Annotated in this window: 109 protein-coding genes and 1 tRNA gene (2 of these 110 running past the window's edge); 71 read left to right on the plus strand and 39 right to left on the minus strand. The window is 64.6% G+C overall.

What is annotated here, in order from left to right; genetic code table 11:
* The 5 genes from E0473_RS11475 to E0473_RS11495 form a co-directional block, all read left to right on the plus strand.
* On the plus strand, positions 1 to 1,129 hold the 3' portion of the coding sequence (locus E0473_RS11475; protein ID WP_241657524.1) for a glycosyl transferase family protein. The gene continues 221 nt to the left of window position 1, outside the view; the window shows 1,129 of its 1,350 coding nt (coding positions 222-1,350); its start codon lies beyond the left edge, outside the window; it ends in the stop codon at positions 1,127 to 1,129.
* A 419-nt stretch (positions 1,130 to 1,548) separates the two neighbouring features.
* Complete coding sequence (locus E0473_RS11480; RefSeq protein WP_137681039.1) at positions 1,549 to 2,241, plus strand: hypothetical protein; 693 nt, start codon at positions 1,549 to 1,551, stop codon at positions 2,239 to 2,241.
* Between the two features lie 54 nt (positions 2,242 to 2,295).
* On the plus strand, positions 2,296 to 3,210 hold the full coding sequence (locus E0473_RS11485; protein WP_137681040.1) for a sulfite exporter TauE/SafE family protein: 915 nt from the start codon (positions 2,296 to 2,298) through the stop codon (positions 3,208 to 3,210).
* A gap of 113 nt (positions 3,211 to 3,323) precedes the next feature.
* On the plus strand, positions 3,324 to 4,073 hold the full coding sequence (locus E0473_RS11490) for a TIGR02186 family protein (RefSeq protein WP_241657479.1): 750 nt from the start codon (positions 3,324 to 3,326) through the stop codon (positions 4,071 to 4,073).
* Positions 4,074 to 4,172: 99 nt separating this feature from the next.
* Positions 4,173 to 5,876 (plus strand): ATP-binding protein, encoded by a 1,704-nt coding sequence (locus E0473_RS11495; RefSeq protein WP_137681499.1) that lies wholly within the window; start codon positions 4,173 to 4,175, stop codon positions 5,874 to 5,876.
* Positions 5,877 to 5,879: 3 nt separating this feature from the next.
* Here the strand turns inward: E0473_RS11495 and E0473_RS11500 are convergent, their stop codons facing one another.
* From E0473_RS11500 to E0473_RS11515, 4 genes are all read right to left on the minus strand, one after another.
* A complete protein-coding gene (locus tag E0473_RS11500; RefSeq protein WP_161981580.1) occupies positions 5,880 to 6,914 on the minus strand; it encodes an acyltransferase family protein in 1,035 nt (344 codons plus the stop codon).
* Positions 6,911 to 8,383 carry an MATE family efflux transporter gene (locus E0473_RS11505; protein ID WP_137681043.1) on the minus strand — a complete coding sequence of 491 codons (1,473 nt, stop codon included), beginning with the start codon at positions 8,381 to 8,383 and terminating at the stop codon, positions 6,911 to 6,913. Before E0473_RS11505 ends, E0473_RS11500 begins: the two co-directional genes overlap by 4 nt.
* A 2-nt stretch (positions 8,384 to 8,385) precedes the next feature.
* Entirely contained in the window at positions 8,386 to 9,120 is a 735-nt protein-coding gene (locus E0473_RS11510) for a 7-carboxy-7-deazaguanine synthase QueE (RefSeq protein WP_137681044.1), read from the minus strand.
* 302 nt (positions 9,121 to 9,422) lie between these two features.
* A complete protein-coding gene (locus E0473_RS11515; RefSeq protein ID WP_137681045.1) occupies positions 9,423 to 12,161 on the minus strand; it encodes a valine--tRNA ligase in 2,739 nt (912 codons plus the stop codon).
* Positions 12,162 to 12,312: 151 nt separating this feature from the next.
* Here E0473_RS11515 and E0473_RS11520 point away from each other — a divergent pair, with 151 nt between their 5' ends.
* The 4 genes from E0473_RS11520 to E0473_RS11535 are packed head-to-tail and all read left to right on the plus strand — an operon-like array spanning position 12,313 to position 15,916.
* The gene (locus E0473_RS11520; protein WP_137681046.1) at positions 12,313 to 13,422 is read left to right on the plus strand and encodes an ABC transporter permease; all 1,110 of its coding nucleotides are present in this window, start codon (positions 12,313 to 12,315) and stop codon (positions 13,420 to 13,422) included.
* Positions 13,419 to 14,324, plus strand: coding sequence for an ABC transporter ATP-binding protein (locus E0473_RS11525; protein WP_137681047.1), 906 nt, complete (start codon positions 13,419 to 13,421; stop codon positions 14,322 to 14,324). The genes E0473_RS11520 and E0473_RS11525 overlap by 4 nt, the downstream gene beginning before the upstream one ends.
* Before the next feature lie 9 nt (positions 14,325 to 14,333).
* Positions 14,334 to 15,281: an MlaD family protein gene (locus E0473_RS11530; RefSeq protein ID WP_137681048.1), complete on the plus strand. Its 948-nt coding sequence runs from the start codon at positions 14,334 to 14,336 to the stop codon at positions 15,279 to 15,281.
* On the plus strand, positions 15,278 to 15,916 hold the full coding sequence (locus E0473_RS11535) for an ABC-type transport auxiliary lipoprotein family protein (protein WP_241657480.1): 639 nt from the start codon (positions 15,278 to 15,280) through the stop codon (positions 15,914 to 15,916). Before E0473_RS11530 ends, E0473_RS11535 begins: the two co-directional genes overlap by 4 nt.
* A gap of 99 nt (positions 15,917 to 16,015) precedes the next feature.
* Here E0473_RS11535 and E0473_RS11540 read toward each other — a convergent pair whose 3' ends face one another.
* From E0473_RS11540 to crcB, 5 genes are read right to left on the minus strand one after another with little or no spacing between them, the layout of a single operon-like run.
* A complete protein-coding gene (locus E0473_RS11540; protein WP_137681049.1) occupies positions 16,016 to 16,711 on the minus strand; it encodes an ATP12 family chaperone protein in 696 nt (231 codons plus the stop codon).
* Positions 16,708 to 16,941, minus strand: coding sequence for a hypothetical protein (locus E0473_RS11545; RefSeq protein ID WP_137681050.1), 234 nt, complete (start codon positions 16,939 to 16,941; stop codon positions 16,708 to 16,710). Before E0473_RS11545 ends, E0473_RS11540 begins: the two co-directional genes overlap by 4 nt.
* Positions 16,938 to 17,591 (minus strand): HAD-IA family hydrolase, encoded by a 654-nt coding sequence (locus tag E0473_RS11550; RefSeq protein WP_137681051.1) that lies wholly within the window; start codon positions 17,589 to 17,591, stop codon positions 16,938 to 16,940. The genes E0473_RS11545 and E0473_RS11550 overlap by 4 nt, the downstream gene beginning before the upstream one ends.
* Positions 17,588 to 18,724, minus strand: a complete 1,137-nt coding sequence (locus tag E0473_RS11555; protein ID WP_137681052.1) for an RluA family pseudouridine synthase — start codon at positions 18,722 to 18,724, stop codon at positions 17,588 to 17,590. Before E0473_RS11555 ends, E0473_RS11550 begins: the two co-directional genes overlap by 4 nt.
* On the minus strand, positions 18,721 to 19,143 hold the full coding sequence (crcB, locus tag E0473_RS11560) for a fluoride efflux transporter CrcB (protein ID WP_137681053.1): 423 nt from the start codon (positions 19,141 to 19,143) through the stop codon (positions 18,721 to 18,723). The genes E0473_RS11555 and crcB overlap by 4 nt, the downstream gene beginning before the upstream one ends.
* Positions 19,144 to 19,403: 260 nt before the next feature.
* Here crcB and rpsU point away from each other — a divergent pair, with 260 nt between their 5' ends.
* From rpsU to E0473_RS11605, 9 genes are all read left to right on the plus strand, one after another.
* The gene (gene rpsU / locus E0473_RS11565; RefSeq protein ID WP_137681054.1) at positions 19,404 to 19,610 is read left to right on the plus strand and encodes a 30S ribosomal protein S21; all 207 of its coding nucleotides are present in this window, start codon (positions 19,404 to 19,406) and stop codon (positions 19,608 to 19,610) included.
* Between the two features lie 91 nt (positions 19,611 to 19,701).
* A complete protein-coding gene (locus tag E0473_RS11570; RefSeq protein ID WP_137681055.1) occupies positions 19,702 to 20,277 on the plus strand; it encodes an FKBP-type peptidyl-prolyl cis-trans isomerase in 576 nt (191 codons plus the stop codon).
* A gap of 12 nt (positions 20,278 to 20,289) precedes the next feature.
* The gene (locus tag E0473_RS11575; protein WP_137681056.1) at positions 20,290 to 21,978 is read left to right on the plus strand and encodes a DUF4153 domain-containing protein; all 1,689 of its coding nucleotides are present in this window, start codon (positions 20,290 to 20,292) and stop codon (positions 21,976 to 21,978) included.
* Positions 21,979 to 22,026: 48 nt separating this feature from the next.
* Complete coding sequence (gene gatC / locus E0473_RS11580) at positions 22,027 to 22,329, plus strand: Asp-tRNA(Asn)/Glu-tRNA(Gln) amidotransferase subunit GatC (protein ID WP_137681057.1); 303 nt, start codon at positions 22,027 to 22,029, stop codon at positions 22,327 to 22,329.
* A gap of 118 nt (positions 22,330 to 22,447) precedes the next feature.
* Positions 22,448 to 23,932 carry an Asp-tRNA(Asn)/Glu-tRNA(Gln) amidotransferase subunit GatA gene (gene gatA / locus E0473_RS11585; RefSeq protein ID WP_137681058.1) on the plus strand — a complete coding sequence of 495 codons (1,485 nt, stop codon included), beginning with the start codon at positions 22,448 to 22,450 and terminating at the stop codon, positions 23,930 to 23,932.
* A gap of 2 nt (positions 23,933 to 23,934) precedes the next feature.
* Positions 23,935 to 24,480, plus strand: a complete 546-nt coding sequence (locus E0473_RS11590) for an NAD(P)H-dependent oxidoreductase (RefSeq protein ID WP_137681059.1) — start codon at positions 23,935 to 23,937, stop codon at positions 24,478 to 24,480.
* Positions 24,477 to 24,626 carry a glutamyl-tRNA amidotransferase gene (locus E0473_RS11595; RefSeq protein WP_137681060.1) on the plus strand — a complete coding sequence of 50 codons (150 nt, stop codon included), beginning with the start codon at positions 24,477 to 24,479 and terminating at the stop codon, positions 24,624 to 24,626. Before E0473_RS11590 ends, E0473_RS11595 begins: the two co-directional genes overlap by 4 nt.
* Positions 24,619 to 26,118: an Asp-tRNA(Asn)/Glu-tRNA(Gln) amidotransferase subunit GatB gene (gene gatB / locus E0473_RS11600; RefSeq protein ID WP_137681061.1), complete on the plus strand. Its 1,500-nt coding sequence runs from the start codon at positions 24,619 to 24,621 to the stop codon at positions 26,116 to 26,118. The genes E0473_RS11595 and gatB overlap by 8 nt, the downstream gene beginning before the upstream one ends.
* A gap of 23 nt (positions 26,119 to 26,141) precedes the next feature.
* The gene (locus E0473_RS11605) at positions 26,142 to 26,603 is read left to right on the plus strand and encodes a tRNA (cytidine(34)-2'-O)-methyltransferase (protein ID WP_137681062.1); all 462 of its coding nucleotides are present in this window, start codon (positions 26,142 to 26,144) and stop codon (positions 26,601 to 26,603) included.
* A 2-nt stretch (positions 26,604 to 26,605) separates the two neighbouring features.
* Here the strand turns inward: E0473_RS11605 and E0473_RS11610 are convergent, their stop codons facing one another.
* From E0473_RS11610 to asd, 3 genes are read right to left on the minus strand one after another with little or no spacing between them, the layout of a single operon-like run.
* A complete protein-coding gene (locus E0473_RS11610) occupies positions 26,606 to 26,911 on the minus strand; it encodes a hypothetical protein (RefSeq protein ID WP_137681063.1) in 306 nt (101 codons plus the stop codon).
* Positions 26,912 to 26,929: 18 nt separating this feature from the next.
* Positions 26,930 to 29,806: a M16 family metallopeptidase gene (locus tag E0473_RS11615; RefSeq protein WP_137681064.1), complete on the minus strand. Its 2,877-nt coding sequence runs from the start codon at positions 29,804 to 29,806 to the stop codon at positions 26,930 to 26,932.
* A 60-nt stretch (positions 29,807 to 29,866) separates the two neighbouring features.
* Positions 29,867 to 30,703, minus strand: coding sequence for an archaetidylserine decarboxylase (gene asd / locus E0473_RS11620; protein ID WP_137681065.1), 837 nt, complete (start codon positions 30,701 to 30,703; stop codon positions 29,867 to 29,869).
* A 65-nt stretch (positions 30,704 to 30,768) separates the two neighbouring features.
* On the opposite strand from asd, the gene E0473_RS11625 reads away from it, so the two are divergent.
* A complete protein-coding gene (locus E0473_RS11625) occupies positions 30,769 to 32,421 on the plus strand; it encodes an aminotransferase class III-fold pyridoxal phosphate-dependent enzyme (protein WP_137681066.1) in 1,653 nt (550 codons plus the stop codon).
* A gap of 49 nt (positions 32,422 to 32,470) precedes the next feature.
* Positions 32,471 to 32,797: a GIY-YIG nuclease family protein gene (locus tag E0473_RS11630; protein WP_137681067.1), complete on the plus strand. Its 327-nt coding sequence runs from the start codon at positions 32,471 to 32,473 to the stop codon at positions 32,795 to 32,797.
* 93 nt (positions 32,798 to 32,890) lie between these two features.
* Here the strand turns inward: E0473_RS11630 and E0473_RS11635 are convergent, their stop codons facing one another.
* Both E0473_RS11635 and E0473_RS11640 read right to left on the minus strand, forming a co-directional pair.
* Positions 32,891 to 33,493, minus strand: a complete 603-nt coding sequence (locus E0473_RS11635) for a DUF962 domain-containing protein (RefSeq protein WP_137681068.1) — start codon at positions 33,491 to 33,493, stop codon at positions 32,891 to 32,893.
* A gap of 54 nt (positions 33,494 to 33,547) precedes the next feature.
* A complete protein-coding gene (locus E0473_RS11640; protein WP_137681069.1) occupies positions 33,548 to 34,216 on the minus strand; it encodes a class I SAM-dependent methyltransferase in 669 nt (222 codons plus the stop codon).
* A 212-nt stretch (positions 34,217 to 34,428) separates the two neighbouring features.
* Between E0473_RS11640 and clpB the strand changes: the two genes are divergently transcribed.
* On the plus strand, positions 34,429 to 37,008 hold the full coding sequence (clpB, locus tag E0473_RS11645) for an ATP-dependent chaperone ClpB (protein ID WP_137681070.1): 2,580 nt from the start codon (positions 34,429 to 34,431) through the stop codon (positions 37,006 to 37,008).
* 80 nt (positions 37,009 to 37,088) lie between these two features.
* Here clpB and E0473_RS11650 read toward each other — a convergent pair whose 3' ends face one another.
* Positions 37,089 to 40,133: a TonB-dependent receptor plug domain-containing protein gene (locus E0473_RS11650; protein ID WP_137681071.1), complete on the minus strand. Its 3,045-nt coding sequence runs from the start codon at positions 40,131 to 40,133 to the stop codon at positions 37,089 to 37,091.
* A 255-nt stretch (positions 40,134 to 40,388) separates the two neighbouring features.
* On the opposite strand from E0473_RS11650, the gene mtnP reads away from it, so the two are divergent.
* Together mtnP and E0473_RS11660 are read left to right on the plus strand one after the other, a co-directional pair.
* Complete coding sequence (gene mtnP / locus E0473_RS11655; RefSeq protein WP_241657481.1) at positions 40,389 to 41,300, plus strand: S-methyl-5'-thioadenosine phosphorylase; 912 nt, start codon at positions 40,389 to 40,391, stop codon at positions 41,298 to 41,300.
* Positions 41,301 to 41,356: 56 nt separating this feature from the next.
* Positions 41,357 to 41,827 carry a MarR family winged helix-turn-helix transcriptional regulator gene (locus tag E0473_RS11660; RefSeq protein ID WP_241657482.1) on the plus strand — a complete coding sequence of 157 codons (471 nt, stop codon included), beginning with the start codon at positions 41,357 to 41,359 and terminating at the stop codon, positions 41,825 to 41,827.
* A gap of 27 nt (positions 41,828 to 41,854) precedes the next feature.
* Here E0473_RS11660 and E0473_RS11665 read toward each other — a convergent pair whose 3' ends face one another.
* From E0473_RS11665 to E0473_RS11695, 7 genes are all read right to left on the minus strand, one after another.
* Complete coding sequence (locus E0473_RS11665) at positions 41,855 to 42,862, minus strand: type II secretion system F family protein (protein WP_137681074.1); 1,008 nt, start codon at positions 42,860 to 42,862, stop codon at positions 41,855 to 41,857.
* Between the two features lie 19 nt (positions 42,863 to 42,881).
* Entirely contained in the window at positions 42,882 to 43,853 is a 972-nt protein-coding gene (locus E0473_RS11670; RefSeq protein ID WP_137681075.1) for a type II secretion system F family protein, read from the minus strand.
* A gap of 48 nt (positions 43,854 to 43,901) precedes the next feature.
* Entirely contained in the window at positions 43,902 to 45,194 is a 1,293-nt protein-coding gene (locus tag E0473_RS11675; RefSeq protein WP_137681076.1) for a pilus assembly protein CpaE, read from the minus strand.
* 5 nt (positions 45,195 to 45,199) lie between these two features.
* Positions 45,200 to 45,850, minus strand: a complete 651-nt coding sequence (locus E0473_RS11680; RefSeq protein ID WP_137681077.1) for a CpaD family pilus assembly protein — start codon at positions 45,848 to 45,850, stop codon at positions 45,200 to 45,202.
* 14 nt (positions 45,851 to 45,864) lie between these two features.
* Positions 45,865 to 47,457, minus strand: a complete 1,593-nt coding sequence (locus E0473_RS11685) for a type II and III secretion system protein family protein (protein ID WP_421721789.1) — start codon at positions 47,455 to 47,457, stop codon at positions 45,865 to 45,867.
* Between the two features lie 22 nt (positions 47,458 to 47,479).
* Entirely contained in the window at positions 47,480 to 48,565 is a 1,086-nt protein-coding gene (cpaB, locus tag E0473_RS11690) for a Flp pilus assembly protein CpaB (RefSeq protein WP_137681078.1), read from the minus strand.
* A 72-nt stretch (positions 48,566 to 48,637) separates the two neighbouring features.
* Complete coding sequence (locus tag E0473_RS11695; protein ID WP_137681079.1) at positions 48,638 to 49,129, minus strand: A24 family peptidase; 492 nt, start codon at positions 49,127 to 49,129, stop codon at positions 48,638 to 48,640.
* Between the two features lie 227 nt (positions 49,130 to 49,356).
* On the opposite strand from E0473_RS11695, the gene E0473_RS11700 reads away from it, so the two are divergent.
* The 3 genes from E0473_RS11700 to E0473_RS11710 are packed head-to-tail and all read left to right on the plus strand — an operon-like array spanning position 49,357 to position 51,542.
* On the plus strand, positions 49,357 to 50,187 hold the full coding sequence (locus E0473_RS11700; protein ID WP_241657483.1) for an alpha/beta fold hydrolase: 831 nt from the start codon (positions 49,357 to 49,359) through the stop codon (positions 50,185 to 50,187).
* Positions 50,184 to 51,302 (plus strand): NAD(P)/FAD-dependent oxidoreductase, encoded by a 1,119-nt coding sequence (locus tag E0473_RS11705; protein ID WP_241657484.1) that lies wholly within the window; start codon positions 50,184 to 50,186, stop codon positions 51,300 to 51,302. Before E0473_RS11700 ends, E0473_RS11705 begins: the two co-directional genes overlap by 4 nt.
* 57 nt (positions 51,303 to 51,359) lie before the next feature.
* Complete coding sequence (locus E0473_RS11710) at positions 51,360 to 51,542, plus strand: YegP family protein (RefSeq protein WP_137681081.1); 183 nt, start codon at positions 51,360 to 51,362, stop codon at positions 51,540 to 51,542.
* 6 nt (positions 51,543 to 51,548) lie between these two features.
* Here the strand turns inward: E0473_RS11710 and rnhA are convergent, their stop codons facing one another.
* The 3 genes from rnhA to ispH are packed head-to-tail and all read right to left on the minus strand — an operon-like array spanning position 51,549 to position 53,948.
* Positions 51,549 to 51,983, minus strand: coding sequence for a ribonuclease HI (gene rnhA / locus E0473_RS11715; RefSeq protein WP_137681082.1), 435 nt, complete (start codon positions 51,981 to 51,983; stop codon positions 51,549 to 51,551).
* Positions 51,980 to 52,954, minus strand: a complete 975-nt coding sequence (thrB, locus tag E0473_RS11720) for a homoserine kinase (RefSeq protein WP_137681083.1) — start codon at positions 52,952 to 52,954, stop codon at positions 51,980 to 51,982. The genes rnhA and thrB overlap by 4 nt, the downstream gene beginning before the upstream one ends.
* A 10-nt stretch (positions 52,955 to 52,964) precedes the next feature.
* Entirely contained in the window at positions 52,965 to 53,948 is a 984-nt protein-coding gene (ispH, locus tag E0473_RS11725) for a 4-hydroxy-3-methylbut-2-enyl diphosphate reductase (RefSeq protein WP_137681084.1), read from the minus strand.
* A gap of 76 nt (positions 53,949 to 54,024) precedes the next feature.
* Between ispH and E0473_RS11730 the strand changes: the two genes are divergently transcribed.
* The 9 genes from E0473_RS11730 to tatC all read left to right on the plus strand — a co-directional run bounded on the left by E0473_RS11730 (position 54,025) and on the right by tatC (position 61,396).
* Positions 54,025 to 54,675 carry a hypothetical protein gene (locus E0473_RS11730; RefSeq protein WP_137681085.1) on the plus strand — a complete coding sequence of 217 codons (651 nt, stop codon included), beginning with the start codon at positions 54,025 to 54,027 and terminating at the stop codon, positions 54,673 to 54,675.
* 42 nt (positions 54,676 to 54,717) lie between these two features.
* Positions 54,718 to 56,466 (plus strand): arginine--tRNA ligase, encoded by a 1,749-nt coding sequence (gene argS, locus E0473_RS11735; RefSeq protein ID WP_137681086.1) that lies wholly within the window; start codon positions 54,718 to 54,720, stop codon positions 56,464 to 56,466.
* A 3-nt stretch (positions 56,467 to 56,469) separates the two neighbouring features.
* Positions 56,470 to 57,288, plus strand: coding sequence for an SPOR domain-containing protein (locus tag E0473_RS11740; RefSeq protein ID WP_137681087.1), 819 nt, complete (start codon positions 56,470 to 56,472; stop codon positions 57,286 to 57,288).
* A gap of 84 nt (positions 57,289 to 57,372) precedes the next feature.
* The gene (nagZ, locus tag E0473_RS11745) at positions 57,373 to 58,389 is read left to right on the plus strand and encodes a beta-N-acetylhexosaminidase (RefSeq protein WP_137681088.1); all 1,017 of its coding nucleotides are present in this window, start codon (positions 57,373 to 57,375) and stop codon (positions 58,387 to 58,389) included.
* Positions 58,386 to 59,186, plus strand: a complete 801-nt coding sequence (locus E0473_RS11750) for a segregation and condensation protein A (RefSeq protein WP_421721790.1) — start codon at positions 58,386 to 58,388, stop codon at positions 59,184 to 59,186. Before nagZ ends, E0473_RS11750 begins: the two co-directional genes overlap by 4 nt.
* Positions 59,183 to 59,797: an SMC-Scp complex subunit ScpB gene (scpB, locus tag E0473_RS11755; protein ID WP_137681089.1), complete on the plus strand. Its 615-nt coding sequence runs from the start codon at positions 59,183 to 59,185 to the stop codon at positions 59,795 to 59,797. The genes E0473_RS11750 and scpB overlap by 4 nt, the downstream gene beginning before the upstream one ends.
* Positions 59,798 to 59,870: 73 nt before the next feature.
* On the plus strand, positions 59,871 to 60,119 hold the full coding sequence (tatA, locus tag E0473_RS11760) for a twin-arginine translocase TatA/TatE family subunit (RefSeq protein ID WP_137681090.1): 249 nt from the start codon (positions 59,871 to 59,873) through the stop codon (positions 60,117 to 60,119).
* Positions 60,120 to 60,149: 30 nt separating this feature from the next.
* Positions 60,150 to 60,554, plus strand: coding sequence for a Sec-independent protein translocase protein TatB (gene tatB, locus E0473_RS11765; protein WP_137681091.1), 405 nt, complete (start codon positions 60,150 to 60,152; stop codon positions 60,552 to 60,554).
* Between the two features lie 2 nt (positions 60,555 to 60,556).
* Positions 60,557 to 61,396, plus strand: a complete 840-nt coding sequence (gene tatC, locus E0473_RS11770; RefSeq protein ID WP_137681092.1) for a twin-arginine translocase subunit TatC — start codon at positions 60,557 to 60,559, stop codon at positions 61,394 to 61,396.
* Position 61,397: 1 nt separating this feature from the next.
* Here tatC and E0473_RS11775 read toward each other — a convergent pair whose 3' ends face one another.
* Both E0473_RS11775 and E0473_RS11780 read right to left on the minus strand, forming a co-directional pair.
* Positions 61,398 to 63,050 (minus strand): amidohydrolase, encoded by a 1,653-nt coding sequence (locus E0473_RS11775; protein WP_137681093.1) that lies wholly within the window; start codon positions 63,048 to 63,050, stop codon positions 61,398 to 61,400.
* Positions 63,047 to 63,943: an NAD(P)-dependent oxidoreductase gene (locus E0473_RS11780; RefSeq protein WP_277751517.1), complete on the minus strand. Its 897-nt coding sequence runs from the start codon at positions 63,941 to 63,943 to the stop codon at positions 63,047 to 63,049. Before E0473_RS11780 ends, E0473_RS11775 begins: the two co-directional genes overlap by 4 nt.
* 91 nt (positions 63,944 to 64,034) lie before the next feature.
* On the opposite strand from E0473_RS11780, the gene E0473_RS11785 reads away from it, so the two are divergent.
* A complete protein-coding gene (locus E0473_RS11785; RefSeq protein ID WP_137681095.1) occupies positions 64,035 to 65,279 on the plus strand; it encodes a threonine ammonia-lyase in 1,245 nt (414 codons plus the stop codon).
* A 170-nt stretch (positions 65,280 to 65,449) separates the two neighbouring features.
* Entirely contained in the window at positions 65,450 to 66,298 is an 849-nt protein-coding gene (locus E0473_RS11790; RefSeq protein ID WP_137681096.1) for an arginyltransferase, read from the plus strand.
* Positions 66,299 to 66,374: 76 nt separating this feature from the next.
* On the opposite strand, the gene E0473_RS11795 is transcribed toward E0473_RS11790, so the two are convergent.
* The 7 genes from E0473_RS11795 to E0473_RS11825 all read right to left on the minus strand — a co-directional run bounded on the left by E0473_RS11795 (position 66,375) and on the right by E0473_RS11825 (position 73,190).
* Positions 66,375 to 67,448 (minus strand): alpha/beta fold hydrolase, encoded by a 1,074-nt coding sequence (locus E0473_RS11795; RefSeq protein ID WP_137681097.1) that lies wholly within the window; start codon positions 67,446 to 67,448, stop codon positions 66,375 to 66,377.
* Positions 67,449 to 67,559: 111 nt separating this feature from the next.
* Positions 67,560 to 68,147, minus strand: a complete 588-nt coding sequence (locus E0473_RS11800) for a lysozyme (RefSeq protein WP_137681098.1) — start codon at positions 68,145 to 68,147, stop codon at positions 67,560 to 67,562.
* A gap of 167 nt (positions 68,148 to 68,314) precedes the next feature.
* Positions 68,315 to 69,724 (minus strand): type I glutamate--ammonia ligase, encoded by a 1,410-nt coding sequence (glnA, locus tag E0473_RS11805; protein ID WP_137681099.1) that lies wholly within the window; start codon positions 69,722 to 69,724, stop codon positions 68,315 to 68,317.
* A gap of 81 nt (positions 69,725 to 69,805) precedes the next feature.
* The gene (locus E0473_RS11810; RefSeq protein ID WP_137681100.1) at positions 69,806 to 70,144 is read right to left on the minus strand and encodes a P-II family nitrogen regulator; all 339 of its coding nucleotides are present in this window, start codon (positions 70,142 to 70,144) and stop codon (positions 69,806 to 69,808) included.
* Positions 70,145 to 70,407: 263 nt separating this feature from the next.
* Complete coding sequence (gene argC / locus E0473_RS11815) at positions 70,408 to 71,334, minus strand: N-acetyl-gamma-glutamyl-phosphate reductase (RefSeq protein WP_137681101.1); 927 nt, start codon at positions 71,332 to 71,334, stop codon at positions 70,408 to 70,410.
* A 9-nt stretch (positions 71,335 to 71,343) separates the two neighbouring features.
* Positions 71,344 to 71,706 carry a hypothetical protein gene (locus E0473_RS11820; RefSeq protein WP_241657485.1) on the minus strand — a complete coding sequence of 121 codons (363 nt, stop codon included), beginning with the start codon at positions 71,704 to 71,706 and terminating at the stop codon, positions 71,344 to 71,346.
* An 86-nt stretch (positions 71,707 to 71,792) separates the two neighbouring features.
* Positions 71,793 to 73,190, minus strand: coding sequence for a leucyl aminopeptidase family protein (locus E0473_RS11825; protein ID WP_137681102.1), 1,398 nt, complete (start codon positions 73,188 to 73,190; stop codon positions 71,793 to 71,795).
* Between E0473_RS11825 and E0473_RS11830 the strand changes: the two genes are divergently transcribed.
* From E0473_RS11830 to E0473_RS11840, 3 genes are all read left to right on the plus strand, one after another.
* Complete coding sequence (locus E0473_RS11830; protein WP_161981581.1) at positions 73,189 to 74,058, plus strand: DUF4163 domain-containing protein; 870 nt, start codon at positions 73,189 to 73,191, stop codon at positions 74,056 to 74,058. The two genes, E0473_RS11825 and E0473_RS11830, sit on opposite strands and share 2 nt — an antisense overlap.
* Before the next feature lie 60 nt (positions 74,059 to 74,118).
* On the plus strand, positions 74,119 to 74,946 hold the full coding sequence (map, locus tag E0473_RS11835; RefSeq protein ID WP_137681104.1) for a type I methionyl aminopeptidase: 828 nt from the start codon (positions 74,119 to 74,121) through the stop codon (positions 74,944 to 74,946).
* Positions 74,947 to 75,026: 80 nt separating this feature from the next.
* On the plus strand, positions 75,027 to 75,398 hold the full coding sequence (locus tag E0473_RS11840; protein WP_137681105.1) for a c-type cytochrome: 372 nt from the start codon (positions 75,027 to 75,029) through the stop codon (positions 75,396 to 75,398).
* Here the strand turns inward: E0473_RS11840 and E0473_RS11845 are convergent.
* Complete coding sequence (locus E0473_RS11845) at positions 75,395 to 76,057, minus strand: heme exporter protein CcmB (protein WP_137681106.1); 663 nt, start codon at positions 76,055 to 76,057, stop codon at positions 75,395 to 75,397. The two genes, E0473_RS11840 and E0473_RS11845, sit on opposite strands and share 4 nt — an antisense overlap.
* On the minus strand, positions 76,054 to 76,632 hold the full coding sequence (ccmA, locus tag E0473_RS11850) for a heme ABC exporter ATP-binding protein CcmA (RefSeq protein ID WP_137681107.1): 579 nt from the start codon (positions 76,630 to 76,632) through the stop codon (positions 76,054 to 76,056). Before ccmA ends, E0473_RS11845 begins: the two co-directional genes overlap by 4 nt.
* A gap of 54 nt (positions 76,633 to 76,686) precedes the next feature.
* Between ccmA and E0473_RS11855 the strand changes: the two genes are divergently transcribed.
* Positions 76,687 to 76,992 (plus strand): 4a-hydroxytetrahydrobiopterin dehydratase, encoded by a 306-nt coding sequence (locus E0473_RS11855; protein ID WP_137681108.1) that lies wholly within the window; start codon positions 76,687 to 76,689, stop codon positions 76,990 to 76,992.
* Between the two features lie 44 nt (positions 76,993 to 77,036).
* On the opposite strand, the gene E0473_RS11860 is transcribed toward E0473_RS11855, so the two are convergent.
* The gene (locus tag E0473_RS11860; protein ID WP_137681109.1) at positions 77,037 to 78,992 is read right to left on the minus strand and encodes a S9 family peptidase; all 1,956 of its coding nucleotides are present in this window, start codon (positions 78,990 to 78,992) and stop codon (positions 77,037 to 77,039) included.
* 494 nt (positions 78,993 to 79,486) lie between these two features.
* Between E0473_RS11860 and E0473_RS11865 the strand changes: the two genes are divergently transcribed.
* Complete coding sequence (locus E0473_RS11865) at positions 79,487 to 80,257, plus strand: carbonic anhydrase (RefSeq protein WP_241657486.1); 771 nt, start codon at positions 79,487 to 79,489, stop codon at positions 80,255 to 80,257.
* Between the two features lie 196 nt (positions 80,258 to 80,453).
* Here E0473_RS11865 and E0473_RS11870 read toward each other — a convergent pair whose 3' ends face one another.
* Positions 80,454 to 81,071 carry a DNA-3-methyladenine glycosylase family protein gene (locus tag E0473_RS11870; protein ID WP_137681110.1) on the minus strand — a complete coding sequence of 206 codons (618 nt, stop codon included), beginning with the start codon at positions 81,069 to 81,071 and terminating at the stop codon, positions 80,454 to 80,456.
* Positions 81,072 to 81,141: 70 nt separating this feature from the next.
* Between E0473_RS11870 and E0473_RS11875 the strand changes: the two genes are divergently transcribed.
* The 29 genes from E0473_RS11875 (at position 81,142) to E0473_RS12015 (ending at position 111,433) form a co-directional block, all read left to right on the plus strand.
* Complete coding sequence (locus E0473_RS11875; RefSeq protein WP_137681111.1) at positions 81,142 to 81,459, plus strand: 2Fe-2S iron-sulfur cluster-binding protein; 318 nt, start codon at positions 81,142 to 81,144, stop codon at positions 81,457 to 81,459.
* A 62-nt stretch (positions 81,460 to 81,521) separates the two neighbouring features.
* Complete coding sequence (locus tag E0473_RS11880) at positions 81,522 to 82,517, plus strand: cysteine synthase A (protein WP_137681112.1); 996 nt, start codon at positions 81,522 to 81,524, stop codon at positions 82,515 to 82,517.
* 32 nt (positions 82,518 to 82,549) lie between these two features.
* A complete protein-coding gene (locus E0473_RS11885) occupies positions 82,550 to 82,921 on the plus strand; it encodes a hypothetical protein (RefSeq protein ID WP_137681113.1) in 372 nt (123 codons plus the stop codon).
* On the plus strand, positions 82,908 to 83,777 hold the full coding sequence (locus tag E0473_RS11890; protein ID WP_161981582.1) for a Gldg family protein: 870 nt from the start codon (positions 82,908 to 82,910) through the stop codon (positions 83,775 to 83,777). The genes E0473_RS11885 and E0473_RS11890 overlap by 14 nt, the downstream gene beginning before the upstream one ends.
* A gap of 199 nt (positions 83,778 to 83,976) precedes the next feature.
* On the plus strand, positions 83,977 to 84,471 hold the full coding sequence (locus E0473_RS11895) for a division/cell wall cluster transcriptional repressor MraZ (RefSeq protein ID WP_241657487.1): 495 nt from the start codon (positions 83,977 to 83,979) through the stop codon (positions 84,469 to 84,471).
* The gene (gene rsmH, locus E0473_RS11900; protein ID WP_137681115.1) at positions 84,468 to 85,439 is read left to right on the plus strand and encodes a 16S rRNA (cytosine(1402)-N(4))-methyltransferase RsmH; all 972 of its coding nucleotides are present in this window, start codon (positions 84,468 to 84,470) and stop codon (positions 85,437 to 85,439) included. The genes E0473_RS11895 and rsmH overlap by 4 nt, the downstream gene beginning before the upstream one ends.
* A complete protein-coding gene (locus tag E0473_RS11905; RefSeq protein WP_137681116.1) occupies positions 85,436 to 85,972 on the plus strand; it encodes a hypothetical protein in 537 nt (178 codons plus the stop codon). The genes rsmH and E0473_RS11905 overlap by 4 nt, the downstream gene beginning before the upstream one ends.
* Positions 85,969 to 87,726 (plus strand): peptidoglycan D,D-transpeptidase FtsI family protein, encoded by a 1,758-nt coding sequence (locus E0473_RS11910; RefSeq protein ID WP_137681117.1) that lies wholly within the window; start codon positions 85,969 to 85,971, stop codon positions 87,724 to 87,726. Before E0473_RS11905 ends, E0473_RS11910 begins: the two co-directional genes overlap by 4 nt.
* A 5-nt stretch (positions 87,727 to 87,731) precedes the next feature.
* A complete protein-coding gene (locus E0473_RS11915; protein WP_137681118.1) occupies positions 87,732 to 89,204 on the plus strand; it encodes a UDP-N-acetylmuramoyl-L-alanyl-D-glutamate--2,6-diaminopimelate ligase in 1,473 nt (490 codons plus the stop codon).
* Complete coding sequence (locus E0473_RS11920; protein WP_137681119.1) at positions 89,201 to 90,682, plus strand: UDP-N-acetylmuramoyl-tripeptide--D-alanyl-D-alanine ligase; 1,482 nt, start codon at positions 89,201 to 89,203, stop codon at positions 90,680 to 90,682. Before E0473_RS11915 ends, E0473_RS11920 begins: the two co-directional genes overlap by 4 nt.
* An 11-nt stretch (positions 90,683 to 90,693) precedes the next feature.
* Positions 90,694 to 91,764, plus strand: coding sequence for a phospho-N-acetylmuramoyl-pentapeptide-transferase (mraY, locus tag E0473_RS11925; RefSeq protein WP_137681120.1), 1,071 nt, complete (start codon positions 90,694 to 90,696; stop codon positions 91,762 to 91,764).
* Complete coding sequence (gene murD, locus E0473_RS11930; protein ID WP_137681121.1) at positions 91,761 to 93,086, plus strand: UDP-N-acetylmuramoyl-L-alanine--D-glutamate ligase; 1,326 nt, start codon at positions 91,761 to 91,763, stop codon at positions 93,084 to 93,086. The genes mraY and murD overlap by 4 nt, the downstream gene beginning before the upstream one ends.
* Positions 93,083 to 94,321: an FtsW/RodA/SpoVE family cell cycle protein gene (locus E0473_RS11935; protein ID WP_137681122.1), complete on the plus strand. Its 1,239-nt coding sequence runs from the start codon at positions 93,083 to 93,085 to the stop codon at positions 94,319 to 94,321. The genes murD and E0473_RS11935 overlap by 4 nt, the downstream gene beginning before the upstream one ends.
* The gene (murG, locus tag E0473_RS11940; RefSeq protein WP_137681123.1) at positions 94,321 to 95,514 is read left to right on the plus strand and encodes an undecaprenyldiphospho-muramoylpentapeptide beta-N-acetylglucosaminyltransferase; all 1,194 of its coding nucleotides are present in this window, start codon (positions 94,321 to 94,323) and stop codon (positions 95,512 to 95,514) included. Before E0473_RS11935 ends, murG begins: the two co-directional genes overlap by 1 nt.
* Positions 95,511 to 96,953: a UDP-N-acetylmuramate--L-alanine ligase gene (gene murC, locus E0473_RS11945; protein WP_137681124.1), complete on the plus strand. Its 1,443-nt coding sequence runs from the start codon at positions 95,511 to 95,513 to the stop codon at positions 96,951 to 96,953. The genes murG and murC overlap by 4 nt, the downstream gene beginning before the upstream one ends.
* Before the next feature lie 13 nt (positions 96,954 to 96,966).
* Positions 96,967 to 97,896, plus strand: coding sequence for a UDP-N-acetylmuramate dehydrogenase (gene murB, locus E0473_RS11950; RefSeq protein WP_137681507.1), 930 nt, complete (start codon positions 96,967 to 96,969; stop codon positions 97,894 to 97,896).
* Positions 97,897 to 97,960: 64 nt separating this feature from the next.
* Positions 97,961 to 98,905 (plus strand): D-alanine--D-alanine ligase, encoded by a 945-nt coding sequence (locus tag E0473_RS11955; RefSeq protein WP_137681125.1) that lies wholly within the window; start codon positions 97,961 to 97,963, stop codon positions 98,903 to 98,905.
* On the plus strand, positions 98,906 to 99,817 hold the full coding sequence (locus E0473_RS11960; protein ID WP_137681126.1) for a cell division protein FtsQ/DivIB: 912 nt from the start codon (positions 98,906 to 98,908) through the stop codon (positions 99,815 to 99,817). It begins immediately after the preceding gene.
* Positions 99,817 to 101,115: a cell division protein FtsA gene (ftsA, locus tag E0473_RS11965; protein ID WP_137681127.1), complete on the plus strand. Its 1,299-nt coding sequence runs from the start codon at positions 99,817 to 99,819 to the stop codon at positions 101,113 to 101,115. The genes E0473_RS11960 and ftsA overlap by 1 nt, the downstream gene beginning before the upstream one ends.
* Before the next feature lie 126 nt (positions 101,116 to 101,241).
* A complete protein-coding gene (ftsZ, locus tag E0473_RS11970; RefSeq protein WP_137681128.1) occupies positions 101,242 to 102,861 on the plus strand; it encodes a cell division protein FtsZ in 1,620 nt (539 codons plus the stop codon).
* A gap of 59 nt (positions 102,862 to 102,920) precedes the next feature.
* Positions 102,921 to 104,471 carry a tetratricopeptide repeat protein gene (locus tag E0473_RS11975; protein ID WP_161981583.1) on the plus strand — a complete coding sequence of 517 codons (1,551 nt, stop codon included), beginning with the start codon at positions 102,921 to 102,923 and terminating at the stop codon, positions 104,469 to 104,471.
* A 172-nt stretch (positions 104,472 to 104,643) separates the two neighbouring features.
* Positions 104,644 to 105,150, plus strand: coding sequence for a type III secretion system chaperone family protein (locus E0473_RS11980; protein ID WP_137681130.1), 507 nt, complete (start codon positions 104,644 to 104,646; stop codon positions 105,148 to 105,150).
* 93 nt (positions 105,151 to 105,243) lie between these two features.
* On the plus strand, positions 105,244 to 106,050 hold the full coding sequence (locus tag E0473_RS11985; RefSeq protein WP_137681131.1) for a pyrroline-5-carboxylate reductase family protein: 807 nt from the start codon (positions 105,244 to 105,246) through the stop codon (positions 106,048 to 106,050).
* Positions 106,051 to 106,152: 102 nt separating this feature from the next.
* Positions 106,153 to 106,941, plus strand: coding sequence for a Bax inhibitor-1/YccA family protein (locus E0473_RS11990; protein WP_137681132.1), 789 nt, complete (start codon positions 106,153 to 106,155; stop codon positions 106,939 to 106,941).
* Positions 106,942 to 107,103: 162 nt separating this feature from the next.
* A complete protein-coding gene (locus E0473_RS11995) occupies positions 107,104 to 107,970 on the plus strand; it encodes a hypothetical protein (protein WP_241657488.1) in 867 nt (288 codons plus the stop codon).
* Positions 107,971 to 108,068: 98 nt separating this feature from the next.
* Positions 108,069 to 108,144, plus strand: a tRNA-Ala gene (locus tag E0473_RS12000).
* Between the two features lie 155 nt (positions 108,145 to 108,299).
* Entirely contained in the window at positions 108,300 to 109,370 is a 1,071-nt protein-coding gene (obgE, locus tag E0473_RS12005) for a GTPase ObgE (RefSeq protein WP_137681133.1), read from the plus strand.
* Between the two features lie 18 nt (positions 109,371 to 109,388).
* Positions 109,389 to 110,522 carry a glutamate 5-kinase gene (gene proB, locus E0473_RS12010; protein WP_137681134.1) on the plus strand — a complete coding sequence of 378 codons (1,134 nt, stop codon included), beginning with the start codon at positions 109,389 to 109,391 and terminating at the stop codon, positions 110,520 to 110,522.
* Positions 110,519 to 111,433, plus strand: coding sequence for an NAD-dependent epimerase/dehydratase family protein (locus E0473_RS12015; protein ID WP_277751518.1), 915 nt, complete (start codon positions 110,519 to 110,521; stop codon positions 111,431 to 111,433). Before proB ends, E0473_RS12015 begins: the two co-directional genes overlap by 4 nt.
* A 700-nt stretch (positions 111,434 to 112,133) precedes the next feature.
* Here E0473_RS12015 and E0473_RS12020 read toward each other — a convergent pair.
* Positions 112,134 to 112,373 carry the final stretch of a phosphoadenylyl-sulfate reductase gene (locus tag E0473_RS12020; RefSeq protein WP_137681135.1) on the minus strand. It continues 558 nt past the right edge of the window, so the window shows 240 of its 798 coding nt (coding positions 559-798); the start codon falls outside the window, past its right edge — the gene reads right to left on this strand; the stop codon is at positions 112,134 to 112,136.

Here is a 112,373-nt window from a genome sequence, read left to right on the forward strand (position 1 = left end):
CGGATGCTATGAGAACGATCCGGCGACGATGGAGGCGGCCATGCGCGGAGCGGCAGGCGATCCGCGTCTTCGGATTGTCATCAACTCCAAGGCCGGGCCAACCAGCAAGGCCGATTGCCTGAACCGCATCTACGAGGCGATGGCTCACGACGAGATGCGTACGGGCCACCCCGCGCGCATGGTGATGCTGCATGACGCCGAGGATATGGTCGATCCGGCTGCACTGCCACTGCTTGATCGTGCGATCGAACGCGCCGAGTTCGTGCAACTCCCCGTCCTCCCGCTGCCGCAACCCGACAGCCGCTGGATCGGCAGCCACTATTGCGAGGAATTTGCCGAATCGCATGGCAAATCGATGGTCGTGCGCGCGGCGCTTGCCACGGGTTTGCCCGCAGCCGGCGTAGGCTGCGCGTTCGAGCGCAAAATGCTGGCGGAAATGGCGCGCCAGCGTGGGACGGTCGGCCCTTTTGCCGAGCGTTCGCTGACCGAAGATTACGAACTGGGGCTGCGGGTGGCGCTGGCAGGTGGCCGCTCGCGCTTCCTGCGCGTGCGCGATGATGCGGGCCGTCTGGTGGCTACGCGTGCCTATTTCCCGTCCGACATCGCCAGCGCCGTGCAGCAGAAGTCGCGCTGGATCCACGGCATTGCCCTGCAAGGTTGGGACCGGCTCGGCTGGAGCCGTGGGTTTGGCGAATGGTGGATGCGCCTGCGTGACCGCCGGGGTCCGTTTGCGGCGCTCGTGCTATTCTGTGGTTATCTGTTGCTGGTGCTTGGCGCGCTGTCGTCCCTGTTTAGAAATCATGGTTATGTCCCGGCATGGAAGCCCGATGCCCTGCTGCTGTGGCTGTTGTGGCTTAACCTGGCCAGCTTCCTTTGGCGTGCGGCCATGCGCTTTGCCTTCACCAGCCGCGAATATGGTTGGGGCGAGGGCCTGCGCGCAGTGCTGCGAATTCCGGTGACCAATGTTATCGCCATCATGGCCGGGCGGCGCGCGTTCTTCGCCTATCTCAGCACTTTGCGCGGTGCAGCGCCCAAGTGGGATAAGACCGAGCATGACACCCATCCAGCGCAGGCCTTCGATGAAAGCGAGCTACGCTCGCAAAGGTCGCTCGGCGAGGTCGCAAGATGACGTCCGCTGCTGCGGAAGCCATACGGGGGCAACCGGTGGTTGCCATGCTAGCTGTTCTTTGCGGTTGGGTCTTGCTTCGCCTGGTATTCTGGCAGTCGCCGGTGCTTTTCGAACAGGCTCGGTCAGAATGGACGTTCGCCAGCACTACCGAAGCGTTTTTCGCGCAGCCGGAAGCGGTTGGCGCAAATGCGACACCGCCTGACACACGCATCGAGCGCGATTTCACACCGCTTGTCAGGATCGAGCTTGGGGGACGAAACGAAGGCCTCCTGCCTGCTGAGGCTGGAAAGGCGGATATTGGTCAGAGCGACGCGGCTTCCCAATCGGCGGCTCTGCGGCGCATGTCTCGTGACCCCGGTTCGCTGAGCGAATCGCCGGCCGAAGAGAAACGTCGGCGGGGGGTTGCTTCCGCCGTCACAATGGCAGATCCCGTGTTCGCGCCCGCCACCGGCGCGCCATCGCGCTGGCTTGGGAACAGTTGGTTCTTCTGGCGCGATAACAGTCCGCGCGAACGTCAGGCTGCGACCACGCCGAACTATGGCAGGAGCCAGGCCGGGGCCGTGCTGGCCTACCGGCTCGCGCCCGAAAGCAGGTTTCGTCCGCAGGTTTACACCCGCGCGACCGCTGCGCTTGAAGGTCCGCGCGAAGGCGATCTGGCTGTCGGCCTGTCGGCGCGGCCCGTGCCCGATGTGCCGGTGCGTCTGGCGGCGGAGGGACGTTTGAGCCTGCGCGACGGAACGAGCGAACTGCGCCCGGCGGCCTATGCCGTTACCGAACTGCCGCCGTTTGCGCTTCCGGCGCAGCTGGTTGGTGAGGTCTATGCCCAGGCCGGCTGGGTCGGCGGTGATTTTGCTACCGGTTTTGTCGATGCGCAGATGCGGGTGACCCGCCCGCTCGCCCAGAGCCGCAACTTCGCTTTATCCGCGGGTGGCGGCGCATGGGCTGGCGCACAGAAAGGCACGCGGCGACTCGACGTTGGCCCCAGCGTCAGCGCCAGTTTCCGCTTAAGCGACGATGTCTATGGCCGTCTCTCGGCGGACTACCGGGTGAGGGTGGCGGGCAATGCCGCGCCTGCGAGTGGCCCTGCGCTCACACTGTCCGCAGGATTTTAACCGCAGCGGTCCATTCACCTTTGCGCAGGGCCTGCCATGCGATAGGCCGCAGGCATGGATGTCTACCTCCCCATCGCCAATCTGTCGGTAAACGGGCTGTTTATCGTCATGCTCGGCTTTGGCACGGGCATCCTGTCGGGTATTTTCGGGGTCGGCGGCGGGTTCCTGACAACGCCTCTGCTGATCTTCTACGGTATTCCGCCCACGGTCGCCGCCGCTTCCGCCGCCACACAGGTTACAGGCGCGAGCGTTTCGGGCGTGTTCGGGCACATGCGCAACAAGGGGGTCGACTTCCAGATCGGCGCGGTGATGGTCGGAGGCGGCCTGTGCGGAGCGTTGATCGGCGCCGGGCTGTTCTCGCTGTTGCAGGCGATTGGCCAGATCGACGTGGTCATCAACCTGCTCTACGTGCTGCTGCTCGGCACGATCGGCTGGCTAATGATGCGCGAGGCGCTGGCCGAGCTTAAGCCCGCGCGCTTCGGAAGCAAGAAGCGCGCGGCCAAGCGTCGCCACCACCCTATGATCGCCGCACTGCCTTACCGGATGCGGTTCTATGCCTCTGGTATTTACGTCTCGCCATTGGCGCCGGCGCTTCTGGGGCTGGTGGTGGGCATTCTCACCATGCTGATGGGCGTGGGTGGGGGCTTCATGATGGTGCCCGCGATGCTCTATATCCTCGGGATGAGCGCGCGCGTGGTGGTGGGCACCAGCCTGTTCAACATCCTGTTCATCACCATGCTGGTGACGATGGTCCACTCGTTCACCACCCATGCGGTCGATATCGTGCTGGCGGGGCTGCTGCTGGTCGGCTCGGTTACGGGCGCGCAATATGGCACCCGCATCGCGCAGGTCGCCAAGCCCGAGGTTCTGCGCCTGATCCTCGCCTCCATCGTCTTGGCCATTGCGCTGCGCATGGCCTACGGCCTCACCATCCGGCCCGACGAGGTCTATTCGGTGGTGCCTCTATGATTTGGTCCTCGCTGCCATTTCCTTCGCCGGGGCTTCGCTCCGGCTGCGGGGCAGCTGCGAGCGGCCGCTTGGCCTTGCGGCCCTTTGGGCCGTTGGCTTGGTTGGCGCTGATTGTGGGCTTGCTCTTGGGGCTCTGCGGTACTGCCCACGCGCAGGGGCGCGATCCGATCCTTGTGGTGGGCGCATCGCAGACCGACATCGTGCTGCGGCAGGGCTTCACCGGCACCGAGCTGCTGCTCTATGGCGCGCTGCTCGATCCGCGCGGGCGGCGGGCCGACGAGGACTACGACATCGTCGTCGTGCTCAAAGGCCCGACCGAGCCCATCACCTTGCGCGAGAAAGAGCAGATCGCGGGCATATGGGTCAACGCTGCCAGCACTGACTATCGCTCGGTTCCCAGCTTCTATGCAATGGCCTCATCAAGCCCGGTATCCGAGATCGTCGATCCGCGCACTGCCGCAATCTACGAATTCGGGCTCGACTACATCCAGCTCTCCCCCACCGGCACCATCGATACAGAGGAACAGGCACGCTTCTCGGCTGGCCTGGTCGATCTGCGCCAGCGGCAGGGGCTCTACAACCAGTTCGACGGTGCCGTCGATCTGGATGAAGGGGTGCTTTATTCGGTGCGCCTGCCGGTCCCTTCAAACGTGCGGCCGGGCGAGTATACGGCCGAGACCTTCGCCGTCCTGCGCGGCCGCGTGATCGCGTCGAACAGCCGCCAGCTTGTCGTCCACAAGGAGGGGGTCGAGCTGGCCATCGCCAACCGGTCGCAAGATAATTCGTTTCTCTATGGCCTGTTCGCGATCAGCATGTCCCTGTTCATGGGCTGGGCGGCGGGGCGTCTGTTTGCGATTGTCTAGGGCCCGTCAACTAGCGACGAGTGCCTAAGCTTTGACGCGATCTTAACCACCGGCTTGCTAACCGCTCTGCACCTACGTCGCTTGGAGCGGAAACTGCCGATGACCGACATGCGCCAGAATTTCTCTGACGACGCGCAGCCACAAGGCGAGGCTGCTGATCCGCACTTTACTTCCGATCCGCTGGACGATGCTGCCGAACTTGCTGCGCAGCCAATAGGCTGTGTGCTCGAAGTCTCGGGGGCGGGCTCGGCGATCGCGCTCGATCTTGCGCGGCTTAACGCGTGCATGAAAGATACCGATCCCTCGGTCGCGCTGTCCGGGCAGGTCGGCAGCCTGATCAAGGTGCGCACCAACGAAGGCTGGCTGCTCGGCTCGGTGCGCGATCAGCGACATGACCGGCGCGGCGAGGGCAATGTGCTCGTCGCCCATATCGACTTCCTCGGCGAGGGGCTGGAAGAACGGCTGACCGGCAAGCTCCACGGGTTTCGCCGCGGCGTGACACGGTATCCGATCCCCGGCTCGGAGATATTTCCGGCCACATCCGATGATCTCAGGCAAATCTACGCCTCCGATGGGCGCAAATCGATCCAGGTCGGCACCGTCTATCCCACCCGCGATATTCGCGCGGGGATCTATATCGATGCGATGCTCGGCAAGCATTTCGCGCTGCTCGGCTCTACCGGCACCGGCAAATCGACCGGGGCGGCCTTGATCCTGCACCGAATCTGCCAGGCCGCGCCCCAGGGCCATATCGCGATGATCGATCCGCACGGCGAATATGCCGCCGCGTTTCGTAACACGGGCATGATCTTCGACGTTTCCAACCTGCAGATGCCCTACTGGTTGATGAACTTCGAGGAGCACTGCGAGGTGCTGCTGCGCTCCTCCGGTAACGACCTGCAGGAGGACAAGGACATCCTCGCCAAGTGCCTGCTTGCTGCGCGCTCGAAGAACCGGCTGGCGCAAAGCCTCGGCAAGATCACCGTCGATTCGCCGATCCCCTATCTGCTGTCCGACCTCACCAACATGTTGCAGGACGAGATGGGCAAGCTCGACAAGGCGACCACCACCGCGCCCTACATGCGGATCAAGAGCAAGATCGAGGAACTGCGCGCCGATCCGCGCTATCAGTTCATGTTCTCCGGCATGTTGGTGGGCGACACCATGGCCGACTTCATCTCCAAGGTGTTCCGCCTGCCAAGTTCGGACAAGCCCGTCTCGATTATCGACGTTTCGGGCGTGCCCTCGGACATCACCCGCACCGTGGTCGCGGTGCTTAGCCGGATGGTGTTCGACTTCGCGATCTGGAGCCGGGGCGAGCGCACCACGCCGATCCTGCTCGTGTGCGAGGAAGCGCACCGCTACGTGCCGAACGAGCGCAACTCGGACGGCAACTCGGTGGGCCGCATCCTCTCTCGCATCGCCAAGGAGGGCCGCAAATACGGCATCTCGCTCGGTCTCATCACCCAGCGTCCATCGGACCTTGCCGAGGGCGTGCTCTCGCAGTGCGGCACGATCATCTCGATGCGCCTTAACAACGAGCGCGACCAGGCTTTCGTGAAAGCCGCCATGCCCGAAGGCGCGCGCGGGTTCCTCGATTCGGTGCCGGCCTTGCGCAACCGCGAGTGCATCATCTGCGGCGAGGGCGTGTCGATCCCGATGCGCGTGAACTTCGATGCGCTGGAGGAATCCAAGCGCCCGGCCTCCGATGATCCCAGCTTCGTCGAGCTGTGGAGCGAGGCTGGCGGCGAGGAGGAGATGGTCTTCCGGACCGTCCAGCGCTGGAGAGCGCAAGGGGGCTAATCTTCAGCCGTCAGCGAGATCGCCTCGCGGCGCGGTGCGCTCGCCGAGGCGCGGCAACACGCGCCCCAGCCAGTGGGCGGCGGGTTTCTCGATAGCCCAGGTGAGCACGCTTGCCAGGGCCAGAGCGACAGCGACTGTCAGCAGCAGTGCTGCCCAGGCACCAAGCCCCGCCGCTTCCAGCTGCGCGAGGACCACATAGCCGATCATCTGGTGGATCAGGTATAAGGCATAGGAGATCGCGCCGAGCCCGGTCAGCCAAGCGGCAGCGCGCGGCAGCTGGCGGCCTGGAGCAGTGCCCCAGATCATGGCCAAAACCGCAACCGCGACGATCAAGGCTCCGGTCAATCCGTCATGCAGACCCTGCACCAGCGGCACCAGCACGAGCACCGCCACATGCCGAGCTGAAAAGCCCTCGGTCCGGCCAAGATACAGGGCGAGCCCGGCGGCGAAAAGATGCGAATAGCTGCTGATCCCGATCATCAGATGCAGCGGATGAGGGATTGCCCAGCCGATGATCGGAAAGGCTGCGGCGCCCAGCGTCATCCACGTCGGCAGCCAGCCGATCCAGCGGTGCAGCGGGCTGGCGAACAGCGCGAACATCATGATGTAGAAGCCCAGTTCGTAGCTCAGGCTCCAATAGGCGCCGTCGATCGGCTCGATATGGGCATATTGCTCGAACATGGTGAGGTTGGCGAGCAGTTGCAGCGGTGTCGGCCCCGGCCCGAGCAATGGATTGATGGTGAGCACGAGGCTGGTCAGCAGCACCGCGGCCCAGAACACCGGGTAAAGCCGGATGAAGCGAGAGCGCGCGAAGTGGCCGGTGCCGCGCTGGGCGATGCTCATGAGGATCACGAAGCCCGAGATCATGAAGAAGAGGTGGACGCCATAGGCGCCAGCATCGAAGGTGAAGGGCACAAGGCCCCCGGGAACGAAATTGGGAAACTGCGCCGTGTAGTGAAACAACACCACGGCGAGCGCCGCCAGGCCGCGCAGGCCGTCGAGCCGCGCAAGGCGGGCCTGCGGCGGGGGCGGGATCAAAGGTCGGCGCTTATGCGGCCCGTAGGCTGGCCTTCGGCATGGACGCCTTCTGCCGCCATCTCGGGGCTCTGGGCAACCACGGCGCTGCGCCAGTTGAAGTGGTGGTAAAAGTACCAGCCCAGCAACAGACCAACCGCCGCGCCGACCGGGAAGCTGAGCCAGATCGCATCGGCTTCGAGCCAATCGTAAGTCAGCTCATAGAAACCCAGACGCACGGGGAACAGCGCTACGGCCACCACCACCAGCGGTATCCACACCGCTCCCGCCGCCCGCATCGTGGCGGTGTAAACCATGGTGACGCCGAACAGGATGAAGTTCCAGCTCGCGAGCAGCTGGATATGCCGGGCAATCGGCACCGCGGGGCTGTCAGGCCCGAGAAACAGCACCAGCACCGGCCGGTCGAACAGCAGCAGCAGCACGGTCACCACGCCCGTGAAGCTGAAGTTGAGCCACAGCCCGGCCTTCGTCACCTGGTCGAGCCCGTCCCACTTACTTGCGCCGATATACTGCGCGGCCATCGCACTCACCGCGCCGCCGATCGCCATTGCGGGCATCTGGATGTAGTTGAACAGCTGCATCGTCGCGCCATAGGCGGCTGTGGTCAGCAGCCCCTCGCGGTTGACGAGGCCGACCACGATGATCCCCGCACTGCTCATCACCAGCAGCTGAGCGCCCATCGGCAGGCCCTTGGTGAGGATGAAGCGCAGCTCGTCTTTCGAGGGCCAGAGGTAACGCAGCTCCTTCGCGCGCAAGCGCAACGGCAGGTCTTTGGCATAGACATAGGCGACCATCGCGATGAACGAGATCATGGCCGAGATGATCGTCGCCAATGCCGACCCGGCAATGCCGAGCTGCGGGAAGGGGCCATAGCCGGCGATCAGCAACGGGTTGAGCACCGTGTCGAGCGCGACGGTCACCCCCATGAAGATGAGCGGCGTGCTGGCATCGCCGGTGCCGCGCAGGCCCATCGAGAGGATGATCGACACCATCATAAACGGCATCGAGAGGAAGATCAGCTGCAGGTACACCAGCGCCAGCGGATAGGCCCCTTCGGGCGTCGCCAGCACCCGCAGCAGCGGCCCGGCAAAGGCGAAGCCCACCGCCGCAATCGCCAGCATCAGCATCGCGCAGAAGCCCACCGCCGAGCCGAAGCTGCGCCGCGCTCCGTCAAGGTCGCGTCCGCCATAGCGCTGGCCGATCAGTACCGTGCCCGCCATGCCGAAGCCGAAGGCTGCCGAGCTGACAAGGAACATCACGATGTTGGCATTGGCGGTGGCGGCCAGCGCCTCTTCGCCGATCAGCCGCCCGACCCAGATCGAGTTCACCGTGCCCGACAGCGATTGCAGCACATTGGTGAGCAACGCTGGCAGACTGAACATCAGCAGCGTCTTGGGGATCGGCCCGCTGGTGAGATCACCGCGCATCCTGGCTGGTGCCTTGCTCGGCACTTCTGTTGGCGAATCGGACATAGTCAAGTTCCGCGTGTATCGCCAAACAGATGAATGTGCATCCTGTCGCTCATGCGAAAACCGTGGGAAAGACAGGCCTCTACCAGCCATTTCTCGCGCTCGCGCAGCGTTTCGCTGTCGGTTCCTTCGGGCATTAGAAACACCTTATCCGGTGAAATCATATGCTTGCGAACGATCTCGTTGACTTCTGCAATATGTTCGGGCGCGCCGATCACGAACTTGAGCACCGCGCGCGCTTCGCTGGCCCAAAAGTCGAGCATTTCGGGCTTGAGTGCCAGCTCTGCCGGGTTGCCCGAGTGGGCGAGCTTGGGGCTGACGTTGAACTGGTCGACCCTCACATCGAGCCGGGCGGGCGGCTTGGCGGTGCCGTTGGTCTCGATCTCCACCGCCATGGCGGGCAGGTGTTCGAGCATCGTGGCCAGTGCGCCGCCTTGCAGCATCGGCTCGCCGCCAGTGATGACCAGCCGTTTCTGGCCGAGCGCTGCGATCCGCGCGGCGACATCGGCTTCGTCGAGCGTGATCTGGTTGGCCTTGCGCTCGTATGTCGTGTTGCCGTGATGGGGGCGCTCGTCTTCGGCGAAGTGCCAGGTGTAGGGGGTGTCGCACCAGACACAGGCGAGGTTGCAGCGCGACAGTCGCACGAAGGCGACCGGCGCGCCCATGCTCGGGCCTTCGCCTTGGAGGGAGGCGAAGATCTCAGGCTCTCCCGGGGCCTGCGTGGCGAGCACTAGCGCCATGGGGCAGCCCCAAGGTGTGACAGGTGTGACAGTGTCCTGAGGGGAAACTTTTTGCGCGGGTGGGGGCGCTGTTCTGCGGGTGTGTGAGGGGGGAGGGCGGTCATGGCCAGGGTCATGCCACAGGCTGAGAGGTGTAGGAAATGTATAGCACACCACCTGCTCGCCCTGAGCTTGTCGAGAGACCGTTCTTCACTTCGGGCACAAGACCAAAAGATACGGACAATCCTTCGACAGGCTCAGGATGAGCGGGGTGGGTGTTTGGCTCAGGGCGAGCAGATGGTGTTATTGAGGCGCGAAGGCCATTACCCCAACCGCGCCAAGGCCGCCGTCAGCCGCTCGATCTCGCCCGCGTGGTGAGCATGATCGGCGCGGGCCTTCTCGACCGCTTCGGGCTTGGCCTTCTCGGCAAAGGCCGGGTTCGACAAGCGCCCGTCGAGGCTCTTGAACTCCTTCTGCGAGGCCGCCAGCGCCTTTTCGAGACGCGCCTTCTCGGCATCGAGATCGACCACGCCTTCCAAGGGAATCAGGAACACGTCGTCCATCGCCGTCACCTGCATCGCCGCGCCTGCCGGAGCCTCGGCGAACTCGACCGGGGTCAGGCGGGCAAGGCGCTCGATGGCCGCCGCGCTGCGCTCGACCACGCGCTTGGCGAGGTCGCTCGGGGCGGGGCAGAACGCGGCGAGCTTCGCTCCAGGTGCAATGCCCAGCTCGTTTTTCGCCGCGCGGGTGGCGGTGGTGAGCGCGATCACCCAGTCGATGGCGTCGGTCGCGTCCTTGCTGACGGAGGCTTGCGGTTCGGGCCACTTGGCGAGGATCAGGTCATAAGGCCGCTCACCTTGCGCATGCCACAGCTCTTCGGTGATGAAGGGCATGAACGGGTGCAGCATCACCAGAATCTGGTCGAGCGCCCAGCCAGCCACCGCGCGAGTTTCCACCGCCGCGGGGCTGCTCTCATCGCCCGCGAAGACCGGCTTGATCAGCTCCAGATACCAGTCGCAGAAGCGGCTCCACGCGAACTGGTAAATGGTGTTGGCGGCAGCGTCGAAGCGCAGCTCGGCCATGGCCTTGTCCAGCGCCTCGACTGTCTGGGCGACTTCGCCGATAATCCACTGGTTTGCCGCCAGTTTGGCCTCCGGCGCGGCCACGCTGGCCGAAGCGCCGATGCCGTTCGACTGGCAGAACCGGGTCGCGTTCCAGAGCTTGGTGGCGAAGTTGCGATAGCCTTCGACGCGGCTTTCATCCATCTTGATGTCGCGGCCCTGGCTTTCCATTGCCGCCATGAAGAAGCGCAGCGCGTCGGCGCCATATTTGTCGATCAGGATCAGCGGATCGACCACGTTGCCCTTCGACTTCGACATCTTCGAGCCATCCGCCGCGCGCACCAGCCCGTGGAGGTAAAGGCGCGGCCATGGGATTTGGCCGGTCATCTCGATGCCCTGCATCATCATGCGCGCATCCCAGAAGAACAGGATGTCGAAGCCCGAGACGAGCAGGTTGTTGGGGTAGTGCTTCTTCAGCAGCTCGGTATCGTCAGGCCAGCCGAGTGTGGCGAAGGGCCACAGCGCAGAGGAGAACCATGTGTCGAGGACGTCCTCGTCGCGGGTCAGCGCCTTCTCGCCAGCCAGAGCCTGCGCCTCTTCCTCGGTCTCGGCCACGAAGACTTCGCCGTCCTCGGCATACCAGGCCGGAATCCGGTGCCCCCACCAAAGCTGGCGGCTCACACACCACGGCTGGATATTCTCCATCCAGTTAAAGAAGGTCTTTTCCCAGGTCTTGGGCACGATCTCGATCTTGCCCGACTTCACCGCCTCGATCGGCGCGCCGGCGAGCTTCTCGGCATCGACATACCACTGGTCGGTCAGCCAGGGTTCGATCACCACGCCGCCACGGTCGCCGAACGGGGTCGCGATTACGCGCGGTTCGGCGTCGTGCTCGACCTCTTCGCCCTTCTTGGTCTTGGCGACATGCGGGATCAGCAGGCCTTCGGCCTTGAGCGCCGCCACGACCTTTTCGCGCGCGCCATCCTCGCCCCCATCATCTTTGGCACGCTTGAAGCGGTGCAGGCCGATGTACTCTCCCGGCACCAGCCCATCCGCCGTCTGGCAGACGTTGGCATCGGCATCGAGCATGTTGAGCATCTCGGCAGGCTTGATCCCGGCGCGCTTGCCCACTTCGAAGTCGTTGAAATCGTGCCCTGGCGTGATCTTCACCGCGCCCGAGCCCAGTGCCGGGTCGGCATGTTCGTCGGCGACGATGGGAACGCGCCGTCCGGTGATCGGCAGCGTGACGAACTTGCCCACCACCGATGTGTAGCGCTCGTCTTCCGGGTTCACCGCAACGGCCATATCGGCCAGCATCGTTTCGGGCCGCGTGGTAGCGACCTCGATATAGTCGCTCCCGTCATCAAGCGTCACGTCGTCCGCCAGCGGGTACTTGAAGTGCCAGAACCCGCCGTTGATGTTCTGCGTCTCGACCTCGAGGTCGGAAATCGCGGTCTTGAGCTTGGGGTCCCAGTTCACCAGACGCTTGTCGCGGTAGATCAGGCCCTTGTTATAAAGGTCCACGAAGACCTTGAGCACGGCCTTGGTGAAGTGCTCATCCATCGTGAACTGCTCGCGGCTCCAGTCCATCGAGCAACCGAGGCGGCGCAGCTGGCGGGTAATCGTGCCGCCGCTCTCGTGCTTCCACTCCCACACCTTGTCGATGAACTGTTCGCGCGAATAGTTGCTGCGCTTGTCCTGGGCGGCCTCCATCTGCCGCTCGACCACCATCTGCGTAGCGATCCCGGCGTGGTCGGTGCCCACTACCCACAGCGCATCCTTGCCTTTCATGCGCTCATACCGGATCACAATGTCCTGTAGTGTGTTATCGAGCGCATGACCGATATGCAGCGAGCCCGTGACGTTGGGCGGAGGATTGACGATGGTGAAGGCTTCCGCATCGGGCCGCTCGGGCCGGAAGGCGCCTGTTTCTTCCCAGTGGGCATACCATTTCGCCTCGATGGCGGCGGGGTCGAAAGTCTTGTCGAGTTCGCGGGTCATTACATCTCTTCGCTGACGCTCAGGTTCGGTGCGCGGGCTGGCACCGCCAATCACAATATGGGTCGCCTTTGCCAGCGCCTTTTCGCAAGGGCAATGGGGATGACATCGCGGGGCGCTTGTAAGCGCGCGCGTTTGGACGCATAGCGTGCCCATGCGTGAGTGGGCGGAGTTTACGACACAAGAATCAGGGGGGCGCCTGACCGTTGCGATCAGCGGGCCGCTGCGCGTATCCTCTATCGGCAAGCTCGATCCGCAGCTGCGCGCCATCGAAGATCCGGTGCAGACGGTCGATCTCAGCGAGGTGACCGAGGTCGACACGGTCGGTGCCTGGGTGGTGCAGCGCTTCGTGGAGGAGCACAGCGCCACGGTTGTGGGCGCCAGCGAACAGGCCGACGTGCTGATGGAAGCGGTACGCGATGCGCAGACTACCGCCGATGTGAAGCCGCCCCGGCTGCCGTTTTTCACCCGCGTTCCCGAGTTCATGGGCGAAAAGGTCATCCACTGGTTGCAGGGTGTCAAAGGCACGCTCAGCTTCCTGGGCGCAGTGATTGTCGCCTTTTTCGGATCGATCCGCCACCCGCGCCGCTTTCGCGGCAAGGCGCTGGTGCGGCAGATGGAGCTGGTAGGCGTATCGAGCCTGCCGATCATCGGCCTGATGAGCTTCCTAATCGGCATCGTCATCGCGCAACAGGGCGCGGTGCAGTTGCAGCAGTTCGGCGCGGAAACGCTCACGGTGAACCTGGTGGGCCGCATCACCATGCGCGAGCTGGGCGTTCTGATGACTGCGATTATGGTCGCGGGCCGTTCGGGCAGCGCCTTTGCCGCGCAGATCGGCACCATGAAGCTGACCGAGGAAGTGGATGCGATGCGCACCATCGGCGTCTCCCCGGTGGAGGCGCTGGTGCTGCCGCGCATTCTGGCCGCCGTGCTGATGATGCCGCTGCTGGGCTTCTTCTCCAGCGTGGTGGCGATCATCGGCGGCGCGGTGATCGGCGATGTCATGCTCGACATTCCGTTTCTCACCTTCCTTGCCCGCGTTCAGGAAGTGGTGCCAATCACCGATTTCTATGTCGGCATGGTCAAGGCTCCGGTGTTCGGGCTGATCGTGGCCATATCGGGATGCCATCAGGGTATGCAGGTGAAGGGCAATGCCGAGGAAGTGGGCCTGCGGACCACCCAGGCCGTGGTGCAGGCGATCTTCATGGTGATCGTGCTCGATGCGTTTTTTGCGGTGTTCTTCACCGAGATCGGCTGGGGATGAGCGAAGAGGAAACCGCAACCCCGGCGCCTGCCGAAGCGGAAGACTTGCCCGAAACCGAGCGGTTCGAGGGCGAGTACCCGATCCATATTCGCGGCTTGCGCAATGCCTTCGGCGATCAGGTCGTCCACGATGACCTCGATCTCGACGTGCGGCGAGGCGAGATTCTCGGCGTGGTCGGCGGCTCGGGCACCGGCAAGAGCGTGCTTATGCGGTCGATCATCGGCCTCCAGATTCCCAGCGCGGGCACGATCGAGGTGTTCGGCCACGACATCACCAGTGCCGAGCCGGACGAGGTGATCGGCGTGCGCAATCGCTGGGGCGTGCTTTTCCAAGGCGGGGCGCTGTTCTCCACCTTGACCGTGGCCGAAAACGTGCAGGTGCCGCTCAAGCAGTTCTATCCCGAGCTGAGCCAGGAGCTGCTTGACGAGATCGCGCGCTACAAGGTCGTGTTTACGGGCCTGCCCGAGAACGCCACCAGCAAGTATCCTTCCGAGCTATCCGGCGGGATGCGCAAGCGTGCCGGGCTTGCCCGCGCTCTGGCGCTCGATCCGGAACTGTTGTTTCTGGACGAGCCGACCGCCGGGCTCGACCCGATCGGCGCGGCCAAGTTCGACGACCTCACGCGCGAGCTGACCAACCGGCTCGGTCTGACGGTGTTCCTCATCACCCACGATCTCGATACGCTTTATGCCATTTGCGACCGGGTGGCGGTGCTGGCCGATCAGAAGGTAGTGGCGGTGGGCACGATTCCCGAGTTGCTCGAAAGCGGGCACCCGTGGATCGAGGAATATTTCAAGGGTCCGCGCGCCCGCGCTGCGCAGGGCACCGCACAGGCGGCGCAGGAAGAAGGAACCGCCGAGGCGGGGAAACATTTGGACAACACGGACCCGCAGGGTTCATAGGGGCGGGCAATGGAAACAAGAGCCAATTACGTCTGGGTCGGAGCGGTCACGCTGGTATTGCTGGCGGCGGCAGCGCTGTTCTTCGTCTGGCTGGCCCGGCTCGATCAGGCCGATCAGAAAGAATACGACATCTTCTTCGGCCAGTCGGTCGGCGGCGTCGCCAAGGGCTCGACTGTCACCTATTCGGGCGTGCCCGTGGGTCAGGTGGCGGACATCTCGATCTGGGACAAAGACCCAGAATTCGTGAAGGTCCGCATCAACGTGCAGGGGCAGACGCCCATCCTCGTCGGCACCACGGCCACCGTTTCGGCCAGCTTCACCGGCGTTTCGAACATCAGCCTCGATGGCGGCCGCTCGAACCAGCCGCCGATTTCCTGCGAGACCACCGATTGCCCCGAAGGCGTGCCGGTGATCCCGCCCGCGCCCGGTGCGCTTGGCGAGATCCTCACCAGCGCGCCGCTGCTGCTCGAACGGCTGGCCACGCTGACCGACCGCCTCAGCCGCGTGCTCGATGACGACAATCAGGAATCGATTGCCGGCATTCTGGCAAACACCAACCAGATCAGCGCCGATTTCGCCCGTACCGCGCCCGAGGTGCAGTCGGCGCTGCGCGAGTTGCAGGGCACGCTTGCTCAGTCGACACGTACACTCGCGGCCTTCGAAAACACGCTTAACACAACGAACAATATGCTGGGTGAAGAAGGCGAGGCGCTGGCCGGCGAACTTCGTGCAACCTTGCGTAGCGCGAAGGGCGCGGCGGACCAGCTGCAAACTACGCTGGCCGATGTCGAGCCGGTGACCAACCAGTTGCAGAGTAACACCCTCCCGGCGGCCAACGCCACTTTGCAGGATATTCGCCGCACCAGCGAGAGCCTGCGAAACCTTACCGAGCGTCTCGAAAACAACGGCGCGGGCGCGCTGGTGGGTGGAACCAAGCTGCCGGATTACGAACCATGAGAGATCCTGTGATGAGCAACCGGGCGAACAGCCACAGTCTTGCGATACCCCGGCGGTTTTCCGCGCTTCTGTCAGCCGTAGCGGGCGCCGCGCTGCTGAGCGGCTGCATCAGCTTTGGCGAAGACCCGCCCGAGCAGCTCCTGACGCTCACGCCGCAAAGCCGGATCGAGGCAGGCGCGGACCGTGAAGGCAGCATCGGCGCGGCGCTGGCGGTGATGGAGCCGACCACGTCGCAGCGGCTCAATGTCAACCGCGTGCCGGTCAGCACGACCGACAGCTCGCTCGCCTACCTGCAAAACGCGTTCTGGGTGGAAAAGCCGGCCAAGCTGTTCCGCAGCGTGCTGGCCGAAACGATCCGCGCTGGCGGTCAGCGCTTCGTGGTTGATGGCGGAGATGTCGTCTATGCCGCGCCGGTGCAGCTGACCGGCGAACTGGTCGAAATGGGCTATGACGCGCCGAGTGGCTCGGCTGTGGTGGTGTTCGATGCGATGCTGATGGATGACAGCGGCGCGCTGCGCACGCAGCGGTTCGAACACCGCGTGGACGGCGTGCGGGCCGAAGCGCCCGACGTGGGCCGCGCACTGAACGAAGCCGCGAACGCGGTGGCCGCTGATGTTGCAGAGTGGGTGGGCTGAGGTTTTCGGCTTAAGCTGAGCCATTGATCTAAGTCCGGACCTGCCCGCTCTGAGTGAGCTGGCCAATCCTAACACAAGCTCAGGGCGAGCGGGTGTTTGCTAAGTGCGCACAGCCGCAGCAAACTCCGCCGCGCGTAAAAAGGCCTCCAGCCGCAGGGCGCGCACTTTCTCGGCTTCCCAGTCGCTGCCCCATAGTTCGGCCTGCCAGTCCTCCTCGGCATTGGCGGCGGTGAACAGCCGTTCGGCCTCGTCCGTTTCCTCCAACACCGCCAGCGCCGTGATAAGCGAGGCGGCGAGCGAGCCCAGCGTGAGGAGCGCGGCGAGCGTGAAGTCGCTCTCGCGCTCCAGCCGGATGCGCAAAGCAGCCATAGTGGCTTCCGGCTGCGCTCGGTGCATGATGCCGCTGATCCGCTCGAAGCGCACCTCGAGGCGTTTCTCGCAGGCCGTCACCAGCGGCTCCCACAGCGCCTCCTGCCGTTCGAACAGCGCTTCGCCTGGCTCGGCGCGGTAGCACAGGGTGTCGGTCTCGGCGTAGGCGAGCAGCTTGGTAATGGTCGCCTCGCGGTCGCTCGCAATGGTGTCGAGCGCGAGATCGGCGAGATCGCGATAGACGAAGCTCTTGGGGTCGATCTTGTCGCCTTGTGCGGCCCATTCGCTGGCCAGCAGCTGGGCCGCGGCCTCGGTGGGCACGATCTGCTGACCGCCGCCCTGCGTCTTGATCCCGCGCCCGTCGAGCTGCACCTGCCAGCCGCCGTCGGTGCGGGCAGTGGCAACATCCTTGTAAAACCGCTTCATTCGTCAGGCGTCTTCCAGCGCTTGGCCAGCATCACCGGCATCACGAAGAATTCGAACAGGCCGAAGACCAGCAGGCCGTAGCCCAGCGCGGGCGGCCCGGCGATGGCGCCGCCGATAATCACCAGCCCGCCAACGGCAAGCAGCACCCCGCCAAGGCGCATCAGTTGCAGCATGATCCAGCGCCCCTGTGCGGGATCGGGCGCGGGATCGGCTTCGGGCTGTTCGCTCATCCGATCAACTCTTCCAGTTCGGCCATGCTGGTGGCCACGGCCTCGGCCCCGGCGTTCACCAGTTCGTCGGCCTCGTGATAGCCCCAGTCGACCCCGATGGCCCGCACCTGAAGCGAGCGCGCCATCACGATGTCGTAAACCGTATCGCCGATCATCACGGTGTTTTCGGGCGCGGCGAGGCAATCGTCCATCGCTGCCTGCAACATGGCGGGATTGGGCTTCGAAGGGTGACGGTCAGCGGTGTGAAGCGGGCCGAACAGGTGGGCAAGGCCGTTCGCCGAAAGCGTGCTGGCCAGCCCCCGGTCGGACTTGCCGGTGGCGACGCCAAGGGTCCAGCCCTTGGCGTGAAGCCGTTCGAGCAGCGCGGGAATGCCATCGTAAAGCGGCTCCTTGAGCGATCCATCCTCGCGCATGGCACGAAAGGCGCTCTTGTAGCTTTCCACGAGGTCGCGCACGGCATCGTCATCGGCCTGCGGAGCCAGTTCGCGCATGGCTTGCGGCAGGCTGAGCCCGACGATGCGGCGTACCGTGTGGTGATCGGGGGCGGCAAGGCCTTGCTCGGCAAAGGCAATGTCCATCGCGCGTACGACACCGGCCTGCCCGTCTGACAGGGTGCCGTCGCAGTCGAATACGGCGAGACGGACGCTCATCGCTTCGGTCGCCCCTTGGCGCTAGGCTTGCCCACCGCACTTGTGCGGCGTCCGCGGCGTTCGCCCTTGCGGGCCTTGCGATACTGCTTGGCGTGCTGGCGCGCGGCCTGCTTCTTTTCCGCAGCAGAGCGTTCGGGCGGGGGAGCGGCGACGGGTGCGGCCTCGCTCAGCGACAGGTCGAAGCCAAGTTGCTCCATCGAGCCGGCAAAGTGCTCGGGCAGATCGGCCGTCACATCGAGTTTCTCGCCGCCCGGTGCATCGATAATCAGACGCCGCGCGTGGAGGTGCATCTTGCGGCTGACAGAGCCGGTCAGGAACGCATCCTGCCCGCCATACTTGCCATCTCCCACGATCGGGTGGCCGATTGCCGCCATGTGCACGCGTAGCTGGTGGGTGCGGCCGGTGAACGGCTGCAACTCGACCCAGGCGGCGGCGTTGCCCGCGCGTTCGACCACGCGGTAAACCGTCTTGGCGGGCTGGCCGTTCTCCATGTCGACGTGCATCTTCTCGCCGCCCGATCCGGGCTGCTTGGCGAGCGGGGCTTCAATCGTGCCTTCGTGAACCTCGGGCACGCCGACCACGAGCGCCCAGTAGATCTTCTTCGCGCTGCGGCCCGAGAATCGCTTGGAGAAGAACGCCGCGCTGCCCGGCGTGCGCGCCACCAGCAGCACGCCGGAGGTATCCTTGTCGAGCCGGTGGACGAGGCGCGGGCGGGGCTGTTCGCCCTCGACATAGGCATCGAGCAGGCCGTCGACGTGATGGTGCGTCTTGGTGCCGCCTTGCGTGGCGAGGCCCGGCGGCTTGTTCAGCACCAGCGCGGCCTTGCTGCGGTGGATCAGCATGTCCTCCGCCGCGTTGCGTTCGGTTTCGCTTAATTCGCGCGTCTTGCGCTGGGTGCGCGGGGCATCCTCGCCGCCCGGCGGCACGCGCAGCACTTGCCCCTTGGCAAGCCGATCCTCGGGCTTGGCGCGCTTGCCGTCCACTCGCAGCTGCCCGGTGCGCGCCCAGCGCGACACGGTGCCGAAGCCGACCTGCGGCAGGTGCCGTTTGAACCAGCGGTCAAGCCGGACGCCGTCATCATCCTCGGCAACGGTAAACTGGCGGACATTGTCCGCCGACTGGCTCGTACTCATCCGAACAACCGCATTACAATAAGGCCTATATAAAGTCCTGCCAGCCCCGCCATGATCGATACCGAGCCGTAGACAAAGGCGAGCGCATTGTCGCCCCGGTCCATCAGCAGCATCATTTCGAGGCTGAACGAGCTGAAAGTGGTGAACCCTCCGAGCAGGCCGACGCCGACCAGCAGCCGCACCTGTTCGCCGCCGTCGCGCAGGTCCGGTCCGTGGCGCGCGAGCCATCCGGCCAGCAGGCCCATGGCAAGGCTGCCTATCACATTGGCCGCCAGCGTGGCCCACGGGAAGCCGAGCATCGTCTGCGGCCCGGCAAAATGGGTCAGGGCCCGGCCCAGCTGATAGCGCAGCAGCGCGCCGATGCCGCCGCCAAGGGCCACCGAAAGCGAGGCATAGAGCGGCGGAGGGGTTGAGATCATATGATGCCCTTAGCGGCAGATCGCCGCCGCGTCATCCCGCCGCGCGCGTAAAGCGCAATGTGGCCAAGCGGATCTTGGTGCGAATACCGGAGCGAATCCTTGCCAAGCCCCCCATTTTGGATTAGTGGCCGCGCCAGAAAGCCGACTCCGTGAGGATTCGGCGCTTATTTCATTGGGTTTTCTGACTGGTGTCGCCCGCGCCTTTCGCTTCGCGGGGCGGCGCTTGTGTTGAAACGTATTTTGTAAGGTGGTTCAGATTTATGCAGATCGTCGTCCGCGATAACAACGTCGAACAGGCCCTTCGCGCCCTGAAGAAGAAGCTTCAGCGGGAAGGTGTTTATCGCGAAATGAAGCTGCGTCGCCACTACGAAAAGCCGAGCGAGAAGCGCGCCCGTGAAAAGGCCGCCGCCGTGCGCCGCGCCCGCAAGATGGAGCGCAAGCGTTCGGAGCGTGACGGTTCGCGTTAAGCGCAAGACCGCTTGAACAGCACGGCCCACTGGGCCAAAGGGGCGTGGAGATGAACCTCCGCGCCCTTTTGCTTTTGAGGACACCCGATTCATGACCGAAGTCACCCGCGTTCCGTTGCAGCCGATTGCCAAGGGCTCGCTGACCAAGCTTTGGCTCGGCGTTGCCGCCGCCGTTGCGCTGGGCGCCGGCGTGGCCTGGGCTGCCATGCCCGCAGGCGTCTCTATCGAGACGGTGACCGAGGGCAGCGGCGAGAGCCCCGGGCCGACCGATGTGGTGTTCGTCAAATATACCGGCAAGCTGGCCGATGGCACCGTGTTCGACCAGTCGCAGCCTGCCAACTGGCCGGTGCCCGGCATCCTGCCCGATGGCGCGCCGATGGCGCTCGATCAGGTGATCCCCGGCTTCCGCGATGCGATGGTGCAGATGCAGAAGGGCGGCAAGTACACGGTCGAGATCCCGTCGGACATGGCCTATGGCGCATCGCCGCCTCCGGGCGCGCCGATCCCGCCGAATGCCGATCTCGTGTTCGATGTCGAGATGGTCGACTTCATGACCCGTGAAGAGGCTGAGGCGCGTTATAACCGGATGATGCAGGCGATGCAGCAGCAGATGCCGGCGATGGGGCCGGAAGGCGCCATGCCTGCGCCGCAGGGTGCCCCGCAATAAGCGCATATCAGGATGGATGACACTGCCCGCCACGCCGAGCTCGATCTGATCGCGGATTGGCCCGCGCGGCCATGGCTGCTCGGCGGGCTGGGCGCGCTGGCGGGGCTGCTCATTCACGCCATCACCGGCGAGCACTCGCCGCAAGGCCCGGCCGAGGCCGGATTGTGCGCATTGGTGACGTTCTTCGCGCTCGCGCTCGGCTTTTGCCTGCGCGAGCGGCGTCCGCTTGAGCCGCTGGTGTTCTCGGGGCTGCTGGGCCTAGTGATGGGCGCGATCGCCTGGCAGGCGACTGCGGCCGAGGGGCACCGCGCCGGAGGCGAGTTTGCCTTCGCGGCCGGGTGCTTCTTCGCGCTGTCGGCGCTGCCGCTGTTTCAGGCGGGCTTTCACCGCACCCGGCTGGCGACCGACTATCGCGCCACCCATTTCCATGTTTGGTCCGATGCGGTCAGCGGCGGCGGGGCGCTGGCCTTTGTCGGCCTCTCGTGGCTGGCGCTGTTGCTGCTCGATGGGCTGTTCGGGCTGGTCGGGATCGACGCCATCGGTGACCTGATGCGCGAGGACGCTTTCCAGCTCGCTTGGTCGGGCGGTGCCTTCGGCGCAGGCCTCGGGGTGATTCGCAACAACCTCAAGGTGATCGGCGCGCTGCAGAAGGTGGTGATGCTGGTCTTCGCGATCCTCGCCGTACCCTTTGCGGCGGCGCTGCTGGTATTCCTCGTGATCCTGCTCGCCTCGGGTGGCAAGGCGCTGTGGGAAGCGACCGATTCGGCGACGCCGATCCTGCTCACCTGCGCGGCGGGAGCCTTTATCCTCGCCAATGCGATTATCCGCGATTCGGACGAGGATCGCTCGCCGAGCCGGATCATGCAAATCGCGGCGGCGGTGCTGGCGGGCGTGATCCTGCCATTGTCGGGGTTCGCGGCGATGTCGCTGGGTATCCGCATCGACCAGCATGGCCTCAGCCCCGAGCGTATCTGGGGGGTGATCGCGGTGGTTGTCGCCTGCGCCTATGGCCTTGCCTGCTGGGTGGCGCTGATCCGCGGTCGCAAGGCGATGTGGAGCGTGAGGATGCGCGATGCGAACCTTCACCTTGCTGCGGGCGTCTGCGTGATCGCGCTGGTGCTGGCTTTGCCGCTGTGGGACTTTGGCGCCGTGTCGGCGCGCAATCAGGTGGCGCGGCTGGAGGCGGGCGAGGTTTCGCCGGAGGACTTCGACTTTTCGGCGCTGCGCTGGGATTTCGGCGATGCCGGACGTGCGGCGCTGGCGAAGCTCGCCAAGGGCGAGGGCGAGGTGGCGGAACTGGCAGCAGAGGCGCAGGCGCAACAGGCGCGGCCCTATGGGCGCGTCGCGGCTCCGGCGCCCCGGCGGATCGAGAATCTCGTGGGCTTGCCCGACGATGAAGCGACGCGGTCCGCTTTCGTTGCGTTCCTGCGGAGACAACCGTGGAGGTGCGAGGATAGTTGCCGCGTGCTTGAAGTGCCCGAGGAAGGTTGGCGTCACTATATTCTGGTGCAAGGTCTCGACGTTCAACACTTGCGGCTCACCAGCGCGAACGGTGAGCTTGAAGCGTTCTTCCCGGGACGACCCGATGGCGCGGTTTCGCTGCCCGACCCGCCGGCCGAGGATGCGACAGTCGAGGTACGCGATGTGACCGTCCGGCAGGTCTATATCGGTGGCAAACCCGTGGGTTCGCCGTTCGAATAGGTCTTCTGGCGCTTGAAGCGCTTGGCTCGCGCGGCTAACGCACACCTCATGTCCGTAACCCGTGAACAGGTGGCGAAAATCGCCTCGCTTGCCCGCATCAAGGTGGACGAGGGCGACCTCGACCACTTCGTGCCCGAATTCAACGCGATCCTCGGCTTTGTCGAGCAACTGGGCGAGGTCGATACCTCGCAGGTCGAGCCGATGACCGCCGTGATCCCGCAAGCCTTGCGCCTGCGTGACGACGTGATCGATGCCGATCCGCTCACCGGCGGCGGCAAGCAGGCCGATGTGCTGGCCAATGCGCCGGTTGCCGAACACGGCTTCTTCGGCGTTCCCAAGGTGATCGAGTGATGACTTGCGCTTTGGCTGGCCTTCGGAAGGCTCTGGCTGAGCGGACTTTGTTCCTAATTCCCACATCCGCTCAGGCTGAGCTTGTCGAAGCCCGCGCGCAGATTTTGCGAAAACTTGTATGACTGATCTGACCAACCTTGGCGTCAAAGCCATCCGCGACGGCGTTGCCGCCGGGGACTTCACTGCGCGCGAAGTGGCGGAAGGCTTCAACGCCAATGTCGCCGCCGCCGCTGACCTTAACGCCTTCATCGTTACCACCCCCGAGCACGCGCTCGCCGCCGCAGATGCGGTGGACGCCAAACGCGCGAAGGGCGAGGAACTGGGCGTAATGGCGGGCGTGCCGATCGGCATGAAAGACCTGTTCGCAACACGCGGCGTGCAGACCAGCGCCGCCAGCGCGATCCTCGAGGGCTTCAAGCCCGAGTACGAAAGCACCGTGAGCCAGAAGCTGTGGGATGCGGGCGCGGGGATGCTCGGCAAGCTCAACCTCGACCAGTTCGCGATGGGCTCGTCGAACGAGACAAGCCACTTCGGCAATGTCGCGAACCCGTGGAAGGCGAACGACGGTGGCAACGCGGTGCTCGCACCGGGCGGCTCGTCGGGCGGTTCCTCGGCGGCGGTGGCCGCGCGGCTGGCTCCGGCGGCGACCGGCACCGACACTGGCGGCTCGATCCGCCAGCCTGCCGCTTTCACCGGCATTTCGGGCATCAAGCCGACCTATGGCCGCTGCTCGCGCTGGGGCATCGTCGCCTTCGCCTCCTCGCTCGATCAGGCTGGGCCAATGGCGCGCTCGGTTGAGGATTGCGCGGTGATGCTCGGCGCGATGGCCGGGTTCGACCCGAAGGATTCGACCAGCCTCGATGCGCCGGTGCCCGATTGGGCCGGCGCGCTGAACGCCGACCTGCGCGGCAAGAAAGTCGGTATCCCGAAGGAATACCGGATGGACGGCACCGACGCCGAAATCCTCGCCAGCTGGGACGATGGCATCGCCTGGCTGAAGGACGCGGGCGCCGAGGTGGTCGACGTGAGCCTGCCGCACACCAAGTATGCGCTGCCGGCCTATTACATCGTCGCGCCGGCGGAGGCTTCCAGCAACCTCGCGCGCTACGATGGCGTGCGTTACGGCCTGCGCGACTTGCCCGAGGGCGCTGGCCTGCAGGACATGTATGCCGCCACCCGCGCCGCCGGGTTCGGGCCGGAGGTGAAGCGCCGCATCATGCTCGGCACCTATGTACTGTCTGCTGGCTTCTACGACGCCTATTACACCCAGGCGATGAAGGTGCGTACGCTGATCCAGCGCGACTTCAACGAGGCGTTCGAGACGTGCGACGTGATCCTCGCTCCGACCACGCCGACCGCGGCTTTCCCGCTGGGCGACAAGCTCGACGATCCGCTGGCGATGTATCTGAACGACGTCTTCTCGGTCCCCGCTTCGCTTGCGGGCCTGCCCGCGATGAGCGTGCCCTCGCGGCTTAACGCCAAGGGCCTGCCGCTCGGGCTGCAATTGGTGGGTAAGGCGATGGACGAGCAGATGGTGCTCAATGCCGGGCTGGCAATCGAACAGCGCAGCGGCTTCGATGCGCAGCCGGAGAAGTGGTGGTAGACATGAGCGGCACCGTCATCCTTAAGTTCCATCCCGGCTACAAGCCGTCGCGGGTCAATGCCGCGATGAGCGAGGCCGTGGCTGGGCTCGACGGGGTCGAAAGCGTGGACATGTATGCGCTCTATCCGCACGAGCCCGATCTGCACGCGGCGGAAGATGCCGAAGTGGAGCGGCTGTTTGCGGCCAAGCGCCTGTGCGTGCAGTTCCCTGTTCACTGGTTCGCCGCCACCCCGCGCGCGATGGCCTGGCAGGATCTGGTGCTCAACCGCATCACTTTCGACAAGCCGGAAGAGGGCGAGCGGCTCAAGGGCCTGCCTTTCATGATCGCCGCCACCGCGGGGCAGAGCGAGGACAGCTATCAGGCTGGCCACGCCAATCTGTACCCGCTCGAACAGCTGCTGCGCCCGTGGGAAGTCACCGCCAAGCAGTGCGGTTACGAATGGCACGAACCGTTCCTCGCCTATGGCGCGGACGATTATGACGATGAGGACGTGGCCCGCGTGGCGAAGGACTTTGCTACGCATATTGAGGGCTGGAAGCCGGAATGAACAATGGCTGGGCAGACCTGATCGCCGGAATTGCCATCGTCTTGGCGATCCCCGCAGTGTTCTGGTTTGCTGGCTACATCCGCAAGCGTGTGCCCCATGGCGAGGCGCGCTTCGATGAAAATGGAAAGCTGATAGACGATGAGTAATTACCGCGTTGAAGGCGCAACCGGAACCTGGGAAGTCGTGATCGGGCTTGAGGTCCACGCGCAGGTAACGAGCAATGCCAAGCTGTTCTCGGGCGCTTCGACCGCCTTCGGGGCCGAACCCAATTCGCAGGTTTCGCTGGTGGACGCGGCGATGCCCGGCATGTTGCCCGTGCCCAACCGCGAGTGTATCCGGCAGGCCGTGCGCACCGGCATGGCCATCGAGGCGCAGATCAACGCGTGGTCGCGTTTTGACCGCAAGAACTACTTCTATGCCGATCTCCCGCAGGGCTACCAGATCAGCCAGCTTTACCACCCGCTGGTGGGCGAAGGGCAGCTCACCATCGAGGCCGACGAAAAGGCCGGTATCCCTGAAGACAAGATTATCCGCATCGAGCGCATCCATGTCGAGCAGGATGCGGGCAAGCTGATGCACGACCAGCATCCGACCATGTCCTATGTCGACTTGAACCGCACCGGCGTCGCGCTGATGGAGATTGTCAGCCGCCCCGACATGACCTCGCCCGCCGAGGCCGGGGCCTATATTCGCAAGTTGCGCGCGATCCTGCGTTATGTCGGCTCGTGCGACGGGAACATGGAAGAAGGCTCGATGCGCGCCGACGTCAACGTCTCGGTGCGCAAGGTGGGTGACACCGAACTCGGCACCCGCACCGAGACCAAGAACGTGAATTCGGTCCGCTTCGTGATGCAGGCGATCGAACACGAGGTGCAGCGCCAGATCGACGTGCTCGAGGATGGCGGCCAGATCGTGCAGGAAACCCGCCTGTTCGATCCGAACACCGGCACCACGCGCTCGATGCGGAGCAAGGAAGATGCGCACGACTATCGCTACTTCCCCGATCCCGACCTGCTGCCCTTGGAACTCGATCAGGCCTTCCTCGACGAGTGCCGCGCCAGCTTGCCCGAGCTGCCCGACGCCAAGCGCGCCCGCTACACCGGCGAACTGGGGCTGACCGACTACAACGCCCGCGAACTCACCGCCGAGGTCGAGACCTTCGCGCGCTTCGAGACGCTGCTGGCCGAGACCGCCAAGGCGCTCGGCAAGCCCGAGGCCAAGGTGGCGACGCCGGTGGCGAACTGGTCGCTTTCGGTCGCGCCCGGCGTGATCAAGGCGCTTGGTGACGAAGGCGACATGGCCAACGCCACGCCTGCGCGTCAGGCCGCGATCCTCAAGATGCAGGATGCGGGCGAGATAAGCGGGGGGCAGGCGAAGGAGATCTTCGAGATCGTGCTCAAGACCGGCCGCGAGCCCGATGAGATCGCCGACACCGAGGGCCTCAAGCAGGTCAGCGACACCGGCGCGATCGAAGAGGCGATTGCCGCGATCATGGCCGCCAACGAGGACAAGGTCGCCGAATATCGCGGCGGCAAGGACAAGCTGTTCGGCTTCTTCGTCGGCCAGACGATGAAGGCGATGCAGGGCAAGGCCAACCCGGCGGTGGTCAACCAGCTGTTGAAGGACAAGCTGGGCTAGGCGAGGGCCGGGCCGGTCAGCCAATGACCTCTATCGTCCTCGTCCGTCCGGAGATCCCCGGCAACACCGGCGCGGTCGGGCGCACCTGCGTGGCGCTCGACCTTGAGCTGGTGCTGATCCATCCGCTCGGCTTCACGATCACCGATACGCGGTTGAAGCGGGCGGGGCTCGACTACTGGCAGCACATCCGGCTGGCCGAGTTCGCCAGCTGGGAGGCCTTTCTTGCCGAGCGCGCGCCGCGCGAGGACCAGCTCTACCTGTTCGAGGAATATGCGCAGCGGAGCTTTTACGAGCCCGCTTACCCCGACGATGCCTATCTGGTGTTTGGGCGCGAAACCAAGGGTTTGCCCAAAGAGATTGTGGCCGCACACCCCTCGCAGATGGTGAGCCTGCCCATGCGCAGCGACAAGGTGCGCTCGCTCAATCTGGCGAACACCGTTGCCGCCGCCGCCTATCAGGCGGTGCGCGCGCAGTTCAACGGCTGAGTTTAGGCGATCTTCCGCCCGGTCAGCGACATCGTTCCGAAAATCCCGGCGCGTACCTTGCCCTCCACCGTGTCGCCGCTGACCACTGCCTCGCAATCGAGCCCCACCGGCATCGGTGACGACATGCGCATCGACCAGGTGAGCGTGTCGCCCACGATTGTGCCATCGTCGACCTCGATATGGCCGAGCGAGCCGTCGATAGTGCCGGTGAAGGCGGTGCCGCTGGCATCGGGCACCACGGTCATGGTGCCGGATTGCGCACCCATCGGGGTGTTGACGGCAAATTCGTAAGTTCCGGCGACGGACATATCACTCTCCTCGTTCGTTTACAGCGCTTCGGCGTCGAGCCAGGTCACTTCCATGCCGAGCTGTTCGAGCTGCGGCGCGACGGTTTCGCGGTCGCCCACCACCACAATGGTGAGGTTGTCGGGCGTGAGATACTCGGCCGCCGCCGCGTCGAGTGCATCTGCATCCATCGCGCGAAAGATTTCCGGCAACTGCGCCTGATAGCGAATGTCGCGGCCCATCACGCGGTTGCTCACCAGCGCGCCGAGCACCTGTCCATTCGTCTCAAAGCGGTTGGTCAGACCGCGCACATTGCCATCGGTCACGCGTTGCAACTCGACCGGATCGACCGGCGCGCTGTCGGGGAAAGCCCTCAACTGGTCGATGACGGCGACGATGGAATCGCCAGTGCGATCAGCCTGCACCTGCGTCGCGATGGTGAAGCGGCGCTGGCCGGTCGCGGCGGGGATGCTGGATCCGATGCCATAGGTCCAGCCCTTGGTTTCGCGCAGATCGCCCATCAGGCGCGAAAGGAAGCCGCCGCCGAGCACTTCGTTGGCGGTTTCGATCACTTCGGTGCCTTCGGGCTCGCCCACCAGCGGGGTGAGGCGGCCGAGCATCAGATAGCTTGACGGCGAGTTGGGCCGGTCGACGCCGACAATCTGCGGATGCGGGGCAGGCGCGGGGGCTGCAAGGTTGCGTGCGGGGGCAGCGCTGGCGGGCGCCTGCCAGTCGCCGAACCCTGCTTCGAGCGCGGCGACCAGCTCTGCCATCGACACGTCGCCCACCGCTGTGATCTGCGCGAGGTCGGGGCGCAGCCAGCGGTCATGCTCGGCCTTGAGCGCCGTTGGCGTCAGCGCGGAAACCACCGCCGGATCGCCCGAAGACGACGCATGGGCATAGGGATGCTGTTCGCCGTAAAGCAGCGGCATAAACGCCATGCTGGCGAGGCTGCCGGGCGAGGCCAACTCCTGCGCGATTTCGGCCAATCGCTGTTCCTTCACGCGGGCGACGTCCTCGGCCCGGAAGGCGGGGTGAAGCGTCACATCGGCCATCAACTCCACGGACGGGGCGAGGTTGCTGGTGAGCGTGGTAAGGGTGACCTGCGAGGTTTCGACCCCGGCACCGGCGCTGAGCGAGCTGCCCAGCTCCTCCTGCGCGATGGCGATATCGAGGGCGCTGCGCGTGGTGGTGCCCTCGGTCAGCAGCTCCATCATCGTTTCATGGCGGCCTGCGGCATCGACCGGATCGACCACCGAGCCTGCCGCGAAGGTGAGCGCCATGCTCACCATCGGCACGGCATCGCGGCGGGCGAGGACGACCTCGATCCCGTTCGAGAGGGTTGCGCGTTCGACTTGCGGGAACGTCAGTTCGCCTACCGGCAGCACCTCAGGGGCCTGGCGCGGCGGGGCGGTGCGGGTGACTTCAACAGGTGCGCGCGCATCGGGGACGGGCGGAGGCGAAAGGTCTTCATCGCCCCAGCCGCCCATGGTCGCGCCATCGAGCGTCCGCTCGCCCGGCACAACCGACAGCGTGTAGGCGGGGCGCGACAGCCAGCGTTGCAATGCGCCCTGAACCTGCGCAGGCGTGAGCGCGGCGATGGCTTCCAGTTCCTTGCGGTAGTGTTCGGCATCGCCGGTATAGAGTTCGCCCTCGGCCAGCACCATGCCCTTGCCGCCGAACCCGCCGACGCGCTCCAGCCCTCCTACTGTGGAGGCGATGAGCGTCGTCTTTGCGCGTTCGAGTTCGTCTTCGGTGGGGCCTTCTGCCATCAGCCGCTCGGTCTCGGCAACGAGCCGGGCCTCGGCTGCTTCGCGCTCCACACCGTTCTTCACCTCGACCATGGTGATGAGCTGGCTCATCTCCTCGAACCCTGATGAATAGGCTGAGACGGAGGTGGCGATTTCCTCACCGCGCACCATCGCGTTGTCGAGCCGCGAGGAAGCGAGGCCGCCCAAGATGTGCATCCCCACCGCAAGCGGGATCGCATCGGCATCGGTCAACGCGGGGCCGGTCCAGCTGCGGTAGACCTGCGTTGCCGGAACCTGATCGGTCACTACCCGCTCGACCGGAGCGGCCAGCGTGACCGGGCCGCCCGATGCTTCGGCCACTTCCGGCCCGCGCGGAATATCGCCGAACCAGCGTTCGACCATCGGGCGCGCGGTGGCGGCGTCGATATCGCCCGTCAGCACCAGCACCACATTGTTGGGGCCATAATTGTCGCGAAACCAGCTCTGCACATCAGCGAGGCTTGCCGCTTCCAGATCGGCCATCGAGCCGATGGTGGCGTGGCGATAGGGGTGCCCCACTGGCAGCAGGCCGTCAGCCATCAGATAGTCGACGAGGCCATAGGGCTGGTTGTCGCCCTGCCGCTTTTCGTTCTGCACCACCATGCGCTGGTTATCGAGCTTCTCCTGGCTGACCGCGCCGAGCAGGTAGCCCATGCGGTCGCTCTCCATGAACAGCGCCAGATCGAGTGCGCCGGTGGGCACGGTTTCGACGTAGTTGGTGCGGTCGTACCAGGTCGAGCCGTTGGTGGGGGTGGAGCCTGCCGCTTCGAGCGGAATGTCGAAATTCTCGACGTTCTCGCTGCCGCCGAACATCAGGTGTTCGAACAGGTGAGCAAAGCCGGTGCGCCCGCGCGGTTCGTGCCGCGATCCGACGCGGTAGTAGACGGTGACGCCGACGATGGGCGTCTTGCGGTCGGTGTGGACCAGTGTGGTGAGACCGTTTTCGAGCGTGAAGCGCTCGTAGGGGATCTGAACTTGGTCGACGAGCGCTGTGAGCGAGGTGTCGCTCGGCGTGGCGCGCGTGGTGGTTTCTGCCAGTGGAGCGGGCGACTGTGCCGTGGCGCAGGCGGCGAGCGCGAAGGGGGCGAGAAAAGCGAACGGCAATCTGCGCCGGAAGACAGTTTTCATGCGAAACCAATAGCAGGGTTTGCCTCGTATGCCAGTGCCTCTGTCAGCGCGCAAAAAGGCCTAAAGCCGCTGTAACAGAGGTTCCCCCAACCGGATCGTCCGCCCCGTCTCAAGCCCCGCTACCGGAGCGCAGTTCGACGGAGCAAAGACCACGATGGTGCTGCCATGCTCGAACCAGCCCATCTCCTCGCCCTTGGCGAAGGAATGGTCGAGCGGCTCGGTTCGCGCGCCGCCGCGGCGGATCGAGAACTTTTCATCCAGCCACGGCAGCCGGATCGAGGCGACCAGCACCGCCGCCACCGGCACCAGCACCAGCTTTTCACCCGTCGCCGCCAGCCGCACGGTCAGCGGGGCGCGTTCGTTGCGGCAGAACAGGCGCTCGATCCGGGCGAGGGTGGGCGGGTTCACGTTCCAGGTGTCGCCCGAGATGTAGCGCAGCTGCTCGGCCACCACATCGTGCGGGGCGTGGAAGCGATGGTACATCCCCGCCGTCAGCCGCAAGGTGACGTACCAGCCGCCTTCGAACGCCGCTGCCTCGTCGGTTGAGCCGAACAGATCGGCGACCGGGTAGGGCATACCTTTCACCTGCAAGGCCATGCCCCGGTCCACCCGGCCGAACGCGCCGACGATGGCGTCGCATGGGCTGGTCAGCGTGGCCGGGTCGGGGTCGATCGGGCGGGCGCCGTCTTTCAGCTCGCGGATGAACGCCTGATGCAGGCTGGCGAAGCGCGTCTCCTTGCTGTCGGACATATCGACCGAGCAAAACAGCTTCCACAGCGCAATCGACAGGCTCCGCACCGGGGCGAACTCGATCTTGCTGAACCAGCCCATGAACCGCGTCAGCACGTGACGCGGGATTCGGTTGGTCAGCAGGAAATTGACATATCCCTGACTCATAAAAGTCCGATTGCAGCAAGCGACCCCATCGGGATTCGCCTTAAGACCACGAATAAGGAACGCGTATGACAATCGCCCCATGGCTTGCCGGTGCCGCCGCAGTGGTGGTGCTTGCGGTGAAGGCCTCGAAGCGCCTGCAACTGAGCCGCGCCAAGCACAAGGGGCTGGTCGGTCACGTGCGCATGGCCAAGCGGATGAGCCGCCTGCTGCCGTTCTACGATTTCGACCGCGACCAGTTCTTCGCCGCCGATGGCGCGCCCGCTGATGTGGTGGCGCAGCGCGAGGCGGGGTTTGCGCGCCTCTCGGCCCTGTTCAAGGAGCGGTTCCCCAAGAGCGCGGCGGCCTCAGACGAGATGCGCGACAGCATCCCTGACATTGCCTTTACCGGTACCTATCGGGTGCCGTTCCCATTCAGCCGGGTGGTGCGCGAGGCGTTATCCTCGGGCAACTTCTATGCCGCCAGCGACGGCGTGATGCTGACCGACCTCGACGGCAACCAGTTCTATGATCTTACCGGTTCCTATGGCGTGAACCTGCTCGGGACCGATACCTACAAGGGCTTCATGAAGCGCGGCGAGGAGACGGTGGCTGCGCTCGGCCCGGTGTTGGGCGGCCTGCATCCGGTGGTGTCCGAGAACGTGAAGCGGCTGAAGGCGATCAGCGGGCTTGATGCGGTGAGCTTCCATATGTCGGGCACCGAGGCGGTGATGCAGGCGGTGCGGCTGGCGCAGTATCACACCGGGCGCCAGCGGATCGTGCGTTTTGCCGGGAGCTATAACGGCTGGTGGGGCGATGTGCAGCCGGGGGTAGGCAACCCCGTCTCGGCTGACCGCACGCTGACCCTGGCGGACATGAGCGAGCAGACGCTCAAGGTGCTGGCGAGCCGCAAGGACATTGCCTGTGTGCTGGTCAACCCGTTGCAGGCGATGCACCCGAACAGCAACGCGCCGGGCGATAGTGCGCTGGTGGATTCGAGCCGCGGCGTACGGGTGGACCGGGCCGCCTACTCGGCTTGGCTGGCGCGGCTGCGTGAGGTCTGCACAAAGGCGGGCGTGGTGCTGATCATCGACGAGGTGTTCACCGGCTTCCGCCTTTCTAAGCATGGCGCGAGCGAATATTTCGGCGTGCAGGGCGATCTGGTAACTTACGGCAAAACGCTGGGCGGCGGCTATCCGGTGGGCGTGCTGTGCGGCCGGGCCGACCTGATGAAGCGGTTTCGCGACGACCGCCCCGCCGACATCTGCTTCGCGCGCGGGACATTCAACTCGCACCCCAGCGTGATGGGGGCGATGGACCAGTTTTTGCGGTGGCACGCCAGCGCCGAGGCCGATGCGGCTTACGCAGGCGTGGACGACAAGTGGAATGCGCGCGCCGATGCGCTCAACGGGCGGCTCGAGGCCGAGGGTTTGAGCCCGCGTGTGGGCAATCTCGGCACGGTGTGGAGCACGTTTTACACCAGGCCCTCGCGCTATAACTGGATGTTCCAGTTTTATCTGCGCGCCGAGGGGCTGGCGACCGGCTGGACCGGCTCGGGGCGGTTCATCTTCTCCTTTGCCTATGGCGATGCCGAGTTCGCCGAAGTGGCGGACCGCTATGTGGCCGCGGCACGGGCGTTCGAGGCGGATGGCTGGGCGTGGAGCGGTGAGGGGGTGACGAACAAGGACCTGAAGCGGCAGATTTTGCGTGAGAGCTTGCGGGCGAAGCTGGGGCGGGGGTAATTGAGTATTGGGCTGGTGTCAGGCCGCACGCCAAGGCTAACCCAAAGCGGTGTCCTTCTACGCCTATCTCCTGCGCTGCAACGATGGCTCTTACTACGCCGGCCACACCGACGATCTTGAACTGCGCATGGCAAAACATGCGAGTGGTGCACTTGGCGGGTACACCGCCAAACGGCTGCCGGTGGTGCTGGTCTGGTCGGAAAGCTTCCCAACCCGCGACGAAGCTTTTTCCGCCGAGCGCCGGATCAAAGTTTGGGGCAGGGCCAAAAAGGAAGCGCTGATCGTGGGAGACTGGGAACTGCTCTCCCAACTTGCGCGCAATCGGCAGGGGTTTGGGGCCAAGGACAGCGCGTGGCCTTCGACAGGCTCAGGCTGAGCGGGGATGAGCTGTGTGAGGTGCGCTCACGAAAAAAGCCGGAGCGCCTCTCAGCGCCCCGGCCTCTCAATTCTCAAACGCGGTGCTAGAAAATCACCCCCGCGACGGCCGCCACGCAACCGCAGCCTTGGCGCATTCACCCGGCGCTTTCATGTAGAGCTTGAAGTCGGTGAAGGGATCGGTGATGATCTTGGTCACCCACACGATGCCGGTCTCCACGTCGCGGATGATAAACAGCTGCGCCATGCGAAACAGCATCGCGCCGATGCCGAGGCCCAACCAGATCATGCCGAGATTTTCGAAGAACATCCGGGCGCTGGTGAAGGGCTCCGAAAACAGGCCGAAGAACGTGGGGTTGAGATAGAGCACCACAGGCGAAATCGCCCACAGGCCCATCAGGATCACCTTTCGGAACAGGTTGTAGCCAACCTTGATCTCTTCCTTGTGCTCGTGCGTGGCCTCGTTGACGTGGTCATAGCCCTTCGGCTCGAAGAAGAAGTGCCCGGCCTGTCGGCTGGTCATGGCAAAACCCCATGCCAGCAGCGCGGCCAGCCAGGGGTAGTTCCAGAGCAGCACATAGCTCAGCAGGAAGGTGCAAGCGCTGAAGAAGTGCAGCGCCTGATTAATGATCGACTGGTGATAGTAGCGGTGGTCGTCCCAGCGCTGTTCGCGCAGGTGTTCGCGAAAACCGGTCATTCTTTGCACTCCGTCCGAATATCATTGTCCAAGTTATGACAAGGAAATTTCAAGTCATTCCGCCAGTTTGCGGTATCTCAGCATTGAAAAGTGTCCGAGCGGTGGCAATGGTGTGTTCTCAACCAGCTCGACGTGTCCATTTATCTTAGCCCAATTTGCATACCGGGCATATGGAAATTCTGTCCGGAACCCCAGCCTCTTCGTCAGAGGCATCAAGAATTTCTCTATCCGCCCGCGCAGGCCCACGTTGGCACCGATGCGCGTGGTGATGATGATCTCGCCGCCGGGCTTCGCCACGCGCACGAATTCGTCGAGCGCCGCTTCAGGGTGGGGGCAGGAGGTGATGATGTACTGCGCCATGACAACCTCGAAGCTGTTGTCCTCGAAGCGCATGGCCTCGGCATCCATCACCTGAATGTCCTCGACATTGTCGAGTCCCAGCCGCGCCTTGCGTGCGCGCGCCTTGTCGAGCATCGCATCCGACAGGTCGACCGCCACCAGCCGGGTGCTGCGCTGATAGTGCGGCAGGGAAATGCCCGTGCCCACGCCCACTTCGAGCACGCGTCCGCCCTCGGGCAGCGCGGCCTCGGCGGCGCGGATCGCGTCGGAGCGGCCTTCGGTAAAGACCTTGCCGAACACCATGTCATAAACCGGGGCCCAGCGATCGTAGGCGGCGGTGACCGAAGTGGTCTGAAGGTCTGCGCGTTGTGCTCTGCTAGCCATAAGGGCGCGCTATGCGGGCCTTTCGTTTCAGGCGGGAGACGAAAATATGACCATCGCAAGAATGCGATGCGGCTCCCATGCGACAAGCGCGCCTGAGGGGCTTTACCCGGCCCGACCGAACACCAAATATAGCCGGGACATTTATTTGCGCCTCGGGCTTGTGTTGCCATTATGCAACACTATCTCGGCGGAGAAAGGATTAGGGGTACACCATGAATCTCGAAAAATTCACCGACCGGGCGCGCGGCTTCCTGCAAAGCGCTCAGACCGTGGCGATCCGCATGAACCACCAGCGCATCAGCCCGGACCACATTCTCAAGGCCTTGCTGGAAGATAGCGAGGGCATGGCCGCCGGGCTGATCCAGCGCGCCGGGGGCGATCCGGCACGCGCGGTCGACGCGGTTGACGCGTCGCTGGCCAAGTATCCCGCCGTTTCAGGCAGCGGGGCGCAGCAGACGCCGGGGCTCGACAACGATGCGGTGCGCGTGCTCGACCAGGCCGAACAGGTTGCGCAGAAGGCGGGCGACGAATATGTCACCGTCGAGCGCTTGCTGATGGCGCTGGCGCTCGCCAAGACCACCGCCGCTGGCAAGGCGCTGGCCGATGCCGGGCTCACGGCCGAGGCGCTGAATGCCGCGATTAACGAGCTGCGCGGCGGGCGCACGGCCGACACGGCTAGCGCCGAAAGCGCCTATGACGCGATGAAGAAGTACGCGCGCGACCTGACGCAAGCGGCGAAGGACGGCAAGCTCGACCCCGTGATCGGGCGCGACGAGGAAATCCGCCGCACGGTGCAGATTCTCGCTCGCCGCACCAAGAACAACCCCGTGTTGATCGGCGAGCCCGGCACCGGCAAGACCGCCATCGCCGAAGGCCTCGCGCTGCGGATCGCCAACGGCGACGTGCCCGACAGCCTCAAGAATCGCACACTGATGAGCCTCGATCTCGGCTCGATGATCGCGGGCGCCAAGTATCGCGGCGAGTTCGAGGAACGGCTCAAGGCGGTGCTTGACGAGGTGAAGGGCGCCGATGGCCAGATCATCCTGTTCATCGACGAGATGCACACGCTGATCGGCGCGGGCGCGTCTGAGGGCTCGATGGATGCGGGCAACCTCCTGAAGCCCGCACTGGCGCGTGGCGAGCTGCACTGCATCGGTGCGACCACGCTCGACGAGTATCAGAAGTACGTCGAGAAGGATGCCGCCTTGCAGCGCCGGTTCCAGCCGGTGTTCGTCGATGAACCTTCGGTCGAGGATACGATCTCGATCCTGCGCGGGATCAAGGAGAAGTACGAGTTGCACCACGGCGTGCGCATCACCGATGCCGCAATCGTGGCGGCGGCGAAGCTGTCCGAACGCTACATCACCGACCGTTTCTTGCCCGACAAGGCGATCGACCTGATGGACGAGGCCGCCAGCCGCATCCGCATGGAGGTGGAGAGCAAGCCCGAGGAAATCGAGGGGCTCGACCGCCGCATCATCCAGCTGAAGATCGAGGAGCAGGCGCTGACTAAAGAAAGCGATTCCGCCTCGAAGGACCGGCTTGCGACCCTGCGTGAGGAGCTGGCAAATCTGGAGCAGCAATCCTCCGAGCTGACCACCCGCTGGCAGAACGAGCGCGACAAGATCCATGCCGAGGCGCGGATCAAAGAAGAGCTAGACGCGGCGCGGATCGAACTCGAACAGGCGCAGCGCGGCGGCGATCTCGCCAAAGCGGGGGAGCTTTCCTACGGGCGCATCCCCGAGCTGGAAAAGAAGCTTGCCGAGGCCGAGGGGCAGACGGAAAACGCCTTGCTGCGGGAGGAAGTGACCGAGGACGACATCGCCTCCGTAGTCAGCCGCTGGACCGGGGTCGCCATCGAGAAGATGCTTGAAGGCGAACGCGAGAAGCTGCTGAAGATGGAAGAGGTGCTCGGCCAGCGCGTGATCGGGCAGGCTGATGCGGTGAAAGCCGTCTCAAAGGCCGTGCGCCGGGCGCGGGCGGGCTTGCAGGATCCGGGGCGGCCGCTCGGCAGCTTCCTGTTTCTCGGCCCAACCGGCGTCGGCAAGACCGAGCTGACCAAGGCGCTCGCCTCGTTCCTGTTCGACGACGACAACGCGATGGTCCGCATCGACATGAGCGAGTTCATGGAGAAGCATGCGGTGAGCCGCCTGATCGGCGCGCCTCCGGGCTATGTCGGCTATGACGAGGGCGGGGTGCTGACCGAGGCGGTGCGGCGCCGGCCCTATCAGGTGGTACTGTTCGACGAGGTCGAGAAGGCCCACGCCGACGTGTTCAATGTGCTGTTGCAGGTGCTCGACGATGGTCGCCTGACCGACGGGCAGGGCCGCCAGGTCGATTTCTCGAACACGCTGATCATCCTCACCAGCAACCTCGGCAGCCAATACCTGTCGAACCTGGGCGACGATCAGAAGGTGGCGGACGTGGAGCCGCAGGTGATGGAGCAGGTGCGCGGGCATTTCCGCCCCGAGTTCCTGAACCGGCTTGACGAGATCATCCTGTTCCACCGTCTGGCAGCCGAGCACATGGCGCCGATCGTGAAAATCCAGGTCGGCCGGGTGCAGAAGCTGCTCGACGAGCGCAAGGTGACTCTGGATCTGACCGAAGCTGGCCTGCGCTGGCTGGGCAGGGTGGGATATGACCCGGTGTATGGTGCAAGGCCGTTGAAGCGTGCGGTGCAGCGTTACCTGCAAGATCCGCTCGCCGAGATGATCCTTGCGGGCAATGTGCCCGATGGCTCGACCGTTAAGGTCGACGAGGGCGAGGGGGAGTTGGTGTTGACGGTGGCCTGAGGCCTCGAAAACAGCTCAGCCCAGCGAAAAGGGGAGGCAGATCGCTCTGCCTCCCCTTTTCGCTTAGAAACAGTCCCGGTTTAGAAGCCCAGCGTGTCCATGCGAATGCGGATGCCAGCGAAGAAGTAGCGGCCCAGCCAGCCGGTCTGCGCGCGTATGGAGCCCAGTTCGGGCATCTCGTTGGTGAAGTTGTTCACACCGGCGTAGATCGAAAACCGCTGTTCGCTGGTGGTGTACTCTACGCGCGCGTCGTGAATGAAGCGGGCATCGTAGTAGATGTATTCCGGCGCAGCGATGTCCGGGTTTCCGGCAATCACGTCATTGGTATAGCGGCTGCTCTTGCCGATGTACCGCAGGCCGTAATTGACGTTCCAGTTGTCGTTGCTCCAGGTCGCGTCGGCATTGCCGTTCCACTCTGGCGAACCCAGCTCGCCCTTGTCGGCATTGACAATGCCGCCGTTGGCCGGGAGGAAGTTGAGCTTGTCGAGATAGCCGAGCGTACCGCGAACTGCGATCTGGCTGCTGGCTCCCAAGTCGTGCGAATAGTTCAGCGTCATGTCGGCACCGGCGGTTTCGAAGAACGCCACGTTGACCGGCTGCAACTGATATCCCGCAACATAGCCCGTGCTCGGCGAGCGATCGACCCGCTGGCAGAACTCGTTGTCGAGGCTCGCCGAATCTACGCAGAATTCCGCCAGACGTGTGAGTGTCGTCGTGTTGATGGCGTTTTCCAGGTCGATGTCGAACCAGTCGAAGCTGATTGAAAGACCGGGAAGGAAGGCCGGCTGAAGAACCACACCGGCGGTCCAGGTGGTCGCTTCTTCCTGCTCAAGGTTCGCATTGCCCGAAGCGAACCCGGCGATGCCGGCGCTTGAAACGACATCCGATGCGAAATCGTAATTGTCGTAGTCGATGCCGAGCCCCTCGATCAGGGCGCGGCAGTTTTCGGCACGGAATGCCGTGCCATTCGCGATGTTGGTCGGATCGCAGGGATCGTCGAGCTGGGAGAAAGCTCCCGTAGCCGGAGCGAACAGCTCGGTGATGTTCGGCGCACGGGTAGCCTGCGAGTAGCTGCCGCGCAAGCTGATGTCCCTTGCCGGAGCCCATACGCCGGAGACCGACCAGGTGTCCGAATAGCCCGAGGTCGAATAGTCGGAGACGCGCAGAGCCGCATTGAATTCGAGCCGATGGGCGAAGGGCATGTCGGCCAGAAGAGGGACATTCAGCTCGGCAAAGGCTTCGTAAACGTCGAACTCGCCGCGCTCGTCCGCGAGGAGGGCAAGGTCGGACAGAACGCTCTTGCTATTCTGAACCGAGCGGCGCGTTTTCGAGATATCGTCAACGAACGAAACGCTCTTTTCCTTGCGGTATTCCGCGCCGAACGCATAGCCAATCGGCCCGCCGGGCAGCTCGAAGAACTTGCCGAAATCGCCCGAAACGAAGCCGTTCAGAATATATTGGGTGAGGGTATATTCGTTCTGAAGATCGGCATTGATGAAGTTCAGCGCCGCCTGGGATGGAGCGCCGTTGCCGAACAGGTTGAGTGGTTCACAAGAACCATCACCGGCGGGAAAGGTCTGCGGCGTGGCGGGCGGCGCTTCAGCAGCACTGCCAAAGACGTTGCTGAGGTTGAACGGCACGATAGCACCGCCATTGAGGTCCGATCGGCAGACGATGTTTCCGTTGGGCGTTCCGTTGAGGAACTGACCTTCGTCCACCGCGTCCAAGGCCGCAAAATACCGATCAAAATAGCGAAAATTGGTATTGGTATAGTTCGTGGTGTTCTGGCCGAAGGTGTAGCTAATTTCGAAATTGGCATTTTCCGCCAGTTCGCCGTCTAGGCCAACGACAGTGCGGATCACTTCACGGTCGATGTATTTGTCATGCGTGCCGAGGTCGAAGTTATCGCGCGAAATAAGAAGGCCGTCATCAAGGCCGAAACCGCTCAGGTTGCCAGCAGCAATTGTATCGCTGATCGCATCGGGGATGAAGGCATTGTCCGCAGGAATATACGTGTAAAAGTCGAAGGATGGCTGCGCCACCGTGTAGGTGTCTGTTTTGACGTATTTGCCTTCGGCGAAAAAGCTCACTCTGTCGGTGAGCTCGTAATTCCCGATGAGGTTTACGATATGGTTGACATTCTGCGCCTGCAGGTCGCCCTGATAGTTGGCCATAGGCGTATCGTCGGTGGTCGCGTCTCCGGTGGAAAGCGAGCCCGAGGCCGGAAGAAAAGTACCAGGATTGTATAGCGCGCCATCGCCGCCAAAACCCGGAGCGAGCGAGCCGTCGATTGCGACAGCGCCGCCCGGCGAGCTTCCAGAATAGCCAACAAAGGGCAGCGGAATTTCATCCGGCACCTTGGGATCGTCAATGCCCGCGTCATCGGGGTTCTGTACGAGCAGGAGCGTATCGAACTGTCCGTGAGGGCGATCGCCGTAGGCCACGCGTTCCTGCCGGCGGTATTCATAAGACAACGCTATGTTGCCGCGACCGCCATCGATGTTGTGGCCAGCCGTCACCGAGAACAGCGTGCTGTCGGCATCGTCGAAGTCCGAAATTCCCTGCTGGGCGCGCACATCGAGGCCTTCGAAGTCACGCTTCATAATGAAGTTGACCACACCCGATACGCCGTCCGCACCGTAAATCGACGACACGCCGCCAGTCAGCACGTCAATGCGTTCGACCAGTGCGGTGGGAATGGTGTTAATGTCGACCGCCGCTTCACCGGGAACGCCAGCGACGTGACGACGTCCGTCGACGAGGACAAGGGTGCGGTTGGCGCCAAGGTTGCGCAGGTCCAAAAGATTGACGCCGGCGGCACCGGTGCGAGCCTGCGAACCGGCTGCTTCATAGCTGCCCACGGATCCGATCAGCGCAGGGGTCTGTTTAAGCAGATCGGTAAGGTCGATTTCGCCTGACTGCTCTATGTTGTCTGCAGTAACAGAGACGACCGGCGTGGCGCTGCCGGTTTCCGGACGTTTGATGCGGGTCCCTGTAACAACGATAATGCTATCGTCGCTCGCGGAGGCACCCGCTGTGCTTTGTGCGAAAGAAGGATTGGCCAGCAGCGCAAACGACAGGGCAATCGGAGCGCTCGCGCTTTTGAAAATAGAGTGAAGCTTCACAGGTGGCGGTTCCTAGCAAGCGGCCGAAAATCGTGAGCCGAAATTGTGCGGACAGTGCAAAGCCAGCCGGGTGCGTTTTGCGCAGCGACTAGTCAGCAGATGTTCACATATACGACAGATTTGGTTAACAAGGGTTTAGCTCGGCATAGCGCGCCGCGCAGATGCCGATCCCGAAAGGCGCTGGTAAGCTGGGGTTTTCGGCAGCTAAGAGGGCTGCCACAGGTTCTTCTTTCTCGAACCGCACTGGAGAATATCGTGCCCAACACGACAACCAACGCCAGCGACAAATGGCATATCGGCGTCATCGGCGGCTCCGGCCTTTATGAGCCCGGCGCGCTGGAAGATGCGCAGGAAATCCGTGTTGCCAGCGCCTTTGGCGAGCCGTCCGGCCCGATCACCACCGGCCATATCGGCGGCGTCCGCTTCAGCTTTATCGCCCGGCACGGAACAGGGCACAGGCTTGCGCCTTCCGAGGTGAACTACCGCGCCAATATCGACGCGCTGAAGCGTTGCGGCGTGACCGATGTGCTGGCGATCAGCGCCATCGGCTCGCTCGCCGAAGAGATGGCGCCGGGCGATTTTGTGGTGGTCGACCAGCTGATCGACCGCACGCTGAGCCGCGCGCGCAGCTTTTTCAGCGGTGGTGTCGTCGCCCATGTTCCGCTGGCCGATCCGGTCTGCCCGCGCCTGTCTCAGCTGGCCGGCACGGCCGCAGGCGCGGCGGGGGCGAAGGTCCACGAGGGCGGCACCTATGTCGCCATCGAGGGGCCGCAGTTTTCGACCCGCGCCGAAAGCCACATGTACCGCCAGTGGGGCGGGCAGGTGATCGGCATGACCGCCATGCCAGAGGCGCGCCTCGCCCGCGAGGCTGAGCTGCCCTACGCGCTGGTGGGAATGGTTACCGACTACGACTGCTGGCGCGAAAGCCATGCCGATGTCGATGTCGCGGAAATCCTTGCTGTGATGCGCGGCAATGCCGATAAGGCGCGCGCGCTTATCGCCGAGCTTGCCGCCGTCTTGCCCGAGGTGCGGCCAGCGAGCCCGATCGACACGGTGCTCGATACGGCGATCGTTTCCGCGCGCGAAAATCTGCTCGGGGCAGGCGGCGCGAAGCTCGATGCCGTTGCTGGGCGTATTTTGCAGGCATTGCCGGATCGGGACACCTGACGAGCGATACTTGCTTTTTTGTGTAAGCTGTTGAAGGATAGTTGCCTATGCAACAAATGGCTCCTCTCGCACGGTTTTTGCCCTATCAGCTCTCGATTACCTCGAACGCGGTTAGCGGAAGAATCGCGCAGGAATATCGCGCCCGCTGGGGGCTTTCGGTGCCCGAATGGCGGGTGATGGCACTGCTGGGCGACTTCGGTACGATTACCCAGCGCGATCTCACCCGTCTTTCGTTGATGGACAAGGTGGCGGTGAACCGCGCCTGCAAGGTGCTGGAAGATCGCGGCCTGGTGCAGCGCACACCCAACGAGCAGGATGGCCGCTCGCACCTGCTCGACCTGACCGAATCTGGGAATGAGATGCATGCCCAGATCATGCCGCTCGCACGCGAGATGGAACGGCGCATTTGCGAAGGGATCAGCGAAGCCGAGCTTGAGACTTTCCGCACGATGCTTGACCGGTTGCATCGGCAATCCGAGATTGTCGATTCCGACGATATCGTCAGCGACAACTTCGGAATCGAATAAGGCCCGCGCGGGCGGGGCGGGCAGGCGCTAGTTGGCGCCCGGTCCGCCGCCCGAGAAGGCATCGGCAATCGAACAGGCCGCCGGGCCGAGAATCACGATGAACAGCACCGGCAGGATGAACAGGATCAGCGGCACGGTCATGATCGCGGGCAGGCGCGCGGCCTTCTCTTCGGCCCGCATCATGCGCTCGTTGCGGAATTCGGCCGAGAGCACGCGCAGGGCCGAGGCGAGCGGCGTGCCATAGCGTTCGGTCTGCACCATGGTGGTGACGACGCCTCGAACCGCGTCGAGGTCGACACGGTAGGCAAAGTTCTCGAAGGCCTGCCGCCGCTCGGTGAGGAACGACAGCTCGATGGCGGTCAGCGCAAACTCGTCGCCCAGTTCGGGATAGGCACGGCCCAGCTCGCGGGCAACGCGGTTGAATGCGGCATCGACCGTAAGACCGGCCTCGGCGCAGATCACCAGCAGGTCCAGCGCGTCGGGCAGGCCCTTTTGAATCGCCTTCGTGCGCTTGTTCGCGACGTTCGAAATATACAGCTCGGGCCCCTTGTAGCCCAGTATCACCAGCGCGGCGAAGCCGAGGAAGCGCTTGAAGCTGCCCCATTCGGGGAACATGTCCGACCAGTAGAACATGACCACGCCGATCAGGCCGAGCACGATCGGCAGCACCATGCGGGCAAAGATGATGACGACCGCCAGCTCCTTGTTGCGGTAGCCGGCCTGCGCTAGCTTCTGCTGGATATCCTTGACCTGGCTTTCCTGCAGCACTTTCATGCCCTGCAGGGTGTCTTTCATCTTGTCGGTGGTGTCGGTACGACGCACGAGGCTTTGGCGCTTGCGCGCGCTGCTCGGTATCATGCCCGACTTCAGCTCGTCGCGCCGGGCATTGAGGGCCTTCACTCGCTTCGCCATCGGATCCTTGACCGTGACGGCAGTGTAGATCGCGAAGAAAACGGCCATCGCGGCGATGGCTGCTAGGATCGAGCCGACCAGGATGATGTCGACGCCGAGAAGGGTGGGTCCGCCTTGTGACATGTGCCTTATCTTTCCTCGCTCAGATCTCGAAGCTGACCATCTTGGCCATGATAAAGCCGCCGATGGTCATCCAGATAAGCCCGCCGATGCCGGTCACGATCAGGCGATCCTCGGTAAAGAAGCCGCCAACATAGCTGGGGTTGATCCAGTAGATCAGGCAGAACACGATAAACGGCAGCGCGCCGACGATATAGGCCGAGGCTTTCGATTCCGAGCTCATAGCCTTGATCTTGAGCTTCATCTGCGCGCGCTTGCGCAGCACGTCGGCCAGGTTCGAGAGCGTTTCAGCCAGGTTGCCGCCCGTCTCGCGCTGGATTGCCAGCGTGATGACGAAGAACTGGAATTCGGCCGTGTTCAGCTTGTCGGCCGATTCCTGGAGCGATTCCTCCATTGTGCGGCCGATCTTGATGCGTTCGACCACGCTGCGGAACTCAGCGCCCACAGGGCCGGGGATTTCCTGCGCTACCACACTGAGCGTTTCGGAAACCGGTAGGCCCGAGCGCAGTCCGCGCACCAGCAGCTCGATGGCATCCGGAAACTTGGCGTTGAACTGGTTCATCCGCTTCTTGATGAAGTGGCTGACCACCATGTGCGGGATGCCAGCGCCCAGCATCAGCCCCATGCCTAGCGCCAGCAGGCCGGCGCCGGTCTGCAGGAAAATCAGGGCAATCAGGATGAAGGCAAGGCCGGCCGAGGCATAGACATACTGCGTGACCGTCCAGCCCATGCCGGTGCGGGCAAGGCGCAGGGCAAGCGCTTCGCCGCGCGAACCTGCTCCGGCGATCCGGTGCGCTTTCGGGCGGCGCGCGGCGATGGCCTTCTTGAGCTGGCTCTCGACCTTGTCGGTGGTGCTTTCAGAATGGCGAAAGCGCACGGCCTGCAGGCGGCGGGCGCTTTCCTTGGCGGGGCTCGGCCCGCTCAGCAGCAGGTAACCGAGAACCATCAGCGTCATCAGGCCGGTGCCTACAAGCAGGAGCTGGAGGATGTTCATCGTCTACCTTCTTTCAACCGTCACACCCGCCCCGCAGCGGATAGGGCCTTATTCGGCGGGAGTGGCATCGGCCTTCGTCTTCGAACCGCCTAGCAGGGCTTTGAGGTCGAACTTGTCGAGCAGCGAGGAGCCTGTCTTCGACGAACTGGCCAGCGCTGCGCCGTCATCTTCGCTGATCCCGGCGATGATCCGCGCGATCTCGCCGATCGGGGCGGTCGCCTTGGCGTTCTTGTTGGCTTCGGCGAACGTCTGGCCCAGCTTCGCGGCATTGACCGCCGCCTTCTGATCGAACGGAATCGAAAAGTTGATCTTGCGCTCGATCGAGGCTTCGAAATCGGCCTTCGAGATTTCCGCCGCGCCGGGCTGCACCTTGTTGCACACCACCATTGGATGGGCGTTGGGCGCATTGGTCTTGAGCCACGAGAGGATACGGATCGTGTCGCGTGCCGAGGCCAGCGTCAGCTCGCACACCAGCACCACGACATGCACTTCTGCGAGCAGATGCGGGAAGTTGATGAGGACGTTGCGCGGCAGATCGACGACCGTCATGTCGAAAGCGGCGCGAAACTCCTCCTGCAATTGCAGGAAGGCGGTGCCGTCGGTCATCAGCGGCGCGTTGATCGGCGCTTCTGCCGACATGATCGCCAGCTTCTCGTTGGCCCGGATCACAGCGCGGTCGATGAACAGGCCATCGATGCGGCCGGGGTTGTCGATGGCATCGGTGAGCCCGCGGCCCGGTTCGAGGTCGAGGCACAGGGCGTCGGTACCGAAATGCACGTCGAGATCTAGCAGCGCGGTCGTGCGGTCGTGCTCGGTCGAGCACAGCCAGGCGAGCGAGGTGGCCAGCGTCGAAGCGCCGACACCGCCGCGCGTGCCAACGACTGCGGTGGCGATGTGTTCGCGTTCCTCGCCATGATCGCCGCCGCGCGGGTTGCTGAACACCGCCTGCGCCTGTGTCAGACAGTCGCGCAGCTGGTTCGCGGACAGCGGCTTGAGCAGATAGTCGTGAATGCCGCTGGAGAGCAGATCGCGATAGAGACGCACGTCGTTGACCTGGCCGATGGCGATCACCACCGTACCCGGCTCGCAGACTTCCGCCAGCGCGTTGATGTCGTTAAGGGGGTCGCCGCTTTCGGACAGGTCGACCATCAGAATCGCCGGACTGGCCGAGATCGACAGCGACTGCACCGCGTTGCGCAGGCCGCCCTTGTTGCACTTCTCGCTCTGCCAGCCCATTTCGGCCACGACCGGGCGCAGCACTTCGAGTGCGGCCTCGTCGCAGATATAGGCGGCGAAGGCGTCGCGGTTCCCCATCGGGCTGGGTTTCCAGGGTGCGCTCATTGTCGTTAGTTCCCCGTGCTTGCGTTAGCGGTGACGCCTTCGGCGGCAGTCGGAGCCTGTTCGCGATAGGATTGGATGGCGCGGGTCGAAGTCATCACCGTGGTCTCGCCCGTGCCTTTCGCCCCTTCGAGCAGGTGTTCGGGGTCGGCAATCATCGCCGCCATGTTCGAATTGATCGCGCACCCGAAATTGGGGGAGGTGTTGTTGCCGAGTGTCGTGCCCTCCCGTTCCGACCAGTCGGGGCAGCCCGGCACATAGGCGCGCGAGCGGGTGACGACGACGCGCACCATGCCCGGATCGATGAAGCCTTCGGTGACGGGAGCGCCTTCGCTCAGCAACAGGCTGTGACGGCTGGCAATGGCGGCCACGTCCTCGCGCACGGCAGGGTTGTCGATTGCGGCATCCAGGCCGATGCGGTCGCCATAGCCGATGTCCATCGCCTCGAACCAGGTGGCCAGACGCTGCTGCTCGCTGATCGGCAGGCCGCCAGCGTTGGTGGCCAGATCGAGGGTGTAATTGTTACGCTCCACCACCGGTTCATGCACCGAATAGAGAGTGCCATTGGTGGTCCCGTCGGTAGCGGAGCAGGCGGCGAGGCCCAGCGCAAGTGAGAGGGCCAGGACCGAGGTGGCGGCGCGATTGCGGCTGTTGGTCATCGTCAGAACCCTTCTCAGTTCAGGCTGAAGCCGGGGCGCGCGGCCTCGGCGGATTGCGCGGGGGCACCAGCAGGCGCGCCGTCGGCACGCACGGCGCCGCTCTGATCGGCGGCGCTTACCGCCGGATTAGCCCCTGCTTCGCCGGCGGCGCGCGGCATCGGCCGGATGGCACCGGGGCGACCGGCAGTCTCGCGGTTGAAGAAGAACTGCTCACCGAAGTTGGGTGAGGCATAGCCATCGGTCGGTAGGCGGATGTCGCTGTCGCTGACCGGCTTGACCAGATAGGGGGTGACGACGATCACAAGCTCGGTTTCGCCGCGCTGGAATTGGTTCGAGCGGAACAGGTTGCCGAGGATCGGCAGGTCGCCAACGCCCGGGGTCTTGTCGATAATGCTCTGCGCGTTGTTAGAGAGCAGCCCGGCAATCATGAAGCTTTCGCCAGAGCCCAGCTCGATGGTGGTTTCGGCGCGGCGCGTGGTGAGCGCCGGGATCGAGTTGCCGCCGAGCGTGACGGCTCCCTGCGCCGACAGCTCCGAAACCTCAGGACGCACCCGCATCGAAATGCGGCCATTGGCGAGCACCGTAGGGGCATAGCTAAGGCTGACGCCATACTTCTTGTATTCGATCGAATTGGTGCCAAGCGCCTGCGGCACGAGTATCGGAAACTCGCCGCCAGCGAGGAACTCGGCGGTCTCGCCCGACAGCGCGGTGAGGTTGGGCTGAGCCAGCGTGGTCACCAGGCCCTCTGTTTCCGCCAAGTCGAGCGCCCCGGCGATATCGAGCCCGAGCAAACGGCCCACTCCGCCTAGCGTTGTGGCACCATCCTCAGGGGCAATTCTGGTGCTGCCGGCGGCATTGCCGACGCTGAGCTGCCGGCCGGGGGTAAAGTTGGCGGCAAAATTGCTTCGTCCGCGGCCCAGCCCGAACTGGAAGCCGTCGGTGCCGTCAATGGTCGTGACGCTTGCATTGAGAGAACGCACCAGCGAGCGGCTGACCTCGGCGAAACGCACGCGCAGGTTGACCTGCAGAGGAGTGGCCATGCGCAGCCGCGAAATCACATTGGTATCCTCGCCCACGAAGGCGGCAACGAGGCGCTCGGCCTCAGCAGCATCCTCGGGCGCGGCCACGGTGCCGGTCAGAAGCACTGTGTTCGATCCCATGGTGGCGATGTTCACCTTCGCCTCAGGCATGGCCAGCGCCAGCATCTGATCGATCGAATCGATGTTCGAGCCGACGCGGATATTGGCCGACCAGATAATGTCACCGCCCGCGTTGCTGGCATAGATCGTGGTCTCGCCGCCCGACAGGCCCATCACGAACAGCTGGCGCTGCGACTTGACCTGAACATCGGCGACCGCATCGTTGGAAACGAACACGTCGGTCATCGATCCCGGCACGTTGACCAGTTCACCGCGCCCTATGGAAAGGATGATATCCTGTGCCGGGGCAATCGTGCCCTGGGCCTGCGCGGGGCCGGCAGGGATGGCGGCCAGCGGGGCCAGCGCCCATGCGGCGCTCAGCGCAATCTTGGTAAGGCGGCTGTGCATCGATTTGCCTTTCAGCTTGGCTAATTTGCCGGGATGCGGCTGCGGGATGATCTTGTTCATGAGTGTCACTTTGCTCTCGGCCTCAGCGCTGGCCGCTCGCCGCCGTGCTACGGTCGAGCATGGCACCTGCCTTGCCGACCGGCTCGACGGTGGTGTCCTTGCCGCGCGTCACGCGGACGGTGGGGCCTTGCGGGGCGGCGGCGTTCACAGTGTCGACCATTTGTCCAAGCGGGTTGAACACGGCCTGCGCCATGTTGCCGTTCTCGCCCGCTGGCTGCGGCGGCGTGCGGCGCGGCATCGAGCTGCGCTGGAAGCGCGACACGTCGCCGCCGGTTACATAGGTGGTGGAGCTGTCACGCGGACGCGATACGGCTGTGCGCAGCAGCGCTTCTTCTTCCTCGCGGCTGGCATTATCGGGCAGGTCGACATCGCCCGATGCAAGCGCGCGTTCGAGTTCGGACTGGTTGTCGGCAATCGAGCGTAGCGAAAGGCTGAGCGTGCCGATGGTCTGTGCAACGGCGATCTTTTCGGCGATGCGCGGTGTCACTTCCAGCGTTACAGCGCGAAACTGGCGGACCACGGTTTTACCGTCTTCGTTGGTGACGCTTTCGGTATCCTGGTCGGTGGCGAGCACGCGCAGGTTGAATAGCACGGTTTCAGAGGTGTTGAGCACGCCGCCTTCGGCATCGCCCTGAACGCTCTGGGTCAGCACGAGGTCGACGCGGTCGCCCGGAAAGACGAAGCCCGAAACGCCGGTGCGCGCCGAAACGGGCACCGACACGGCACGCATGCCGGGCCCGAGGGCGGCGGCGAGGAAGCCTCGGTCGCCCGGGGCGACAAGCGCGCCCTGCGTCACCGGCTCGCCGGCGGTGATGGTGTTGCGAACGACGGTGCCGAGCAGGTTTTCCATGCTCACTTCGCCGTCGATGAAGTAGGCATCCTGCACCAGCTCTTCCGGCCACTGTTGATAGACGATGGCATCGGCGGTGATGATTGTGCCGACCGGCAGGCTGCGCTTGGCGACGAGAACCTTGGGGCCTTGCGGCTCTACCACGGCCGCCTCGGCCTGCGGCGCAGAGGCACCCGCAAACATGCTGCGCGCGGCCAGCGCGGTCCCCACCGCGACGACCAGAGCTGCGACCAGCAATACGAGTTTCTTCTTATCCATGGTGCCTTACGCCCCTTCAGGTCTTTGCGCTTTGTTCTCGCGGATTTACGCGGCGACTGGTTAAAATCGGGTTCACCCGGCCATCTGCGCGGCAGGCAGGGCCGGCTGTATCAACCCGTAGATAATCCAGAGACCGGCCATCGAGATCGCGACGCCGTATGGGATGGTCAGCTTGTACTTCTGGCGGCGGGCAATGTGCCACGCGCCGAATGCGATCGTGAGCAGGCCGCCCAGCAGCGCCATCATGATCAGCAGGTTCACGAACGCGAGCGGCTCGATCCACAGCGCCAACGCTGTCAGCAGCTTGACGTCGCCGCCGCCCATTGCGCGGATCGCGAAGAGGAGCGAAAGCACCGCGAAGGTCGCCAGCGCCAAGCCCACCTGCCAGGCGACATCGGGCCACAGCGCCATGTCGCTGGCAAACCAGTACACCGGCGCGCCCAGCGCAATCGCTGCGTTCAGCCAGTTGGCGATGCGACGGCTGCGGATATCGGTGAAGGCCGCAATCAGCAGTGCAATTGCCAAGGCGCACAGCAGCCCGTACTGGAATGGATCGTCAACCATCATGCTCTCGTGGGTTCCCCATGAGCATGGGTGCTAGCTGTTAGGGCTTACGAAACGGTAACCAAGCCCGGGAGGTCGCTATTCACCACTCGCCCAACGCCAACGCCTTTGACCGGCGTGCCATTCCGGCCTCTGCGCGCGAGAGCACCTGGCACGCGGCCGATGGCCATGCCGTCCGCCGGATCGATTGGCCCGAGCCGCCCACCGGGGTGACGCCGCGCGGGCATATGCTGTTCATGGCCGGGCGCGGCGATGCCTACGAGAAGTATCTCGAAAGCTTCGAGCACTGGCGACTGGCGGGCTGGCAGGTCAGCGCGGCGGACTGGCGCGGGCAGGGCGGTTCGGGTCGGCTGGGCCTTGCTGATGCCGGGCATATCGACGATTTCGGCACCTGGGTGAGCGACCTCGGCGCGCTGTGGGCCGACTGGGCGAAGGGGCGCGAAGGGCCGCTGGTGCTGCTCGGGCATTCGATGGGCGGCCATCTGGTGCTGCGCGCTGCGCTCGAACAGGCGCTTGATCCGCGCCCGGCGGCGCTGGTGCTGTCTGCGCCGATGCTGGATATCTTTCCCGAGCATCTGCCGCTGTTTGCCAAGCGGCTGGTGGCCGATGCGATGGTACGGCTGGGCGATCCGGGACGCGCGGCGTGGAAAATGAGCGAGAAGCCCGGCAGCAAGCCAAGCTCGCGCCAATGGCTGCTTACGCACGACAAGACACGCTATGAAGACGAACACTTCTGGCGTGAGGCCCGTCCGGAATTGAAACTGGGGCCGGGCAGCTGGGGCTGGCTGGCGGCGGCCACCCGCTCGACCGGGGCGCTGTTTGCGCCCGGCGCGCTCGAGAGCGTGGACGTGCCGGTGATGATCGTGGCGACTTCGGTGGACAAGCTCGTCAGCCCCGCTGCGATCCGGGTGGCTGCGCGGCGACTGCCCGATGCCGAACTGCTCGAATTCGGACCCGAGGCAAACCACGAGATCCTGCGCGAGGTCGATCCGGTGCGCGACAGGGCGCTGGCCGCAATCGACGACTTCCTCGCGCGGCGGGCGACGAACGGAGAATGACAGCAGATATGGGTGCGCACGATTGCGACGTTCTGGTCGTAGGGGCCGGAATTGCCGGGGCGAGCATCGCTGCCGAGGCGGCCGAGCACGGCGCTGGACGGGTGGTTGTGGTAGAGGCCGAGAGCCAGCCGGGCTATCACACCACCGGGCGTTCTGCCGCGTTCTGGGAAGAGTGCTATGGCGGGCCGGAGATCGTGCCCTTGACCATGGCCTCGGGCAAGGCGCTGCGCGAAGGGGGCTTTCTCAACCAGCGCGGCGCGCTTTACCTTTCGCGCGAAAAGGACGGATCGCAAGTCGATGCCTTCATGGAGCGCTTCGCCGATAGCGGCGTGACCATCGAGCGAATTGATGGCGAGGCGATTCGCGACCTTGTGCCGGGCGTACGGCCAGAATGGAATCTCGCGATCTCCCAGCCGCATTGCGCGGATATCGACGTTGCGAGCCTGCACCAGCATTTCCTCGCCCGCGCTCGTGCAGCCGGGGCGGACATCCGCACGCACCACCGCCTGCACGCCGCTGAGCGCGACGGGGCCGGGTGGCTGGTCGACCTTGGCCCAACCGGTCAGATGCGCGCAGGCGTGATCGTCAATGCCGCCGGGGCCTGGGCCGATGAGGTGGCGCGCGCCTGCGGTGCCCGACCACTGGGCATCACGCCGCTTCGTCGCACCATTGCGCAGGTGCGCTGCACTCCGGCAGTGCCGCAAGACCTGCCGCTGGTGCTCGACATTTCGGGACAGTTCTACTTCAAGCCCGAAGCGGGCAAGCTCTGGCTCAGCCCGCAGGACGAGACGCCGAGCGAGCCCTGCGATGCCGCGCCCGAAGAGCTGGACGTGGCGCTGGCCATCGACCGGTTCGAGCAGGTGGTCGATTGGCGGATCGAAGCGGTCGAGCACAAGTGGGCGGGCCTCCGCAGCTTCGCCCCCGATCGTGCGCCGATCTACGGCTTCGACCCAAGGCAGGATGGCTTTTTCTGGTACGCGGGGCAGGGTGGCTACGGGATCCAGACCTCGCCCGCCGGAGCGCGGCTGGGCGCGCAATTGCTGCTGGGCCGTGAGGCCGATGCGATGACGCAGAGCATCGATCCGGCGCCCTACGCAGCAGCCCGCTTTGGCTAGCCAGCGGGCTGCGATTTGTTATAGTTCGCACGCCTTAAGCAAAGAGAGGACGAGTGCGTGTCTCATCACTTTGAAATCTACAAGGATAAGGCCGGCGAATTTCGGGTCCGCTTCAAGTACAATGCGGAAATCATGTTCTCGAGCGAAGGCTATGCCTCGAAGGCGAGCGCCAAGAACGCCATCGAATCGATCAAGCAGAACGGCCCCAAGGCCGAGGTCGTCGACAACTCCGACGCGTGACTGGTCTCAACGAGCGGAGTCGGCCGCGTCGCTGGCGAGGCGATCGACCCGCTCGTTTTCTACGTGGCCCGAGTGGCCGCGCACCCAGATCCATTCGATGTCGTGAACCGCGGCGGCTTCGATGAGGTCATGCCACAGGTCCGCATTGCGCACCGGCTTCTTGCTGGCATTGACCCAGCCGCGCTTCTGCCAGCCGTGAATCCACTTCGTCATGCCGTCAATCACATAGCGGCTGTCTGTGTGCAGGCGCACCCGGCACGGCTCGATCAGCGCGCCCAGCGCGCGGAGCACGGCGGTCATTTCCATCCGGTTGTTAGTGGTATCGGGCTCGCTGCCCGAGAGTTCCTTCTCGTGGGCGCCCATCCGCAGCAGCACGCCCCAGCCGCCAGGGCCGGGGTTGCCCTTGCAGGCACCATCGGTAAAAATTTCGACTTCTTTCATGCCGTAAACAGGTCTCCGCCTGCGCGCCGGTAGAAATCCAGCCGGCGCACAAAGGCCATCGGGTCTTTCCGCGTCACCAACGCATCGGCGGGCGTCTCGATCCAGTCCTGCGCGCGGCTGGACACGAATCGCAGAGCTGCCCCCTGCGCAAGCAGCGGCAAGGCTTCGCGCTCTTCCTTGCCAAGTTTGCGAACGCTTTCATAGCCTTCGACAAGCGCATGGCCGATTTCGGCACGATAGCTGCGCCCGTCGGAGGAAAAGCTCCAGGCTGCGTGAGTGACGGCCAGGTCGTAGGCCATGGCGTCGGTGCAGGCGAAGTAGAAGTCGATGAGCGCGCTGACCTCGTCGCCGCGCATCAGCACGTTGTCGGGAAACAGGTCGGAGTGAATGATTGCGCGGGGCAGGTCTGTCGGCCAGGCATCGGCCAGTTCGCGCGCGCGGGCAATGGTGGCGGGCAGGGCCGAATCGATTTCTGCCAGTGCGGCCTCGCCGCATTCGGCCAGCACCTGCGCGGAAGTTTGCGGGCCAAGCGTGTTCGCGCGGGCTTGGGTATAGCTCTCGGCGGCCAGATGCATCTCGGCCAGCACCGCGCCGACGCTGTAGGCCTGTCCCTCGGTCGGGTGGTCGACCGAGACGCCCGGCAGGAACTCGATCAGCGCTACGGCTTTGCCGTCAAGCCAGCGGAACGAGGCCCCCTCGCGGTCGTGGATCGTGCGCGGGACGGGGCAGCCTTGCGCCGCCAGATGGTCAAGCAGATCGAGGAAGAACGGCAGGTCGGAAAGCTCGATTCGCTTCTCGTACATCGTAAGGATGAAGCGCGCGCCGGCCCCGTCCTTGCCGCTTGTCTCGATCAGCCAGTTCGAATTGGAAACGCCCTCGGCAATGCCCTTGGCCGAGACCAGCTCGCCCACGTCGTATTGCGCGATCAGCTCGGCGAGCGTCTCGGCAGAGAGCTGCGTGTAAACGGCCAAGGCGCTCGTCCTATTCGCTGTCGGCGAGTTCGCGCGGGAGCTTGAACACCATCTTTTCCTCGGCGGAAACGAGCGTGCGCTCTTCCACCGCGCGCCATTCGCCGAGCCTTTCGATCACTTCGCGCACCAGCCGTTCGGGCGCCGAAGCCCCGGCGGTGACACCGACTGTGCCAACACCATCAAGCCAGGCGGGGTCGATTTCATCACCGCGCTGGATCAGCTTGGCCTCAGTGCCACACCGTTCGGCAACCTCGACCAGCCGCAGCGAATTGGACGAATTGGGCGCGCCGATCACCAGCACCAGATCGCTTGCCGGGGCGATCCGCTTGACCGCGGCCTGCCGGTTGGAGGTGGCATAGCAGATGTCTTCCGCCTTCGGCCCGGCGATCTCGGGATAGCGCGCTTCGAGTGCGGCGATGATCTCGGCGGTATCGTCGACCGAGAGTGTGGTCTGGCTCAGATAGGCCAGCGGAACATCCTGCGCGAAGGGCAGGGCGGCGACGTCCGCCACCGTTTCCACCAGCGTCATCTGGCCCGGCTCCACCTGGCCCATGGTGCCGATCACCTCGGGATGGCCCTCGTGGCCGATGAAAATGATATGCCGATCCTTCTCGATCTGGCGTTCGGCCTGGCGGTGGACTTTGCTCACCAGCGGGCAGGTGGCGTCGAGCCAGGTCAGCTCGCGCCGCTCTGCCTCTGCGGGCACGGACTTGGGCACGCCGTGCGCGCTGAACACCACGTGGCCATCGGCGGGCACTTCGTCCAGCTCCTCCACGAACACCGCGCCCTTGGCCCGCAGGTTCTCGACCACATACTTGTTGTGGACGATCTCGTGGCGGACATAGACCGGCGCGCCGTAACGCTGAAGCGCGCGCTCGACGATCTCGATCGCCCGGTCGACCCCGGCGCAGAAACCGCGCGGAGCGGCGATCAGCACTGTGAGCGGCAACTTGGCTGCATCGTCGGGCGATTGGCTTGGAAAGGGGGCGTTCATATCCGCGCCTCTAGCGCTTGTGACCGCGCTGGGAAAGGGTTAGGGCACCCGCCAGAAGGATATGCGAGGACATTTGATGCACCCGAGGATGATCGCCACCGGCGCTTTGGTAACTCTGCTGGCGCTGGCCGGCTGCCGGAGCGAGGGCGATATCGTGATCGAGCAGGGCGTGGGCATCACCGCGCTGCGCTCGACTTGCCCAGCTGTCGGCGTGCCGATCTACACCGGCAATATGACCACCTTCACACCCGCCGATGCGCGCACGCTCGATGCGATGGACGTGACCGCCTATATCACCAACGTCCGCTCCACCTGCGATGAGAATGGCGGTCAGGTGTTCACCTCGGCCACCTTCGATGTGGTTGCCAGCCGCGAGGATACGGCGGGCGCTCGTACGGTCGAACTGCCCTATTTCTCCACCGTCATGCGCGGGGGCGACAATGTCGTGGCCAAGCGCGTGGGCACGGTACAGGTGACCTTTGCCGACGGGCAGGCACGCGCACAGGCGAGCGGCACTGCCGAGGCCTGGGTCGACCGCGCAGAGGCCACGCTTCCGGCCGACATTCGCGAGCGGATCACCCGCAAGCGCAACGCGGGCGAGGCTGACGCAGCGATCGATCCGCTGACCGAACCCGATGTGCGCGCAGCCGTGGCGAAGGCCACGTTCGAGCTGCTGATCGGCTTCCAGCTCACCGAAGACCAGCTCGCCTATAACGTGACTCGCTAACGCCTGCTGGATATAGCCGCGCGCTTGGGCTAACGGCGCGCCATGTCGGATATTGAAACGCTCTATGCCGCCTTTGCGGCCCGTATCGATGCTGTGCTTTCGGCGCTTGAAGCCGAGGCCGTGCTGCCCGCTGGCGTAAGCCGCGCCAATGTCGCGGTCGAGCCGCCGCGAGATCCCTCGCATGGCGACCTTGCCACCAATGCCGCGATGGTGCTGGCCAAGCCCGCCGCCACCAATCCGCGCGCGCTGGCCGAGAAGATCGTCGAGCACCTGAGCCGCGATCCGGCTATCGTTTCGGCCGAGATTGCGGGGCCGGGATTCATCAACCTGCGGCTCGATCGCAAGGCCTGGGAAGAGGAACTGGCCGCAATTGCGTCGCTCGCCACCGACTATGGCCGCTCGGGCATGGGCGAAGGCACGCGGGTGAATGTCGAATATGTCTCGGCCAATCCGACCGGGCCGATGCACATGGGCCACTGCCGCGGCGCGGTGGTGGGCGATGCGCTGGCCAACCTGCTGCAATATGCAGGCCACGCGGTGACGAAGGAATATTACGTCAACGATGCGGGCAGTCAGGTCGATACGCTCGCCCGCTCGGCGCACCTGCGCTATCGCGAGGCGCTGGGCGAGGACATCGGCGAAATCCCGGCGGGGATGTATCCGGGCGACTATCTCAAGCCCATCGGCAAGCTGCTGGCCGAGGAATTCGGCGACACCTATCGCGATGCGCCCGAGAGCGAGTGGTTGCTGCTGTTCCGCGGCAAGGCGGTCGCCGCGATGATGGACCAGATTCGCGCTGACCTCGCCATGCTCGGCATCGAGCACGATGTGTTCTCGTCGGAAGCTGAATTGCAGGCGGCGGGCAAGCCCGAGCAGGCCGAAGCATGGCTGCGCGAACACGATCTGGTCTACGACGGCATGCTCGAAGCGCCGAAGGGCAAGGCCCCGCCCGAGGACTGGGAACCGGTCGAGCTGCCGCTGTTCCGCAGCACCAAGTTCGGCGACGATCAGGATCGCCCGATCAAGAAGAGCGACGGCAAGTGGACCTATTTCGGGGCCGATCTCGCCTACCACATGCAGAAGGCCGAAAGCGCCGACGCACTGATCGACATCTGGGGCGCGGATCATGCGGGCACCGTGAAGCGGATCAAGGCGGCCGTCGCTGCGCTGGCCGAGGGCGAAGGGAAGGTCATTCCGTTCGACGTAAAGCTGGTACAAATGGTTCAATTGCTGCGCGACGGCGAGCCGGCCAAGATGTCCAAGCGTTCGGGCAACTTCGTCACCATTGCCGATATGGTGGACGAGGTCGGCAAGGATGTGGTCCGCTTCTCGATGCTGACCCGAAAGCCCGATGCGCAGATGGATTTCGACTTTGTGAAGGTGGTCGAGACCAGCAAGGACAACCCCGTGTTCTACGTCCAGTACGCTCATGCCCGGATCTGCTCGATCCTGCGCCGTGCGGCGGAAGAGGGGGTGGAGCCGCTGGCCGATCAGGCCGCGCTGCTGGGCGAGGACGAGCTGGCGCTCATCAAGCTCGCGGCGCAGTTCCCGCGCGAAGTCGAGGCGGCGGCGCGCGCGCGTGAGCCACATCGCATCGCCTTTTATCTCTACGAACTGGCCGGCGCGCTCCACGGTTGGTGGAACATGGGCAACGACGATCCGCAAAAACGCATAATCGTTGCACAGAAATTAACCATTTCTGGTGCAAGGCTTTTCCTCGCCCAACAGATCGGGCAGGTTATTCGCAATGGCCTCGCCATTCTGGGGGTTGAGGCGGTCGAGGAGTTGTAAGGCATGCAAAGTGGTGGCGATGATCGGAACAGGGACGGGGTTCTCGATCATTCGGGCAATGGCGTTGACGAGAACGCCGATGCCCGCGTGATCGGACAGGATCAGCTGCCCGAACAATCGCTGGGCCGGGCCGACGACCACGACGACATGCCCGAAGAACCCCTGATGCTCGCCGACATGGACGAGCGGCTGCCGTGGCTCGAATCGGACGATGACAAGGACGAGGGCGGGGTCGATGTCGGCCGGCTGGTGGCGCTCGCGGTGGTGGCGCTGGCTGCGTTGCTCGGCCTGCTCGCACTGCTGTGGTTCCTTTCGCGGCCCGCCGACGATGCCGAACTGCAACCGCAAGGCAGCACGATCGAAGCGCCCGAAGAGCCCTATCGCACCGCGCCCGCCGATCCCGGCGGCACCGAAGTGGCGGGCACCGGCGATATGAGCTTCGAGGTGGGCGAAGGGCAGAGCCGCGATTCGCAGCTCGCCACCGACGATCTCCCGGCCCCGAGCATCGACCGCACGCAGGCCGAGCCGAGCGCCGCCCCCACGCCGAGCCCGACGCCTTCGGCCAGCGCTACCCCGAGCAGCGCCAGCGGCGTGCCGGTTCAGGTTGCCGCCTATTCCAGCCGCGCCCGTGCTGAGCAGGGCTGGAACGAAGTTCGAGGCCGCTACGAGGCCCTGAGTGGCCTTAACCACCGGATCGAAGAAGCGGTGGTCGACGGGGCGACCGTCTATCGCTTGCAGGCGATGGCTGGTTCGGCTGCGGCCGCCGATCAGGTCTGCCGGTCGGTTCGCGCTGCTGGCGGCGATTGCCAAGTAAAGCGTTAAGCAGCGTGCAGGGCGGGGAGTTTTCCCCGCCCGTACCGCCTGCCCCCTTGCCCATCGCTGCGCTTTTGTGCGTAAGCTGGCGGCATGACTCCGGCTATTTTCGGCTGTTCCGGTCTTAGGCTGACCGATGACGAACGCGCTTTCTTCCGTGACTGCGACCCGGCGGGCTATGTCCTGTTCGGTCGTAACGTCGAAAGCCGCGAACAACTGCGCGCACTGACAGACGAACTGCGCGGCCTTCATGGGCGCGATCAGCTGCTCATCTCCATCGACCAGGAGGGCGGGCGCGTGGCGCGGATGAAGCCGCCCGTCTGGGCTGCGTTTCCGCCCGGCGCGCGCTTTGCCGAGCTTTACGAAATCGCCCCCGCCAGCGCGATAGAGGCCGCGCGCGCCAATGCCGAGGCGCTGGCGCTCGATCTGGCCGAGGTGGGCATCACGGTAGACTATCTCCCCTTGCTCGACGTGCGGCAGGAAGGCGCGCACGACGTTATCGGCGACCGGGCTTTCGGCAGCGAGCCGCTGCGGGTGGCCGCACTTGGGCGCGCCATTCTCGATGGCCTTGCGCGCGGCGGGGTGACGGGCTGCGTCAAGCATATGCCGGGCCATGGCCGCGCAATGGTCGACAGCCACAAGGATCTGCCCGTGGTGGAGGCCAGCGCCGAAGAGCTGGAAAGCGATCTCGCCCCGTTCCGCCGCCTCGCCGATGCGCCGATCGGGATGTCGGCCCATATCCGCTACACGGCGTGGGACGCGGACAATCCCGCCACGCTTTCGCGCAAGGTGATCGACGAGATCATTCGCGGCGAAATCGGCTTTACCGGGCTGCTGCTCTCCGACGATATCGATATGGAGGCGCTGTCGGGCACTGTGCCTGAACGTTCCGAGCGGGCGATTTCTGCGGGCTGCGACGTGGTGCTGAATTGCTGGGCGAAGATGGACGATATGGTTGGCATTGCCGAGCGACTGCCCGCCATGAGCGATGTGGTGCGGGCGCGGCTCGATGCGGCGCTGGCCGTGCCGCAGGTGGCCGATTTCACACGCAGGGACGAATTGCTGGCCAAGCGCGACAGTCTGCTTTCGCTGGCCGAGGCGAACGCGTGAGCGAAGAGGGCGCCGTGACCAACGCGCCAACCGATGGCGACTGGGCCGGCCCCGCTACAGCGCCAGCGCAAAACGAAGACGCGCTCTACCTCGAACTCGATGGCTGGGAAGGCCCCCTCGATCTGTTGCTCGACCTCGCCCGGCGGCAGAAGGTCGATCTCAAGGCCATCTCGATCCTCGAACTGGTCGACCAATACATAGCCTATATCGAGCAGGCCGAGGCCCTGAAGCTTGAAATCGCTGCCGATTATCTGGTGATGGCCTCGTGGCTGGCCTATCTCAAAAGCGCGCTGCTGCTCCCGCGCGAGGAGCAGGAGGACCCGAGCCCCGAAGAGCTGGCCCTGCGCCTGCAACTGCGTTTGCAACGGCTGGGCGCAATGCGCGAGGCGGCGGCGCGGCTGATGGCGGGCGACCGGCTGGGCCGCGATGTGTTCGCGCGCGGTGCGCCCGAGGGCCTGCGCGTGCTGACCAAAAGCGCCTGGACCTGCGACTGGTACGACCTCATCAACGCCTATAGCCAGATCAAGCTGCGCAACGAGCCGGTCGTCCACATGGTGCGCGAACGCCCGGTGATGAGCCTCGAAGCAGCGATCGACCGCGTGGCCGCTATGCTCGGGGTGACGCGTGACTGGCTCGAACTGCGCAGCTTCCTGCCCGCCCACGCCGATCCGCGTCTCAAACGCTCGGCGCTCGCCTCCAGCTTTGTCGCCGCGCTGGAGCTGGCGCGCACGGGGCGGGCCGAATTGCGGCAGGAAGAAACCTACGGCCCGCTTCATCTGCGGCGGATGGCCTCATGAGCGAGGACAGTGCACCCGACGATCTCGTGCGCGCGGTGGAGGCCTGCCTGTTCGCGGCGGAAGAGCCGATGACCAAGGACCAGATTGCGACTCACCTCGAAGGGGCGGAGGTCGGCGCGGCGCTGGCAGAACTGGCCGAACACTATGCCCAGCGCGGGGTGCGACTGGTGGAGCGGGGCGGACGCTGGCAGTTCCAGACCGCGCCCGATCTTGCCCACCTCCTGCGGCGCGAGCGCGAGCAGGTCCGCCGCCTGAGTCGCGCGGCGACCGAACTGCTCGCCATTGTCGCCTATCACGAGCCAGTCAGCCGGGCCGAGATCGAGGCGATCCGCGGGGTGCAGACTTCCTCGGGCACGCTTGACGTGCTGATGGAGGCGGGCTGGGTGCGCTCGGTGGGGCGGCGCGAGGTGCCTGGCCGGCCGCTGATCTATGCCACGACTCCTGAATTTCTCAGCCATTTCGGGCTCGCCAGCCGCCGCGATCTCCCCGGTATCGACGAGCTGAAGGCGGCGGGCCTGCTTGACCCGGTCGATGAAGCTTATGACGAGATGATGGCCGCGGACGATGAGGGCGATGAGGAGCCGGACGAGGCTCAGGATTCTTCGTCCTGAGCGCTTGCGGCGCTGGCCATGCCGCTTTCGCCCCTCTATAGGAGGGGGCGTCCTCTAACCGAAGAGTTGTGTCATGGGTCTTAGTGTCTGGCAGATTGCCATCATCGCCGTTGTCGTGCTCGTCCTGTTCGGGCGGGGCCGCATTTCCGAAATGATGGGGGATTTCGGCAAGGGCATTTCCAGCTTCAAAAAGGGCATGAGCGAAGACGCCGACGCCGACAAACCGGCTGAAAAACCCGCCGGCCAGATTGGCGCACCGTCCGCCGATCGCGCCGGAGAACCGGTCGACAGCGCCAAGGCGACCGACAAGACCGCTTCCTGATTGGCGAAAGCGGCATGAAGGTCCGCTGACATGTTCGACATCGGTGCTGCAGAACTGCTCGTCATCGTCATTGTGGCGGTGATAGTGATAGGCCCAAAGGACCTGCCGCTTGCCATGCGCACGGCGGGTCGTTGGATCGGCAAGATGCGCAAGATTTCCGGCCATTTCCGCAGCGGTATCGACGCCATGGTGCGCGAGGCCGAGCTGGAGGACATGGAGAAGAAGTGGAAAGAGCAGAACGCCCGCATCATGCGTGAGCACCCGCAGGGCGGCCCCAAGGAGATGGAGCCGACCGGAGGCTATCCAGCCGCTGCGCCCACGCCGGCACCCGCCGCCGGTTCGGCGGAAAGCGCTGCCAAGCCTGCGGACCTTGCGCCTGTGTCGGCTCCCGACCCCACCACCGACAGCACCGCAAAGCCTGGCGATAAGGCCTGACGATGGCGTTCTCGATCAAGGATCTCGACGAAACGCAGGCTCCGCTGCTCGAACACCTGATTGAGCTGCGTGGGCGGCTTGTGCGCGCGCTGGTCGCCTTTTGCATCGCCTTCGCGGTGTGCTTCTACTTCGCCGATCCGATCCTCGGCTTCCTGATCCAGCCGCTGAAGGATGCTTTTCCCGAAGGTGAGGGGCAGCTGATCTTCACCAAGCTTTACGAGGTGTTCTTCGTCGAGCTGAAGGTGGCAGTGTTTGCCGGGTTCTGCCTCAGCTTCCCTGTTATCGCCAACCAGCTGTGGGCCTTCGTTGCGCCGGGGCTCTATGCCCGCGAGAAGCGGGCTTTCCTGCCGTTCCTCATCGCCACTCCGGTGCTGTTCATCATGGGCGCGGCGCTGGCTTATTACGTGGTGATGCCCACGGCCTTCACCTGGTTCCTCGGCTTCGAGGGCGAGGCGGGCGGCATGAAGATCGAGGCGCTGCCGAGCGCGAACGAATATCTGTCGCTGGTCATGCAGTTCATCCTCGCCTTCGGGGCGAGCTTCCTGCTGCCGGTGCTGTTGATGCTGCTGCACACCGCGGGCATTCTCGAGCGCGCGCAGCTGGCCAAGGCGCGGCGTTATGTGATCGTGGCGGTATTCGCGCTGGCCGCGATCATTACGCCGCCCGATCCGGGCTCGCAGCTGCTGCTGGCGATTCCGCTGCTGATTCTGTTCGAAGGCTCGCTGCTGCTGATGCGGCTGGTCGAGAAGAAGCGCGTTGCCGAAGATGAGGAGCCCGCGGCTGAGCCAGCCGCGAGCGCCGAGCAACCGGCCCCCGAATTCGGCGACCGCGACCTCCAGTAATTTACTGCGCGGGAAACACCCGCCGCCCTGCAACCCAGGTCTGCAACACGCGGGTGTTGCGCAGCTCTTCGGGCGAGGTCAGCAGCGGATCGCTGTCGAGCACCACGAAGTCTGCCCGTTCGCCGACCTTGAGGCTGCCGAAGCGCCCCTCGGCGAACCCGGCATAGGCCCCGGCAGCGGTGTAAGCAGCCAGTGCCTGCTCCCGGGTGACACGTTGATCGGGTATCCAGCCGCCCTCCGGTTCGCCTGCTGCATCCTGCCGCGAGATCGCCGTGGCAAGGCCCGCCAGCACGTCGACCGGCTCTACCGGCGCGTCGCTGCCGAAGGCGAGCAGCGCGCCCGCCTGGGAAATCGCGCGCCAGGCATAGGCGCCTGTCAGCCGATCCGGGCCGAGGCGCGCTTCGGCCATCAGCCGGTCCGACGTCATGTGAACGGGCTGCATCGAGGCGATCACGTCATGCTTGCCGAACCGGGCAATGTCAGCCGGGTCAACGATCTGCGCGTGTTCGATGCGCCAGCGCCGCTCGCCCGGATATTCGGCGGCCAGTTCGTCGATAGCGGCCAGCGCCTCGGCGTTGGCGGCATCGCCGATGGCGTGGATCGCCACCTGAAACTCATCGAGCGCGGCGCGGCTCATGATATTGCGCAGCTGGGTGCCGCTGATCACGTCGATCCCCATGTTGCCCGGATCATCAGCATAGGCAGCCTTCAGCCGTGCCCCGCGCGAGCCGAGCGCGCCATCGAGCCAGACCTTGATCCCGCCCATCCGCAGCTTGTCGTCATAGAGCCACAAGGTCGGCCCGGTGCCGCCGATCAGCAGCATCTCATCAAGATCGCCCGCATAGGCCATGATCCGCATCTGCAACCAGCCGGCATCGCCAGCACGGCGATAGGCCATCCAGTCGGCAAGGCTGGTACCCATGTCGGCAACGGCGGTGATCCCGTGCTCGAAAAAGATGTTCTGCGCCGCGAAAAGCGCCTGCTCGCGGTCTTCGGGCAGTGGCGGCGGCACGGCGGCGTCAACCGGAGCCATCGCGGCGTCGATCAGCACACCGGCAGGCTCGCGGCCATTGCCGATGCGAAGGATGCGCCCGCCCACAGGATCGCGCGTCTCGGCGGTGATCTCGGCAGCGGCCAGCGCAGCGGAGTTGGCCCAACCGGCGTGGCCATCCACCCGGCTCAGCCAGACCGGGCGGTCGCCCACCGCTGCGTCAAGCTCGGCAGCGGTGGGGAATCGGCCGAGGCCCCATTGCTCTTGATTCCAGCCATGCCCGAGCAACCACGGACGCTCGGGATACTTGGCGGCATAGTCGGCAATCAGCGCCAGCGCCTCTTCCAGCGAGCGCGTCTGCGACAGGTCGAGCGTCATCGTGCCGAGGCCGAGCGCCATCACATGGGTGTGGCTGTCGACGAAGCCGGGCACGACATGCGCGCCTTTCATGTCTTCGAGATAGTCGATCTCGCCCTCAGGCCCGTCGCCGAAATCGAGCAGCTCGGTGATCCGGCCTTCATCGTCCACCACCATGGCGGCGAAGCGTTTGACCTTGCCTTCGGGTGTGATCGAAATGCCGTCGACATTCTCGAACAAGGTATCGGCGAGAGCAGGCGAGGGGGCGAGGGCAAGGGCCGCCCCGGCCAGCAGCAGGCGCTTCATCGGGTCACCTCCGGCAGGTGGCGTATCAGCGCGGAGGTATCCTGCCGTGCGCCGCCATCGGCCTGAACCTGGGCATAGAACTGATCGACCAGCGCGGTGATCGGCAGCGACAGGCCCGCATCCTTCGCCTCAGCAAGGGCGATGGCGAGATCCTTGCGCATCCAGTCGATCGCGAAACCGAAGTCGAACTCGCCCGCCGCCATCGTGGCCCAGCGGTTTTCCATCTGCCAGCTTTGCGCCGCGCCGCCGGAGATGGCGTCGAGCACCTTGTCCATCGCCAGCCCCTCGGCCTGCGCCAGCCGCACGCCTTCGGACAGTCCCGCCAGCACGCCCGCGATGCAGACCTGGTTGACCGCCTTGGTCGCCTGCCCCGCGCCGGCCGCCCCGACATGGACGATGCGCGCGGCATAGGTCTCGATCACCGGGCGCGCCGCAGCCATTGCCGCGTCAGTGCCGCCGCACATGATCGAAAGCTTGCCGTTCTCTGCCCCGGCCTGTCCGCCGGACACAGGCGCGTCGACGGCCAGCACTCCAAGATTTTCCGCCTCCGCAGCGACGGTGCGCGCGATGGCGGGCGAAACGGTGGTGTGATCGACGAACACTGCGCCTTTGCGCATTGCCTTGAGCGCGCCATCGTCGCCCAGAATGACCGCGGCGAGGTCGTTGTCATTACCGAGACAGGCCAGCACCACGTCCTGCCCCTGCGCGGCTTCGGCGGGCCTTGCGGCGACGCTGGCGGTAAAGCCCTCGTCGGCCAGCTTTGCCTGCCAGGCCTCTGCGCGGGCAGCGGTGCGGTTATAAACGGTGACCTGATGGCCGGCGCGGGCGAGGTGGGCTGCCATCGGCGCGCCCATCACGCCGAGGCCCAGAAAGGCGACTTTGCTCATGTTCATAGCCCTGCCGCGCTTCGCCGAGATGCGCAATCTTTGCCTTGGGTCATCCGCCTATTTCCATTGTGGGCCATTTCGGTCTAGGCGCTCCGGCATGACCGATAGCGCCACCGATAACGCCCTGACCATCGATACGATCCGCGCCGCCGCCGCGCGGATTGGCGACGCGGTGGTGCACACGCCCACGCTCTTTTCCAAGACGCTGTCGCACATGACCGGAGCGAACATCTGGCTCAAGTTCGAGAACCAGCAGTTCACCGCCGCCTACAAGGAGCGCGGCGCGCTCAACAAGCTGTTGCAGCTCGATCCGGCCGATTTGAAGCGCGGCGTGATCACCGCCTCGGCGGGCAACCATTCGCAGGGCCTGTCGTATCACGGCACCCGCCTGGGCGTGCCCGTGACTATCGTGATGCCGCGCACCACGCCCACGGTGAAGGTGATGCAGACCGAAAGCGTGGGCGGCACGGTGGTGCTCGAAGGCGAGAACTTCGACGAGGCCTATGCCCATGCGCTCAAGCTGGAGGCCGAACTCGGCCTCACCTTCGTCCACCCGTTCGATGATCCGGCTGTCGCGGCGGGGCAGGGCACCGTGGCGCTCGAAATGTTTGCCGATGCGCCGGAGATCGATACGCTGGTTGTCCCCATCGGTGGCGGCGGGCTGATTTCGGGTATGGCCACCGCGGCCAAGGCCAAGGCGCAGGAAGAAGATCGCCAGATCGACGTGATCGGCGTGCAGGCGCGGCTCTATCCGAGCATGTATGCTTGCACCCGCGGAGAAGACTTGCCGAGCGGCGGAGATTCGCTGGCCGAGGGTATCGCGGTGAAGGAGCCGGGGCAGTTCACCCGCAAGGTCGTGGCGAAACTGGTCGACGACATTGTGCTGGTCGACGAACCGCATCTCGAAACGGCGGTGGCGCTGCTGTTGCAGATCGAGAAGACCGTGGTCGAAGGCGCGGGCGCGGCGGGGCTTGCTGCGGTGCTCGCCAACAAGGAGCGGTTTGCCGGGCGCAATCTCGGCCTTGTGCTGTGCGGCGGCAATATCGACACGCGCCTGCTCGCCAACGTGCTCCTGCGCGATCTTGCCCGCTCGGGCCGCCTCGCGCGGCTGCGGGTTACCTTGCAGGATCGGCCCGGCTCGCTGATGAAGGTGATGCACGAATTTGCCGAGGCCAACGTCAATATCCTCGAAATCTCGCACCAGCGGATCTTCACCAATCTGCCCGCCAAGGGCCTCGTTACCGATATCGAATGCGAGGCGCGCGACAGCGTGCAGCTTGAAGCGTTGATCACGCGGCTGCGGGCGCAAGGCTATTCTGTTAGTCACGTCGAACTGAACTGACCCGGAACGGGGCAACACGGCTCCCTTGGCCCGGTTTCGAAGGAAATAATCTCTACGCAGCGGACACAAGATGGTTAATATACTTTAACCGGGCGATTCCCGTCGGCATGGTCCGGTGTATCGGCGCTGCCACGCGCCAACCGCTGCCATGATGAGAGGATCGCCTCACAGTGACCGCACCCGTGCGCTTCCCCCGCTTCTTCGTGACGAGCCCCGCGCCGTGCCCCTATCTGCCGGGCAAGACAGAGCGCAAGGTGTTCACCGAACTGAACGGCCCCAATTCCGACGCGCTGAACGATGCGCTGTCGCGGATCGGCTTCCGGCGTAGCCAGAACGTCGCCTATCGCCCCAGCTGCGCCGATTGCCGCGCCTGCGTTTCAGTGCGCGTGGTGGCGGATGAGTTCCGCCCCTCCAGCTCGCAGAAGCGGACCGAGAAGCGCAACAAGGATCTGGTGGTAAGTGAATGCCGGCCATGGGCGACGGCAGAACAGTTCGCGCTGCTGCAACGATACCTCTCGCACCGCCACCCCGGCGGCGGCATGGCGGCGATGGACGAGATCGACTTTGCCGACATGGTGGAGCACACTTCGGTCAGCACGGTGGTGATCGAATATCGAGAGCCGCGCGAGGACGGCGGACCGGGCAAGCTGGTCGCCGCCTGCCTGACCGACCGGCAGGGCGACGGGCTGTCGATGATCTACAGCTTCTACGACCCCGAGACCGAACGCTCGGGGCTGGGCAACTTCGTGATCCTCGACCACATCCGCCGCGCGGCGGCCGAGGGGCTGCCGTTTGTTTACTTAGGCTATTGGGTCGAGGGCTCGGAGCGGATGCAGTACAAGGTGCGCTACCGCCCGCTCGACAAGCTTGGCCCCGAAGGCTGGCAGCGGATGAGCGACGAGGAACAGGACCGCCAGATCGCGCGCGTGGTGAGCGGGGCGGGGGCGGCAGGCCCGGCGCCGGCGGGATCGTGCAAGGATGGGAGCAGCGAGCTGACGCGGCGGGTGGTTAAGGTTTGAGGATAGATTTGGACAAGGCTTGTCGACATTACTCCAGTGGCGGCCATAGCCCAATACTTCGACGAGACGGAATCTCTTATTCATCCGGAGTGCTGTTCAAACCGGCAGCTCGAACTTCGCGTACCACCGCTTCGATTGTATCGACTACAACTTGCGGCTTTTCCTGATGGATGTAGTGCCCGGAGGCGGGCACTCTTGAGTTTATCCCGCGAGTTGAAAGGGAGGCGATTTCGAGCCATCCTGAGTTCGACTCTTGCACCATTGCTTCGACACGCCTCCTTTCCTCAATCGGAAAATCTGGCGGGAAAGGCACGACGGTTGAGCTTAGAACATAAAGCGGCAGGGCAGCATAGTCGCGCCTGGGGTTAATGACTATTTGCGCGCCCTTATTCAGGCCGTTTGCGAAAAACTCTGCGGCGGTCTCGAACTGGATTGGGTTACTGGCCAGTTTGGCTCTTAAAGCCTGCCGCACCGACAAGGGGAAATAGGGCGGCAGGGCAAAGCAGCCGTCGGGATCAGGGCCGCTTTCGGAGAGACCTCCGGTTCTCAACGCGGCTGCGCAGCTGCGCCACAGCGCGCTTGGGCCTTGCTGCTCGGCCTCGCCCAATTTCGGTGAGGGCGCGATCCTTTCCATTCTAGCTGGCTGATTAGGAAGGCTCGGATCGATCAGAACCATGCCGGCAAGCCGCTCTAAATTATGGTCGGCGAAGAGAAACGTCTCGTACGATCCCAGCGAATGGCCGACCAGGACATAGGGCCCGTTAATCTCCGCTTCCAGCAATGCGGTTTCGAGATCTGCTGCATTTGTCGCAACTGTCGCCTCGAACTGTGTGCCATCGCTGAGTCCGAAACCCGGCCTGTCCCAAGAACAGACTCTGGTGGTTTGAGCGATCTTCGGTTGCACCTTGCTCCAGGCAGCCGACCAATCGCCTTGGCCTGCTGAGAGGATGACTGTCGGCGAACCCTCGCCCATGCAAACCATGTGGAGTGCGCGACCATCCGGCAGCATCACGGACTGGTCAGTGTCCGTATAGGGTAGCATCGTTTCATCGAAGGCCAGTTCAGGAGGCATCGTCGAAGGTTGGGCCAGCGCTGGCGTGCTTCCGACGAGCGCTGCCAGATAAAGAAGGCCGTAATTGCGCAGATTCATCGTGGCCTATCCCCTAAATCTTCTCCCTATGGCGTAGACTATCGACGTTGGTGGCCGAAGTCTTCTCCCATCTACAAGAGCTTCAAATTCGCGAATTCTCTTCCCTCGCAATCACTGCTCGCAACTCCGGCCACGATAAACCTCCGCCTCAGCCTCCCGCCGCCGCACCAGCCCCTTCATCACCTTGCCCGCGGCATAGACCCACCGCGAAAACTCCTCCGCCGCGCCCGCATAGTCGCCCGCGATATGCCGCCTTGTCAGCGTCGCGCGCGCAATCGCGCCGGTGTTGTAGTGAAAAGAGACCAGCGCATCGAACTGCTGCTGGCTGGTCGGCGCATCGCCGATAGCATCGGCCACCTCCTCGGCGTGGCGTGCAAGGTCTGTCTCCAGCCGCGCGTCGCACTGGGTGCGGGTCCAGACGGTGCCGGGGCCGATGCCTTCCCCGGTCGCGCCCCAGCCGATGGTCCAGGGATCGGCGCCTGTGGCGGGATCGGGATAGGCTTCCACCATGCCGTCGGGCCGCAGCTTCGCCAGCCCCTCGGACCTGCGGACCAGCCCCGCCCCTTGCGGGCTGACCGCCAGCGGGGCGGGAAGCTCAAGCGCGGCGTCGATGGCGCTGTCGAGCGCGCGGACATCCGCCTCTATCAAAGGGCGGGCGAGAAGGTGGCGGACGGCGGCGAAAATGGGTGTGCGGTTCATAGGTTAGCGCTCCGGCAAAACGAATCGCTTCCCCGGGTAGGCATTCTCAACGCGTGTAGGAAAGTGCGCAAACAAAAGGGCCGCCCGGTTTCCCGAGCGGCCCTGTTTGTTTTCTGCCCTACCGCTTCGCTGCTTGAGGGCAGCAAAGCGGATCAAGGCCAGTGCGCTTACGCGCTGTAGTACATGTCGTATTCGACCGGGGCAGGGGTCTGTTCGGTGCGATAGACTTCCGGCCACTTCAGCTCGATGTAGGCATCGATCTGGTCCTTGGTGAACACGTCGCCCTTCAGCAGGAACTCGTGATCGGCCTGGAGCGATTCGAGCGCTTCACGCAGGCTGCCGCAGACGGTCGGGATATCGGCCAATTCTTCCGGCGGCAGGTCGTACAGATCCTTGTCCGACGATTCGCCGGGGTGGATCTTGTTCTCGATTCCGTCGAGGCCCGCCATCAGCAGCGCCGAGAAGGCGAGGTACGGGTTCGCCAGCGGATCGGGGAAGCGGAACTCGACGCGCTTCGCCTTCTCGCCCGAGCCATAGGGAATGCGGCACGAGGCCGAACGGTTGCGGGCCGAGTAGGCCAGCAGAACGGGGGCTTCGAAGCCCGGCACCAGACGCTTGTAGCTGTTGGTGGTCGGGTTGGTGAAGGCGTTGCAGGCCTTCGCGTGCTTGATCACACCGCCGATGAAATAGAGGCAGGTCTCGGACAGACCGGCATATTCGTTGCCGGCGAAGGTCGGCTTGCCGTCCTTCCAGATCGACATGTGGGTGTGCATGCCCGAGCCGTTATCTTCCTTGATCGGCTTCGGCATGAAGGTCGCGGTCTTGCCATAGGCATGGGCGACCTGGTGCACGACGTACTTGTAAACCTGCACGCGGTCGGCGGTTTCGGTCAGCGTGCCGAAGGTGATGCCAAGCTCGTGCTGGGCAGCTGCCACCTCGTGGTGGTGCTTGTCCATCGGCAGGCCCATTTCGAGCATGGTTGAAACCATCTCGGCACGGATGTCCATGCAGCTGTCGACCGGCGCGACGGGGAAGTAGCCGCCCTTGGCGCGCGGACGGTGGCCCATGTTGCCGCCTTCCATCTCGGTGGCGGTGTTGGTGGGCAGCTCGACGTCGTCGATCTGGAAGCCCGAGCCGGCATAGCCGTCTTCGAAGCGCACGTCGTCGAACATGAAGAACTCGGGCTCGGGGCCGACGAAGACGGTGTCACCGATGCCGGTGGTCTTCAGGTAGGCCTCGGCGCGCTTGGCAGTCGAGCGCGGGTCGCGGCTATAAAGCTCGCCGTCCGATGGCTCGACGATGTCGCAGTTGATCGAGATCATCGGCGTGGCGCTGAACGGGTCGATGTAGACCGCGTCACAGTCCGGCTTCAGGATCATGTCGGACTCGTTGATGGCCTTCCAGCCGGCGATCGACGACCCGTCGAACATCAGGCCTTCTTCCAGCGCATCCTCGTCGATGACGCCGGCGCACATCTGGAGGTGCTGCCATTTGCCCTTGGGATCGGTGAAGCGAAGATCGACCCATTCGATCTCCTCTTCCTTGATGCGCTTCACGATATCAGCCGGAGTAGCCATAATAATCCTTCCTTATGGAGTGTTTGGCGTGAATTGGAGGCGGGCCATCGCAGGCCCGCTGATGATTGTGCTCAGCGCCGCTCAGATAGCGGCTTCGTCCTGCTCACCGGTGCGGATGCGGATGGCGGTCTGGATGTCGGAGACGAAGATCTTACCGTCACCGATGCGGCCCGTCTTGGCGGCGACGGCGATGGCGTCGACCACGGCTTCGGCCTGGCCATCGGCCACGATCACTTCGAGCTTAACCTTTGGCAGGAAATCGACCACATATTCCGCGCCGCGATAAAGCTCGGTATGGCCCTTCTGGCGGCCGAAACCCTTTGCCTCGGTAACGGTGATACCCGAAACGCCCACTTCGTGCAGCGCATCCTTCACTTCATCAAGCTTGAACGGTTTGATGATGGCTTCGATTTTCTTCACTTTACCCCTGCCATTCTATCCGACGCCTGATTTGTTGCAGGAACGCCGATGGTGCCGCTTCCCCGGCAATCACATCAAGGTATTAACAAGAATCGTGCCAAGGTGTGTGCCACAGGATTAGACAATCATCGGCAAGAGCGAAAGGGCGGATTTGCGGCATTTGCAAAGCCTGTGGCTGCACCCGCGAAACAGCGTTTCCCAGCGCTGCGGCGAGGCGCTGCCTAATTGTTGTGCAGGTGTTGCCGCATTAGCGGGCAGGCAGGTCAGAGACGCAGGCCCGCATATTCGTCGCAACCCGCCATCAGGTTGAGCGACTGCACCGCAGCACCGCTGGCCCCCTTGCCGAGATTGTCGAGCACGGCGATCAGGCGCGCATTCTTGCCCTCGGCGTCGGCGCAGACGTAGATGTCGATCCCGTCTGACGGCTCGGCCTGGGCGCGCAGCACCAGCTCTTCGGGGCACTCATCATGGACCGTGATCGTGCGCATTCCGGCATAGGCCTTGGCGAGGCAACCGCGCAGGTCAGCGGGCGGGGCGGCCTTACGCATGGCCTCGATCGGCAGCGGAACTTCGACCACCATGCCGCGATAGGCAGGCACTACCGAGGGGGCGAAGACCGGCGGATATGCTAAGCCTGTGCGTGCCTGCATTTCGGGCAGGTGCTTGTGGGCGAGGGTGAGGCCATAGGTGCGGAAGGCCAAGTCGCTCTCGTCCTCGTAACGCGCGATAAGGCCCTTGCCGCCGCCGGAATAGCCCGACACCGCGTTCACCGTATAAGGCCAGTCGCGCGGCAGCAGGCGCTCGCGGATCAGCGGGGTGATCAGCGCGATGAAGCCGGTGGAATAGCATCCGGGATTCGAGACCTGCTTGGCCCCGGCCACGACTTCGCGGCCGACGATTTCGGGGAAGCCGTAAATCCAGCCGGGCGCGGTGCGATGGGCGGTGGAGGCGTCGATCACGCGGGTGCCGCTGTCGGGCGAAATCATCGCTACGGCTTCACGCGCGGCATCGTCGGGCAGGCACAGGATTACGAAATCGGCGAAGTTGAGCGCTGTCTTGCGGCAATCCGCATCCTTGCGCTCGGCCTCGCTGAGGCGGATCAGCTCGAACTCGTCACGGCCCGCCAGCCGGTCCGCGATTTCGAGGCCGGTGGTTCCGGCGCCGCCATCGATGAAGACATTATGTGCCATTGCTGTTCCTCAGCCTGCGGTAGTCGGTTCGAGCCGGTCGATGTGGACATAGCCCACCGGGCCTTCGAGCGAGAGACAGCCCCAGGCCCAGCTCCCGGTGATGTCGAGCAGTTCGAAGCTGTCGCCTTCCATCAGTACGCACAGCTCTTCCGCCTCTTCGGAGGGCGCCACGCGCAGGGTAGCGCCGCCGGGCATGACAGCACGCGGTTGCGGCACGGCATAGTGCGGCACGAAGTGCGTTCCCGCCAGGCCGATGTGCGCGAGATCGCCGCGCAGGGGCAGATCGTTGCCTTGCGGCCGCGTCACCGGGCCGGACAAGGCATAGGGGCCCTGTACGTGCGTGGAAGGCTGGGTATCGTCGTTCTGGCTCAAGCGCCGTTTATCCGTAAGTACTGGCTACAAGCGGCTGCGCTTAGACGGCGCGGCTCCATGGGGCAAGGCTGCGCGGTGAACGTGCGTTAACCGAAGCGCTGGCGCACCATGTGGAAGGCCGCCCGCAGGCCCAGTGCCTCACCGCCCTTGGGCCGCCCCGGTTTGGCTGCCGGACGCCAGGCGAAAGTATCGAAATGGGCCCAGTCGATCGGGCTGCCATCGTCCTTTTCGCCCACGAATCGGTCGAGAAACAGGGCCGCCACACTCGCGCCGGCGTAACCATTGCTGGGGCTGTTGGTGAGGTCGGCGATGGGCGATTTCAGCCACTCGCCATAGGCATCGTGCAGCGGCAGACGCCAGAGCGCGTCGTCGTGGTCCTTTCCGGCGGCAATCAGCGCTTCGGCTGTCGCATCTTCGCGGGTGAACAGGGCGGGCAGATCCGGCCCCAGCGCCACGCGCGCCGCGCCGGTCAGCGTGGCGAAGTCGATCACCAACTCGGGGGCGCTCTCGCTCGCGAGCGCCAGCGCGTCGGCCAACACCAGCCGTCCTTCGGCATCGGTGTTGCCGATCTCCACCGAGAGGCCCTTGCGGCTGGCAAGGATGTCCCCCGGGCGGAAGGCATTGCCTGAAATCGCATTCTCGACCGCGGGGACAAGACATTGCAGCCTTACCTTGAGCCCTGCCTGCATGATCCATTCGGACAAGGCGAGGGCATGGGCCGCGCCGCCCATATCCTTCTTCATCAGCAGCATTCCGGAGGACGACTTCACATCGAGCCCGCCCGAATCGAAACACACCCCCTTGCCGACAATGGCGAGGCGCGGGTGGGCATCGTCGCCCCAGTTCAGTTCGATCAGGCGGGGGGCGTGCTTGCGCTCTGCCGCGCGGCCCACGGCGTGGACCATCGGAAACTCTTTTTCGAGCCGGTCGCCGCGCACAACTTCGATGCTTGCGCCATGCTCCTTGGCGATGCGTTCGGCCTCGGCCTCCAGCGCGGCGGGGCCCATGTCCTCAGCGGGCGTGTTGACCAGATCGCGCACCAGCGCCACCGCGCGCGCTTCGGCCTGCGCCGTCTCGATCTTGCTGGCCTCGCTCGTCAGCAACACGCGGGGGCCTTCGGCGTCGCTCTCGCTAAGGTAGCGGGTGAAGCGATATTGCGCGGTCTGCCAACCGTGCAGGGCTGCCCCGGCGGAGCCGCTGGCAAGGCGATAGGTTCCGGCAGGGAGCACTTCGGCCAGCTTGGCCAGACACCAACTTGACAGTGTCTCCGGATCGGCAACGCCGCCAACAGCAAACCAGCCGTCGCCCTCTGGCACGATGGCGGTTTCGTAACCTGCCCCCTTGAACTTTTGCGCAGCCAGCGTAGCGCGTTGGGGCCCGCTCAGTCCTTTGGCGAAATCGTCGAAGCTGGCGGTGTTCACGAGGTGGATCGTGTGCGCGTCCTGGCCACGATCCGGCTGGATCAAAGGTTCTGCAATGCTCATGAAGCAGTCGCTTGCCTATTCGGGACGGATTTGGGAAGAGACGAAGGGTATGACGCGCGAATTTTTCTGGCTCGCCTCTGCGCTTGCGCTTGCCTCTTGCCAGGAGGCGCAGCAGCCCGATCAGCCCCCGCAGGCGCCAACGCCGCCGCCTGTGGCCGCCGAGTCGGGAGGGGCTGAGACAAAAGCACCCACCGGCGGAGCGCGGCAAGTGACCGAGGAGACTGACACCTTCGTGTTCGAGTACTCCTATCCGCAGGCCGCCGGCGACGTGCCTGAATTGGCAAACTGGCTCGACGCCCAACTGCAGAAGCGGCGCGACGAGCTGGCACTAAACGCCGCTCGCGACAAGGAAGAGGCGCGCGATAACGGGTTCCCGTTCAACAAGTATTCGTCCAGCACCGAGTGGCAGGTTATGGCGGACTTGCCCGGCTGGCTGAGCATGTCGACAGAAATCTCGACTTACACCGGCGGTGCCCATCCGAATTACGGATTCGATTCGATGGTGTGGGACGAGGAGCGCAACATTTCGCTTGAACCGATCGCCTTCTTTGCCTCGCCCGATGCGCTCGACGCGGTACTGGGCGACGAACTGTGCGAAAAGCTGAACAAGGAACGGGCCAAGCGCCGCGGTAAGCCAGTGATTGAGGGGTCGGACGACGAGTTCGATGCCTGCGTCGCGATCGGAGAGGCGAACCTTTTGCTCAGCTCGGCAGGGGGGCGCAAGTTCGACCGGATCGGCGTGGTGATCGCGCCTTACATCGCCGGGCCGTGGGTGGAAGGCAGTTACGATTTTACCTTCCCGCTGACGCCCGAAATGCTTGAAACGGTCCGCCCCGAATATCGCGAGATCTTTTCGGTCGGGAAGTAAGCCGATCAGAAAAATGGCTGGCGGCTCGAAATTTCGCGCAAGGCGCGCTACATGGGCCGCATGACGCAATACCAACACGTAGATGCCGACGCCGATATGGTGCGTGACGGCACGATCAAGCTGCACGGCCCCGAAGGTTTCGAAGGGATGCGCAAGGCCGGGCGGCTGGCCGCCGAGATCCTTGATGCCCTGGCCGACCATGTCCGCCCCGGTGTAACCACCGGCGAGCTGGACGACATCGTGCGCGAGATGACGCTGGCGGGCGGCGGTGTGCCCGCGACGCTTGGCTATCATGGCTATACGCACTCTTGCTGTATCTCGCTCAATCACGTGGTTTGCCACGGCATTCCGGGCGACAAGAAGCTGAAGGATGGCGACATCCTCAACATCGACGTGACGCCGCTGGTAGACGGCTGGCATGGCGACACCAGCCGGATGTTCCTGGTTGGTGATGTGCCGCTGAAGGCGCGCAAGCTGGTGGAAGTCACCTACGAATGCCTGATGGTTGGCATTGCCGAGGCGCGGCCCGGTGCGCGGGTGGGCGATATCGGCGCGGCGATTCAGGCCCATGCCGAGCGGCACCGTTATGGCGTGGTGCGCGATTTCTGCGGACATGGCCTTGGCCGCCTGTTCCACGATGCGCCCGAGGTGATCCACGCCGGTCGCGCGGGCACGGGCCCCGAGCTGCGCGCGGGTATGTTCATGACGATCGAGCCGATGATTAACCTCGGCAAGCCCGCGGTGAAGGTGCTGAGCGACGGCTGGACCGCGGTGACACGCGACAAGAGCCTTTCGGCCCAGTTCGAACATTCGATCGGCATCACCGAAGATGGCTGCGAGATCTTCACCAAGAGCCCGACCGGACGCGATCAGCCGCCTTACGTGTAAGGCTGCGAAAGGTTGATCGGGCTCAAGGATTTTTGCGTAGGGATCGACATGGTGCAGGCTCTTCATTGTGGAGCCCTCAAATGTCGAATTCTGCCCTCAAGTCCGCATTTCTCGCCCTGCCGCTAATTTTCGGCGGTTGCCAGACTGTCCCCGTCGATCAGGTGGAGGCCGCGCCTCCCATTGTATCCAGCGATGGCCACGCGCTGGCGCAGGCGGCCTGTGCGGGCTGCCATTCGGTCGAGCGCTATGGCCTGTCGCCGAACCCCAAGTCGCCCGAGTTTCCCACCATCGCCAATGCGCGCGGGTTGAGCGTGGCGACGCTGACCAACTGGCTGCGCAGCGCGCACAACTATCCTGAAGAGATGGATTTCTATCTCGAAGATGACGAGACTGCGTCGCTGGTTAGCTACATATTCACCCTTCGCGACGAAGCCTACCAGCCGCCGCGCTAGCCCTCGCGCGCAGCCCGGATTGCCGCGCCCCCGGCGAATGGCGCCATCGCCACCAGCACGAGGCTGATCGCGGCGGTCAGGGCAAGTCCGCCTTCGCCGCCGGTCGAGAGCGCGCCCGCGCCGAAGATCAGCAGCGGCACCGCAAGCGGGATAACCAGCAGCCCCGCCAACGCCGCGCCGCCCCCGCGCAGTCCAACGGTGACAGCGGCGATGATGATACCGATTGCGGCCAGCCCCGGCGTGCCTGCCAACAGGCCCAGCTCGACCACGCGCAAGGTTGCGCCGTCGATACCCACCAGCGCGCTGGCGGGCAGGGCGGCCAGCATCACGAAGGGGCCGAAGCTCAGCCAGTGTGCGATCAGTCGCACCGTCACCACCAACTCTTCGGACAGGCCGCGCAGCGCCCACTGGTCGAACATGCCCGCTTCGAGATCCGGCGCGAACAGCCGGTCGAGCGGGAGGATCGCGGCAAGCAATGCGGCGACCCAGATTACCCCGCCGCCGGTGCCTGCCAGAAGCGTGGGGTTGGGGCCGATGGCGAAGGGGTAGAGCATGGCCACGGCAAGGAAGAACAGCAGCGGCAGCAAGGTGCCGCCGCCCTGCGTTCCTGGGAGCAGGCGGGCAAGATCGCGCCGCAGCAGGGCCAGCGCCGCGCTCATGCCGCGTGCTCCGCCAGCGCCAGCCGGGTGAGCGCGGGCAGAGCGAAGGTCTGGTGGCTGGCGATCACTGCGATGCCGCCTGCGGAAAGGTGCTCTGCCACCAAGGTTTCGACCAGCGCGACGGCATGGGTGTCCAGCCCGTTAAGCGGTTCGTCGAGTAACCAGATCGGTGTACGCTGGCCGAGCAGGCGGGCGAGCGCCGCGCGTTTGCGCTGCCCGGTCGAGAGATAGCGCACCGGCACATCGAGCAGCGCCTCCAGCCCGAGCCGCTCGATCCCGAGCGCCTCGCCCCCGTCAATTCCGCGCCAGAAATTGAGCGCCTTGCCAAGCGGCTGGTGTTCGTCAAGCGCGGGGCGTTCGTCGAGCAGGGCCAGCGCGCCTTGCCTCTCGACCTCGCCGGAATAGGGGCGGGCAAGTCCTGCCAGAATGCGCATCAGGCTCGACTTGCCGATGCCGTTCGCGCCCGCCAGTTGCAGCGCCTCGCCAGGGCCAAGCGCCAGCGACAACCCCGCGAACAGCAGCCGGTCGCCGCGTCGGCAGGCAAGGTCGGTCGCACGGATATGGCACTCTTCCATCGGCTCGTGCGTTAGGCGATGGAACTCAGCCTAACAAGCCAAGGGATTCGCATCATGACCGACCAGTCAACTAACGCCATCGACAAGCCCAGCGAACTGGAAAGCGCGCTGGCCCGCCTGCCCGAATGGACGCTGGGCGATGCGCACAAGTCGATCTCGCGCGGGTTTTCCTTCGCCGACTTTTCCGAGGCCTTCGCCTTCATGACCCGCGTGGCCATGCTGGCTGAGCAGCACAACCATCACCCCGACTGGGCCAATGTTTACAACCGCGTCGCGATCACGCTGACCAGCCACGATGCGGGTGGGCTTACCTCGCGAGACTTCAGGATGGCCAGCGCCATTGACGCGCTGGTGGATTAGGCCCCGCCTTGCCACATCCGCTCGCGGTGAGCGGGGCGTGCTAACTAAAGCCCCAGATGCTCCGCCCCGTTGGGGATCTGTGCGGTGGACTTTGCGACAGTGTCACCCGCTGCCTCGGCCCGTCCACCGAGATAGCGCGACAGGAACTCTTCGGTGATTGCGTTGAAGGCGATGTTGTTTTCTGGACGGTGGAAGCCGTGGCCTTCGTCGGGAAACAGCACATAGGTGACGGGAATTCCCGCCGCTTCCATCGCGCTCACGATCTGGTCGCTTTCGGCCTGCTTCACGCGCGGATCGTTCGCGCCCTGGCCGATCAGCAGCGGCTTCTCGATCTTGTCCGCCTTGTAGAGCGGGCTGATCGACTTCAGGAACTCCAGCCCCTCGGGCGTGCCGGGGTTGCCCATCCGTTCGTGGAATTGCTTCACCAACGGCTCCCAATATGGCGGGATCGTTTCCAACAGTGTCTCGAGGTTCGACGGGCCGACGATATCGACGCCGCAGACGAACACGTCCGGCGTAAACGTCAGCCCCACCAGCGTAGCATAGCCGCCGTAAGAGCCGCCCATGATCGCGACTTTGTCGCGCGCGGCGATGCCTTTCTCCACGGCCCATTCCACCGCGTCGATAAGGTCATCGTGCATCTTGCCCGACCATTCGAGGTTGCCGGCATTGATGAAGCTCTTGCCGAACCCGGTCGAGCCGCGGAAGTTCACCGAGAGCACCGCATAGCCACGGTTGGCCAGCCACTGATGCGTCCGGTTGTAGCCATAGCCATCGCGCGCCCAGGGCCCGCCGTGAACCAGCAGCACCATCGGCACCGGCTCTGAAGGAATGCCGTCGCCATCCTCGTCGCAGGCCGGGGGCAGGGTGAGGAACGAGGGCAAAGTGAGCCCATCGCGGCTGGTGATCTCCAGCGCATGCATCGGTTGGAGCGGCGCGCCTTCCAGCTCGGGCCGGGTGTTGTAGAACTCGGTTAGCGTGTCGGCATCGCGGTCGTAAAGGTAGGCGCGGATCGGAGCGGTCAGCGGGTCGTTCCAGACCAGCCACTTGCGATCATCGTCGGTGCGCGACTGAATGCCGAAGTCGCCATCGAGCCGCTTGCGCAACCATGCGAGCGCGGCGCCGATTTCTGGATCAATGGCGTGATGCTCGGTGCGCAGATAGGTCGCGCTCCAAGCCTGTACCACTCCGGTTTTGGTGTCGCGCATGGTGCCGCCCACATCGGCCTTGTCGTGCTCGGCGACGAGGGTTCGCTCGCCGGTCGCGGTGTCCTCGGCATAGAGCGCGGCGGTGTCGCGGCCCCGGCTGTCGAGCCAGTAAAGTACCGAACCATCGGTGGTGTAGCCAGCGGTGCCGGTGGTCAGCGCATCGTCCATCCCGATGCTTTCGCGCGGCGCCTCGGCCACCACGCCGTCGACAATCTCGAACATGTCGTTGCCGCCCGCGGCGTTCTGCTGGATCGCCCAGCGCAGCGTCAGGCTGTCGTCGCTTTCGAAGCCGACATAGGCGTTGTTCTCGTAGACCAGCTCCATTTCGCCGGTCTTGAGGTTCAACTTGTGGACATCGTGAAAGCGCGGATCGCGATTGTTGATGCCGACGAGGATGGTATCCTTGATCGTGTCTGAAGCGCCGACCACCTGCGCCCGGGTGTTCTCGAACGGGGTCAGACAGCGTTCCTCACCGCTTTCCACATTCACCTGATAAAGCAGAAAGTTCTCATCGCCGCCCTTGTCCTGGATATAGAGCAGCGAGGTGGAATCGGGTGACCAGAAATATGCCGGGATCGGGCGCTCTGTTGCGCTGGTCATGCGGCGCGGATTGTCGGGATCATCCGATGGAGCCATCCACACGTTCATCACGCCTTCGTGCGGCGCCATCCAGCTGACCCACTTGCCATCGGGACTGATCTTGCCGCCTGCGCGGGTCGGATTGCCGAAAATGTGATCGCGCGGGATCAGGGGAACGGTGGCGAGGGCGTCGGTGGTGGCGGTAGCAGTCATGGGCTCTCCCTTGGGTTGCTGGAGAGCTAGGGATTGCTGGGGAGAATGGGAAGGGTGGGGCGGGCATAAGCCGAACCGCGAACCTGACGAAGTTGACATTTTGCCGGATTAAGGCGCGAAAGCAGACCATGGGAAAAAGCGAATGCCGAATGTGGCAGGATGACATTGCTGATCAACCTTGCTCATCTCTTCGAGGGGGTTGGGGGCGCGACGCTTGCATGGAACCTCGATCCCCCCACAAGGGAAAGACTCTTCTTACCAACGCAATGTTAGCCCTCCCTAGCAGCCCGCTGCGTTTGAAATAAAGTGCTGGCCTGGCCGGGGCGGGTGGCCTTGGAGACCTGCCTCAATAGCCAAAGATCACAGCGCCGCGTTGCGGCCCTTGACTATGAAAAATAACTCAGAATAATAATGCGTTAAGCTGCCTGTGATCGTGGAATTCGCTATCCTATGGGTGGACAGCGACAGTGTCGGCGCTGGCGGAACTGAGAACAATGTCAACAGCCGACAAATTTGGAGGGACAATGAGCAGGCTTCTATCTGCGGCGTGTGGCTGCACCGCCTTGTTGATGCACACGGTTGCATTTGCACAATCAGGGGACGTCCCTGATTGGGTGTATGGTGACGGTGAGCTTCCCGAAAAATGGTCGGTGACAAATGAAGCTTATGGAGCCTGCGATGCCGGGGCGATGCAATCTCCCATAGATCTAGCTGAGACAAATGCTCGCGGTGATATCAGTCTTTCCGCTTCTTACGGGGTGGCCGAGGGTAAGCTGAAATTGGGCCCACGCAAAGTGCAGGTCGATGTGGGCCCCGGCATGGGAATGATTTCGGGCGAGCGTCTTTACAGCTTGCTGCAGATGCATTTCCATACTCCTGCAGAACATGTTCTGCACGACAAGCGCTATCCGCTCGTTGTCCATCTCGTTCACGGGTCCCAGAAAGGGCACTTTGCCGTGCTGGGTGTAGCGTTCGAGGAAGGCGAGGCAAATCCAGCGTTGCAGCCTATCATCGATGCGATGGAGGCAAACCGGTCGGCTTTCGAATTCGACGTCGCAAAGCTCGTACCCGACGACCTCTCTGTTTATCGCTACATGGGTTCGTTGACGACGCCTCCTTGCACCGAAGGCGTAAATTGGCACGTAGCAGATAACGTTCTGACGGCGAGCCCGGAACAGATCGCCATGTTTGTCAGCCGTTTGGGCAATAGCAACCGCTCGCTCCAACCGGTTAACAATCGGCTTGTCGTTGGTCCGGAAGGCTGACAGCTTACAGCATGCAGTCTCTCCACGGATCGAAAGCGTATGGCCCCCGTCCGTTTTCCCCTCAAACTCGTCCATCCAGCTCGGTGTGACAGTATGCCGATTGCGGGCCGAGGCTCAGGTCTGAATTTGTCCAAGCCGTTTAGTAGATGGCAGGGGCCATAGGAAAGCGCAGCGCATCTGCGCCGGCTCGCAACACTCACAGCGCCGGATTATCGTAACAATGCCAGGTAAAGATCGCGAGCGCGCCGCGATGGGGCCGCCAGCCCTCCGCCAGCGCACGGGTCGCTTTTTCATCGGGCCGTTCCTCCAGGCCCAAGATCTTCCCCATGCCCGCCATCACCGCCAGATCGCCAGCGGGCCAGATATCGGGGCGGCCTTCCGCAAACAGCAGGTAAATCTCGGCAGACCAGCGGCCGATGCCCTTGATCCGCGTCAGCTCGGCAATCGCGGCTTCGTCGTCTGCGGGAAGGTTTTCAAGGTCCAGCTCACCCGCGTGGACCAGTTCGCACAGACTGCGCGCATAGCCCTGCTTCTGCCGCGACAGTCCGCAGGCGCGCAGGGCATCGAAATCACGCGCCAGCAGTTGGGCGGGATGAATGTCCTCGCCCAGTTCGGCCTCCATCTTGCGCCACACAGAGGAAGCTGACGCCACGCTTACCTGCTGGCCGACGATCGTGCGTAGCAAGGTGCGATAGCCGCGCTCGCGAATGCGCGGTTCGGGGTAGCCGCAGCGCTCCAGCGCTTGCGCAATTGTCGGCTCGCGCGCGGCGATCCAGTCGAGGCTGGTGGTGATCTGCTCCGAGGTAAGTCCCATATGCGCCCTTCTTGCCAACTTTTTCGCGATTGCCTAGCACGGCGCGAAATCAACAAAGGGATTCCCGCATATGCCGCAGCTAACCGTCGTCAGCCGTTCGGGTGAGGAAGAGACCGTCGAGGTTGGCGAAGGCCTCACCGTGATGGAGGCCATCCGCGACAACGGCTTCGACGAGCTGCTCGCGCTGTGCGGCGGTTGCTGCTCGTGCGCCACCTGTCACGTCCATGTCGACCCGGCCTTTGCCGACAAGCTGCCCGCCATGAGCGAGGACGAGGACGACCTGCTCGACAGTTCGGACCATCGCGATGCGACCAGCCGCCTGTCCTGCCAGCTTCCGTTCACCGGCGAGCTGGATGGCCTAAAGGTCCGCATCGCCGAGGAAGACTGACTTCACGCGGGCCAAGGCAAAGCTGATTGCCCTCTGGCCCCGCGCATCCTACTTCGGGCAGCATGACAGCTTTACCCGTCAAGACAGACAGCCTCGACCTCATCGGCAACACCCCGCTCGTTCTTCTTAAGGGCGCGAGTGAGGCCGCCGGATGCGAGATCTGGGGCAAGTGCGAATTTGCCAACCCCGGAGCCTCGGTGAAGGACCGCGCGGCTTTGTGGATCATCCGCGATGCCGAGGAGCGCGGCGAGCTCAAGCCCGGTGGCACCGTGGTCGAAGGGACGGCGGGCAACACCGGCATTGGCCTTGCGCTGGTGGCCAATGCCAAGGGTTACAAGACGATCATCGTCATGCCCGACAACCAGAGCGCGGAGAAAATGGCCACGCTGCGTGCGCTGGGCGCAGAGCTGGTGCTGGTCCCGCCGACCAAGTTTGCCGATCCTAACCACTTCGTCCACACAAGCCGCCGTCTGGCCGAGGAAACCGAAGGTGCGATCTGGGCCAACCAATTCGACAACGTCGCCAACCGCCGCGCCCATATCGAAAGCACCGCGCCCGAAATCTGGGAGCAGCTTGGCGGCAAGGTCTCGGGCTTCACTTGCGCGGCTGGCACCGGCGGCACCATCGCTGGCGTGGCTATGGGGCTGAAGGCCTTTGACGAGAACATTCGCATCGCGCTCACCGACCCGCACGGCGCTGCGCTCTATAACTATTATGCGCAAGGCGAGCTGAAGGCCGAGGGCTCGTCGGTGGCTGAGGGGATCGGGCAGGGGCGCATCACGGCGAACCTCGAAGGCGCTCCGATCGATACGCAGTTCCGGATTTCGGACGAGGAAGGTCTCAAGTGGGTCGCGCAGTTGCTGCGCGAGGAAGGGTTGGCCTTGGGCCTCTCCTCGGGCATCAACGTGGCGGGCGCGGTGGCGCTGGGCCGCGAACTCGGCCCCGATGCGCGGGTGGCGACGATCCTGTGCGATACCGGTTTCCGCTATCTCTCCACGCTGTACAACGCCGAATGGCTGCGCGCGAAAGGCTTGCCTGTTTTCGATTGGCTAGGTTAGGTTCATCTGGTTCGGCTTAGGGGGCCGAAATCATGGCGATCGATCCGCGCGAACTCTTGAAAAGCTTCAACCGTCCCGAGGTGGCGCCAGAAGGTGCGCCGTTTGCCGGCACGCGGGCGCAGAAGGTGCAGCGGTTGCAGGTCGGAATCTTCGGGCTGGTGTGCATGATCCTGGTGGTGGCGCTGGCCGATATCGTGGTCAGCCGCGCCGATCAGACTGAGGCGAGCGTTGTCTCCAAGACCGGGCCTTCTGTGGAGCCTACAGAGCCTGCCGCGCCGCGCGATCCGCTGGCGGATGCGGGCGTGGTGCCCGAATTGCCTATCGAAACCGGCGTGCCTGCCGAAAGCGCGCAACCCACCCCGTCCACCAATGCTCCGTTGCCCGCTGGCGTTGCTGCGCAGTAATCTGGCGCTGGCCCTCGCAGCGGCGGCGCTGGCCTTGTCCGCGCCGCTGGCTGCGAGCGATGCCATGCCCGAAACGCAGGGCGACGCGCCTTTGCCGCAGCTGGGGCTGATGGGGACAATCCCGATCTACTGGGGCGAAAGCGGCGGGTTTGCCGAACTGCTGGCAGGCGAGGCGGAACTGCACTGGGCGCGTGCCAGTCTGGAGCAGGGCTATCATCTCGTCCCGCTCGATTATCTCTCGCCCGAGGCGCTGGCGGAGCAAAAGTTCCTGCTGCTGGCCCAGCCACGCGGGCTGACTGCCGACGAGAATGTCGCGCTCGATGCCTGGGTGCGAGCGGGCGGGCGCCTGCTGCTGTTCGCCGATCCTTTAATGACGGGCGAAAGCCGCTTTGCGCTGGGTGACCGGCGGCGCCCGCAAGACGTGGCGCTGCTTTCTCCAATTCTCGCGCACTGGGGGCTGGAGCTGCGATTCGACCCAGGCCAAAGCGCGGATTGGCAAATGCGGGATTTTGCGGGCACGCCCTTGCCTGCTCGGCTTGCTGGCACATTCGGCATGGTGGGTGAGGCGCAATCCTGCACCCTTTCGGCAGGCGATCTGGTGGCGCAATGCGGCCTGGGGAGCGGGTTTGCGCTGATCGTGGCTGATGCCGCGCTGCTCGATCTGGCCGATCCCGTGTCCGAATCCGCTCCCGCGCTGTCCATGCTGCTGGCGCGCGCCTTCGGGGACAATGCGGGAGCGGGCGGGACGGCGCGGGCCGAGGCGGTTTCTTCTGAGAATATTGCCGAGAATCAAGAATATGATAGAAATTCAGGCACTTTGGTTAACGATAGGGAAGGGATAAATGCTCCGCCGTAGGGCCTAGATAGTCCCACATATCCCAAGATTTCCCGTAATTTCCCCTTTATTCCCGCTCCCTGTCACGGTACTACGGTGAGGCATCGGACATGACTCGCGTCCAGCGTTCCGAATTTTCGGGGCGGCCCTGTTGCGCCTGCGCTTCAGGGTTCGGGGAGGGCGTGTCTGGCGAATTTGGGCTTAATCGGGGACCGGGGCAGTGGCATTGCCGATCCAGTACAAGGGACAGGGCTTTTCGCTTCGCGGCGAAAAGAGCCGGTTCGTGCTGCCTCCGTCCTTCCGCAAGGACTTCGCCGACAAGGGCGACGAGCGCATCCTGTGCCTCGGCAAGCACGAGCGCTGGCCCTGCCTCAAGGCGTTCAGCCAATCCGCCATCGCCGGGTTCGAAGATATCCTCGACCGCGAGGAAGAAGCTGCCCTGCGCCGCGACAAGGACTACGACCGCGAACTGCGCGGCGCGCAGCTGCTGAGCTACGTCGAGGTTCCGTTCGATGCCAGCGGGCGCTTCGTCATGCCAGACCACCTGACGGATCTCGCCGGGCTGGGTGATGAGATCTTCTTCCAGGGCGGGATGCCGTTCTTCACGATCTGGGCGCCGGAAAAGCTCTATTCGATGGGCGAGGCTTGGGAGAACGGGAAGGCCAACTGCCGCACGCTCGCCGAAACCGCGAAGAAGAAGGCGAAGGCGAAATGAGCGGCGCCGCGAACTCTCCTGCCCCGCACGTTCCCGTCCTGCTTGACGAGGTGATCGAAGCGCTGACCCCGCAGCCGGGCGAGCTGATGGTCGATGCGACCTTCGGCGCGGGCGGCTATACCCGTGCGCTGCTGGCGCGCGGCGCCACCGTCCACGCCTTCGATCGCGATCCCGACGCCATCGCCGCTGGCAACGAATGGGCTGAAACTCGCGAAGATCCGCCGCGGCTGGTGCTGCACCACCGGCGTTTTTCCGAAATGGCAGAGGCGCTGGCCGAGGCTGGCGTGGAGAAGGTCGACGGCGTGACGATGGACATCGGCGTCTCCTCAATGCAGCTCGATCAGGCCGAGCGAGGCTTTGCCTTCATGCACGATGGTCCGCTCGACATGACGATGGACCAGTCAGGCCCCAATGCCGCCGACTTCGTCAACACCGCAACGGAAAGTGCCATCGCCGACGTGCTCTATCAGTATAGTGAGGAGCGCCAGTCGCGCCGCGTCGCCCGCGCGATCGTGGCGGCGCGCCCGCTTACCACCACGGGCGAGCTGGCCAATGTGGTGCGCAAGGCGCTGGGCCACCATCCCGGCGCGCCGAAAGATCCGGCGACGCGCACCTTTCAGGCGATCCGCATCCACGTGAACCGTGAGCTGGACGAGCTGGCCGAGGGCCTTGCCGCCGCCGAGCATTTGCTGGGCGAGGGTGGCCGGCTGGCGGTGGTCAGCTTCCACTCGCTGGAGGACCGCATCGTCAAGGCCTACCTGCGCGATGCCGCCAACCAGAACCCGCGCGGATCGCGCTATCTGCCTGAGACGGCGAGCGACATGCCGGCGATCTACACGCAGGTATCGCGCGCGATCCGCCCGTCTGCCGCTGAGATCGAGCGTAACCCGCGCGCCCGCTCGGCCACCTTGCGCGCTGCCACCCGCACAGCCGCACCCGCCCGCCAGAACGATCAGGAGGCAGTATGACGACGCCCGCCCGTTATCGCCGTTTCGGTTGGCTTGCCGTTTTGTCGGTCTGTATCGTGCTCTACGTGATGCTGCACCTCAAGGTGAACGCGGTTCACTCCGAAGTGGTGCAGGCCGAGCGCGAGATCGTGCGCCTCGAACGCGCGAACATGATGCTCGAAACCGAGTTTATGACCCGCGCGAACCAGGTTCAGCTGGCCCGGCTCAACCGCATCAACTTCGGCTTTCGCGCGCCCGAGGCGAGCCAGTTCATCGATGGTGAGCGCCAGCTTGCCCAATTCTCCAAGCCGCGCGCCGACGATGCGCCTGCGCCTATCCGGCTGGCGGGCCTGAGTTCGACCGACGGCGTGCCCGCCTTTCCAAAGCTGGTTTCGCCATTGACGGGTGAGCCGCTCGATGCGGCGCTGGTCGAAGGGGTGCCGCCTACGGCTGGCGATGGCTCGCGCAATCGCGGGGTGGGCATCGGTCTTGGCGACAGCAGCGGCCAGGTGCGTGTGCCGCTGGTTTCCTTGCGCGGAGACCTTGGCCAATGACCACGCTTGCAGCGGCTCCCCATATGCGGGTGCGCAGCACCGGAGCCGGACTGTTCGATCACCGCCGCCGCGCGCTGCTGGTGGCGCGGCTGCGGCTGTTGCTGCTGATGTTCGGCTTCGTGGCGCTGGCGCTGTGTGCGCTGGGGCGGATTGCGTGGCTCGGCGCGGCCAAGCCGGGGCCGCAGGTGCAGTCTATGGTAACGCTGTTGCGGCCCGATCGCGGCGAGATTACCGATCGCAACGGCCTGCCGCTGGCCCGTGAGTTTCCTGCCTATGCGCTCTGGTTCAATCCCGAGGCGATGGCGGATGGTGGCGAACCGCTGGTCCGCTCGGCAGCCGATGTGGCGCGCGAACTGCGGGCCATTTTCCCCGATCTCGACGAGAGCGAGGTGGCGCAGATGCTGGCCTCTCGCAAGGCGGGCTATATCCGCCGCCGCATCCTGCCCGAAGATGCCAACAAGGTGCAGAACATTGGCGAACTGGCGCTGGAAATCACGCGCGAAAAGGACCGCCACTATCCGCAAGGCTCACTGGCGGCGCACGTGCTGGGCTATGTCGCCGCCGATGGCCATGGCCGGGTCGGCATGGAAGCGGTGCTCGACAAGCGGCTGCTCGACCCCGCCCTGCGCGGCGAGCCGGTCGCCCTGTCAATCGACGCGCGGGTGCAAGGCGCGCTGGAAGACGAGTTGGAGCGTGGGATGCTCTCGGTCGACGCGGTGGGCGCGGCAGGCATCGTACTCGATGTCGATACCGGCGAGGTTCTTGCGCTGGCGAGTAAGCCGGGGTTCGATCCGAACCAGATCCGCACTTCCGATGTCGTGCTGCCCAAGGAGCGCACAGATGCCGGCGAAATGCCCGCCGTGTTCAACCGCCTGACTAACCAGGTCTACGAACTCGGCTCCACCTTCAAGCCGCTGACCGTGGCGGTTGCCATCGATACCGGGGTGATTACGAACCTTGGCCGTCGCTGGCAGGCCAACAAGCCGGTCAGGGTGGGCCGCTATTCCATCGGCGACAGCCACTTCATCGGCGATACGCTCAACGTTCCCGAGACGCTGATCCATTCCTCGAACATCGTTTCGGCACAGATCGCGGGCGAGATCGGCGGGCCGACTCTGCATAACTACTTCGGCCAGCTTGGCATGAACGAGGCGCCCTATATCGAGCTGCCCGCACGCGGCGCCCCGCTGGGCATGGAAGGCCAGTGGGACAAGACCAAGGCGCTTTACGCCGGGTTCGGCCACGGCATCGCGGTGACGCCGCTCCACCTGGCTTCGGCCTATGCGGCGATGGTCAATGGCGGGATCTGGCGTCCGGCGACGCTCAACCGGATTGAGCCTGGCCATGCGCCGCGCGGTCGCCGGGTGTTCAAGGCGAGCACCAGCGCGCGGATGAACCAGTTGCTGCGTCTGATCGCGCTCTATGGCACCGGTAAGAACGCCGATGCGCCCGGTTTCCGCGTGGGCGGCAAGACAGGTTCTGCCGAAAAGCCAGGTGTGCGCGGCTATCGCCGGACGACGCTGGTTTCCACCTTTGCCGCGGCCTTCCCGATGGACAAGCCACGCTATGTGGTGATCGCCATGCTTGACGAGCCGAAGGGCACGCGCGCCTCATCGTTCCAGCGCACCGCCGCCTGGAACGCCGCACCTATCGTGAAGCGACTGGTGTCGCGGGTCGGCCCGCAGCTGGGTGTCCTGCCCGATGCCAACCGCGACATCGATCTGAGCGATGTTCGCTCGCTGGTGGGGGAGTAATCGCGATGCTGCTTTCCGATTTGGCGAAACTTGCCGGTATCGATGCCCCGCAGGATGGCGCGGTGCGGATCACCGGCTTTGCTATCGACAACCGCAAGGTTGCCCCCGGCAATGTGTTCGGCGCCTTTCCCGGCACGAAGGTCAACGGCGAGGACTATATCCCGGCCGCCATCGCTGGGGGAGCCGTGGCAGTGATCGCGCGGCCCACGGCCAAGGTGGAGGGTGCGCTGCACATTCCGGCTGAGGAGCCTCGCCGCGCTTTCGCTCTGCTGGCTGCACAGTTCTATCGCCCTGTGCCCGAGACCGTGGTTGCGGTTACGGGAACCAACGGCAAGACCTCGACCGCCGAGATGACGCGCCAGATATGGCGGATGCTGGGGCTGCGCTCGGCCTCTATCGGCACGCTCGGCGTCACCACGGCTGACGAGAGCATCTCGACGGGCCTCACCACACCGGATATCGCCACCTTCCTCGCGACCATGACCGGCCTCGCCCGTGAAGGTGTGAGCCACGTCGCCTATGAGGCGTCGAGCCACGGCCTGTCGCAGTATCGCAACGAGGGCATCGAGGTGGCTGCCGGAGCTTTCACCAACCTCAGCCGCGATCATCTCGATTACCACAAGGATATGGACGAGTACTTCGCCGCCAAGATGCGGCTGTTCTCCGAAGTGGTGTCCGAAGACGGTAGCGCGGTGATCTGGACCGACGACAAGTGGGGCAAGTTGGCCAAGGCGGTCGCAACGGCGCGCGGCCTCAAGCTGTTCACGGTGGGCGAAGAGGGCGACGGCATCCGCCTGATCGCGCGCAAACCCACGCCACTGGGGCAGGAGCTTAGGATCGTTCACGGCGGTCGGGCTTACGCCATCCGTCTGCCGCTGATTGGGGCTTATCAGGTCGCCAATGCGCTGGTGGCGGCGGGGCTGACGCTGGTAACGGGCAGCGATCCGGCCCGCGTGTTCGATGCGGTGGCGCGGTTGCAGCCGGTGCGCGGGCGGCTGGAACGCGCGGCTATCGCGGCGAGCGGCGCGCCGGTCTATGTCGACTATGCCCACACCCCCGATGCGCTCTCCGCCGCCATTGCGGCGCTACGTCCGCACGTTTCGGGCCGGCTCATCACCGTTTTCGGTGCCGGGGGCGACCGCGACAAAGGCAAGCGCGCGCCGATGGGCGAGGCTGCTGCGGCTGGCTCCGACCTGGTGATCGTCACCGACGACAATCCGCGCGGCGAAAATGCCGCCACGATCCGCGCCGAAGTGCTGGCTGGCGCGCCCAATGCACAGGAAATCGGCGACCGACGTTTGGCAATTGCCGCCGCAATAGGCGATGCGCGGTCCGGGGACATCGTGCTCGTGGCCGGCAAGGGGCACGAGCAGGGTCAGATCGTAGGGTCCGGAGACAATATGCAGGTTTTGCCGTTCGATGACGTTACCGTGGCGCGCGAGTGTGCTGCCGGGCTGGGCTCGGGAGCAGGCCGATGAACGCGCTCGCGAAAGTCATGCGCTGGCCGGTCGGTGAAGCGCGCGGGAAACGGCTCTCGCTGTGGACCGCGGCCGAGATTGCAGCGGCCACCGGCGGTACGGCGAGCGGCGACTTCGAAGTCTCGGGCGTCGAGATGGACTCGCGCGACGTGCGCAGCGGCGACCTGTTCGTGGCGCTGAAGGGCGAGGCGATGGACGGCCACCGCTTCGTCGAAGCGGCCTTTGCGCGCGGTGCTGCCGCAGCGCTGGTTGACCGGCCTGTCGATGGTCCGCACGTGCTGGTGGAAGACACCAACAAGGCGCTGGAGGCGCTCGCAGCACAGGCCCGCAATCGGACCGTGGCGAAGGTGATCGGCGTAACCGGCTCGGTCGGCAAGACCGGCGTGAAAGAAGCGATTTTCGCCGCGCTCGAACGTTCGCGCGGCGGACAGGGCGAGCTGGGTGGCAGCATCGGCGCTCACCGCTCGGTGCGCAGCTACAACAACCATGTCGGTGTTCCGCTGAGCCTTGCGCGGATGCCCGTGCGCAGCCGGTTCGGCGTGTTCGAGATGGGCATGAACCATGCGGGCGAGATCGCCGCGCTCACTTCGCAGGTGCGCCCGCATGTTGCCGTGATTACTACGATTGCGCCTGCGCATATTGAGAACCTTGGTTCGGAAGAAGCGATTGTCGAGGCCAAGGCCGAGATTTTTGGCGGGCTGGAGAAGGGCGGAACCGCCGTAATCCCCGCGGACAGTCCGCACTTCGAGCGGCTGCGCGATGCCGCGCTCGGTGTCGGCGCGAAGGTGATCAGCTTTGGCCGTGCGGACCATGCCGATGTGCGCTTGCTCGAAGCGCTGCCGCTGGCGCAGGGCGGGGCGCTTGTCACCGCGCGGATGGACGGCGCGAGCCTGTGTTACCAGGTGGCCGAACCGGGCGAGCACTGGATTTCGAATTCGCTGTGCGTGATGGCTGCCGTGCGTGCGGCAGGCGGTGATCTGGGCGCTGCCGGGCTAGCGCTGGCGGAAATGGGCGGCCTCAAGGGCCGGGGCGCGCGGCGGCGGATTGTCGCGGTTGGCGGACATGCCCTGCTGATCGACGAAAGCTACAACGCCAACCCCGCCTCGATGCGTGCCACCCTTGCGCAATTGGGTCAGACGCCTGCCACGCGCCGCATCGCCGTGCTCGGCGCGATGAAGGAACTGGGCGATTTCGGACCGGGCTTTCATGCCCAGCTGGCAGAGCCGTTGCTGGCCTCGCAAGCCGACTTTGCCGTGCTGGTCGGCGCGGAGATGGAACCGCTTGCCCGCGAACTGGGGAAACAGTCCGTAAATACGCTTGGCAATCCCCTCGGCTTTGCCCATTGCGCCGATGCAGGCGAGGCAATTCTGGCCCTTGAGGAATTCGGTATGATCGGCGGCGATGCCGTGCTGGTCAAAGGCTCGAATTCTGTGGGATTGTCGCGTCTGGTGGACCACTTTGTCGCCAGGGAAGGCTGAAACGCCCCGACATGCTCTATTTTCTCGCAGGTTTGTTCGAATTCGAAGGTTTGTGGAACCTCGTCCGCTACCAGACCTTCCGCGCCGGGGCGACGATGATGACTGCGCTGATGATCGGCCTGATCATCGGCCCGCGCTTCATCGCCATGCTGCGCGTGCGGCAGGGCAAGGGGCAGCCGATCCGCTCGGACGGGCCGCAGACGCATCTTGCCAAGGTCGGCACGCCTACCATGGGCGGGCTCATGATCCTCACCTCGCTGTTCATGGCGATGCTGATCTGGATGGACCTTGCGAACCCGTTCGTCTGGGCCTGCCTCGCGGTGATCGCGGGCTTCGGCGTGATCGGTTTCCTTGACGACTATGACAAGGTTACCAAGCGCCACCATGCCGGGCTTTCGAGCAAGGTCCGGCTGCTGGCCGAATTCGTCGTGGCCGGGATTGCCGCTTGGCTGATCGTGAGCGAGATCAACACCTACGTCTATGTGCCGTTCCTTTCGGATCGCGCGATCCCGCTTGGGCCGTTTTACTATGTGTTTGCGGCCGTGGTGATCGTGGGTGCGGGCAATGCGGTGAACCTGACCGACGGGCTCGATGGCCTTGCCACCATGCCGGTGGTGATCGCGGCGGGCACCTTTGCCATCATCTGCTACGTCGTCGGCCGCGTCGACTTTTCGAACTATCTCGGCATTCCCTACGTGCCGATGGCGGGCGAACTCGCCATCCTGTGCGCGGGGATCATGGGCGCGGGGCTCGCCTTCCTGTGGTTCAATGCGCCGCCTGCCGCCGTGTTCATGGGCGATACCGGCTCGCTTGCCCTCGGGGGCGCGCTGGGCGCGATTGCCGTGGCCAGTCATCACGAGATTGTGCTCGCCATCGTGGGCGGGCTGTTCGTGCTCGAAGCGGTGAGCGTCATGGTGCAAGTGTTCTGGTTCAAGCGGACCGGCAAGCGGGTGTTCCGCATGGCTCCGATTCACCACCATTTCGAGCAGCTCGGCTGGAAGGAATCGACCGTGGTGATCCGGTTCTGGATCATCGCCATCGTGCTTGCACTGATCGGCCTGTCGACGCTCAAGCTGCGATGATCACGTCGCGCGCCTTTGCGGACAAAACCTATTGCGTGCTGGGTCTCGCGCGTTCGGGGATGGCGACCGTCGAGGCGCTGCTGGCGAGCGGTGCGCGGGTGACGGCGTGGGATCGCCGCCCCGAGCCGTGCGAGCAACTGGCGGGCCGCGTGACAATTGCCGACCCCATGGAGATAGCGCTGGAAGGGTTTGACGCCTTGGTGGTTTCGCCCGGTGTGCCGCTCAACACCCACCCGCTGGTGCCGCGTGCGCGGGCGGCGGGACTGCCGGTGATCGGCGATATCGAGCTTTTCGCGCAGGCACGCGCCGACCTGCCGGAGCATAAGGTGGTGGGCATTACCGGGACCAACGGCAAGTCGACCACGACTGCGCTGGTGCATCATCTATTTGAGAGCGCGGGTGTGCCGACCGAGATGGGCGGCAACATCGGCCTACCGATCATGGCGCAGGAGCCGCTATCCGCTGGCGGTGTCTATGTGCTCGAACTGTCGAGCTATCAGATCGATCTCACCTTCTCGCTTGCCTGCGAGGCGGCAGCGCTCATCAACATTACGCCCGATCACCTTGATCGCTATGAGGGGTTTGCCGCCTATGCCGCCTCCAAAGCGCGGCTGCTGGCGATGCAGGAGGCGGAACAGTTCGCGGTTTTCGGCTGCGCTGACGAGCCTACGCTCGCGGTTCAGCGGGCAGAACAGGTGCGCCGCGCGCCGGGCCGGGCAGTTTGCGCCGATCTTGCTGCGCTTTCCTCCAAACAGACCGACTGGCCCAGCCTGCAAGGTCCGCATAACCTGCAGAATGCCGCCATTGCCGCCGCGCTGGTGGCCGAGCTAGGCCTGACCGAGGAGCAGATCGCCAAGGGGCTGGCAAGCTTTGCCGGGCTTCCACACCGGATGGAGCGGATCGGCACCTACAACGATGTCCTGTGGGTGAACGACAGCAAGGCTACCAACCCCGCCTCGACCGCACCGGCTCTAGCGGCTTTCCCTCGCATTCACTGGATTTGCGGTGGCCTGCCCAAGGACGACAATCTCGATGATTGCCTGCCGTACCTCGGCAATGTCGCGGCGGCTTACACCTTCGGCGAGGCCGGAGAGATGTTCACGCGGCTGCTTGGCTCGCACGTGCCGGTCGAGCCGTGCGAGATGCTGTGCGAGGCGGTTCGCCGCGCCTGCGACAAGGCGGTGGCTGGCGAGGTGGTTCTGCTCAGCCCGGCCTGCGCCAGTTTCGACCAGTTTCGCGATTACGAGGCACGCGGCGACGCGTTTCGAGAGCTGGTGCGCGAGCTGTGCGCCGGAGCCGAAACGGGGAGCGATGAGGCATGAACAGACAGCGCGGAATAGTCCACGGTCTCGGACTGCCAGGGGCGGCGCCCAAGGTTCGGCGAAAGGGGCTGGCGCTGGCGGAAGAGCGGCGCCGGATGGTGCGCATCTGGTGGCGCGAGATCGACCGCGTGCTGCTGGCGCTGATCGCCCTGCTAATGGCGGTGGGCGCGCTGGCCGTGATCTCGGCCTCGCCCGCCAGCGCCGCGCGCCTTTCCACTGCCGATACCCAGCTGGGTGAGCTCCACTTCTTCTGGCTGCACCTGCGCTGGCAGGCGCTGGGGATTGTCATTCTCCTGGCGACTTCGCTGCTCGAACCCACGCTGTTGCGGCGCGGGGCGATTGTCATGGCTGCGGTCATGCTGTTCTTCCTCGTACTGGTGCCAGTGGTCGGCACCGAGGTGAACGGGGCGCGGCGGTGGCTTAACCTCGGCCTAAGCCTGCAACCGAGCGAATTTTTGAAACCCGCTTTCGTGATTACGCTGGCCTGGGTTCTCTCGTGGAAGCTGCACGATCCCGATCTGCCGGTGATCGGGGTAAGCTTCGGGATGCTGGTGGTGATCGTGGGGCTGGTAGTGGCGCAGCCCAACCTTGGCGAGGCGATCCTGTTCGTGGGCGCGTGGTTCGTGATGGTCATGCTGGCGGGCTTGCCGATGCAGCGGATCGGCGTGATGAGCGGCCTTGGCATTGGGGGGCTGGTCGCGGCTTACCTGTTCTATGACAATGCGCGCCACCGCATCGATTCCTTCCTCGGCGGCGGGACTGCCTACGATCAGGTCGACCTTGCCGCGCGCACTTTGCAGGGCGGCGGCTGGACCGGCACCGGCCTGTGGCTGGGCACCAACAAGATGCGTCTGCCCGAGGCGCATACCGACTATATCTTCTCCGCCGTGGGTGAGGAATTCGGCCTGCTGGTCTGCGGGGTTATCGTGGTGCTCTATCTCGCCATCGTAATGCGCGTGCTGGTGCGGCTGGTGAACGAGGACCGGATGTACAACATCCTTGCCGCCAGCGGGCTGGTCGCGCTGTTCGGCGGGCAGGCCTTCATCAACATTCTCGTCAATCTGCAGCTTTTTCCCTCCAAGGGTATGACGCTGCCGCTGGTAAGCTATGGTGGCTCTTCGACCCTTGCGCAGTGCTTCACCATCGGACTTCTGCTGGCGGTGACGCGGCGCAACCCGTTCCTTGACCGCGAGAAGTTCGATCTGCGCGGCACGCTCGAGAAAGAGGCCGGCTGATGCCCGGAATTTCCCGTCATTACGTTCTTGCCGCCGGGGGCACCGGTGGGCACCTCACCCCCGCATTCGCGCTCGCCCATGCGCTGGAGCGGCGCGGGCACCATGTCGCGCTGATCACCGACGAGCGCGGCGCGGCGATCCCCGGCAAACCCGATTTCCTCACCGCGCACGTGCTACCTGCCGGCCGCTTCGGGAAGAACCCGCTTGGCTGGCTGAAGGCCATTCTCGCCGTGCTCGAAGGCAAGCGGCAGGCGCAGCGGATGTACGAGACGTTCCAGCCCAGCTGCGTGGTGGGTTTTGGCGGTTATCCGGCTTTGCCCGCTCTGCTTGGCGCGCGCTCGGCGGGGATCGGCACGGTGATCCACGAACAGAATGCGGTGCTGGGGCGGGTGAACCGTCTGCTGGCGGGCCGGGTCGATGCGATCGCCACGGCCTATCCGCAGGTCGACCGGCTGAAGCCCTCGCATCAGGGCAAGGTCCATCTGGTAGGCAACCCGGTGCGCCCCGGTGTCCTGTCGCTGCGCGATGAGCCGTTCCCGCCGTTCACTGCCGATGGGTTGTTCCGGGTGCTGGTGACGGGCGGCAGTCAGGGCGCGAGCGTCCTTTCCGAGGTGGTGCCCGATGGCCTCTCGATGCTGCCGACTGCGCTGCGCAGCCGCTTGCAGGTGACACAGCAGTGCCGCCCGGAAGACCTCGAAAAGGTGCGCGAACGCTATGCCAAGCATGGCATTGCCGCCGAACTCGCAACCTATTTCGAGGACATGGCCGCGCAGCTTGCCGATGCGCATCTGTTTATCGGCCGCGCAGGCGCTTCGACCATCGCCGAGCTGACCGCCGTGGGCCGCCCCGCGATTCTTGTGCCACTGCCGATTGCGACTGACGATCATCAGGCGGCCAACACCCGCGAGATGGTGGCAGCTGGCGGCGCGCGAGCGATCCGGCAAACGAGCTTCACCGCCAAGGAACTGGCCAAGCAGATTCAGGCCATGGCGATGCATCCCGAAACACTGGCGACTGCTGCCCATGCGGCGTTCAATTGCGGCAGGCCCAAGGCGGCCGAGGATCTGGCCGATCTGGTCGAGAGCTTTGGCGGTGACACCATTCAGGATGTGATCCGCGTTGGCGGCGGTGCCTCGGCGATTGCGTCGGAGCGTGGGGCTGTTGGGCAGGTGGCCAAGGAGAAGGCGAAGTGAAGGGCGTTCCGACCGATATCGGCACGATCCATTTCGTCGGCATCGGCGGGATTGGAATGTCGGGCATTGCCGAGGTGATGCACAACCTCGGCTATTCGGTGCAGGGCAGCGATTTGGCCGAGGGTGTCAGCGTTCAGCGCCTGCGCGCGCGCGGGATCACCGTGCATGTCGGCCATGCGGCGGAAAATCTTGGCGATGCCACCGTGGTCGTCACCAGCACGGCGGTGCGGCGGACCAATCCCGAGGTTGCCGCTGCGCTTGAAGCGCGCATTCCGGTGGTGCGCCGTGCCGAAATGCTTGCCGAGCTGATGCGGCTGAAAAGCACGGTCGCCGTGGCGGGCACGCACGGGAAGACGACCACCACCTCGATGGTCGCCACCTTGCTCGATGCGGGCGGGGTCGACCCGACCGTCATCAACGGCGGTATTATCGAAAGCTACGGCTCGAACGCGCGGCTGGGTGATAGTGAGTGGATGGTGGTCGAGGCCGACGAAAGCGACGGCAGCTTCCTGCGCCTCGACGGCACCATCGCCGTGGTCACCAACATCGACCCGGAGCACCTTGATCATTACGGCAGCTTCGACGCGGTGAAGGACGCCTTCCTCCAGTTCATCGAGAACGTGCCATTTTATGGCGCGGCGGTGCTGTGTCTCGACCATCCCGAGGTGCAGAACGTGATCGCCCGCGTGCGCGACCGGCGCGTGATTACCTATGGTTTCAGCCCCCACGCCGATGTGCGAATCGAAAATCTGATCGCCGAGGGCGGGAAGAGCCGATTCGACGTGATCCAGCGCTTGCGCGATGGCTCCGAGCGGAGCGTTGCCGATATCGTGCTGCCGATGCCGGGTCGGCACAATGTGCAGAACGCGGCGGCGGCTGTGGCCGTGGCGCTCGAAATGGACTGCGCAGAAGACACCATTCGCGCAGGCTTCGCCCGCTTCGGCGGGGTGCGACGGCGCTTCACCGAGATGGGCCGGATCGCGCTCGATGGCGGCGCAGTGGTGCGCGTGATCGACGACTATGCGCACCACCCGGCGGAAATCCGCGCCGTGCTCTCTGCCGCGCGCGAGGCGGCTTCGGGCCGGGTGATTGCGGTCGCTCAACCCCACCGGTTCACCCGTCTGCGCGATCTGATGGAGGACTTTCAAGGCTGCTTCACCGATGCCGACGTGGTCTATGCCGCGCCGGTCTATGCGGCGGGCGAAGACCCGATCGAGGGCGTCAATTCCGATGCGCTGGTGGCGGGCCTCAAGGCGCGCGGACACCGGCAGGCCGTGCCCATCGCTAGCCCCGAGGCTCTCGCCACCGAATTGACGGAAATGCTGCAACCGGGCGATATCGTGGTCTGCCTTGGCGCGGGCGACATCACGCGCTGGGCCGCAGGCCTTGCCGATGCCGTCAACGCGCAGCGCAAGGAGGATGCCAGCGATGCAGCCTGATGGCTCCATGTCCATGCAAAGCGCGCCCGGATCGCACGAGGAGGCGACCGTCGGCGGCAAGGTGCCGCGCGATGTGGCAGGCAAGCTCACGCAGGATGCGCCGCTCGCAAAGCTGGTGTGGTTCAAGAGTGGCGGCAAGGCCGACTGGCTGTTCGAACCCGAAAGCCTCGAGGATCTGATCCAGTTCCTCACCCGCATGGAGGAGGGCACCCCGGTGATGGCGCTGGGGCTCGGCTCGAACCTGATCATCCGCGATGGCGGGGTGCCGGGCGTGGTGGTGCGGCTGGGCAAGCCGTTCGCCAGCGTCGAGGTGAAGCGCGACAACGTGCTCGAATGCGGCGGCGGTGCGCCGGGCATTCTGGTGGCGTCGAGCGCGCGAGATGCGGGTATTTCCGGGCTCGAATTCCTGCGCGGCATTCCGGGTACTGTCGGCGGCTTCGTGCGCATGAACGGCGGCGCCTATGGGCGCGAGGTGGCCAATGTGCTGGTCGATTGCGATGTGGTCATGCCCGATGGCGCCTGCATCCGCGTGCCGGTGGCCGATCTCGACTACTCCTACCGTCATTCGCGCCTGCCCGAAGGCGCCATCGTGGTTTGCGCTCGCTTCAAGGGCGAGCCAGGCGATCCGGCGGCGATCGAAGCGGAAATGAACCGCATCGCCCATGCGCGCGAGGAGACGCAGCCGCTGCGCAGCAAGACCGGCGGCTCGACCTTCAAGAACCCCGAGGGCGACAAGGCCTGGCGGCTGGTCGATACGGCGGGCTGCCGGGGTATGAAAATGGGCGACGCGCAGGTGAGCGAGAAGCACGCCAATTTCCTGATCAACACCGGCCATGCCACCAGCACCGATATCGAGGGGCTGGGCGAGGAAGTGCGCCGCCGCGTGGCCGAGGCGACCGGCGTGACGCTGCAATGGGAAATCCAGCGGGTGGGGCGGCCGTGAGTTTTCTCCCAACACAAGCTCAGGACGAACCGATGTTTTGCTGTTTCACTGAAAGTTTGTCCGCATGACTCTCCCCAAACTTCATATCCTCGTCCTCATGGGCGGCTGGGCTAACGAGCGTGAGGTTTCACTCATGTCCGGCAATGGGGTTGCCGATGCGCTGGAAAGCAAGGGCCACACAGTAACCCGGCTCGACATGGGCCGCGATGTTGCCGCGCGCATTGCCGAGGCTGCGCCCGACATTGTGTTCAACGCGCTTCACGGCGTACCCGGTGAAGACGGCACGGTGCAGGGTATGCTCGACCTGATGGACATTCCCTATACCCACGCGGGGCTCGCCACCTCGGTGGTGGCCATCGACAAGGAACTGACCAAGCAGGCACTCGTGCCGCACGGCGTGCCGATGCCCGGGGGGCGCGTGGTCAAGTCGGAAGACCTTTATGGCTGCGACCCGCTGCCGCGCCCTTATGTCCTGAAACCCGTGAACGAGGGCAGTTCGGTCGGCGTCTCCATCGTCACCGACGAGAGCAACTACGGCAACCCGATCCAGCGCGATGCCGAGGGCCCGTGGCAGCAATTCTCCAGCCTGCTGGCCGAGCCCTATATCCGCGGGCGCGAGCTGACCACGGCGGTGCTCGGCGACAAGGCTTTGTGCGTCACCGAACTGGTCCCGAAATCGGGCTTCTACGATTTCCAGTCGAAATATACCGACGGCCTGACTGAGCACGTCTGCCCCGCCGAAATCCCCGAGGATATCGCTGCGCTGTGCTGCGAATATGCCCTGCGCGCGCACAGGCTGCTCGGCTGCCGGGGCGTGAGCCGGTCGGACTTCCGCTGGGATGACGAGCGCGGGGCGGATGGGCTGTTCCTGCTCGAAACCAACACCCAGCCGGGCATGACCCCGCTCAGCCTGGTCCCCGAACAGGCGCGCTACTGCGGCATTTCCTATCCGGACCTGTGCGAGACCATCGTGGCCGACGCGCTCCGCTTCTTCGGCAAGGGTGGATAGATGGCGCAGAAGATCAGCCGCAACGTGAAGGGCGTGCGCCGTCAGGCCCGCGCCGCCGACACCAGCCGCCGTGTGCGCAAGGCGCGCGGGCAGGGTCGGTCGTTGCTGGGCTCCATGCTGGCGGCGCTGCCGTTCAGCGAGAGCCAGCTGCACAAGGTCTTCACGGTGCTGATCTTCGCCGGCGTGCTGGCCTTCGCGGTGTTCATCGCGCGCGTTACCGGCCTTGCCGACTTTGCCGAGGATCGCTTTGCGCTGGCCTCGGCCAATGCCGGGTTCGAGGTGCACCATGTCGAAGTGCGCGGGACCAATCATCTCAGCGAAATGATGGTTTACGAACATGCCATCGGCAGGCGTGATCTGGCGATGACGCGGGTGGACCTCGAAGCGCTGCGGCAGGAGCTGCTGACCATGCCGTGGGTCAAGGATGCGCGTGTTTCGCGGCAGCTGCCCGATGTTCTGGTGGTCGACATCGTGGAACGTGAACCGCACGCCGCGCTGCGCCGTGAGGATGAGCTGGTGCTGATCGACGCCACCGGGGTCGAGCTAGAAGAGGCCGCGCCAGACGCGTCCAAGGATATGCTGGTGATCGGCGGCGAGGGCGCGCAGAGTCAGGTCGCGGCGCTCGCTTCGCTGCTCGATGCCGCACCCGCGCTGCGCCAGCAGGTGGCCGAGGCCGACTGGATCGGCAATCGGCGCTGGGATCTGACCTTTTCCACCGGGCAGCGGCTTTCCTTGCCCGAAGGCGCGGACCGGTCTGCCGCGGCGCTGGTGGCTTTTGCCGAGGCCGATGGTGTGCATCGCCTGATCGGCGGGGAGGTGGTGGCCTTCGATCTGCGCAACCCGCCGAACATGACAATGCGTGTGCCCGGACGCGCGGAAACCAGTGAAATGAGCATGGGGGAGGATAGCTGATGACCAGTGGCGCAAATCGCATCGAACGCGTTATCGGCGCGGTCAATATCGGCTCGTTCCGCATTTCCGCGATGATCGCGGCCATTGCCGAGAACGGCGAGATGCAGGTTCTGGGCAGCGGCCACCGCGCCAGCCAGGGCATCAAGCGCGGTTATGTCACCGATATGGCGGCGGCAACCTATGCCGTGCGCGATGCGCTCGAATGGGCGGAAAAGCTGGCCGGGACGAGCGTCGAATCGGTTTGGCTGGGCGCTTCGGGCGCGGGCCTTACCAGCGAGATTCGCCCCGTAGAAATCGGCATTGGCGGGCGCCGGATCGAAGAGGAGGATATTGAGCACCTGCTCGTCACCGCGCAAGGTAGCCTCGAACCCGATGGGCGCACCGTGCTCCACGCGCAGCCTGCCTGCTATTTCCTCGATGGCGCCGATGGCGTCTTCAATCCTAAGGGCCTTCATGCCGAGCGGCTGGGCGTCGACATACACATCATGCTGGCTGACGGGGCACCGATGCGCAATGTGACCGAGGCTGTGCAGCGCGCGCATCTCGAGGTGCAGGGCGTGGTCGCTTCGCCGCTTGCCACGGGCCTTGCCTGCCTCACCGAGGAAGAGCGCGATCTTGGCGTGGCGCTGGTCGAGTTCGGAGGCGAGGTGACGAACGTTTCCGTCTATGCGGGGGGGATGCTGGTGGGGCTGCACGCGATTCAGCGCGGATCGGCTGACATCACCGATGCGATTGCCTCGGCGTTTTCGGTCCGCCGGTTTCAGGCCGAGCGGCTGAAGTGCAAGCACGGCTCGGCCATTGCCAGCCCGGCTGACCACCGCGAGATGATCTCCGTCACCGCGCCGGGCGAAGAAGGCCGCGGGCCGGTGGCGCGCGGGGCCGACGACCGCGAACAGGTGCCGCGCGCCGAGCTGATCACGGTCATCACCGGCGAACTCGATGCGCTGATGAGCGAAGTCGGGCGCAGCCTCGAGGTTATGGGCTTTACCGGCAGCAACGGTGGCCGACAGGCGCGGCAGGTGGTATTAACCGGGGGCGGGGCAGAATTGGCCGGCCTTGCCGATTACACGCAGAGCGTGCTCGGCGTGGCTGTGCGGATCGGCCGTCCGCCAGCGCTAAAGGGCCTGCCCGAGGCGCATTCGGTCCCCGGATTTTCGACGCTGGCGGGGCTGGTGCTCTATGCCTTGCGCGATCCGGTCGATATTCGCCGCGTCGGTTCGCGCTTCACCCGCACGCATCGTCCCGGCCCTGCGGCCACCGCTGGCCGGGTGTGGAAAGCGATGCGCGATTTTTTTTAGTGGTACGCGTCATTTAGTCAGGCGCGCGCAATTGTGGATTTGTAAGGTTTTCGGATAACGCCCGCCTATGGCTTTGTGGCACAAGCGGTAAATCGTGGAATGCGGGCATATCCGCAGGAGAATGAGATGAGCATCAATATCGGTCCGCCTTCAGTGGAAGAACTTCGCCCCCGCATCACCGTGATCGGCGTGGGCGGTGCAGGCGGTAACGCCATTGCCAACATGATCGAGAGCGAGATCGAAGGCGTCGATTTCGTTGTCGCCAACACCGATGCGCAGGCGCTGAACAACGCCATTGCCGAGCATCGCATCCAGCTCGGCCCGGATATTACGCAGGGCCTCGGCGCCGGCTCGCGGCCCGAAGTGGGGCGTGCGGCGGCGGAAGAGACGGTTGAGGAGATCGAACGCGCGCTCGATGGCGTGAACATGGTCTTCATCGCTGGCGGCATGGGCGGCGGCACTGGCACAGGCGCTGCCCCGGTTATCGCGGAAGTGGCCCGCTCGAAGGGCATTCTGACCGTTGGCGTTGTTACCAAGCCGTTCCTGTTCGAGGGCACGCGCAGGATGCGCGCCGCCGAAAGCGGAATCGAGGAACTGCAGAAGCACGTCGATACGCTGATCGTCATTCCGAACCAGAACCTGTTCCTGGTCGCCAAGGCCGACACCACCTTCAAGGAAGCCTTCTCTCTGGCTGACGAGGTGCTGCAGCAGGGCGTGCGCTCGATCACCGATCTGATGGTGATGCCGGGCCTCATCAACCTCGACTTTGCCGACGTGCGGTCGGTGATGAACGAGATGGGCAAGGCCATGATGGGTACAGGCGAGGGCGAGGGCGAGAACCGCGCGCTCGAAGCGGCTGAGCGTGCCATCGCCAACCCGCTGCTCGACGGCGTGTCGATGCAAGGGGCCAAGGGTGTGATTATCTCCATCATCGGCGGCGAGGATATGCGCCTGCTTGAGGTGGACGAAGCGGCCAACCACATTCGCGAGCTGGTCGATCCCGAGGCGAACATCATTTGGGGCTCGGCCTTCAATCCCGATCTGGAAGGCAAGATTCGCGTCTCGGTGGTCGCCACCGGGATCGAGCAGACTGGCGACAGCACGGCCCGCGCGGCCTCGCGTCCGCTTGATCTTTCCACCTCGCGCGGCCCGAAGACGCCGATGGCGGGTGCCGGTGCGGTCGCTCCTGCTGCGTTCGACGATGGTGACGAGGCAAAGGCGGACACAGGCGCTTCGCAGGCGCCTGACCGCGACGATCTGCGCAACGCCGAGCCTGAGCAGCCATTGCCGGAGCCGATGGACCTTGCCGGTCTGGAAGAGGCGGAAGAGCCGCAGGACAACGCTGGCGCCGCCCAGCAGCCCCAGCGGTTCGCGCCGTTCGATCGCGGCGCAGGGGCGCACAACGATCGCTCGCAACCGCAAGACAGCGCGGAGGAGCAGGACGAGCTTCTGCTCGATTCCTCGAGGCAGGCGGACGATGGCGATGGCGCCGGCATGATCGGGCGCCGCCGCAACATTGCCGCGGGCGAAGAAGGGAGCAAGGGTGAGGCGGGCACACCTGGGACTTCTGATCGCGCACCCCGCGCCGGTTCCGCTGGCGCCAGCGGGGGCAGCACCCTGTTCGAGCGCATGGCCAACCTGTCGCGCGGCTCGGCCGATGAAAGCGAATCGGATGACGACGACGGTGAGGATGGCGGCCCCAATATGCGCATTCCGCGCTTTCTAGGACGTCAGAACAACCAGTAGTCGCATCGCCAATGGCCACGCGCTTGCGAAATGCGGCGCGTGTGCCATCTAGGCTGGCAATGTCGAAACTCACCGCCCTGCTTACCTGCTGCACCGCTCTTTATGTGAGCGGGATGGGTGCCCCCGTGGTGCTGGCACAGGAAGTGGTGCAAGCGCTGCCCAACCCGGCGGCGGCGGACTTGGCTAACGCCATGCGCCGCCTGTCTGCCAACCCCGATTCGCTCGATGCGCTGGTCGAGGCGGGCGAAGCTTCGCTGGCGCTCGAAAATGTCGATGCCGCGCTCGGCTTCTTCGCGCGCGCGCAGGATATCGATCCCAACGATGGCCGAATGCTGGCCGGGCTGGGGCAAGTGGCCTTGCGCCGGGGCGAGGCGGTCACCGCGCTGCAACTGTTCGAAAACGCGGACTATGCGGGCGAACCGATGGAGCCGCTTGCGGGCGAGCGGGCGCTGGCCTTCGATCTGGTGGGCAACAATGCCCGGGCCCAGCGGCTTTACCGGCAGGCGATCGATGACGATCCCGATCCCGAAACCATGCGCCGCCTTGCCATCAGCTATGCGATTTCGGGCGATCAGGCGGCAGCGGAAGAGGTGCTGTTGCCGCTGTTGCAGCAGAACGATCTCGCCGCCTTTCGTACACGAGCCTTCGCGCTGGCGATTCTGGGCAAAGAGACCGAGGCGGTCACCATTGCTGAAACGATGCTGCCTGCACGGCTGGCGAGCCGGATTGCGCCCTATTTGCGCTATATGCCAAGGTTGACGAAGGCGCAGCAGGCGGCAGCGGCCGACCTTGGGCGTTTTCCGTCGGGCTCGCAAATCGGGCGCGACGATCCGAGCATTGCCGCGCTGGCGACGTCACAGGAGGGCGAACCAGCCGCACCGCGCGCCGCCACGCGGGGGGATGAGCGCTTGATCCCTTCCGGGCCACCGCTTGCGCAATCGTCCGCGCCTGCATCGGCTGATCAGCCGCAATCCTGGGCCAGCGAGCCGGAAACGGTCGCCGCTGGTGAGGAATTGCCGCCTCTCGCAGAACAGGATCAGCCTGTCACCGTGGCCGCGGTTACCGAGGAACTGCCTGCCTCCACGCCCGCACCCGATGCCCAATGGGAGCCTTCGCCGCAAGCGGCGGCGGTGGTAGCGCGAGCTGACGCGGACAGGCAAAGCGTAGCCCAGCAACTGCCAGCAGCTGAGCCTGAGCCTGAACCGGATCTGGCCTCCGCCTTTGCCGACTTTGCGCGCAGTTCGCCGTTGCCGGTCGCAGCCTCGGCCAATGCGGTCGACATCACCGCGATCGACATCCCGCGCGAACGCCCGGCGCCGCCGCCTCCCCCGCCACCGCCGGCGCATCCCTCGCGCCAGTGGGTGCAGGTGGCGACCGGGCAAGACACTTCCGCCTTCCGCTTCGACTGGCGGCGGATCAAGCGCGAGGCAGCCGGCCTGCTTGACGATGCCGAGGCATTCGTCACTCCTTGGGGTGAGAGCAACCGTCTGCTCACCGGCCCGTTCGCAACCGCGCGCGAGGCGCAGGAGTTTGTGAGCGAACTTGGCAAGGCGGGGGTCGACAGCTTCCGCTTTACCAGCGACGCCGGGCAGGAAATCAAGCCGCTTTAGCGCCCGTCATGCTGCCGGGCGGTGCTGTGCGTCGTTCTCACCACCTTTCTTTATGCACATGCTACGAACAGCCGATTGCAGTTTTGCACGGGCGACTTCGACGCAATGATTGCACCTGTGCCAGCACGTCAGCCATTAAGCATGAGATGACGAGGACACAGGCGCTATGCACATGAATTCGACCCGCGAGCCCATCGACGCGACCGAGGACGCCGCGCCCGTGGACATGCTCGCCGCCGTTTTCGAGGCCCATGGATGGGCTCACGATTTCGTTGGTGAGGACGAGATTTGTGGCGAAATTCCGGGCAGTTGGACGACCTATCAGCTGCGCGCGATATGGCGCGAGGAAGACCGGGTGCTGCAATTGCTGTGCCTGCCCGAGGTGCGCGTGACAGAGGGCCGGCTGCGCGAGGCGCAGGAATTGCTCGCCATGGTTAACGAACAGCTCTGGCTCGGCCATTTCGATATCTGGTCGCAAGGCTCGGTGCTCCTTTACCGCCACGGGCTGCTGCTGGGCGATGATGGCATGATCAGCCTCGATATGGCGCAGCTGGCGCTCGATACGGCCGTGTCCGAATGCGATCGTTTCTATCCGGCCTTTCAGTTTGTGCTCTGGGGCGACAAGAGCCCGCGCGAGGCGCTTGCCGCAGCCATGGTCGATGCAGCGGGCGAGGCCTAAGGCACCCGAAGGTCGCAGCCCGGGGGTTGAAATTTGCCGTATAACGCAGACTTGGTAAGGCCAGTTTCGCGCTTACGGCTAAGGACCCAATTTATGGCATTCAAATCCACCCTCATCGTCGGTTGCGGCAATATGGCCGGAGCGATGCTCGAAGGCTGGCTGGCGGCGGGCACATCGCCCGGCAGCTTCACTATCGTCGATCCTGTGCGCGAATCCGCGCCCGGCGACATCGAACTTCTGCGCGAATTGCCTAAGGACCGCGCGTTCGATGCGATCCTAATTGGTGTAAAACCCCAGATGCTGGGCGATCTCGCCCCGCAGATCGAGCCGCTCGCTGGGCCGGATTGCACGATACTGTCGATGCTGGCCGGGGTCGAACTGTCGACGTTGAAGGACAAGTTCCCGCGCTCGGCTGCGCAGGTGCGCGTGATGCCGAATCTGGCGGTGGCGATGGGCAAGGCGCCGGTTGCGCTGGCTCAGGCCGGGCTTGACGATGCGGCGCAGGCATCGCTGATCGAATGGATGGGCGCGCTCGGCCATGCCGAATGGGTGGCCGAGGACAAGTTCGACCTCGTCACCGCGCTGGCGGGCAGTGGCCCGGCCTTCGTCTATCGTTTCATCGATGCGCTTGCCAATGCCTCCGTGCGGCTTGGCTTGCCCGAGCACAAGGCACAGCAATTTGCGCTGGCCATGGTGGAGGGGGCAGCGGCCCTCGCGGCCCAGTCGGAGCATACGCCTGGCAAGCTCGCTGACATGGTGGCAAGCAAGGGCGGGGTGACGCGCGCCGGTCTTGATGCGCTCGATGAGGATGAGGCATTGTCCAATCTCATTACCAAGACCCTGCGGTCGGCACGTGATCGCAGCGTGGAAATGGCGCGTGAGGCGCGCGAAGAGGGTTAATGCGATGCCTGCCGGTTTCGCTTGAAATCGCAGGCTTCCATCGCGATATTAGACCTAGCCCGGCCCGCCCCTCTTGAGGCCGGACAGAGGAGTTTGCAAGAAATGGCGAATTGGAACGACAACCGCCCGCAGACTGGCTTCGGCCAGCAAGGCTTCGGCGCGTCGGCGGGCCAGACGCGTGATCTGTCAGGCGGCACCACCTTCGATGCTGGCCTGCGTACGCACATGCTTTCGATTTACAATTACATGGCATCGGGCGTGCTGCTGACCGGTGTGGTCGCGGCGCTCACGGCCAACATGGGCTGGGCCTATGCCTTTGCCTCGGGTCCGCTAATGTGGATCGTGGCGCTTTCACCGCTCGCGATCGTGTTCGCGATGAGCTTCGGGCGCAACAAGTTCTCGACCTCCACGCTGCAGGCGATGTTCTGGGGCTTCGCAGTCCTGATGGGCCTGTCGCTGTCGACGATTTTTCTCGTCTACACCTCTGGCTCGATTGCGGTGACCTTCTTCGCCACGGCGGCGGCCTTCGCCGGGCTCAGCCTGTTCGGTTACACTACGAAGAAGGACCTGTCGGGTTTCGGCAGCTTCCTGATCATGGGTGTGATCGGCATTCTGGTCGCCTCGCTGCTTAACATGTGGCTGCAGTCGCCCGGTCTGATGTGGGCCATCAGCGGCCTTGGCGTGCTGATCTTCGCGGGCCTTACCGCTTACGATACGCAGCGTTTGAAGCAGGAATATCTGGCCATCAACCAGCTGAAGATGACCAACCCCTCGGTGGCTGCGGCCTATCCGCTGGGCAAGATGGTGATCATGGGGGCGCTGAGCCTCTACCTCGACTTCATCAACATGTTCTTGTTCCTGCTGCGTTTCATGGGTGCAACGCGCGACTAAGTTCGCTTCAGCGTGTGCCTTAAATATATGGTGCAATAGTTGCCCGGCGGCGCTTCTCGCGCTGCCGGGCAATGTGTATTGACGATCTGCGACCAAGCACCATCCCTCGATCAGGCTTGCCGCATCGTGATAGAACGTCATCATGACGGAGAGGACTGACACTTGCCCATCGAACTGACACCCCGCAGGCTCTCGAATACCGCGCTTACTGCGCTCGTGCTCGTCTGTGCTGCTTGCACCACGCCCGCTCCGCCGCCCCCTCCTCCGCCGCCTCCGCCGCCGCCGGTGGTAGAAGCGGTACCCTTTCGTCCGTTGCCACCGCCGCAGTCGGCCTATGCGATGGACATTCCGCGGCGCGATGCCGCCGGAGTGCGGCAGACGGTCAACACCGGTCTCGACGAAAACGAGACGCTTTGGCACTTCCGCTCGGGCTGGAACGTGGCGGCGCTCAACTGTCAGGTTGCCGAAGACGATCCGATCCTGACCGGCTACCGCGCGCTGCTCGATACGCAATCGCGCAGTCTGTCGCGGGCGAACACCGCGCTCGACCGTCGGTACCGCCAGAGCGAGGGAAGCAACCGGGCGGCCCTTCTGGCCCGCGAGACGCACTCCACCGGGGTCTACAACTACTTCGCCAATCCTTCAGCGCGGTCCGAATTCTGCAGCACGGCGCGGCAGGTAGCGAGCGAGTTCATTGCCACGCCGCCCGAGGACATGGTCGCCTTCGCGACGCAAGGCCTCCAGCGCTATGAGCAGGCGTTCGACCGGTTTTACGTCGCCTATGAACGCTACGAGCAGCTGTCGGCCGAGTGGGACCGCAAGTGGGGCGCGGAATATGGCCCGTCGCAGCCTGGCTGGGTGGCGCTTTATGGCAACGGCGGCCAGGCTGCTGCGGCGGACGAGGTCGGCCCGGCTCCTACCGGCTATGTGCTCGATCCCGAGAGCGGTGGTGAACTGCCGGTTGTCCCGGTCGATGAAAAGGCCAGCAGCACCCCGGTGGTGCAGCCGGTGCCGAGCGACGCCGAGTAGACTGCGGCATTTTTTGCTTTTCGGAAGGGCGGCTTGACGCTAAGAGCCGCCCTCCCAGCCGAAACGGACCTGATTCCGTGTTTGGCGAACCTGGATACGGGGCCGTAGCTCAGTTGGGAGAGCGCGTCGTTCGCAATGACGAGGTCAGCGGTTCGATCCCGCTCGGCTCCACCAGACTTTTTACGATCGCGCATCCGCGCGATCGTCCTTGGTGCAATTCCCTCCACTTGGCTGACGCCTTCGTTTCGGGGCACCTGCGGGCGGCCGGTCGGCCTTGCGGGCGCAACACGCCCGTTTGAGCGTTCGGCGTTTTAGGGTAAGTTGACGCCATGCATTTTCTTGATCAGTCCAAGATCTTTCTGCGGTCCGGCGCGGGCGGCCCCGGCGCTGTCAGCTTCCGGCGCGAAAAGTTCATCCAGTACGGCGGCCCCGATGGCGGCAACGGCGGCAAGGGTGGCGATGTGATCTTTCGCGCCGTGCCAGGCCTCAACACCCTGATCGACTTTCGCTACTCGCAGCACTTCAAGGCCAAGCGCGGCGGTCACGGCATGGGCCGCAACCGCACCGGCGCCGCCGCCGAAGACCTGATCATCGAAGTGCCCGTTGGCACGCAGGTTTTCGACGAGGAGCGCGAGGAACTGCTCGCCGACTTCACCGAAGAGGGGCAGGAAGTGACCCTGCTCGAAGGCGGCATGGGCGGGCGTGGCAACGCCAGCTACAAGTCGAGCACCAACCGCGCACCGCGCCAGCATCAGCCGGGCGAAGCCGCGCAGGAGATGTGGGTTTGGCTGCGGCTCAAGCTGCTCGCCGACGTGGGCTTGCTGGGCCTGCCGAATGCGGGCAAGTCCACCTTCATCAACGCCGTCTCCAATGCGCGCGCCAAGGTTGGTGCCTATGCCTTCACCACGCTGGTGCCGAAGCTTGGCGTGGTCCACCACAAGGGCCGCGAGTTCGTGATTGCCGATATTCCCGGCCTGATCGAAGGCGCGGCGGATGGCGCAGGGATTGGCGACCGCTTCCTCGGTCATATCGAGCGCTGCAGGGTGCTGATACACCTAATCGACATCACCGGTACCGACCCGGTCGAGGCCATGCGCATCGTCGAGGATGAGCTGGCCGCCTATGACGATGAGCTTGCGGGCAAGCCGCGTCTCGTCGTGCTCAACAAGGTCGATCAGGCCGATGACGAACTGGTCGAAGGGTTCTCCGAAGAACTGCTCGCCGCGGGTGCTGATAAGGTGTTTGCGATCTCTGGCCTGAGCGGCGACGGGATCAACGAGTTGCTCGATGCGCTGCTCAGCTATCTGCCGCTGCGCACCTCGACCGAGACGAAGGCGGCCCCAGTTCTGGCCGAGGAAGAGACCGACGAGCCTGCAAAGCCGTGGAATCCGCTGGGCTGACGCGCTAAGCCGCCGCGCATGAGCATTACCTGCCTTCGCGACCTTGCCGATCACGCGCTTGCGCCTCTGGTCGTGCTCAAGGTCGGTTCGTCGCTGCTGGTCGGCAAGGACGGCCAGCCGCGCCGTGAATGGCTTGCGGGCCTTACGGGCGAGATCGCGCGGCTGCGTGAGGGCGGACAGAAGGTCATCGTGGTCAGCTCGGGCTCGATCGCGCTCGGCGCCGCGCGGCTTGGCATGGCACGGGGCGGCCGCGGGAGCCTAGCCGATGCACAGGCCTCTGCCGCCGTCGGGCAGATTGCGCTGGGCGGGCTGTGGGCCGAACTGCTTAGCCAGCATGATGTGATCGCGGCGCAGATGTTGCTCACCCTCGACGACCTTGAAGACCGGCGCCGCTATCTCAACGCTTCGGCCACGATCAGTCGGCTGCTCAAGGCGGGTGTGGTGCCGGTAATCAACGAGAACGACTCGGTCGCCACCGAAGAAATCCGCTTTGGCGACAATGACCGGCTTGCCGCCCGTGTGGCGCAGGCGGCCGGTGCCGATGCGGTGGTGTTGCTGTCCGATATCGACGGGCTTTATGACCGCGATCCACGCGAGGAGGGCGCGCGGCTGTTGCCGCTGGTGGAGGGCGTTACGCCGGAAATCCACGCGATGGCGAGCCCCGGTTCGGGGTCCGGCATGGGCTCTGGCGGGATGACGTCGAAATTGCAGGCCGCCGAGATCGCAGAGCGGGCAGGCATTGCGCTCGCCATTATCAACGGCACGCATGACGAGCCGCTCACACGCGCGCTTGGCGGCGATGTGGGCACGCTGTTCCGGCCTCAGCGCAACGATGGTGCGCGCAAAGCCTGGCTCGGGGCGCGGCAGAAGATCGAGGGGAAGCTGGTGATCGATGCCGGATGCGCCGAGGCGCTGCGCAGTGGCGGCAGCCTGCTGGCGGCGGGGATCGTGCAGGTGAGCGGAAGCTTCGAACGCGGCGATCCGGTCGAGGTTCATGACGAAAGCGGCGCAGTGCTGGCACAGGGCTTGAGCGAATATACGAGCGAAGAAGTCGCGGCGATCAAGGGATTGCGGCGCGAAGTTATCGAGCCGGTGCTTGGCTATTCGCCGCGCTCGGCGGTGATTCACCGCGATCATCTGGTGATGCTGTGAGCGGGGTCGTCGCTATCACAGGGGCCACGGGCTTCGTGGGTCAGGCAGTGATGGATGAGGCGGCGCGGCGCGGCATTGCCCTGCGCGCGCTTACCCGGCGCGAGCAGAAGCCGCGCGACAACGTGACCTGGGTGCGCGGCGATCTCGCCGATCACGCCGCACTGGCTGAGCTGGCGCGCGGGGCAGGGGCGCTGTTGCACATCGCGGGCGTGGTGAACGGCGCGAACACTGCCGCTTTCGAGGCAGGCAATATCGAGGGCACCCGCGCCGTGGTGGCCGCAGCACAGACGGCAGACGTGGGGCGGTTCATCTGCGTCTCCTCCATCGCGGCGCGCGAACCGGGCCTGTCGGACTATTGCCGCACCAAACGCGAGGCCGAAGAGCTGGCCAAGGCGAGCGGGCTCGACTGGACTGTGGTGCGTCCTCCCGCCGTTTATGGCCCACGCGATACCGAAATGTTCCAGCTGTTCCGCGCGGCGCGGTTCGGACTGCTGCCTATGCCGCCCGAGGGGCGTCTCTCGGTGATCCACGTGGAGGATCTTGCCCGACTGCTGCTCGACGTAGTGCCGGGAGGGGAGGGGGTCTCAGGCCGGATATTCGAGCCCGACGATGGAACCGAGCGCGGCTGGCGCCATCATGACTTCGCCAAGGCTGTGGGCCGGGCGCTGGGCAGGGATGTGTGGGCCCCGGCGATGCCTGCCTCGTTGCTAGCAACCCTTGCGAAGATCGACCGCGCGGCGCGTGGTCCGCGCGCCAAGCTGACCCCGGATCGGGTGCGGTACATGGTCCATCCCGATTGGGTAAGCGATGCGGCGCGCGCGGTGCCGCGCGCCCTGTGGCAGCCGGCCATCGCCACACCCGAGGGCCTCGCCCAGACTGTGGGCTGGTATCGCGCACAAGGGTGGCTTTAGCCGCGCGAGTACTAGGCAGAAAAAAAGCCCGGCGCGAGGCCGGGCTTTGAAAGTCTTGGGAGAGGATGCCTGAAAGGCCCGTTCCTTATGCGGAGCTGGGCCGATTCTCACAAACGAGCTTACTGCATGAGCTGTTGCGTAATTCGCAATGGGAAATTCTGCGCCCGCTTGGTGCAGCGCATTGCGCGCAATCGGCAATCATCCACGCCACGGCGATAGTCCCGTATCGTTGCGGACATCGTTGTCGCGCAGAAAAAAGCCCGGCACGAGGCCGGGCTTTGAAAGTTTTGGGAGAGGATGCCTGAAAGGCCCGTTCCTTATGCGGGGCTGGGCCGATTCCCGCAAACGAGCTTACTGCACGAGCTGTTGCGAAATTCGCAATGGCGTGGTCCACATCCCGTTTGATGCTTGCCAATTGCGCGCAAGCGGCAAGCATCCACGGAGCGGCGATAGTCCCTTTATCGCTGCGACCATGGTTGACGCGCAGAAAAAAAGCCCGGCGCGAGGCCGGGCTTTGAAAGTCTTGGGAGAGGATGCCTGAAAGGCCCGTTCCTTATGCAGTGCCGGGCCTTTCCGCACAAACGCCATAACCGCAAGACATGTTGCGCAATATGCAACCTCTCGGTTGCGCATTGTCAAAGACCTGTCTTCCGCGGCTCAGGGCGCGCTCTTCTAATCGCTCTCTGAAATGAAAATTACGTTAAAAAACAGGTTCGTATCCTGCCGGAAGCTCGCCATCGTCGTCCTTGCCGGGAAGCGGTGAGCTGGCCCCGTGAATCCCGCACTCGGTCTTGTCCCACCCGCGCCAGCGGCCAGCTCGCGGATCTTCGCCCGGTTTCACCTTGCTGGTGCAGGGCGCGCAACCAACCGAAAGGAAGCCTTCGGCCTCCAGCGGGTGCCGGGGCAGGTCGTGTTCCTCGAAGTAGGCTTCGAGATCGTC

It is taken from the genome of Aurantiacibacter suaedae (assembly GCF_005434915.1).
Lineage (GTDB): Bacteria > Pseudomonadota > Alphaproteobacteria > Sphingomonadales > Sphingomonadaceae > Alteraurantiacibacter > Alteraurantiacibacter suaedae.

Excerpts from the sequence above, each read along its gene's own strand:
- E0473_RS11480 (WP_137681039.1), top strand. The coding sequence starts at position 1,549 with ATGGCAGATCCCGTGTTCGCGCCCGCCACCGGCGCGCCATCGCGCTGG.
- E0473_RS11485 (WP_137681040.1), top strand. The coding sequence starts at position 2,296 with ATGGATGTCTACCTCCCCATCGCCAATCTGTCGGTAAACGGGCTGTTT.
- E0473_RS11495 (WP_137681499.1), top strand. The coding sequence starts at position 4,173 with ATGACCGACATGCGCCAGAATTTCTCTGACGACGCGCAGCCACAAGGC.
- E0473_RS11505 (WP_137681043.1), bottom strand. The coding sequence starts at position 8,383 with ATGTCCGATTCGCCAACAGAAGTGCCGAGCAAGGCACCAGCCAGGATG.
- E0473_RS11510 (WP_137681044.1), bottom strand. The coding sequence starts at position 9,120 with ATGGCGCTAGTGCTCGCCACGCAGGCCCCGGGAGAGCCTGAGATCTTC.
- E0473_RS11515 (WP_137681045.1), bottom strand. The coding sequence starts at position 12,161 with ATGACCCGCGAACTCGACAAGACTTTCGACCCCGCCGCCATCGAGGCG.
- E0473_RS11520 (WP_137681046.1), top strand. The coding sequence starts at position 12,313 with ATGCGTGAGTGGGCGGAGTTTACGACACAAGAATCAGGGGGGCGCCTG.
- E0473_RS11525 (WP_137681047.1), top strand. The coding sequence starts at position 13,419 with ATGAGCGAAGAGGAAACCGCAACCCCGGCGCCTGCCGAAGCGGAAGAC.
- E0473_RS11530 (WP_137681048.1), top strand. The coding sequence starts at position 14,334 with ATGGAAACAAGAGCCAATTACGTCTGGGTCGGAGCGGTCACGCTGGTA.
- E0473_RS11535 (WP_241657480.1), top strand. The coding sequence starts at position 15,278 with ATGAGAGATCCTGTGATGAGCAACCGGGCGAACAGCCACAGTCTTGCG.
- E0473_RS11540 (WP_137681049.1), bottom strand. The coding sequence starts at position 16,711 with ATGAAGCGGTTTTACAAGGATGTTGCCACTGCCCGCACCGACGGCGGC.
- E0473_RS11545 (WP_137681050.1), bottom strand. The coding sequence starts at position 16,941 with ATGAGCGAACAGCCCGAAGCCGATCCCGCGCCCGATCCCGCACAGGGG.
- E0473_RS11550 (WP_137681051.1), bottom strand. The coding sequence starts at position 17,591 with ATGAGCGTCCGTCTCGCCGTATTCGACTGCGACGGCACCCTGTCAGAC.
- E0473_RS11555 (WP_137681052.1), bottom strand. The coding sequence starts at position 18,724 with ATGAGTACGAGCCAGTCGGCGGACAATGTCCGCCAGTTTACCGTTGCC.
- crcB (WP_137681053.1), bottom strand. The coding sequence starts at position 19,143 with ATGATCTCAACCCCTCCGCCGCTCTATGCCTCGCTTTCGGTGGCCCTT.
- rpsU (WP_137681054.1), top strand. The coding sequence starts at position 19,404 with ATGCAGATCGTCGTCCGCGATAACAACGTCGAACAGGCCCTTCGCGCC.
- E0473_RS11570 (WP_137681055.1), top strand. The coding sequence starts at position 19,702 with ATGACCGAAGTCACCCGCGTTCCGTTGCAGCCGATTGCCAAGGGCTCG.
- E0473_RS11575 (WP_137681056.1), top strand. The coding sequence starts at position 20,290 with ATGGATGACACTGCCCGCCACGCCGAGCTCGATCTGATCGCGGATTGG.
- gatC (WP_137681057.1), top strand. The coding sequence starts at position 22,027 with ATGTCCGTAACCCGTGAACAGGTGGCGAAAATCGCCTCGCTTGCCCGC.
- gatA (WP_137681058.1), top strand. The coding sequence starts at position 22,448 with ATGACTGATCTGACCAACCTTGGCGTCAAAGCCATCCGCGACGGCGTT.
- E0473_RS11590 (WP_137681059.1), top strand. The coding sequence starts at position 23,935 with ATGAGCGGCACCGTCATCCTTAAGTTCCATCCCGGCTACAAGCCGTCG.
- E0473_RS11595 (WP_137681060.1), top strand. The coding sequence starts at position 24,477 with ATGAACAATGGCTGGGCAGACCTGATCGCCGGAATTGCCATCGTCTTG.
- gatB (WP_137681061.1), top strand. The coding sequence starts at position 24,619 with ATGAGTAATTACCGCGTTGAAGGCGCAACCGGAACCTGGGAAGTCGTG.
- E0473_RS11605 (WP_137681062.1), top strand. The coding sequence starts at position 26,142 with ATGACCTCTATCGTCCTCGTCCGTCCGGAGATCCCCGGCAACACCGGC.
- E0473_RS11610 (WP_137681063.1), bottom strand. The coding sequence starts at position 26,911 with ATGTCCGTCGCCGGAACTTACGAATTTGCCGTCAACACCCCGATGGGT.
- E0473_RS11615 (WP_137681064.1), bottom strand. The coding sequence starts at position 29,806 with ATGAAAACTGTCTTCCGGCGCAGATTGCCGTTCGCTTTTCTCGCCCCC.
- asd (WP_137681065.1), bottom strand. The coding sequence starts at position 30,703 with ATGAGTCAGGGATATGTCAATTTCCTGCTGACCAACCGAATCCCGCGT.
- E0473_RS11625 (WP_137681066.1), top strand. The coding sequence starts at position 30,769 with ATGACAATCGCCCCATGGCTTGCCGGTGCCGCCGCAGTGGTGGTGCTT.
- E0473_RS11635 (WP_137681068.1), bottom strand. The coding sequence starts at position 33,493 with ATGACCGGTTTTCGCGAACACCTGCGCGAACAGCGCTGGGACGACCAC.
- E0473_RS11640 (WP_137681069.1), bottom strand. The coding sequence starts at position 34,216 with ATGGCTAGCAGAGCACAACGCGCAGACCTTCAGACCACTTCGGTCACC.
- clpB (WP_137681070.1), top strand. The coding sequence starts at position 34,429 with ATGAATCTCGAAAAATTCACCGACCGGGCGCGCGGCTTCCTGCAAAGC.
- E0473_RS11660 (WP_241657482.1), top strand. The coding sequence starts at position 41,357 with ATGGCTCCTCTCGCACGGTTTTTGCCCTATCAGCTCTCGATTACCTCG.
- E0473_RS11665 (WP_137681074.1), bottom strand. The coding sequence starts at position 42,862 with ATGTCACAAGGCGGACCCACCCTTCTCGGCGTCGACATCATCCTGGTC.
- E0473_RS11670 (WP_137681075.1), bottom strand. The coding sequence starts at position 43,853 with ATGAACATCCTCCAGCTCCTGCTTGTAGGCACCGGCCTGATGACGCTG.
- E0473_RS11675 (WP_137681076.1), bottom strand. The coding sequence starts at position 45,194 with ATGAGCGCACCCTGGAAACCCAGCCCGATGGGGAACCGCGACGCCTTC.
- E0473_RS11680 (WP_137681077.1), bottom strand. The coding sequence starts at position 45,850 with ATGACCAACAGCCGCAATCGCGCCGCCACCTCGGTCCTGGCCCTCTCA.
- E0473_RS11685 (WP_421721789.1), bottom strand. The coding sequence starts at position 47,457 with ATGAACAAGATCATCCCGCAGCCGCATCCCGGCAAATTAGCCAAGCTG.
- cpaB (WP_137681078.1), bottom strand. The coding sequence starts at position 48,565 with ATGGATAAGAAGAAACTCGTATTGCTGGTCGCAGCTCTGGTCGTCGCG.
- E0473_RS11695 (WP_137681079.1), bottom strand. The coding sequence starts at position 49,129 with ATGGTTGACGATCCATTCCAGTACGGGCTGCTGTGCGCCTTGGCAATT.
- E0473_RS11700 (WP_241657483.1), top strand. The coding sequence starts at position 49,357 with ATGCTGTTCATGGCCGGGCGCGGCGATGCCTACGAGAAGTATCTCGAA.
- E0473_RS11705 (WP_241657484.1), top strand. The coding sequence starts at position 50,184 with ATGACAGCAGATATGGGTGCGCACGATTGCGACGTTCTGGTCGTAGGG.
- rnhA (WP_137681082.1), bottom strand. The coding sequence starts at position 51,983 with ATGAAAGAAGTCGAAATTTTTACCGATGGTGCCTGCAAGGGCAACCCC.
- ispH (WP_137681084.1), bottom strand. The coding sequence starts at position 53,948 with ATGAACGCCCCCTTTCCAAGCCAATCGCCCGACGATGCAGCCAAGTTG.
- E0473_RS11730 (WP_137681085.1), top strand. The coding sequence starts at position 54,025 with ATGCACCCGAGGATGATCGCCACCGGCGCTTTGGTAACTCTGCTGGCG.
- argS (WP_137681086.1), top strand. The coding sequence starts at position 54,718 with ATGTCGGATATTGAAACGCTCTATGCCGCCTTTGCGGCCCGTATCGAT.
- E0473_RS11740 (WP_137681087.1), top strand. The coding sequence starts at position 56,470 with ATGCAAAGTGGTGGCGATGATCGGAACAGGGACGGGGTTCTCGATCAT.
- nagZ (WP_137681088.1), top strand. The coding sequence starts at position 57,373 with ATGACTCCGGCTATTTTCGGCTGTTCCGGTCTTAGGCTGACCGATGAC.
- scpB (WP_137681089.1), top strand. The coding sequence starts at position 59,183 with ATGAGCGAGGACAGTGCACCCGACGATCTCGTGCGCGCGGTGGAGGCC.
- tatA (WP_137681090.1), top strand. The coding sequence starts at position 59,871 with ATGGGTCTTAGTGTCTGGCAGATTGCCATCATCGCCGTTGTCGTGCTC.
- tatB (WP_137681091.1), top strand. The coding sequence starts at position 60,150 with ATGTTCGACATCGGTGCTGCAGAACTGCTCGTCATCGTCATTGTGGCG.
- tatC (WP_137681092.1), top strand. The coding sequence starts at position 60,557 with ATGGCGTTCTCGATCAAGGATCTCGACGAAACGCAGGCTCCGCTGCTC.
- E0473_RS11775 (WP_137681093.1), bottom strand. The coding sequence starts at position 63,050 with ATGAAGCGCCTGCTGCTGGCCGGGGCGGCCCTTGCCCTCGCCCCCTCG.
- E0473_RS11780 (WP_277751517.1), bottom strand. The coding sequence starts at position 63,943 with ATGAACATGAGCAAAGTCGCCTTTCTGGGCCTCGGCGTGATGGGCGCG.
- E0473_RS11785 (WP_137681095.1), top strand. The coding sequence starts at position 64,035 with ATGACCGATAGCGCCACCGATAACGCCCTGACCATCGATACGATCCGC.
- E0473_RS11795 (WP_137681097.1), bottom strand. The coding sequence starts at position 67,448 with ATGAATCTGCGCAATTACGGCCTTCTTTATCTGGCAGCGCTCGTCGGA.
- E0473_RS11800 (WP_137681098.1), bottom strand. The coding sequence starts at position 68,147 with ATGAACCGCACACCCATTTTCGCCGCCGTCCGCCACCTTCTCGCCCGC.
- glnA (WP_137681099.1), bottom strand. The coding sequence starts at position 69,724 with ATGGCTACTCCGGCTGATATCGTGAAGCGCATCAAGGAAGAGGAGATC.
- argC (WP_137681101.1), bottom strand. The coding sequence starts at position 71,334 with ATGGCACATAATGTCTTCATCGATGGCGGCGCCGGAACCACCGGCCTC.
- E0473_RS11830 (WP_161981581.1), top strand. The coding sequence starts at position 73,189 with ATGAAGCAGTCGCTTGCCTATTCGGGACGGATTTGGGAAGAGACGAAG.
- E0473_RS11825 (WP_137681102.1), bottom strand. The coding sequence starts at position 73,190 with ATGAGCATTGCAGAACCTTTGATCCAGCCGGATCGTGGCCAGGACGCG.
- map (WP_137681104.1), top strand. The coding sequence starts at position 74,119 with ATGACGCAATACCAACACGTAGATGCCGACGCCGATATGGTGCGTGAC.
- E0473_RS11840 (WP_137681105.1), top strand. The coding sequence starts at position 75,027 with ATGTCGAATTCTGCCCTCAAGTCCGCATTTCTCGCCCTGCCGCTAATT.
- E0473_RS11845 (WP_137681106.1), bottom strand. The coding sequence starts at position 76,057 with ATGAGCGCGGCGCTGGCCCTGCTGCGGCGCGATCTTGCCCGCCTGCTC.
- ccmA (WP_137681107.1), bottom strand. The coding sequence starts at position 76,632 with ATGGAAGAGTGCCATATCCGTGCGACCGACCTTGCCTGCCGACGCGGC.
- E0473_RS11855 (WP_137681108.1), top strand. The coding sequence starts at position 76,687 with ATGACCGACCAGTCAACTAACGCCATCGACAAGCCCAGCGAACTGGAA.
- E0473_RS11860 (WP_137681109.1), bottom strand. The coding sequence starts at position 78,992 with ATGACTGCTACCGCCACCACCGACGCCCTCGCCACCGTTCCCCTGATC.
- E0473_RS11865 (WP_241657486.1), top strand. The coding sequence starts at position 79,487 with ATGTCAACAGCCGACAAATTTGGAGGGACAATGAGCAGGCTTCTATCT.
- E0473_RS11870 (WP_137681110.1), bottom strand. The coding sequence starts at position 81,071 with ATGGGACTTACCTCGGAGCAGATCACCACCAGCCTCGACTGGATCGCC.
- E0473_RS11875 (WP_137681111.1), top strand. The coding sequence starts at position 81,142 with ATGCCGCAGCTAACCGTCGTCAGCCGTTCGGGTGAGGAAGAGACCGTC.
- E0473_RS11880 (WP_137681112.1), top strand. The coding sequence starts at position 81,522 with ATGACAGCTTTACCCGTCAAGACAGACAGCCTCGACCTCATCGGCAAC.
- E0473_RS11885 (WP_137681113.1), top strand. The coding sequence starts at position 82,550 with ATGGCGATCGATCCGCGCGAACTCTTGAAAAGCTTCAACCGTCCCGAG.
- rsmH (WP_137681115.1), top strand. The coding sequence starts at position 84,468 with ATGAGCGGCGCCGCGAACTCTCCTGCCCCGCACGTTCCCGTCCTGCTT.
- E0473_RS11905 (WP_137681116.1), top strand. The coding sequence starts at position 85,436 with ATGACGACGCCCGCCCGTTATCGCCGTTTCGGTTGGCTTGCCGTTTTG.
- E0473_RS11910 (WP_137681117.1), top strand. The coding sequence starts at position 85,969 with ATGACCACGCTTGCAGCGGCTCCCCATATGCGGGTGCGCAGCACCGGA.
- E0473_RS11915 (WP_137681118.1), top strand. The coding sequence starts at position 87,732 with ATGCTGCTTTCCGATTTGGCGAAACTTGCCGGTATCGATGCCCCGCAG.
- E0473_RS11920 (WP_137681119.1), top strand. The coding sequence starts at position 89,201 with ATGAACGCGCTCGCGAAAGTCATGCGCTGGCCGGTCGGTGAAGCGCGC.
- mraY (WP_137681120.1), top strand. The coding sequence starts at position 90,694 with ATGCTCTATTTTCTCGCAGGTTTGTTCGAATTCGAAGGTTTGTGGAAC.
- murD (WP_137681121.1), top strand. The coding sequence starts at position 91,761 with ATGATCACGTCGCGCGCCTTTGCGGACAAAACCTATTGCGTGCTGGGT.
- E0473_RS11935 (WP_137681122.1), top strand. The coding sequence starts at position 93,083 with ATGAACAGACAGCGCGGAATAGTCCACGGTCTCGGACTGCCAGGGGCG.
- murG (WP_137681123.1), top strand. The coding sequence starts at position 94,321 with ATGCCCGGAATTTCCCGTCATTACGTTCTTGCCGCCGGGGGCACCGGT.
- murB (WP_137681507.1), top strand. The coding sequence starts at position 96,967 with ATGCAAAGCGCGCCCGGATCGCACGAGGAGGCGACCGTCGGCGGCAAG.
- E0473_RS11955 (WP_137681125.1), top strand. The coding sequence starts at position 97,961 with ATGACTCTCCCCAAACTTCATATCCTCGTCCTCATGGGCGGCTGGGCT.
- E0473_RS11960 (WP_137681126.1), top strand. The coding sequence starts at position 98,906 with ATGGCGCAGAAGATCAGCCGCAACGTGAAGGGCGTGCGCCGTCAGGCC.
- ftsA (WP_137681127.1), top strand. The coding sequence starts at position 99,817 with ATGACCAGTGGCGCAAATCGCATCGAACGCGTTATCGGCGCGGTCAAT.
- ftsZ (WP_137681128.1), top strand. The coding sequence starts at position 101,242 with ATGAGCATCAATATCGGTCCGCCTTCAGTGGAAGAACTTCGCCCCCGC.
- E0473_RS11975 (WP_161981583.1), top strand. The coding sequence starts at position 102,921 with ATGTCGAAACTCACCGCCCTGCTTACCTGCTGCACCGCTCTTTATGTG.
- E0473_RS11980 (WP_137681130.1), top strand. The coding sequence starts at position 104,644 with ATGAATTCGACCCGCGAGCCCATCGACGCGACCGAGGACGCCGCGCCC.
- E0473_RS11985 (WP_137681131.1), top strand. The coding sequence starts at position 105,244 with ATGGCATTCAAATCCACCCTCATCGTCGGTTGCGGCAATATGGCCGGA.
- E0473_RS11990 (WP_137681132.1), top strand. The coding sequence starts at position 106,153 with ATGGCGAATTGGAACGACAACCGCCCGCAGACTGGCTTCGGCCAGCAA.
- obgE (WP_137681133.1), top strand. The coding sequence starts at position 108,300 with ATGCATTTTCTTGATCAGTCCAAGATCTTTCTGCGGTCCGGCGCGGGC.
- proB (WP_137681134.1), top strand. The coding sequence starts at position 109,389 with ATGAGCATTACCTGCCTTCGCGACCTTGCCGATCACGCGCTTGCGCCT.